109 protein-coding genes, 1 tRNA gene and 1 other RNA gene (2 of these 111 cut by a window edge) are annotated in these 111,403 nt (G+C 67.5%); 44 read left to right on the plus strand and 67 right to left on the minus strand.

Going from position 1 to position 111,403, the window contains the following annotated elements:
• The 5 genes from BLV92_RS09945 to BLV92_RS09965 form a co-directional block, all read right to left on the minus strand.
• Nucleotides 1-114 carry the 5' portion of a family 2A encapsulin nanocompartment shell protein gene (locus BLV92_RS09945; RefSeq protein ID WP_090544526.1) on the minus strand. The gene continues 819 nt to the left of window position 1, outside the view, so the window shows 114 of its 933 coding nt (coding positions 1-114); it begins with the start codon at nucleotides 112-114; its stop codon lies beyond the left edge, outside the window.
• 178 nt (nucleotides 115-292) lie between these two features.
• Nucleotides 293-577 carry a helix-turn-helix domain-containing protein gene (locus BLV92_RS09950; RefSeq protein WP_090544528.1) on the minus strand — a complete coding sequence of 95 codons (285 nt, stop codon included), beginning with the start codon at nucleotides 575-577 and terminating at the stop codon, nucleotides 293-295.
• Entirely contained in the window at nucleotides 574-1,551 is a 978-nt protein-coding gene (epsC, locus tag BLV92_RS09955) for a serine O-acetyltransferase EpsC (protein ID WP_090544530.1), read from the minus strand. The genes BLV92_RS09950 and epsC overlap by 4 nt, the downstream gene beginning before the upstream one ends.
• 78 nt (nucleotides 1,552-1,629) lie before the next feature.
• Nucleotides 1,630-2,097: a rhodanese-like domain-containing protein gene (locus tag BLV92_RS09960; protein WP_090544532.1), complete on the minus strand. Its 468-nt coding sequence runs from the start codon at nucleotides 2,095-2,097 to the stop codon at nucleotides 1,630-1,632.
• Nucleotides 2,098-2,261: 164 nt separating this feature from the next.
• Entirely contained in the window at nucleotides 2,262-3,257 is a 996-nt protein-coding gene (locus BLV92_RS09965) for an ABC transporter substrate-binding protein (RefSeq protein WP_090544534.1), read from the minus strand.
• A gap of 265 nt (nucleotides 3,258-3,522) precedes the next feature.
• Here BLV92_RS09965 and BLV92_RS09970 point away from each other — a divergent pair, with 265 nt between their 5' ends.
• Nucleotides 3,523-4,119, plus strand: a complete 597-nt coding sequence (locus BLV92_RS09970; RefSeq protein WP_090544536.1) for a nitroreductase family protein — start codon at nucleotides 3,523-3,525, stop codon at nucleotides 4,117-4,119.
• A gap of 64 nt (nucleotides 4,120-4,183) precedes the next feature.
• On the opposite strand, the gene BLV92_RS09975 is transcribed toward BLV92_RS09970, so the two are convergent.
• The 9 genes from BLV92_RS09975 to BLV92_RS10015 all read right to left on the minus strand — a co-directional run bounded on the left by BLV92_RS09975 (nucleotide 4,184) and on the right by BLV92_RS10015 (nucleotide 15,399).
• Complete coding sequence (locus tag BLV92_RS09975) at nucleotides 4,184-5,560, minus strand: LLM class flavin-dependent oxidoreductase (RefSeq protein WP_090544538.1); 1,377 nt, start codon at nucleotides 5,558-5,560, stop codon at nucleotides 4,184-4,186.
• A 234-nt stretch (nucleotides 5,561-5,794) separates the two neighbouring features.
• Complete coding sequence (locus BLV92_RS09980; protein WP_090546968.1) at nucleotides 5,795-7,285, minus strand: MFS transporter; 1,491 nt, start codon at nucleotides 7,283-7,285, stop codon at nucleotides 5,795-5,797.
• Between the two features lie 182 nt (nucleotides 7,286-7,467).
• The gene (locus tag BLV92_RS09985) at nucleotides 7,468-7,974 is read right to left on the minus strand and encodes a DUF411 domain-containing protein (protein ID WP_244283774.1); all 507 of its coding nucleotides are present in this window, start codon (nucleotides 7,972-7,974) and stop codon (nucleotides 7,468-7,470) included.
• A gap of 91 nt (nucleotides 7,975-8,065) precedes the next feature.
• Nucleotides 8,066-8,671: a polyhydroxyalkanoate synthesis repressor PhaR gene (phaR, locus tag BLV92_RS09990; protein ID WP_090544540.1), complete on the minus strand. Its 606-nt coding sequence runs from the start codon at nucleotides 8,669-8,671 to the stop codon at nucleotides 8,066-8,068.
• 139 nt (nucleotides 8,672-8,810) lie between these two features.
• The gene (locus tag BLV92_RS09995; protein ID WP_090544542.1) at nucleotides 8,811-9,551 is read right to left on the minus strand and encodes a 3-ketoacyl-ACP reductase; all 741 of its coding nucleotides are present in this window, start codon (nucleotides 9,549-9,551) and stop codon (nucleotides 8,811-8,813) included.
• 207 nt (nucleotides 9,552-9,758) lie between these two features.
• On the minus strand, nucleotides 9,759-10,940 hold the full coding sequence (locus BLV92_RS10000) for an acetyl-CoA C-acetyltransferase (RefSeq protein ID WP_090544543.1): 1,182 nt from the start codon (nucleotides 10,938-10,940) through the stop codon (nucleotides 9,759-9,761).
• A gap of 99 nt (nucleotides 10,941-11,039) precedes the next feature.
• Nucleotides 11,040-12,857, minus strand: coding sequence for a class I poly(R)-hydroxyalkanoic acid synthase (phaC, locus tag BLV92_RS10005; RefSeq protein ID WP_090544544.1), 1,818 nt, complete (start codon nucleotides 12,855-12,857; stop codon nucleotides 11,040-11,042).
• A 465-nt stretch (nucleotides 12,858-13,322) separates the two neighbouring features.
• Nucleotides 13,323-14,177 carry a peptidoglycan editing factor PgeF gene (gene pgeF / locus BLV92_RS10010; RefSeq protein WP_090544545.1) on the minus strand — a complete coding sequence of 285 codons (855 nt, stop codon included), beginning with the start codon at nucleotides 14,175-14,177 and terminating at the stop codon, nucleotides 13,323-13,325.
• A gap of 19 nt (nucleotides 14,178-14,196) precedes the next feature.
• Nucleotides 14,197-15,399: an RluA family pseudouridine synthase gene (locus tag BLV92_RS10015; RefSeq protein ID WP_090544546.1), complete on the minus strand. Its 1,203-nt coding sequence runs from the start codon at nucleotides 15,397-15,399 to the stop codon at nucleotides 14,197-14,199.
• Between the two features lie 38 nt (nucleotides 15,400-15,437).
• Here BLV92_RS10015 and BLV92_RS10020 point away from each other — a divergent pair, with 38 nt between their 5' ends.
• Nucleotides 15,438-16,334, plus strand: coding sequence for an outer membrane protein assembly factor BamD (locus tag BLV92_RS10020; protein ID WP_090544547.1), 897 nt, complete (start codon nucleotides 15,438-15,440; stop codon nucleotides 16,332-16,334).
• Nucleotides 16,335-16,452: 118 nt separating this feature from the next.
• Here BLV92_RS10020 and rlmD read toward each other — a convergent pair whose 3' ends face one another.
• Nucleotides 16,453-17,757, minus strand: a complete 1,305-nt coding sequence (gene rlmD, locus BLV92_RS10025; protein ID WP_244283820.1) for a 23S rRNA (uracil(1939)-C(5))-methyltransferase RlmD — start codon at nucleotides 17,755-17,757, stop codon at nucleotides 16,453-16,455.
• Nucleotides 17,758-18,010: 253 nt separating this feature from the next.
• Between rlmD and BLV92_RS10030 the strand changes: the two genes are divergently transcribed.
• Entirely contained in the window at nucleotides 18,011-18,877 is an 867-nt protein-coding gene (locus tag BLV92_RS10030) for an endonuclease/exonuclease/phosphatase family protein (protein ID WP_090546973.1), read from the plus strand.
• Nucleotides 18,878-18,920: 43 nt separating this feature from the next.
• Here the strand turns inward: BLV92_RS10030 and BLV92_RS10035 are convergent, their stop codons facing one another.
• Genes BLV92_RS10035 through surE form a run of 5 tightly spaced genes read right to left on the minus strand, consistent with a single transcriptional unit; the run spans nucleotide 18,921 to nucleotide 23,610 of the window.
• Nucleotides 18,921-19,700: a 3'-5' exonuclease gene (locus BLV92_RS10035; protein ID WP_090544548.1), complete on the minus strand. Its 780-nt coding sequence runs from the start codon at nucleotides 19,698-19,700 to the stop codon at nucleotides 18,921-18,923.
• Nucleotides 19,701-19,706: 6 nt separating this feature from the next.
• Nucleotides 19,707-20,792: an RNA polymerase sigma factor RpoS gene (gene rpoS / locus BLV92_RS10040; protein WP_090544549.1), complete on the minus strand. Its 1,086-nt coding sequence runs from the start codon at nucleotides 20,790-20,792 to the stop codon at nucleotides 19,707-19,709.
• A gap of 12 nt (nucleotides 20,793-20,804) precedes the next feature.
• Nucleotides 20,805-21,734, minus strand: a complete 930-nt coding sequence (locus BLV92_RS10045; protein WP_090544550.1) for a peptidoglycan DD-metalloendopeptidase family protein — start codon at nucleotides 21,732-21,734, stop codon at nucleotides 20,805-20,807.
• A 5-nt stretch (nucleotides 21,735-21,739) separates the two neighbouring features.
• The gene (locus BLV92_RS10050; RefSeq protein WP_090546975.1) at nucleotides 21,740-22,855 is read right to left on the minus strand and encodes a protein-L-isoaspartate(D-aspartate) O-methyltransferase; all 1,116 of its coding nucleotides are present in this window, start codon (nucleotides 22,853-22,855) and stop codon (nucleotides 21,740-21,742) included.
• Complete coding sequence (surE, locus tag BLV92_RS10055; RefSeq protein WP_090544551.1) at nucleotides 22,852-23,610, minus strand: 5'/3'-nucleotidase SurE; 759 nt, start codon at nucleotides 23,608-23,610, stop codon at nucleotides 22,852-22,854. The genes BLV92_RS10050 and surE overlap by 4 nt, the downstream gene beginning before the upstream one ends.
• A 203-nt stretch (nucleotides 23,611-23,813) precedes the next feature.
• Here surE and BLV92_RS10060 point away from each other — a divergent pair, with 203 nt between their 5' ends.
• Entirely contained in the window at nucleotides 23,814-24,785 is a 972-nt protein-coding gene (locus tag BLV92_RS10060; protein ID WP_090544552.1) for an NADPH:quinone oxidoreductase family protein, read from the plus strand.
• A 66-nt stretch (nucleotides 24,786-24,851) separates the two neighbouring features.
• On the opposite strand, the gene BLV92_RS10065 is transcribed toward BLV92_RS10060, so the two are convergent.
• From BLV92_RS10065 to ffs, 5 genes are all read right to left on the minus strand, one after another.
• Entirely contained in the window at nucleotides 24,852-26,108 is a 1,257-nt protein-coding gene (locus tag BLV92_RS10065; RefSeq protein ID WP_090544553.1) for a CaiB/BaiF CoA transferase family protein, read from the minus strand.
• Nucleotides 26,109-26,193: 85 nt separating this feature from the next.
• Nucleotides 26,194-26,790, minus strand: a complete 597-nt coding sequence (gene recR / locus BLV92_RS10070; RefSeq protein WP_090544554.1) for a recombination mediator RecR — start codon at nucleotides 26,788-26,790, stop codon at nucleotides 26,194-26,196.
• 221 nt (nucleotides 26,791-27,011) lie between these two features.
• Entirely contained in the window at nucleotides 27,012-27,338 is a 327-nt protein-coding gene (locus BLV92_RS10075) for a YbaB/EbfC family nucleoid-associated protein (protein WP_090544555.1), read from the minus strand.
• Between the two features lie 70 nt (nucleotides 27,339-27,408).
• Nucleotides 27,409-30,051 carry a DNA polymerase III subunit gamma/tau gene (locus BLV92_RS10080; protein ID WP_090544556.1) on the minus strand — a complete coding sequence of 881 codons (2,643 nt, stop codon included), beginning with the start codon at nucleotides 30,049-30,051 and terminating at the stop codon, nucleotides 27,409-27,411.
• A 202-nt stretch (nucleotides 30,052-30,253) separates the two neighbouring features.
• An RNA gene (ffs, locus tag BLV92_RS10085) (signal recognition particle sRNA small type) lies at nucleotides 30,254-30,352 on the minus strand.
• 431 nt (nucleotides 30,353-30,783) lie between these two features.
• Here ffs and trxA point away from each other — a divergent pair.
• The 8 genes from trxA (at nucleotide 30,784) to BLV92_RS10125 (ending at nucleotide 39,549) form a co-directional block, all read left to right on the plus strand.
• Nucleotides 30,784-31,110: a thioredoxin TrxA gene (gene trxA, locus BLV92_RS10090; RefSeq protein WP_027797264.1), complete on the plus strand. Its 327-nt coding sequence runs from the start codon at nucleotides 30,784-30,786 to the stop codon at nucleotides 31,108-31,110.
• 230 nt (nucleotides 31,111-31,340) lie between these two features.
• Entirely contained in the window at nucleotides 31,341-32,603 is a 1,263-nt protein-coding gene (gene rho, locus BLV92_RS10095; RefSeq protein WP_090544557.1) for a transcription termination factor Rho, read from the plus strand.
• A gap of 187 nt (nucleotides 32,604-32,790) precedes the next feature.
• A complete protein-coding gene (locus tag BLV92_RS10100) occupies nucleotides 32,791-33,339 on the plus strand; it encodes a MerR family transcriptional regulator (protein ID WP_090544558.1) in 549 nt (182 codons plus the stop codon).
• Nucleotides 33,336-34,892 (plus strand): MFS transporter, encoded by a 1,557-nt coding sequence (locus tag BLV92_RS10105; RefSeq protein WP_090544559.1) that lies wholly within the window; start codon nucleotides 33,336-33,338, stop codon nucleotides 34,890-34,892. The genes BLV92_RS10100 and BLV92_RS10105 overlap by 4 nt, the downstream gene beginning before the upstream one ends.
• A gap of 16 nt (nucleotides 34,893-34,908) precedes the next feature.
• Nucleotides 34,909-35,742 (plus strand): M90 family metallopeptidase, encoded by an 834-nt coding sequence (locus BLV92_RS10110; protein ID WP_090544560.1) that lies wholly within the window; start codon nucleotides 34,909-34,911, stop codon nucleotides 35,740-35,742.
• 173 nt (nucleotides 35,743-35,915) lie between these two features.
• On the plus strand, nucleotides 35,916-36,179 hold the full coding sequence (locus tag BLV92_RS10115) for a type B 50S ribosomal protein L31 (protein WP_090544561.1): 264 nt from the start codon (nucleotides 35,916-35,918) through the stop codon (nucleotides 36,177-36,179).
• Nucleotides 36,180-36,427: 248 nt separating this feature from the next.
• Nucleotides 36,428-38,185, plus strand: a complete 1,758-nt coding sequence (locus BLV92_RS10120) for an ArnT family glycosyltransferase (RefSeq protein ID WP_090544562.1) — start codon at nucleotides 36,428-36,430, stop codon at nucleotides 38,183-38,185.
• A gap of 8 nt (nucleotides 38,186-38,193) precedes the next feature.
• Nucleotides 38,194-39,549: an MATE family efflux transporter gene (locus BLV92_RS10125; protein ID WP_090546977.1), complete on the plus strand. Its 1,356-nt coding sequence runs from the start codon at nucleotides 38,194-38,196 to the stop codon at nucleotides 39,547-39,549.
• A 33-nt stretch (nucleotides 39,550-39,582) separates the two neighbouring features.
• Here the strand turns inward: BLV92_RS10125 and BLV92_RS10130 are convergent, their stop codons facing one another.
• The 5 genes from BLV92_RS10130 to BLV92_RS10150 all read right to left on the minus strand — a co-directional run bounded on the left by BLV92_RS10130 (nucleotide 39,583) and on the right by BLV92_RS10150 (nucleotide 44,715).
• Nucleotides 39,583-40,704, minus strand: a complete 1,122-nt coding sequence (locus BLV92_RS10130; protein WP_090544563.1) for an acetoin dehydrogenase dihydrolipoyllysine-residue acetyltransferase subunit — start codon at nucleotides 40,702-40,704, stop codon at nucleotides 39,583-39,585.
• A 4-nt stretch (nucleotides 40,705-40,708) separates the two neighbouring features.
• On the minus strand, nucleotides 40,709-41,713 hold the full coding sequence (locus BLV92_RS10135; RefSeq protein WP_090544564.1) for an alpha-ketoacid dehydrogenase subunit beta: 1,005 nt from the start codon (nucleotides 41,711-41,713) through the stop codon (nucleotides 40,709-40,711).
• Between the two features lie 44 nt (nucleotides 41,714-41,757).
• On the minus strand, nucleotides 41,758-42,741 hold the full coding sequence (locus tag BLV92_RS10140; RefSeq protein ID WP_090544565.1) for a thiamine pyrophosphate-dependent dehydrogenase E1 component subunit alpha: 984 nt from the start codon (nucleotides 42,739-42,741) through the stop codon (nucleotides 41,758-41,760).
• Nucleotides 42,742-42,850: 109 nt separating this feature from the next.
• Complete coding sequence (locus BLV92_RS10145) at nucleotides 42,851-43,627, minus strand: SDR family NAD(P)-dependent oxidoreductase (RefSeq protein ID WP_090544566.1); 777 nt, start codon at nucleotides 43,625-43,627, stop codon at nucleotides 42,851-42,853.
• Nucleotides 43,628-43,656: 29 nt separating this feature from the next.
• The gene (locus BLV92_RS10150; RefSeq protein WP_090544567.1) at nucleotides 43,657-44,715 is read right to left on the minus strand and encodes an ATP-NAD kinase family protein; all 1,059 of its coding nucleotides are present in this window, start codon (nucleotides 44,713-44,715) and stop codon (nucleotides 43,657-43,659) included.
• Between the two features lie 476 nt (nucleotides 44,716-45,191).
• On the opposite strand from BLV92_RS10150, the gene BLV92_RS10155 reads away from it, so the two are divergent.
• The 3 genes from BLV92_RS10155 to BLV92_RS10165 all read left to right on the plus strand — a co-directional run bounded on the left by BLV92_RS10155 (nucleotide 45,192) and on the right by BLV92_RS10165 (nucleotide 48,644).
• Entirely contained in the window at nucleotides 45,192-47,132 is a 1,941-nt protein-coding gene (locus BLV92_RS10155) for a sigma-54-dependent Fis family transcriptional regulator (RefSeq protein WP_090544568.1), read from the plus strand.
• Nucleotides 47,133-47,481: 349 nt separating this feature from the next.
• Nucleotides 47,482-48,075, plus strand: coding sequence for a ComEA family DNA-binding protein (locus BLV92_RS10160; protein ID WP_090544569.1), 594 nt, complete (start codon nucleotides 47,482-47,484; stop codon nucleotides 48,073-48,075).
• Between the two features lie 128 nt (nucleotides 48,076-48,203).
• Nucleotides 48,204-48,644, plus strand: a complete 441-nt coding sequence (locus tag BLV92_RS10165) for a YidB family protein (protein ID WP_090544570.1) — start codon at nucleotides 48,204-48,206, stop codon at nucleotides 48,642-48,644.
• A gap of 157 nt (nucleotides 48,645-48,801) precedes the next feature.
• Here the strand turns inward: BLV92_RS10165 and clpB are convergent, their stop codons facing one another.
• Nucleotides 48,802-51,399 (minus strand): ATP-dependent chaperone ClpB, encoded by a 2,598-nt coding sequence (clpB, locus tag BLV92_RS10170; RefSeq protein ID WP_090544571.1) that lies wholly within the window; start codon nucleotides 51,397-51,399, stop codon nucleotides 48,802-48,804.
• Between the two features lie 183 nt (nucleotides 51,400-51,582).
• Nucleotides 51,583-52,071 carry an RrF2 family transcriptional regulator gene (locus BLV92_RS10175; protein ID WP_090544572.1) on the minus strand — a complete coding sequence of 163 codons (489 nt, stop codon included), beginning with the start codon at nucleotides 52,069-52,071 and terminating at the stop codon, nucleotides 51,583-51,585.
• A 163-nt stretch (nucleotides 52,072-52,234) separates the two neighbouring features.
• On the opposite strand from BLV92_RS10175, the gene BLV92_RS10180 reads away from it, so the two are divergent.
• A complete protein-coding gene (locus tag BLV92_RS10180) occupies nucleotides 52,235-52,792 on the plus strand; it encodes a group III truncated hemoglobin (protein WP_090544573.1) in 558 nt (185 codons plus the stop codon).
• Nucleotides 52,793-52,865: 73 nt separating this feature from the next.
• Here BLV92_RS10180 and BLV92_RS10185 read toward each other — a convergent pair whose 3' ends face one another.
• From BLV92_RS10185 to BLV92_RS10210, 6 genes are all read right to left on the minus strand, one after another.
• Complete coding sequence (locus tag BLV92_RS10185) at nucleotides 52,866-53,339, minus strand: molybdenum cofactor biosynthesis protein MoaE (RefSeq protein ID WP_090544574.1); 474 nt, start codon at nucleotides 53,337-53,339, stop codon at nucleotides 52,866-52,868.
• Nucleotides 53,340-53,364: 25 nt separating this feature from the next.
• Nucleotides 53,365-53,622, minus strand: a complete 258-nt coding sequence (moaD, locus tag BLV92_RS10190; protein WP_090544575.1) for a molybdopterin converting factor subunit 1 — start codon at nucleotides 53,620-53,622, stop codon at nucleotides 53,365-53,367.
• A 10-nt stretch (nucleotides 53,623-53,632) separates the two neighbouring features.
• Nucleotides 53,633-54,856 (minus strand): molybdopterin molybdotransferase MoeA, encoded by a 1,224-nt coding sequence (locus tag BLV92_RS10195; protein ID WP_342029111.1) that lies wholly within the window; start codon nucleotides 54,854-54,856, stop codon nucleotides 53,633-53,635.
• A gap of 318 nt (nucleotides 54,857-55,174) precedes the next feature.
• The gene (thrC, locus tag BLV92_RS10200; protein ID WP_090544577.1) at nucleotides 55,175-56,626 is read right to left on the minus strand and encodes a threonine synthase; all 1,452 of its coding nucleotides are present in this window, start codon (nucleotides 56,624-56,626) and stop codon (nucleotides 55,175-55,177) included.
• A 13-nt stretch (nucleotides 56,627-56,639) separates the two neighbouring features.
• On the minus strand, nucleotides 56,640-57,971 hold the full coding sequence (locus tag BLV92_RS10205) for a homoserine dehydrogenase (RefSeq protein ID WP_090544578.1): 1,332 nt from the start codon (nucleotides 57,969-57,971) through the stop codon (nucleotides 56,640-56,642).
• Nucleotides 57,972-58,026: 55 nt separating this feature from the next.
• Nucleotides 58,027-59,265 carry a pyridoxal phosphate-dependent aminotransferase gene (locus BLV92_RS10210; protein ID WP_166676591.1) on the minus strand — a complete coding sequence of 413 codons (1,239 nt, stop codon included), beginning with the start codon at nucleotides 59,263-59,265 and terminating at the stop codon, nucleotides 58,027-58,029.
• Between the two features lie 534 nt (nucleotides 59,266-59,799).
• Here BLV92_RS10210 and BLV92_RS10215 point away from each other — a divergent pair.
• The 12 genes from BLV92_RS10215 (at nucleotide 59,800) to BLV92_RS10275 (ending at nucleotide 72,915) form a co-directional block, all read left to right on the plus strand.
• Nucleotides 59,800-60,174: an Mth938-like domain-containing protein gene (locus BLV92_RS10215; protein ID WP_243842497.1), complete on the plus strand. Its 375-nt coding sequence runs from the start codon at nucleotides 59,800-59,802 to the stop codon at nucleotides 60,172-60,174.
• Nucleotides 60,175-60,295: 121 nt separating this feature from the next.
• A complete protein-coding gene (locus BLV92_RS10220; protein ID WP_090544580.1) occupies nucleotides 60,296-61,987 on the plus strand; it encodes a glycosyltransferase family 39 protein in 1,692 nt (563 codons plus the stop codon).
• Between the two features lie 150 nt (nucleotides 61,988-62,137).
• A complete protein-coding gene (locus BLV92_RS10225) occupies nucleotides 62,138-62,509 on the plus strand; it encodes an SMR family transporter (RefSeq protein ID WP_090544581.1) in 372 nt (123 codons plus the stop codon).
• A gap of 119 nt (nucleotides 62,510-62,628) precedes the next feature.
• Complete coding sequence (locus BLV92_RS10230; RefSeq protein WP_090544582.1) at nucleotides 62,629-63,780, plus strand: DegT/DnrJ/EryC1/StrS family aminotransferase; 1,152 nt, start codon at nucleotides 62,629-62,631, stop codon at nucleotides 63,778-63,780.
• 123 nt (nucleotides 63,781-63,903) lie between these two features.
• Nucleotides 63,904-64,944 (plus strand): glycosyltransferase, encoded by a 1,041-nt coding sequence (locus BLV92_RS10235; protein ID WP_090544583.1) that lies wholly within the window; start codon nucleotides 63,904-63,906, stop codon nucleotides 64,942-64,944.
• Nucleotides 64,941-65,876, plus strand: coding sequence for a formyltransferase (locus BLV92_RS10240; RefSeq protein WP_090544584.1), 936 nt, complete (start codon nucleotides 64,941-64,943; stop codon nucleotides 65,874-65,876). The genes BLV92_RS10235 and BLV92_RS10240 overlap by 4 nt, the downstream gene beginning before the upstream one ends.
• Entirely contained in the window at nucleotides 65,873-66,922 is a 1,050-nt protein-coding gene (locus BLV92_RS10245; protein ID WP_090544585.1) for a bifunctional UDP-4-keto-pentose/UDP-xylose synthase, read from the plus strand. Before BLV92_RS10240 ends, BLV92_RS10245 begins: the two co-directional genes overlap by 4 nt.
• 21 nt (nucleotides 66,923-66,943) lie before the next feature.
• The gene (locus BLV92_RS10250; RefSeq protein ID WP_090544586.1) at nucleotides 66,944-67,840 is read left to right on the plus strand and encodes a polysaccharide deacetylase family protein; all 897 of its coding nucleotides are present in this window, start codon (nucleotides 66,944-66,946) and stop codon (nucleotides 67,838-67,840) included.
• 125 nt (nucleotides 67,841-67,965) lie between these two features.
• Nucleotides 67,966-68,427, plus strand: a complete 462-nt coding sequence (locus BLV92_RS10255; RefSeq protein ID WP_090544587.1) for a peroxiredoxin — start codon at nucleotides 67,966-67,968, stop codon at nucleotides 68,425-68,427.
• Nucleotides 68,428-68,779: 352 nt separating this feature from the next.
• Nucleotides 68,780-70,618 carry a PhoH family protein gene (locus tag BLV92_RS10265; protein WP_090544588.1) on the plus strand — a complete coding sequence of 613 codons (1,839 nt, stop codon included), beginning with the start codon at nucleotides 68,780-68,782 and terminating at the stop codon, nucleotides 70,616-70,618.
• Between the two features lie 230 nt (nucleotides 70,619-70,848).
• Nucleotides 70,849-72,006, plus strand: a complete 1,158-nt coding sequence (locus BLV92_RS10270; protein WP_090544589.1) for a C40 family peptidase — start codon at nucleotides 70,849-70,851, stop codon at nucleotides 72,004-72,006.
• A gap of 102 nt (nucleotides 72,007-72,108) precedes the next feature.
• Entirely contained in the window at nucleotides 72,109-72,915 is an 807-nt protein-coding gene (locus tag BLV92_RS10275; protein WP_090544590.1) for an SDR family NAD(P)-dependent oxidoreductase, read from the plus strand.
• A gap of 63 nt (nucleotides 72,916-72,978) precedes the next feature.
• On the opposite strand, the gene BLV92_RS10280 is transcribed toward BLV92_RS10275, so the two are convergent.
• From BLV92_RS10280 to BLV92_RS10320, 9 genes are all read right to left on the minus strand, one after another.
• Entirely contained in the window at nucleotides 72,979-73,989 is a 1,011-nt protein-coding gene (locus tag BLV92_RS10280; protein ID WP_090544591.1) for an inorganic phosphate transporter, read from the minus strand.
• Between the two features lie 10 nt (nucleotides 73,990-73,999).
• The gene (locus tag BLV92_RS10285; RefSeq protein WP_090544592.1) at nucleotides 74,000-74,626 is read right to left on the minus strand and encodes a DUF47 domain-containing protein; all 627 of its coding nucleotides are present in this window, start codon (nucleotides 74,624-74,626) and stop codon (nucleotides 74,000-74,002) included.
• Nucleotides 74,627-74,763: 137 nt separating this feature from the next.
• Nucleotides 74,764-76,146, minus strand: coding sequence for a replicative DNA helicase (locus tag BLV92_RS10290; protein WP_090544593.1), 1,383 nt, complete (start codon nucleotides 76,144-76,146; stop codon nucleotides 74,764-74,766).
• 190 nt (nucleotides 76,147-76,336) lie between these two features.
• A complete protein-coding gene (gene rplI / locus BLV92_RS10295; RefSeq protein ID WP_090544594.1) occupies nucleotides 76,337-76,789 on the minus strand; it encodes a 50S ribosomal protein L9 in 453 nt (150 codons plus the stop codon).
• A 27-nt stretch (nucleotides 76,790-76,816) separates the two neighbouring features.
• On the minus strand, nucleotides 76,817-77,092 hold the full coding sequence (gene rpsR, locus BLV92_RS10300) for a 30S ribosomal protein S18 (RefSeq protein WP_017776738.1): 276 nt from the start codon (nucleotides 77,090-77,092) through the stop codon (nucleotides 76,817-76,819).
• Nucleotides 77,093-77,094: 2 nt separating this feature from the next.
• The gene (gene priB, locus BLV92_RS10305; protein ID WP_090544595.1) at nucleotides 77,095-77,394 is read right to left on the minus strand and encodes a primosomal replication protein N; all 300 of its coding nucleotides are present in this window, start codon (nucleotides 77,392-77,394) and stop codon (nucleotides 77,095-77,097) included.
• Nucleotides 77,395-77,425: 31 nt separating this feature from the next.
• On the minus strand, nucleotides 77,426-77,797 hold the full coding sequence (gene rpsF / locus BLV92_RS10310; protein ID WP_090544596.1) for a 30S ribosomal protein S6: 372 nt from the start codon (nucleotides 77,795-77,797) through the stop codon (nucleotides 77,426-77,428).
• A gap of 225 nt (nucleotides 77,798-78,022) precedes the next feature.
• The gene (locus tag BLV92_RS10315) at nucleotides 78,023-78,913 is read right to left on the minus strand and encodes a zf-HC2 domain-containing protein (RefSeq protein ID WP_090544597.1); all 891 of its coding nucleotides are present in this window, start codon (nucleotides 78,911-78,913) and stop codon (nucleotides 78,023-78,025) included.
• Complete coding sequence (locus tag BLV92_RS10320) at nucleotides 78,903-79,703, minus strand: RNA polymerase sigma factor (protein WP_090544598.1); 801 nt, start codon at nucleotides 79,701-79,703, stop codon at nucleotides 78,903-78,905. Before BLV92_RS10320 ends, BLV92_RS10315 begins: the two co-directional genes overlap by 11 nt.
• Nucleotides 79,704-79,965: 262 nt before the next feature.
• Here BLV92_RS10320 and BLV92_RS10325 point away from each other — a divergent pair, with 262 nt between their 5' ends.
• On the plus strand, nucleotides 79,966-80,859 hold the full coding sequence (locus BLV92_RS10325) for a metallophosphoesterase family protein (RefSeq protein WP_090544599.1): 894 nt from the start codon (nucleotides 79,966-79,968) through the stop codon (nucleotides 80,857-80,859).
• A gap of 58 nt (nucleotides 80,860-80,917) precedes the next feature.
• On the plus strand, nucleotides 80,918-81,292 hold the full coding sequence (locus BLV92_RS10330) for a cupredoxin domain-containing protein (RefSeq protein WP_166676590.1): 375 nt from the start codon (nucleotides 80,918-80,920) through the stop codon (nucleotides 81,290-81,292).
• 26 nt (nucleotides 81,293-81,318) lie between these two features.
• On the opposite strand, the gene BLV92_RS10335 is transcribed toward BLV92_RS10330, so the two are convergent.
• On the minus strand, nucleotides 81,319-82,230 hold the full coding sequence (locus BLV92_RS10335) for a LysR family transcriptional regulator (protein ID WP_090544601.1): 912 nt from the start codon (nucleotides 82,228-82,230) through the stop codon (nucleotides 81,319-81,321).
• Nucleotides 82,231-82,384: 154 nt separating this feature from the next.
• Here BLV92_RS10335 and gcl point away from each other — a divergent pair, with 154 nt between their 5' ends.
• The 4 genes from gcl to lysM all read left to right on the plus strand — a co-directional run bounded on the left by gcl (nucleotide 82,385) and on the right by lysM (nucleotide 86,936).
• Nucleotides 82,385-84,163 (plus strand): glyoxylate carboligase, encoded by a 1,779-nt coding sequence (gene gcl, locus BLV92_RS10340; RefSeq protein WP_090544602.1) that lies wholly within the window; start codon nucleotides 82,385-82,387, stop codon nucleotides 84,161-84,163.
• Nucleotides 84,164-84,249: 86 nt separating this feature from the next.
• The gene (gene hyi / locus BLV92_RS10345; RefSeq protein WP_090544603.1) at nucleotides 84,250-85,047 is read left to right on the plus strand and encodes a hydroxypyruvate isomerase; all 798 of its coding nucleotides are present in this window, start codon (nucleotides 84,250-84,252) and stop codon (nucleotides 85,045-85,047) included.
• A gap of 63 nt (nucleotides 85,048-85,110) precedes the next feature.
• Nucleotides 85,111-86,019: a 2-hydroxy-3-oxopropionate reductase gene (locus tag BLV92_RS10350; protein ID WP_090544604.1), complete on the plus strand. Its 909-nt coding sequence runs from the start codon at nucleotides 85,111-85,113 to the stop codon at nucleotides 86,017-86,019.
• A 446-nt stretch (nucleotides 86,020-86,465) separates the two neighbouring features.
• Nucleotides 86,466-86,936, plus strand: coding sequence for a peptidoglycan-binding protein LysM (gene lysM, locus BLV92_RS10355; RefSeq protein WP_090544605.1), 471 nt, complete (start codon nucleotides 86,466-86,468; stop codon nucleotides 86,934-86,936).
• 77 nt (nucleotides 86,937-87,013) lie between these two features.
• Here lysM and BLV92_RS10360 read toward each other — a convergent pair whose 3' ends face one another.
• The 6 genes from BLV92_RS10360 to BLV92_RS10385 form a co-directional block, all read right to left on the minus strand.
• Nucleotides 87,014-88,045 carry an asparaginase gene (locus BLV92_RS10360; RefSeq protein ID WP_090544606.1) on the minus strand — a complete coding sequence of 344 codons (1,032 nt, stop codon included), beginning with the start codon at nucleotides 88,043-88,045 and terminating at the stop codon, nucleotides 87,014-87,016.
• 136 nt (nucleotides 88,046-88,181) lie between these two features.
• Nucleotides 88,182-89,108, minus strand: a complete 927-nt coding sequence (locus BLV92_RS10365) for a CysB family HTH-type transcriptional regulator (protein ID WP_090544607.1) — start codon at nucleotides 89,106-89,108, stop codon at nucleotides 88,182-88,184.
• A 42-nt stretch (nucleotides 89,109-89,150) separates the two neighbouring features.
• Complete coding sequence (locus tag BLV92_RS10370) at nucleotides 89,151-90,209, minus strand: sulfate/molybdate ABC transporter ATP-binding protein (RefSeq protein WP_090544608.1); 1,059 nt, start codon at nucleotides 90,207-90,209, stop codon at nucleotides 89,151-89,153.
• Nucleotides 90,210-91,211: a sulfate ABC transporter permease subunit CysW gene (gene cysW / locus BLV92_RS10375; protein WP_090544609.1), complete on the minus strand. Its 1,002-nt coding sequence runs from the start codon at nucleotides 91,209-91,211 to the stop codon at nucleotides 90,210-90,212. It lies immediately after the preceding gene.
• Nucleotides 91,208-92,116 (minus strand): sulfate ABC transporter permease subunit CysT, encoded by a 909-nt coding sequence (gene cysT / locus BLV92_RS10380; protein WP_090544610.1) that lies wholly within the window; start codon nucleotides 92,114-92,116, stop codon nucleotides 91,208-91,210. Before cysT ends, cysW begins: the two co-directional genes overlap by 4 nt.
• Before the next feature lie 109 nt (nucleotides 92,117-92,225).
• On the minus strand, nucleotides 92,226-93,272 hold the full coding sequence (locus BLV92_RS10385) for a sulfate ABC transporter substrate-binding protein (protein ID WP_090544611.1): 1,047 nt from the start codon (nucleotides 93,270-93,272) through the stop codon (nucleotides 92,226-92,228).
• Between the two features lie 273 nt (nucleotides 93,273-93,545).
• Between BLV92_RS10385 and lexA the strand changes: the two genes are divergently transcribed.
• The 3 genes from lexA (at nucleotide 93,546) to BLV92_RS10400 (ending at nucleotide 95,337) form a co-directional block, all read left to right on the plus strand.
• Entirely contained in the window at nucleotides 93,546-94,196 is a 651-nt protein-coding gene (gene lexA / locus BLV92_RS10390; protein WP_090544612.1) for a transcriptional repressor LexA, read from the plus strand.
• Between the two features lie 21 nt (nucleotides 94,197-94,217).
• Nucleotides 94,218-94,598 (plus strand): hypothetical protein, encoded by a 381-nt coding sequence (locus tag BLV92_RS10395; RefSeq protein WP_090544613.1) that lies wholly within the window; start codon nucleotides 94,218-94,220, stop codon nucleotides 94,596-94,598.
• Between the two features lie 82 nt (nucleotides 94,599-94,680).
• A complete protein-coding gene (locus BLV92_RS10400; RefSeq protein ID WP_090544614.1) occupies nucleotides 94,681-95,337 on the plus strand; it encodes a DUF2939 domain-containing protein in 657 nt (218 codons plus the stop codon).
• 59 nt (nucleotides 95,338-95,396) lie between these two features.
• On the opposite strand, the gene BLV92_RS10405 is transcribed toward BLV92_RS10400, so the two are convergent.
• Entirely contained in the window at nucleotides 95,397-95,873 is a 477-nt protein-coding gene (locus tag BLV92_RS10405) for a universal stress protein (RefSeq protein ID WP_090544615.1), read from the minus strand.
• 240 nt (nucleotides 95,874-96,113) lie between these two features.
• Here BLV92_RS10405 and nodI point away from each other — a divergent pair, with 240 nt between their 5' ends.
• The gene (nodI, locus tag BLV92_RS10410) at nucleotides 96,114-97,025 is read left to right on the plus strand and encodes a nodulation factor ABC transporter ATP-binding protein NodI (RefSeq protein WP_090544616.1); all 912 of its coding nucleotides are present in this window, start codon (nucleotides 96,114-96,116) and stop codon (nucleotides 97,023-97,025) included.
• Between the two features lie 46 nt (nucleotides 97,026-97,071).
• The gene (locus BLV92_RS10415; RefSeq protein WP_090544617.1) at nucleotides 97,072-97,908 is read left to right on the plus strand and encodes an ABC transporter permease; all 837 of its coding nucleotides are present in this window, start codon (nucleotides 97,072-97,074) and stop codon (nucleotides 97,906-97,908) included.
• Between the two features lie 67 nt (nucleotides 97,909-97,975).
• Here the strand turns inward: BLV92_RS10415 and BLV92_RS10420 are convergent, their stop codons facing one another.
• The 3 genes from BLV92_RS10420 to BLV92_RS10430 all read right to left on the minus strand — a co-directional run bounded on the left by BLV92_RS10420 (nucleotide 97,976) and on the right by BLV92_RS10430 (nucleotide 100,866).
• A complete protein-coding gene (locus tag BLV92_RS10420; RefSeq protein WP_090544618.1) occupies nucleotides 97,976-98,398 on the minus strand; it encodes a hypothetical protein in 423 nt (140 codons plus the stop codon).
• 106 nt (nucleotides 98,399-98,504) lie between these two features.
• Complete coding sequence (locus BLV92_RS10425; RefSeq protein ID WP_090544619.1) at nucleotides 98,505-99,572, minus strand: permease; 1,068 nt, start codon at nucleotides 99,570-99,572, stop codon at nucleotides 98,505-98,507.
• A 241-nt stretch (nucleotides 99,573-99,813) separates the two neighbouring features.
• Nucleotides 99,814-100,866 carry an NADP(H)-dependent aldo-keto reductase gene (locus BLV92_RS10430; RefSeq protein WP_090544620.1) on the minus strand — a complete coding sequence of 351 codons (1,053 nt, stop codon included), beginning with the start codon at nucleotides 100,864-100,866 and terminating at the stop codon, nucleotides 99,814-99,816.
• Nucleotides 100,867-101,051: 185 nt separating this feature from the next.
• Between BLV92_RS10430 and BLV92_RS10435 the strand changes: the two genes are divergently transcribed.
• Nucleotides 101,052-101,642 carry a phosphatase PAP2 family protein gene (locus tag BLV92_RS10435; RefSeq protein ID WP_090546981.1) on the plus strand — a complete coding sequence of 197 codons (591 nt, stop codon included), beginning with the start codon at nucleotides 101,052-101,054 and terminating at the stop codon, nucleotides 101,640-101,642.
• 129 nt (nucleotides 101,643-101,771) lie between these two features.
• Nucleotides 101,772-102,005 carry a hypothetical protein gene (locus tag BLV92_RS10440; RefSeq protein ID WP_090544621.1) on the plus strand — a complete coding sequence of 78 codons (234 nt, stop codon included), beginning with the start codon at nucleotides 101,772-101,774 and terminating at the stop codon, nucleotides 102,003-102,005.
• Nucleotides 102,006-102,147: 142 nt separating this feature from the next.
• Here the strand turns inward: BLV92_RS10440 and BLV92_RS10445 are convergent.
• Together BLV92_RS10445 and dusA are read right to left on the minus strand one after the other, a co-directional pair.
• Nucleotides 102,148-102,223, minus strand: a tRNA-His gene (locus BLV92_RS10445).
• A 92-nt stretch (nucleotides 102,224-102,315) separates the two neighbouring features.
• Nucleotides 102,316-103,317: a tRNA dihydrouridine(20/20a) synthase DusA gene (gene dusA / locus BLV92_RS10450; RefSeq protein ID WP_090544622.1), complete on the minus strand. Its 1,002-nt coding sequence runs from the start codon at nucleotides 103,315-103,317 to the stop codon at nucleotides 102,316-102,318.
• A 359-nt stretch (nucleotides 103,318-103,676) separates the two neighbouring features.
• On the opposite strand from dusA, the gene BLV92_RS10455 reads away from it, so the two are divergent.
• The gene (locus tag BLV92_RS10455) at nucleotides 103,677-103,952 is read left to right on the plus strand and encodes a hypothetical protein (protein WP_090546983.1); all 276 of its coding nucleotides are present in this window, start codon (nucleotides 103,677-103,679) and stop codon (nucleotides 103,950-103,952) included.
• Nucleotides 103,953-104,067: 115 nt separating this feature from the next.
• Here BLV92_RS10455 and BLV92_RS10460 read toward each other — a convergent pair whose 3' ends face one another.
• The 5 genes from BLV92_RS10460 to ssuD all read right to left on the minus strand — a co-directional run bounded on the left by BLV92_RS10460 (nucleotide 104,068) and on the right by ssuD (nucleotide 107,703).
• Entirely contained in the window at nucleotides 104,068-104,316 is a 249-nt protein-coding gene (locus tag BLV92_RS10460) for a DUF6566 family protein (protein WP_090546985.1), read from the minus strand.
• 75 nt (nucleotides 104,317-104,391) lie between these two features.
• Nucleotides 104,392-104,607, minus strand: coding sequence for a TOBE domain-containing protein (locus BLV92_RS10465; RefSeq protein WP_090544623.1), 216 nt, complete (start codon nucleotides 104,605-104,607; stop codon nucleotides 104,392-104,394).
• Between the two features lie 57 nt (nucleotides 104,608-104,664).
• Nucleotides 104,665-105,603 (minus strand): ATP-binding cassette domain-containing protein, encoded by a 939-nt coding sequence (locus BLV92_RS10470; protein WP_090544624.1) that lies wholly within the window; start codon nucleotides 105,601-105,603, stop codon nucleotides 104,665-104,667.
• Complete coding sequence (ssuC, locus tag BLV92_RS10475; protein ID WP_090544625.1) at nucleotides 105,603-106,475, minus strand: aliphatic sulfonate ABC transporter permease SsuC; 873 nt, start codon at nucleotides 106,473-106,475, stop codon at nucleotides 105,603-105,605. Before ssuC ends, BLV92_RS10470 begins: the two co-directional genes overlap by 1 nt.
• 70 nt (nucleotides 106,476-106,545) lie before the next feature.
• A complete protein-coding gene (gene ssuD, locus BLV92_RS10480; RefSeq protein ID WP_090544626.1) occupies nucleotides 106,546-107,703 on the minus strand; it encodes an FMNH2-dependent alkanesulfonate monooxygenase in 1,158 nt (385 codons plus the stop codon).
• A gap of 555 nt (nucleotides 107,704-108,258) precedes the next feature.
• Here ssuD and BLV92_RS10485 point away from each other — a divergent pair.
• The gene (locus tag BLV92_RS10485) at nucleotides 108,259-108,687 is read left to right on the plus strand and encodes a hypothetical protein (RefSeq protein ID WP_090544627.1); all 429 of its coding nucleotides are present in this window, start codon (nucleotides 108,259-108,261) and stop codon (nucleotides 108,685-108,687) included.
• Nucleotides 108,688-108,727: 40 nt separating this feature from the next.
• Here the strand turns inward: BLV92_RS10485 and BLV92_RS10490 are convergent, their stop codons facing one another.
• Together BLV92_RS10490 and BLV92_RS10495 are read right to left on the minus strand one after the other, a co-directional pair.
• Nucleotides 108,728-109,873 carry an enoyl-CoA hydratase/isomerase family protein gene (locus tag BLV92_RS10490; protein ID WP_090544628.1) on the minus strand — a complete coding sequence of 382 codons (1,146 nt, stop codon included), beginning with the start codon at nucleotides 109,871-109,873 and terminating at the stop codon, nucleotides 108,728-108,730.
• 94 nt (nucleotides 109,874-109,967) lie between these two features.
• Nucleotides 109,968-110,705 (minus strand): TetR/AcrR family transcriptional regulator, encoded by a 738-nt coding sequence (locus tag BLV92_RS10495; protein WP_090544629.1) that lies wholly within the window; start codon nucleotides 110,703-110,705, stop codon nucleotides 109,968-109,970.
• A gap of 139 nt (nucleotides 110,706-110,844) precedes the next feature.
• Between BLV92_RS10495 and BLV92_RS10500 the strand changes: the two genes are divergently transcribed.
• Nucleotides 110,845-111,403, plus strand: the 5' portion of a protein-coding gene (locus BLV92_RS10500) for an NAD-dependent epimerase/dehydratase family protein (protein WP_090544630.1). 431 nt of this gene lie beyond the right edge of the window; only the first 559 of its 990 coding nucleotides appear in the window; its start codon is at nucleotides 110,845-110,847; its stop codon lies off the right edge, out of view.

Genomic DNA, 111,403 nt, shown 5'->3' on the forward strand with positions numbered 1-111,403 from the left:
CGTGAGCCAGCGCGGCGTGATCGTGGAAAGCTGCGGGACGGTCTTGGTGGCATTGGCTAGTTGCCGGGCGGCGTTATCGCCGAGAGCGGTCTGGCCGCTCGCAGTCGTCGACATGGATGACTCCAGTTCTTTAGAAGAAAAACGGAAATGCTTATGACGAAAGCGATTATCGGGAGCGGAAATCGGCGGCTCAACATGCTATAGCCAGCAACCCGCGTCCCAGCGAACGAAGTCGATCAAACGGATGCGATATGCCGTGCCCGCGACGCGCAGGCACGGCGCAAAAGAATCGTCAGGAATGAACCGGCGAGCGCGGACACGACACGCCCGTCACCGGCGGCACTGCCGCTGCGTCCCGCGCGCCGGCCACATTCAGCAGCAGATCGGCGATCGATACGCCGAATGCGCGCGCAAGCTTTTCGACGGTGACGATCGAAGCGATCACGGTGCCGCGCTCGATCTCGCCGACATACGAGCGGTTCAGTCCCGCATGTTCGGCAAGCTGCTCCTGCGACCAGCCGCGCGCCTCGCGCAGCCGCCGCACGATCACGCCGAAATCGCGAACGAGCGCGTTCATCGCAGTGCGCCGGCCGCGGGTTCGACGGCCGGTTGATCCGCGGTGGCGAAGGTAGCGGCAACGGCCGGCGCCGGCCGCGTGTCGTGACGCGAGATCGCCTGGGTGACGTGCGCGCCCGGCGGCACGCTGTCGGTCAGCCATACGTTGCCGCCGATCACCGCGCCGCGCCCGAGCGTCACGCGGCCGAGGATCGTCGCGCCCGCGTAGATCACGACGTCGTCCTCGACGATCGGATGGCGCGCGAGCCCCTTCTCCAGATGGCCGGCCGCATCGCGCGGAAAACGTTTTGCACCGAGCGTCACCGCCTGGTACACGCGCACGCGTTCGCCGATCACCGACGTCTCGCCGATCACGACGCCAGTGCCATGGTCGATGAAAAACCCCGCGCCGATCTGCGCGCCCGGATGGATGTCGATGCCGGTCGCCGCATGCGCGAGTTCCGCGACGATCCGCGCGAGCAGCGGCAGGCCGAGCCGATACAGTTCGTGCGCGAGGCGATGGTGGATCATCGCGAGCACGCCCGGATAACACAGCAGCACCTCGTCGACGCTGCCCGCCGCCGGGTCGCCGTGGAACGCGGCGAGCACGTCGCTGTCGAGCAGCGAGCGGATCGCCGGCAGCCGCTGCGCGAACGCGTGCACGGCGGCGCTTGCGCGCGCATCGATGTCGGCGTCGTCGGGCCGGCCATGCCGCGCCTTGTATTGCAGTTCGAGCCGCGCCTGCGCGAGCAGCGCATGCAGCGCGGCATCGAGCGCGTGGCCGACGTAGAAGTTTTCGCTTTCCTGACGCAGATCCGGCGGCCCGAGCCGCATCGGAAACAGCACGCCCTTCAGCGTATCGACGATGTCCGCGAGCGCCTCGCGCGCCGGCAGCTCGCGCCCGCCCGGTTCGAGCGAACGGCGCTGCTCCTCGCGCCACTGCTGGCGCACGGTCTGCAGTGCGCCGACGATTTCTGCGACATTGAATACGGTCACGTTACGCACTCCCCGGTATGCGAATACCCTTGAATCACATCAAGCTGTCGGGTGCGCGTCCCGCGACGCGACCCGCTTCTAGTCCTGCACCCACGGCAAACCGTGGAACCGCCAGCCGTTGCGCAGCCCGCGATGGCCGGCGTCGTCGAGGTCGCCCTCGAAACCCTCCTGCACGTTGAACACGTTCGTGAACCCCGCCTTCGCGGCGGCCTCGGCGGCCAGCGCCGAGCGGTTGCCGCTACGGCACAGCAGCACGACCACCGCATCCTTGCCGGTCTTCGCCTCCAGCTCGCGCACGAAGCGCGGATTGCGCGTGAGGCTCGTGCCGGTCGCCCATGCGACGTGCAGCGTGTCCGGCACGTGGCCGACGAACTTGCGCTCCTCGGCCGTGCGCACGTCGACCAGCACCGCGTCGCCGGCCGCGCGCAGCGCCCACGCCTGCTGCGGCGTGACGCTGCCCGCATACGGCAGCCCCGCTGCCTGCGCCGCGGCGCGCGCCGCTTCGAGATCCGCGTGCAGCGGCTTGTCCTGTACTTCCACCGTCATAAAGGCCTCCAGGGTCAGCGATCGCAGCGCGTGTCGTTGTCGTCGCGCTGCTGTCTATAGCCATCAGGAGGTCACTATGAAAGAGCCGCACGCGAACTCAAACCAATAAAAAATGCTATCTAAATGAGCCGCTTTTTCGGCGTCGCAGCGTCGTGCGCCATCGCTCACGCGGCCGCGATGTGCGTGTCGGAGATCGCGCGCACGTCGATGCGGCGCGGCAGGATCGCTTCGCGAAACGCGGTGTCGGCGACCTGCTGGAGCGCCGCGATGTCCGCGTCGGTCACGAAACGCTGCTTGAGGGCCGAACGCGCGGTGATCTGCTTCGCCGCTTCGGGCGGCGTGCGCGTCAGCGTCGCGTAGACCTGTGCATAGGCATCGGGATTCGCGAGCGCCCAGTCGCCCGCGCGCTGGAACCGCACGAGCACGTCGGCGATCGCCGCGCGCTTGCGGGTGTCCGCGACGGCCGCGCCCGACGCGGTGATGAATCCGAGCCCGCTATTGATGCCGGTGCCGTCGCGCAGCACGCGGCCGCCGCGCTGCGCGGCGATGCCGTAATACGGATCGAACGTTGCCCATACCTCGATCGAGCCGGATGCGAACGCGGCGAACGCATCGACCGGCAGGATGAAGCGGACCGACACGTCGTCCTTCGACAACCCCGCTTCGGCCAGCGCGCCATACAGCTGATACTGCGAGATGCTGCCGCGTGCGGACGACACGAACACGGTGCGCCCCTTCAGGTCCGCGACGCGGCGGATCGACGAATCGGACCGCACGAGGATGCCGAGTTGCGTCGGCACGCCGGCGCGCGTCGCGACGATCTTCATGTCCGGATCGCCGGCCGCCGCCGCGAGCACCGGCAGGTCGCCGGCCGGCGCGAGATCGACTGCGCCCGCCCGCTGCGCTTCGAACAGCGGCGCCGCGCCCTGGAAGTTCGCCCAGCGGAATCCATACGGCGCGCCGTCGAGCACCTTCGCGGCTTCGACGAGCGCGCGCAGGCCGCCGGCCTGATCGCCCAGCACGAGCATCGCGCCGGACAGATCCGCTGCATAGGCACGCTGCGAATGAAGCGCGGCGGCCGCCGCCGCGAGCGGCGCGGCAGCGGCGAAGCCAAGCACGCGACGCCGCGTGGTGAAGAACGTTCGAACCGGATCGGTCATGCGCAATCTCCTGCAATGTCGCTGCAAGCGTAGCGGCGAAGCGCATCGCGCGGAATGATTCGATTCAGCTATCGTTATGGTGATTCGTTCTTTATCGTCCGCGTGTTATGGACGACGTTTGCGCCGTAGCGCTCATAAGCATGGGAGAACAAATCCGTTACTCGCGCAACGTGCCGGGCGTTATGCTTGATCCGCCGCGCGAGGCGCGTTTACCGCCGCGTTTTCCGCCGCGCTTTCACGTCCACGTTCATTCACGGGGTTCACGATGACCACTTCGAACGGCCGCCTTGCCGATCATCCGATCGACCGTCAATTCCTCGACCGCTGGTCGCCTCGCGCGTTCACCGCCGACGCGCTGCCCGAAGCGACATTGCTCACGTTTTTCGAAGCGGCGCGCTGGGCGCCTTCGTCGTACAACTCGCAGCCGTGGCGCTTCGTTTATGCGCGTCGCGACACCGAACACTGGGAACGCTTTCTCGGTTTTCTGAACGAGTTCAATCGCGGTTGGGCGACGCATGCGGCGGCCATCGTGATCGTGCTGTCGAAGACGACATTCGTGCCGCCGGGCGGCGCGAGCGAAGTGCCGGCGGCGAGCCATTCGTTCGATACGGGCGCGGCGTGGGGTTATTTCGCGTTGCAGGCAAGCCTCGCAGGATGGAAGGCGCACGGCCTCGCGGGCATCGAACGCGACCGTATCCGCAGCGAACTCGCGATTCCCGATACGTATGCGATCGAAGCGGGCATCGCGCTCGGCCGGCCCGGCGATCCGGAGCAGTTGCCCGAAGGACTGCGTGCGCGCGAAGTGCCGAGTCCGCGTAATGCGGTCGGCACGTTCGTGGCCGAAGGTGCGTTTACGTTCTAGAACGGTTCATCGCAGCGTTACGACGCCCTGCGTAGATCAACGGGCGGCGTAACGCGCACTGCCGTCACGCGATTGCTTCCGCGCGCTGCCGGAACGACGCGCCCGCGTGCCGCAAGGGCAGCGTGTCGCCCTCGCCGAACAGCTTCTGACGCAGCGAGCCCGGCGCATAAGCCGTCTTGTACAGCCCGCGATTCTGCAGTTCCGGCACGACCAGATCGACGAAATCCTCGTAGCTCTCCGGCACCACGGTGCGGCTCAGGTTGAAGCCATCGACGCCCGCCTCGTCCACCCACGCCTGCAACTCGTCCGCAACGTGCGCGGCGGTGCCGACGATCGCCGGATAACGTCCGCCGAGTTCGAACATTTCCAGCAGCCTGCGGCGCGTCCAGCCGTGCTGCTTCGCGGTGCGCGTCGCCGATTCGATCGCGTTGCCCGGCGCGTAATCGACCGGCGCGTCGAGGTCGTACTGCGCGTAGTCGATGCCGGTGCTCGCGGCGAAATGCGCGAGGCCGGCCTCGCGGCTCGCGTAGTGCAGATAATCCGCGTATTTCTCGCGCGCTTGTGCTTCGGTCGCGCCCGGCACCACCGCCGCGCCGACGAACACCTTCACGTCGTCCGGACGCCGGCCCGCGCGCACCAGTTCCTCGCGCAGCGTGCGTACCGTTTCGCGGCCGACCTGGCGGTTCGGCGGCGAGATGAACACGCACTCCGCGTGACGCGCGGCGAACCGCTGCCCGCGTCCCGAACTGCCCGCCTGGAACAGCACCGGCGTGCGCTGCGGCGACGGCTCCGCGAGGTGATAACCGTCCACGTTGTAATAGCGGCCCGCGTGCTGCACGCGATGCACCTTCGCCGGGTCCGCGAACACGCGCGCGGCCTTGTCGCGGCGCACGGCGTCCGGCTCCCAGCTGCCCTCCCACAGCTTGTACAGCACGTCGAGATATTCGTCCGCGCGATCGTAGCGTTCGTCGTGCGGCAACTGTTCGGTGAGACCCATCGCGCGCGCGGCGCTGTCGAGGTAGCCGGTCACGATGTTCCAGCCGATGCGCCCCTGCGTCAGATGATCGAGCGTCGAGAAACGCCGCGCGAGCAGATACGGCTGCTCGTAGGTGAGATTCACCGTGACGCCGAAACCGAGGTGTTCGGTGACCGCGGCCATCGCGGACACCAGCAGCGTCGGGTCGTTGACCGGCAACTGGATCGACTCGCGCAGCGTCACGTCGACGTTGTGCTGGTACACGTCGTACACGCCGACGATGTCCGCGAGAAAGAGCCCGTCGAACAGCCCGCGTTCGAGCGTGCGCGCGAGGTTGGTCCAGTACGGCAGCAGCCGGTAGTCGGTCGAGCGGTCGCGCGGATGCGTCCACAGCCCATGATTGATGTGGCCCACGCAGTTCATGTTGAACGCGTTGAGCAGGATCGGTTTGTTCGTGTTCGCCATCGTGAGGCCTCGTGCTGCGGCGGCCTCGCATCGCTGTCACGAACGGGCCGGCCCGATACGCCCGCCGCGTCGGTACGTATCGCACGTCTTGAAACGGCGACGGCCGATACGGCGGACAGGTCAATCGCTCATTGAACCAGCGTCGCGCGCGCGAGGCCACCAACTATCCGTAACTTGCATATGACGTTTGAGGCTATGCGCGGTGCGGTAACGCACGGCGGCGCGTGCGACGGTTCACGCGGCGGCGGCGGCCTGCGGCTCGCCATGAGACAGCGCATAGTCCTCGCCGTCGATGTCGTAACCGGACGGCTCCCAGCGGATCGCGAGCAGCACGACGAGCGACGTGAGCGGCGCGAGCGCGATCACCCAGAACACCTTCGTGCCGAGCGCGGCCGCGAGGATCGGGAACAGGAACAGCGACACCGTCGATGCGGAGCGCACGAGCGTCTGGTTGAAGCCGACGCCGATGCCGCGCAGCGACGTCGGATAGCTGAGCGACGCATACGTCATCGAATGCGAACCCGGTCCGAAACCCTGCCCGAACAGATAACCGCCGAGCAGCAGGATCGCGAGCGCGACGAACGCGCCGCTGCCCGGATGGCCGATCAACGCGAGGCCGATCAGCGACACGAACTGCAGCGTGTGGCCGAGCACCGTCATCTTCCATGCGCCGACGGTCGGCGCGGTGCGCACGCCGATCAGCCCGCCGACGAACGCGAACAGCAGGTTCAGCAGCAGCGCCGCGACGATCGTCGTCAGCGGCCCCTGTTTCAGGAAACTCGCGATGATGACCGGCAACCCGAAGATGATCGCGTTATAACCGAACGACGATGCCGCGCCGATCGTCGCCGCGAGGATCGTGCGGCGGCGGTACGTCGCGTTGAACAGCACGCCGAAGTTGCGCCACGACGCGGTGCGCGGCTTGTGCGCGGACGACGCGTCGCGCTCGACGACCGCATCGACGCCATATGAGCGTTTCAGGATCCGCGCGGCCGCTTCGAGGTCGCCCTGGTTCGCGGCCCACACCGGCGACTCGCTGATGTAGCGGCTGCGCACGAGGATGATGGCGAGCGCCGGCACCGCGCCGAACGCGAGCGTGAACCGCCACAGCCAGCCGAGGTGATGGTCGGGCAGGATCGCGTAGAGGCCGAGGATCAGCAGATAGCAGGTGCTCGTCGCCGCATACCATGCGGGGCACCACGCGGCGACGCTCGCCGCCTTGTTGCCGCGCCCGGCGACGCGCGAGAACTCCGCGAGAAACGCCATCGCGACCGGCAGGTCGAGGCCGACGCCGAAGCCCATCAGGAACCGCGCGCCGCCGAGCACCCACGCGTTCGGCGCGAGGCCGGCCGCGATCGCGGCGACGACGAAGAACAGCATGTCGGCCATGAACACGCGATAGCGGCCGATGCGGTCGGTCAGATACCCGCCGGACAGCGCGCCGAGGATCGCGCCGAAGGTGATCGCCGCGGAGACGAACCCGATCTGCACCGGCGTCAGCGCGAATTCGCGCGCGATGTCCTTCACGCCGTAGGCGAGCGACGTGAGATCGTATGCGTCGAGAAACACGCCGCCGAGCGCGATCGCGATGACGATCCGCGCGTTGCTGCCCTGCGCGGCGCCCGCGTTGACGATGCGCGATACGTCGTGCGCGGAACGGATGACGACCGGACTGGCGGATGCGGCGAGATCCGCTGCGTGCGGCGGAACGGCGATGGCGGACATGATGAACGTGCGCTCGAAGAACGGAATCGCTGCATCGTAGCCACAGCGTTTCGCGCCGCAAAACGACGTTTTTTTATATGCTTTTCCGCGCTTCCCGGGATACCGATGCAACGCGCGTCCCGCCTGGGCGGACACGCGTTCGTCCGGTTCCGTATCGCCGGATTTTTGTGCAGCGACGCGTTTCAGCCGTACGCGTGGAAGACCCGGCCGTTGCCGTCGATGCCGACGAGCACCACGTCGTACCGGTCCTTGCGGCCGCCGTAGGCGGGGCCGTCCATCCCCGGCGAGCCGACCGGCATTCCCGGCACCGCGAGCCCGATCGCCTTCGGACGCTCGCGCAGCAAGCGGCTCACGTCGCTGGCCGGCACGTGCCCTTCGAGCGCGTAACCGTCGACAAGCGCGGTATGGCACGACGCATAACGATCGGGCATCCGCACGCTGCGCCGCGCGGCCGCGAGATCGTCGACGTTCCCGGCCACGACGTCGAAACCGTTCTGCCGCAGGTGCGCGATCCAGTCGCCGCAGCAGCCGCACGCCGCCGACTTCCACACGCGAACCACCGGCTTGACGCCGACCTTCGGCGTCTGCGCGACCGCGACCAGCGGCGCGAGCAGAAGCCCGAGCATCATCGAGCGCCGCAAAGCGGAGACGGGCACCGGCACGGCCCCAACATCGAACGTCTTTTTCATCGTCACACCCACTGCGAAACGAACGGCCGCACGAATAGAACCGGCCCGGGAGCCGGCAGCCGCCGGCGCAGTGCGGCGCGCGGGCGGCAAGTTACTTCTTTTCGTCCGGCTCGTCGCCGGAACCCGCCGGCGAACCGGCCGCCGGCGTCACCGGCGAAGCCGGCTTGAACGGGAAGGTGCTGAACATCGACTTCGCCTGGTTCTGCATCTGCTCCTGCATCTGCACGAACATGTTCTTCGACTGCTCGATGTAGCTGGTCATCATCCCCTGCATCATCGGCGCCTGCATGTTCATGAACTGCGACCAGATTTCCGGATTCATCGTGTTGCCTTCGTAGAGGCTTTTCGACTGGTCCGCGAGTTTGTTCTGGATGTCGATGAACGCCTGGATGTTCTTCTCCAGGTAGGTGCCCATCATCCCCTGCATCGCATGGCCGTAAAAGCGGATGATCTGCGACAGCATCGGCGACGAGAACATCGGCAGCCCGCCGCTCTCCTCTTCGAGGATGATCTGCAACAGGATGCTGCGCGTCAGGTCCTCGTTGCTCTTCGCGTCGATCACCTTGAACTCTTCCTGATCGAGCACGAGCTGCTTCACATCGGTCAACGTGATGTAGGTGCTCGTCTCCGTGTCGTACAGCCGACGGTTCGGATATTTTTTGATCAGTCGTTCGGCGGTCTTCTTTGTAGTCGTCATGTGTCGCCCTTGTTCACGCCGGCGCAACCGCGCGCGCCAGCGAAGCCCGGCGTCGCCCGCCCCGGTGTCCGGACAGGCATTCCGCCGTTGTCGATCCGTGCGGCGGACGCGCAAACGTGCGCGCGCCCGCGCGAACGGATCACCCCATGTGCAACCCGCCGTTCAGCGAGAAGTCCGCGCCGGTCGCGAAACCCGACTCGTCCGACGCGAGCCACGCGACGATCGATGCGATTTCCTCCGGCGAGCCGAGCCGGCGCACCGGAATCGTCGCGACGATCTTCTCCATCACGTCCGGACGGATCGCCTTCACCATGTCCGTGCCGATGTAGCCGGGCGACACCGTATTGACCGTCACGCCCTTCGTCGCGACTTCCTGCGCGAGCGCCATCGTGAAGCCGTGAATGCCGGCCTTCGCGGTCGAATAGTTGGTCTGGCCGAACTGCCCCTTCTGGCCGTTCACCGACGAAATATTGATGATGCGCCCCCAGCCGCGCTCGACCATGCCGTCGATCACCTGCTTCGTCACGTTGAAGAGGCTCGTCAGGTTCGTGTCGATGACCGCGGTCCAGTCCTCGTGCGTCATCTTGCGGAACACCACGTCGCGCGTGATGCCCGCGTTGTTCACCAGCACGTCGACCTCGCCGACGTCGGCCTTCACCCTGTCGAACGCCTGGCGCGTCGAATCCCAGTCGCCGACGTTGCCCTCGGACGCGACGAAGTCGTAGCCGAGCGCCTTCTGGTCTTCGAGCCACTTCGTGCGGCGCGGCGAGTTCGGGCCGCAGCCGGCCACCACCTTGAAACCCTGTTTGCTGAGGCGCTGGCAGATGCTCGTCCCGATGCCGCCCATGCCGCCCGTTACATACGCAATACGCTGTGCCATGAATCACACTCCATTATCGTTTTGCGGGGCGCCCTTCGACGGCCCCGGACTCGCCTCTTTCCCTACCCTCGTCTCCACCGTGCGCCGCCTGTGCGCATTACGTCGATACCGGTGTTGCGGCCGCGCCGGGTCGATCCCGCCGCGGCCCGCGCGCCGCACGCGAGCCGGAAGGCCCGCGCGGCGCGTCTGTCTGCGTTCGCTGTCCGCTTACGGGCGCTCGACCGCGAGCGCCACGCCCATCCCGCCGCCGATGCACAGCGACGCGAGCCCGCGCTTCGCGTCGCGGCGCTGCATCTCGTGCAGCAGCGTGACGAGAATCCGGCAGCCGGACGCGCCGATCGGGTGGCCGATCGCGATCGCGCCGCCGTTCACGTTGATCTTCGACGTGTCCCAGCCCATCTGCTTGTTCACCGCGAGCGCCTGCGCCGCGAACGCCTCGTTGATCTCCATCAGGTCGAGGTCCTGCGGCGTCCAGCCCGCGCGCTCCAGACAGCGGCGCGACGCCGGCACCGGCCCCATGCCCATCACCTTCGGATCGACGCCCGCGTTCGCATACGCCTTGATCCGCGCGAGCGGCTTCAGGCCGAGCGCGTCCGCTTTCTTCGCGGACATCACGACGACCACGGCCGCGCCGTCGTTGATGCCCGACGCGTTCGCGGCGGTCACGGTGCCGTCCTTCTGGAACGCGGGCTTCAGGCCCGCAAGCGCGTCGGCGGTCACGCCGTGACGCACGAATTCGTCGGTCTTGAACAGGAGCGGCTCGCCCTTGCGCTGCGGAATCTCGACCGGCACGATCTCCGCGTCGAAGCGGCCCGCCTTCTGCGCGGCTTCCGCCTTGTTCTGCGAGGCGGCCGCGAACGCGTCCTGCTCCTCGCGCGTGATGCCGTATTCCTTCGCGACGTTCTCGGCCGTGACGCCCATGTGGTACTGGTTGTACACGTCCCACAGGCCGTCGACGATCATGCTGTCCACGAGCTTCGCATCGCCCATCCGGAAGCCGTCGCGCGAGCCCGGCAGCACGTGCGGCGCGGCGCTCATGTTCTCCTGGCCGCCCGCGACGACGATCTCCGCGTCGCCCGCGATGATCGCGTTCGCGGCGAGCATCACCGCCTTCAGGCCCGAGCCGCAGACCTTGTTGATCGTCATCGCCGGGATCGACGACGGCAGGCCCGCCTTGATCGACGCCTGGCGCGCGACGTTCTGGCCGGAGGCCGCGGTCAGCACCTGGCCGAGAATCACTTCGCTCACCTGCTCGGGCTTCAGGCCCGCGCGTTCGAGCGCCGCGCGCACGACGATCGAGCCCAGTTCGGGCGCGGCCGTCTTCGCGAGCGAGCCGCCGAATTTGCCGACCGCTGTGCGTGCAGCGGAAACGATCACGATGTCAGTCATTTTCAGTTCCTTCGGGCGTTGCCGCGTCGCATCGGACGCCTGCCCGTCAAGTTAAAAATCGGTACCCGCCGTTCGCGCATGCCGCGCATGCGCCGCGCGTCAGTCGCGCTGCTGCACGTAGCGGCCCGGCGCCGGCTCGATTTCCGGGAATCCGGCCGAACCGAGCTGCGCGCGCGGCTTCACCTTGCGGCCCGCGTACTGATCAAGCCACGCGGACCACGCCGGCCACCAGCTTCCCGGCACTTCCTCCGCCTGCGCGATCCAGTCGTCCGCGTCTTCCGGCAAATGCTTCGCGTCGCTGTCGACGCTCCAGTAACTGCGCTTGTTCTTCGACGGCGGATTGATCACGCCGGCGATGTGGCCCGACGCGCCGAGCACGAATTTCAGCGGCCCGGACAAGAGCGGCACCGATGCGTACGCGGTGCGCCACGGCACGATGTGATCCTCGCGCGAGCCGTAGACGAACGTCGGCACGTCGATCCGCGACAGGTCCACTTCCTCGCCGCAGACGGTCAGCGCGCCCGGCTCGCGCAGCCGGTTCTCCAGATACGTATTGCGCAGATACCACGCGTACATCGGACCGGGCAGGCTCGTCGAATCGCTGTTCCAGTACAGCAGGTCGAACGGCGCGGGCGTGCGGCCCTTCAGATAGTTGTCGACCACGTAGTTCCACACGAGATCGTTCGGGCGCAGGAACGAGAACGTGTTGGCGAACTCGACGCCGCGCATCACGCCCGGCACGCCGTTCTTGCCGCCGATGGTCTGCTCGCGCATCTGCACGTGCGCCTCGTCGACGAACACGTCGAGCACGCCGGTGTCCGAGAAGTCGAGCATCGCGGTGAGCAGCGTCATCGACGACGCCGGATGCTCGCCGCGCGCGGCGGCGACCGCGAGCGCGGTCGCGAGCATCGTGCCGCCGACGCAGAAGCCGAGCGTGTTGATCTGCTCGCGGCCGCTGATGGCGCGCACGGTGTCGATCGCGGTCAGCACGCCCTCTTCGATGTAGTCGTCCCAGGTCTTGGCCGCGACCGACGCATCCGCGTTGCGCCACGACACCATGAACACCTGCTGCCCGGTTTCGAGCGCATACGCGACGAGCGAATTGTCCGGCTGCAGGTCGAGGATGTAGAACTTGTTGATGCACGGCGGCACGATCAGCAGCGGCCGCTCGCGCACGCTCGCCGCCTGCGGCTTGTACTGGATCAGCTGGAACAGGTCGTTCTCGAACACGACCGCGCCTTCGGTCGTGGCGAGATTGCGGCCGACGACGAACCGCGACTCGTCGGTCTGCGAAATCTTGCCGCGCTGCAGGTCCGCGAGCAGGTTCATCACGCCCTGCCGCAGACTCTCGCCGTGGCTTTCGAGCAGCGCGTTCTGCGCATCGGGATTCAGCGCGAGGAAGTTGCTCGGCGACGCGGCGGCGGTCCACTGCTGCACCGCGAAGCGGATGCGCTCGCGCGTTTTCGGGTCGGTGTCGATCGCGTCGACCAGTTCCTGCAGGTAACGCGCATTCAGCAGATACCACGCGGCGGTGAACGCATAAACCGGCGTCGCCTTCCACGCGTCCGAACTGAAACGTCGGTCCTTCAGCTCGGGCGGCGTCGGCACGCTGCCGGCGGCCTGTTGCAGCAGCGCCATCGCATCGCGCGAATACTGCTCCTGCAGGTGCTGAAGGCGGGACGGCTCGATGGCCGCAGTCGGCAGCTGGAACGCCGGCGCGCCGAAACCACCCAGACCGCCCAAGCCCTGCGGCAGCGGCGCGGCGCCGTGGGCGCCGGCGGGCCACCACGGCCATGCGGGCGCCGCGCCGTTCAGCGCTGCGCCGGCCGCCTGCTGCGCATACGGCGGAACCTGCTGCTGCGCGGCATCGAGCGCCGAGCGCCATGCGCTCGTCCACACGTTGAGCATCTGCTGCATTCCGTCGGCATCCAGAGTGAAGGGCTGCGCACCGTCCGCCGAAGCGCCTGCGCGCGATGAAGTCGTGGAACCTTGAGATGCCGTCATGCCTGCTTTTGACCGATGTGTCCCGGGGGACTGGTTGAGAGCCAGGTCGTCCGCGCACGGGGGCGATCGCTCGCTGCCTCGTCACGCCCTGCCCCGTAGGTGTGGGACATTCTTGCTCCCCACTGCAAGGCATGTCAATGCTTGTTCCCGATTTTGCCGCAGCGCGATATTTTTTTAATTATCGTTTTCCCGATGTAATGCGCGGCTTAATACGTACGATATTTTGAGCGGGATTCAGGACCGTCCGGAACCTCGCATCGCAGCAAGCCCTCGCGCGCGATTCGTATGCTTCGGGCATCGACCGTCGGCCGTGGCGCTGCACCGCATGTCTTTCATGTGTGCAGCGCAGCAAAAAAGCAGCCGCGACACGTGCCCAGGTCACGGTTCGAGCCATACGAGCGCGGCCATCCGGCCGGTCTCGCGATCGCGTCGATACGAATAAAAACGCTCGCGCTGCGTGACCGTGCAGAGGTCGCCGCCGGCGATACTCTGCACGCCGATCGCGTTCAGCCGCACGCGAGCGAGCGCGGGCAGATCCGCGAAATACTTGCCCGGCGTGTGCGGATGCGCAACGAACGCCGCGGCGATCGCATCGCGTCGCGCGGCGCCGACAGCCGTCGCGTCGTTCATGAACGCGTCACGGACGTCGGCTCCGACTTCGAACGCGGTCGGCCCGATCGACGGGCCGAGGTACGCGTGCAGCCGGTCGGTCCCGACGCCCGCCAGCGCGGCGACACGCTGCGCGGTGCGCTCGGCGACGCCGCCCGCGAGGCCGCGCCATCCCGCATGCGCGGCGCCGATCGCGCGGCCGGCATCGTCGCAGAACAGCACCGGCATGCAGTCCGCGATCATCACGACGCACGCGAGGCCCGCGCGCTCGGTGACGCTCGCGTCGGCGCGCAGCGGCGCTTCACCGTCGCGCAGGATCGCGGCTGCGTGCGCGGCGTCGACGACGTCCGCGCCATGCACCTGATGCAGCCACGCGGCCGGCACGCCCGCGAACGCGAGCAGCCGCCGGCGATTTTCCTCGACGTGCGCGGCGTCGTCGCCGGACAGGCGGCCGAGGTTCAGGCCGCCGGGCAGATCGCGGCCGCCGTCACCGTCGGCTTGCCAGCGGCCGAACGGCGGCGCGCTGACGCCGCCGTTGCGCGTCGTCACGATCGCGCGCACGCGCGGCGGCGCGGGCCAGTCCGGATGAACGAGGTCGGCCGGCGAAAGGTCGGGCGTATTCATAAGCGGGTCGGTCCTCGGTTCAGTCGTTGTCGTGGTCTGCGTCATCGTATTCGCCGTCGTACAGGTCCTCGTCGTCGTCGAACTCGTACTCCGCGTCATCGTTGCCGAAACCGAGCGCGGCGATCAGTTCCGCGATGTCGTCCGGCGCGTCCGCGCGCCACTGCATCGCGCGGCCGGTGCGCGGGTGGATCAGCCCGAGCCGCCACGCATGCAGCGCCTGGCGCGCGAAACCGCCCGGCAACGCAGCGACCGAACGCTTGCCGCGCGCGCGGCCGTACACCGGATCGCCGAGCAGCGGATGCCCGATGTGCGCGCAATGCACGCGGATCTGATGCGTGCGGCCCGTTTCCAGGTCGCAGTGAATCGCGCTGACCGGCTGGCCGTGCCACAACGTCGAATCGACCCGCCGGAAATGCGTGCGCGCCGGCTTGCCCGACGCGCCGGCGACGACGGCCATCCGCGTGCGATCGCGCGAATCGCGGCCGATCGGCGCGTCGATCGTCCCTTCATCCGGCATCATCCCCCACACGAGCGCGAGGTAACGGCGCTTCACCGTGCGCGCCTGCAACTGGCGCACGAGATCGGTCTGCGCTTCGAGCGTGCGCGCGACGACCATCAGTCCGGAGGTCTCCTTGTCGAGCCGGTGCACGATGCCCGCGCGCGGCAGCCCGGCCGCAGCGTCGCCGTAGCGGTGCAGCAGGCCGTTCAGGATCGTGCCGCTCCAGTTGCCGGCGGCCGGATGCACGACGAGGCCGGCCGGCTTGTCGATCACGACGAGCGCGTCGTCCTCGTAGACGACGTCGAGCGGCACCGGCTCCGGCGTGAACGCCAGCTGCTCGGGCAGCAGGTCCGGCACCAGTTCGATCGTCGCGCCAAGCGGCACCGGTTGGCGGACCTTCGCGGGCGCGCCGTCCACCTGCACGCGGCCGGCCTCGATCCAGCCTTGCAGCCGGCTGCGCGAGAACTCGGGGAACACCTTCGCGAGCACCTTGTCGAGCCGCTCGCCGGCCAGTTCGTCGGGCACCGACGCACGGCGCGGCGCCTCGTCGTCGCCCGCGCCGCGGCTTGCGGCGGCGGGCGATGCGGCGAGCGCATCGCCCGTCAGGTCGTCGTCGAATCCATCGCCTGCCGCTGCGTCGTCGCGCGAAGCGGCCAGGCTATAATCGCTGTTGCTGTTTTGGGCGCCGGCGGCGCCGGCCCCCGGAAGAACTGAACGGGTCATTGAGTCTGGGTCACCTGGACCTGAAGCTGGACTGAAAAATGCGAGCCTTGAACACGATTACGAAACTGGCCCAACATGCAGTGGCCCGGAACGCTGCGCGCGGCGCGGCTATCGGCGCTATCGGCAGGATCCGCGACCTCGTTCGCCTCGCCGCCTGCGGCGTCGCGCTCGCCGTCGTCGCGGCCTGCCACGGCCTGCCGGAAAAGACCGACGAAACGGCCACGTGGACGAACAACAAATTATATACGGAGGCCCAGGACGCGCTGTCCGGCAGCGACTGGGGCAAGTGCGCGAAGTACTTCGAGGCGCTGCAGGGCCGCGACCCGTTCGGCCACTTCGCACAGCAGGCGCAGATCAACGTCGCGTACTGCGACTGGAAGGACAACGAAAACGAACAGGCGGACCAGGCGGTCAGCCGCTTCATCCAGTTGCACCCGGACCATCCGGACATCGCGTACGCGTATTACCTGAAGGGGATGATCCACTTCAACGACGACCTCGGCCTGTTCGGCCGCTTCTCGGGTCAGGACATGAGCGAGCGCGATCCGCAGTCGCTGCGCGAGTCGTATGACGCGTTCAAGATGGTCGTCGACAAATATCCGGGCAGCAAATACGCGCCGGACGCCGCGCAGCGGATGCGCTACATCGTGAATGCGCTCGCGTCGCACGAGGTGCACTCGGCCGACTACTACTACCGGCGCGGCGCTTACGTCGCCGCGATCAACCGCGCGCAGCTCGCGATCACCGAGTACAAGAACGCGCCGGCGATCGAGGACGCGCTGCACATCATGCAGCTGTCGTACGAGAAGCTCGACCAGCAATCGCTCGCGGAGGACACGCGCCGCGTGCTGGCCGCGACGTTCCCGGACAGCCCGTACATCACCGGCCACGCGCGCGCCGGCAAGAGCGAGCGGTCGTGGTGGCAGATCTGGTGATCTGACCGGCGGCGAACGACCAGTAAAAAAAACGCCACGGCAAGCCGTGGCGTTTTTTATTGCCTTTTTATTGCCCTTCGCGCGCCGCCCGTGGTCGGCGGCCGCGGGCCGCCCGCGTTCAGTCGCGCTCGAACAGCGCGATCGATTCGACGTGCGACGTATGCGGGAACATGTTGACGACGCCCGCCCCCTTCAGCCGGTAGCCGGCCTCGTGCACGAGCAGGCCCGCGTCGCGCGCGAGCGTCGCCGGGTTGCACGACACGTAGACGATCCGCGCGGGCAGCGGCCCGTCGCCGCTCTGCGCGATGTCCGCCAGCGCTTTCGACACCGCGAGCGCCCCTTCGCGCGGCGGATCGACGAGGAACTTGTCGAACGCGCCGAGCGCGCGCAGATCGTCGGCCGTCACTTCGAACAGATTCCGGCAGGCGAACGACGTATGGCCGTCGACGCCATTCGCCTTCGCGTTTTCGAGCGCGCGGGTCGTCAGCGTGTCGCTGCCCTCGATGCCGACCACCTCGCGCGCGAGCCGCGCGAGCGGCAGCGTGAAGTTGCCGATCCCGCAGAACAGGTCGAGCACGCGGTCGTCCTTTTCCGGCGCGAGCAGACGCAGCGCGCGCCCGACCAGCACGCGGTTGATCTGATGATTGACCTGCGTGAAGTCGGTCGGCTTGAACGGCATCCGGATGCCGAATTCCGGCAGCGTGTAGTCGAGCGACACGTCGAGCGGATAAAACGGGAATACCGTATCCGGACCCTTCGGCTGCAGCCAGAACTGCACGCGATGTTCATCCGCGAACGCACGCAGCAGCGCCTCGTCGGCTTCGGTCAGCGGCTCCAGAATCCGCAGCACCAGCGCCGTCACCGTCGAGCCGACCGCCAGTTCGATCTGAGGCATCCGATCCCGGATCGACAGCCCTTCGACCAGTTGCCGCAACGGCACCAGCATCGCGGACACGTGCGGCGGCAGCACCTCGCAACTCGTCATGTCCGCGACGTAGCTGCTCTTGCGCTCGTGGAACCCCACCAGCACGCCGCCCTTCTTCGGCACGTGGCGCACCGTCAGGCGCGCGCGATAGCGATAGCCCCACGACGGCCCGTGGATCGGGCGGAACATCGACTCCGCGCGCAGCTTCGCGAGATGCACGAGGTTGTCTTCGAGCACCCGCTGCTTCACGGCGATCTGCGCGCGCACGTCCAGATGCTGCATCGAGCAGCCGCCGCAGGTGCCGAAGAACTGGCAGCGCGGTTTCGTGCGGATCACGCTCTCGCGCAGCACGTCGACGACCTGCGCCTGCTCGAAGCTCGGCTTGCGCCGATAACTCGAATAGGTGACACGCTCGCCGGGCAATGCGCCTTCGACGAAGATCACCTTGCCGGGCTCGCCGGTCTCGGTGACGGTGCGGCCCACGCCGCGCGCTTCCATGTCGAGCGATTCGATTTCGAGAATCGGGGCAGGAGCCAGCGCGTCGGCGGCCTGCTTTTCGCGCCGCTTGTCGCGCTTGCTGCGCTTGTCGCGCTTGCCGGCCTCGGGGCCGGCAGGCTCGGATTGACGTTCGGGGGCAGCTTGGGACACCAGCAGATTCCTGACAGACAATGAGTAAATATCGGGGGAAGGCGAGATTGTAGACGAAGTGGCCGGCCGCGCCCCGGCAATGGTGGACCACGGAGCGGATGCGATGAAACTCGTCAGCTGGAACGTGCAGTGGGGCCGCGACGCGTCGGGCCACGTCGATCTCGCGCGCACGGTGCGCGAAGCGCGGCGGCTCGCGGACTTCGACGTGCTGTGCCTGCAGGAGATCACGCGAGGTTTCGGCGCGCTGCCGGGCCATCCGGGCGACGATCAGTTCGCCGAACTGGCCGCGCTGCTGCCGGGCTATACGGTGATCGAGGCGATCGGCGCGGACCTGCCGCCGCTCGACGACCCGCACGATCCGCGCGCGCCGCGACGTCAGTTCGGCAACGCGCTCGCGACGCGCGTGCCGGTCCGGCAAGTGATCCGCCACACGCTGCCATGGCCCGCCGACCCGGCCGCGCCATCGATGCAGCGCGTCGCGCTCGAAGCGGTGCTCGACGCGCCGGGCGGCGCGCTGCGCGTGCTCGTCACGCATCTGGAGTTCTATTCGCTCGCGCAGCGTCTCGCCCAGGTGGACGAGTTGCGGCGGCTGCAACAGGAAGCCGCCGCGCACGCGGCCCGCCCCGCTCCGCCGGAAAACGCCGAAGGCCCGTTCGCGCCGACCGCGCGCCCCGTCAGCGCGATTGTCTGCGGCGACTTCAACAGCGCGTACGGCGAGGACGCGTACCGCCGGATGCTCGCGCCGCTCGCGGACAGTCCATCGTTCATCGACGCATGGACGACGCTGCACGCGGGCGCGACGCCGCCGCCGACCGCAGGCGTCTACGACACGGTTCAGTGGAGTGCGGGGCCGCTGACGTGCGATTTCGTATTCGTCACCGACGACCTGCGCGGACGGTTGAAGTCGTGCGAGATCGACGGTGCGACCCGGGCGTCCGATCACCAGCCGATTGTGCTGGAACTGAAATGAACGATGTGCCGGGGAATGAACGACGCCCCGGCAAACGAAACGCCTACGCGGAAAACGCCGCCAGATATTCGGCCCAGTGCGACGCCGGCTCCATCGACAGCGACTGCTTGACCAGCGCGATTTCGTCCGCGTATTCGTCTGCCGAAAAGCCGCCGCGCATCAACTGGAACCGGCAGTACAGCAGGTACGTGTTCACGACGTCGGTCTCGCAGTAGTTGCGGATCTCTTCGATGCGCCCTTCCTGGAACGCGGTCCACACCTGGCCGCCGTCCATCCCGAGCTTGCCCGGAAAGCCGCACAGCTTCGCAAGCGCGTCGAGCGGCGCATTCGCGCGCGCCTGATACATCGCGAGCACGTCCATCAGATCGGTATGGCGCGAGTGATAACGGCTGATGTAGTTGTTCCACTTGAACTCGCGGTCGTCCTCGCCGAGGTCCCAGTAGCGCGACGCGCGGATGCCGTGCACGAGCGCCCGGTAGTTCAGCACCGGCAGGTCGAAGCCGCCGCCGTTCCACGACACGAGCTGCGGCGTGTATTTCTCGATCGTCCGGTAGAACGATTGAACCAGCGATGCCTCGCCGTCCTCCAGCGAACCGAGCGAGCGCACGCGAAAACCGTTGTTGTCGCGGAACACGCACGAGATCGCGGCGATGCGCTGCAGATGATGCGGGAGGAAATCGCTGCCGGTCTTTTCGCGCCGCGCGGCGAACGCGTGTTCGGCGACTTCGGCGTCGGTGAGCGACGCGGGCAGATCTTCGAGACGGCGAATGCCGTCGACATCGGGAATCGTCTCGATGTCGAAAACGAGTACGGGTGGTGTCATCGGAGGTTACAGAACGGCGTCCTTGCGTACGCCATTGGAAGCAAAGAAGCGTTTCAGGCGGACCAGCGCCTCCTGCTGGATCTGCCGCACGCGTTCGCGCGTGAGGCCCATTTCGTCGGCGAGTTCTTCGAGCGTCGCCGGCTCGATGTGATTCAGCCCGAAGCGGCGCTCGATCACGTGGCGGTGCTTGTCCGACAGCCGGCCGAGCCACGCGCGCGTCAGCGTTTCGAGTTCGCGGTGCTGCACCTCGGCGTCCGGCGACTGGCTCTGGTCGTCCGACAACAGGTCGAGCAGGCTGCTCGCCGGGTCCAGATCGAGCGGCGCGTCGAGCGACGCGGTGTGTTCGTTCAGCGCGAGGATGTCGGTGACTTCCTCGGTGGTCTTGCCGGTCAGGTAAGCGATGTCGTCGATGCTCGCGTCGCGGCGGTCGGCGGCCGCGCCGGAGTTCAGCGAGTTCTTCTCCAGATGCCGTTTTGCGCGCAGCACCTGGTTCAGTTCGCGGATCACGTGGACCGGCAGGCGCACCGTGCGCGCCTGGTTCATGATCGCGCGTTCGATGCTCTGACGAATCCACCACGTCGCGTACGTCGAGAAGCGGAAGCCGCGCGCCGGATCGAACTTCTCGATCGCGTGCATCAGGCCGAGGTTGCCCTCTTCGATCAGGTCGAGCAGCGGCACGCCGCGATTCAGATAACCCTTCGCGATGCTGACCACGAGCCGCAGGTTCCGCTCGATCATCACCTGGCGCGCGTCGAACTCGCCGGCCTTCGCGAGCCGCGAGTAGCGCTGCTCCTCCTCGACGGTGAGCAGCGGCTTCACGCTGATCCGGTTCAGATAATGCTGGATCGTGTCGGCCGTCAGTTCGGCCTGCAACAGTGCGCGGAAATCGTCGGCGTCCGGCGCCGACTCGGTGCTGCCTTCGCGCGTGGAGCCGGACTCCTCGCCGGAGGCTTCAGGCTCGTCGAACTCGCGGCCGCCATCGGCCTCCGACAGCGAATCGTCGTCGCCGGACGCAGCGCCATCGTCCACCGAAACCGGCGCGGCTTGACTGTCAGACTCGGTTTGCTGCAGACGGCGCTTCGATTTCGGCATGGTCGACTCGCTTTATTGCGGCGGCAAGTACTTCAGGGGATCAACAGGTTTGCCCTGACGGCGTACTTCGAAATGCAGCATCACACGATCCGAGTCAGTATTGCCCATTTCGGCGATCTTCTGACCTTTGGTGACCGCGTCCCCTTCTTTTACCATCAAAGAACGGTTGTGTGCATACGCCGTCAGGAACGTGGCGTCATGCTTGATGATAATGAGATTGCCGTATCCGCGCAGCCCATTTCCGGCATAAACCACGCGACCATCGGCTGCGGCCTTCACCGGATCACCCGCCGCACCGCCAATATTGACGCCCTTGTTCTTCGAGTCGTCGAAGCCGTTCAGCATCGGACCGCGCGCCGGCCATGCGAGCGCGATGGTGCCGGTGCCCGGCGCCGTCGCGTCGCTCGCACCCGGCGCGGGCGGCGGCGGCACCATCGCCGCGGTGCTGCCCGGCGCACCGTAGATCGGCGGCACGGTAGACGGAACGCCGGTCGTCGCGCCCGGTGCTCCCGCAACCGGCGCACCCGGCGGCGCGGTCTGCACGCCGATGCCCGGCACCGGCGCGGTCGTCACACCCGGCGTGTACGCCCCCAGGTTCGCGCCCGGCGGCACGACGCGAAGCAGTTGATCCACTTCGATCTGATTTGGATTCGCGAGGTTGTTCCACGTCGCGATGTCGCGATAATTTTGCCCGTTCTCCAGGGCGATCCGGTACAGCGTGTCGCCCGGCTTCACGCGGTAGAACCCCGGCGGCGGCGGACCGAGCGGCACGGCCGGCGCGGCCGCCGTGCCGAGCGTGCCGGAGCGGTCGACGACGGGCGCCTGGTCGAGTCGCGTGGCGCAGGCCGCGAGCAGCGAAAGTGCGATTGCGCATGCGCCGCGCTGGGCTACGGTGATGTCGAGATTCAGGCTGGTTCTTTGCATCGCGCGCAACATACTCATCGGTTTCAAATCACTCCGGATTTTAAGGGTACAAAGAAAACGCGATCAAGCCGCGACTCCCGCCACTGCGCGGGACCGGTGCGCTCGACGAGCGTCAGCACCTGCGTCGCCTCACCCGACGCGTCGGTCCCCGCGGCAACCGGCGCGACGAGCCGGCCGCCGATCGCGAGCTGTTCGAGCAGCGCCTGCGGCACCTCGAAGCCCGCGGCCGCGATCACGATCGCGTCGAACGGCGCGGCCGACGGCAGGCCGAGCCGCCCGTCGCCGTAGTGCAGCCGGATGTTCGGGATGCGCAGCGGACGCAGGTTCGTCTTCGCGCGCTCGTACAACGGCTTGATGCGTTCGATCGAATACACGTCGCGCGCGATCTGGCTCAGCACCGCGGCCTGATAACCGCAGCCGGTGCCGATCTCCAGCACGCGAGGCAGTTCGCGGCCCGCGCCGGCGAGTTCGAGCATCCGCGCGACGACCGACGGCTTCGAGATCGTCTGGTGATGACCGATCGGCAGCGCCGCATCTTCATACGCCTGCGCAGCGAGGCCGGGATCGACGAACATGTGGCGCGGCACCGTCGCGAGCGCCTGCAGGACGCGCGTATCGGTGATGCCGTTCGAACGCAGGCGTTCGACCATGCGTTCCCGCACCCGTTCCGACGTCAGCGCGAGTGCGCCGTTCAGCGCAACGCCGGGCGCGCCGGCCGACGGCGCGGCGGCGCGCGGCGCGAACGCCTGCGTGAAATCGTTGCGGGAAGGCGCGGCGCGAACGCCGCCGGGACGCGCGCCGCCGCTGGCGGAGGGGACCGCGCCGTTGCGTGCCGTCGTCGAAGGCCGCGCGCGGGCCGTCGGCTTGTTCGCGGCGGGCAACGGCGTCGCGGGTTTCTGCGCCGGCGCGACGCGCGCGGTGCCGGGCGTCGCCGCATCCGCGCGCCGCACCGGCGACGCCGCCACGCCCCCGCCCGTGGCGGAAGCGCGGGGACGCGCCTGCGCGGTCGCCGACGTCGTGCTCTTGCCCGCGCCGGACGGCTGCGCGCGCGACTCGCCCGGACGCTCGTCGCGCCGGCGCGGTTCGCGCACGAGATCCGCGAGTCCCAGCGGGAAACGCCTGGTGCGCTCGCCGGTCATGAATCGCCGCCGCCCGCGCGCGCCCATTCGCGCGCGGCGGGCAGCATCTGCGTGTGAGTCAGGTCGAGTTGCAGCGGCGTGATCGACACGTGTCCGTTCAACACTGCGTGGAAGTCCGTGCCTTCGCTCGCGTCGCGGGCGCTGCCCGACGGGCCGATCCAGTAGATCGGCTCGCCGCGCGGATTGGTCTCGCGAATCACCGGCTGCGACGGATGGCGCTTGCCGAGGCGCGTGACGCGCCAGTCGCCGAGCTGGTCGTACGGCAGGTTCGGAATGTTCACGTTCAGCAACGGATGGCCGGGCAGCGGATGGTCGAGGTAATGCGCGACGATGTCGGCCGCGACGCGCGCGGCGTCGCCGAGGTGCGTCCAGTCCTTGTCGACGAGCGAGAACGCGATCGCCGGCAGGCCGAACATGATGCCCTCGGTCGCCGCCGCGACGGTGCCCGAATACAGCGTGTCCTCGCCCATGTTCTGCCCGTTGTTGATGCCGGACACCACGAGGTCGGGCATCGTGTCGAGCATGCCGGTCAGCGCGATGTGCACCGAGTCGGTCGGCGTGCCGTTCACGTAGTAGAAGCCGTTCGCCGAACGCAGCACCGACAGCGGCCGCCATAGCGTAAGCGAGTTCGATGCGGCGCTGCAGTTCTGCTCGGGCGCCACCACCGTGACCTCGGCGAGCGGCCGCAGCGCTTCGTACAGCGCGGCGAGACCGGGTGCGAGGTATCCGTCGTCGTTGCTGAGTAGTATTCGCATCAGCGGATTGTAACCGAGGAAGAATGGCGCGCGAACGACAGCCCAACGCGCATGCGCGTCTGCATGCGCGTCTGCATGTGCGTCTGCATGTGCGTCTGCTACCCATCGTTTCGAACGATCGTTCGCACGCCCGGCGGATTGCCGTACACTGTCGTGCGAATTCCGGCCGCCGGACCAACCACAAGCCCACTGAAGGAGACACGATGCGCGCGATCCGCTGCAACCAGTACGGCCCTCCCGACACGCTGACGCTCGAAGACCTGCCCGAGCTCCAGCCGCCCCCGGGCAAAGTCGTGATCGACGTGAAGGCCGCGAGCGTGAATTTCCCCGACGTGCTGATCATCGAGAACAGGTACCAGGTGAAGCCGCCGCTGCCGTTCACGCCGGGCGCCGAAGCCGCGGGCATCGTGCGCGCGGTGGGCGAAGGCGTGACGCTCAGGCCCGGCACGCGCGTCGTCGCGTATGTCGGACAGGGCGGCTTCGCGGAACAGGCGATCGCGGACGCGTCGGCGTGCGTGGTGCTGCCGGACAGGGCCGACTTCGCGACGGCCGCCGCCTTCACGCTGGCCTATGGGACGTCGCATCACGCGGTCGTCGATCGCGGCGCACTGCGCGCCGGCGAGACGATGCTCGTGCTCGGCGCGGCGGGCGGCGTCGGCCTCGCGGCGGTCGAGATCGGCAAGGTGCTCGGCGCGCGCGTGATCGCGGCGGCGTCGAGCGACGACAAGCTCGACGTGTGCCGCCGCCACGGCGCGGACGCGACGATCAATTACGCGACCGAAGACCTGCGCGAGCGCGTGAAGGCGCTGACCGACGGCAAGGGACCGGACGTGATCTACGATCCGGTCGGCGGCGTGTATGCGGAGCCCGCGTTTCGCAGCATCGGCTGGCGCGGGCGCTATCTGGTCGTCGGTTTCGCGAACGGCGAGATCCCGAAGCTGCCGCTGAACCTCGCGCTGCTGAAGGGCGCGAGCATCGTCGGCGTGTTCTGGGGCGACTTCGCGCGGCGCGAACCGGAGCGCAACGCGGCCGCGTTCGCGCAGATGCTCGGCTGGATCGACGAAGGCAAGCTGAAGCCGTATGTGTCGAAGCGGTATGCGCTCGCGGATACGCCGCAGGCGCTCGCGGACATGGCCGCGCGGCAGGTGACCGGGAAGATCGTGATCGAGCCGTAAGCGGAACGCGCGGCGCATCGGGGGAGCGATGCGCCGCCGACGGTTATCGCCGGGCGCGGCTGGGTATCAGATCACCTGTTGCGCCCGCAACCGCGCAATATACTCGACGTCATAACCGAGCGACCGCAGCACTTCGTCGGTATGCTCGCCCAGTTCCGGACCGAGCCAGCGCGTTCCGCCCGGCGTTTCGGAAAACTTCGGCGTGACCGCCGGCAACGCGACGTCGACCTCGCCGCGCCAGCGGAACTGCTGGATCATCTGGCGCGCGACGTACTGCGGGTCCGTGAACATGTCCGCGACGCTGTAGATGCGTCCGGCCGGCACGTCGGCCGCGTTCAGCACCGCGAGCGCATCGTCGATCGAGCGTTCCGCGAGCCACGCGGCGATCGCGCCGTCGATCTCCTGCGTGCGAGGCACGCGGCCGTCGTTGTGCGCAAGATCGGGATCGTTCGCGAGATCGTCGCGGCCGATCGCAATCATCAGCCGCCTGAAGATCGGATCGCTGTTGCCGCCGATCACGATGCTGCCGTCGCGGCACGGATAGGTGTTCGACGGCACGATGCCCGGCAGCGACGCGCCGGTGCGCTCGCGCACCATCCCGTAGACGCCGTACTCGGGCACCACGCTTTCCATCATGTTGAACACGGCCTCGTACAGCGCGACGTCCACCACCTGGCCGCTGCCGCCGTTCACGTTACGGTGATGCAGCGCCATCAGCGCGCCGATCACGCCGTGCAACGCCGCAATCGAATCGCCGATCGAGATGCCGATGCGCGGCGGCGGCTGGTCCGGATAACCGGTGATGTGGCGCAGCCCGCCCATCGACTCCGCGATCGCGCCGAAACCCGGCCGGTCGCGATAAGGCCCGGTCTGCCCGTAGCCGGACAGGCGCACCATCACGAGCCCCGGGTTCTCCTTCGCGAGCACGTCGTAGCCGAGGCCGAGCTTGTCGAGCAGGCCGGGCCGGAAGTTCTCGATCACGACGTCGGCTTCCTTCGCGAGCCGCCGCACGATCTCCTTGCCTTCGTCGGCCTTCAGGTTCACGGTGACCGACTTCTTGTTGCGCGCCTGCACCGCCCACCACAGCGACGTGCCGCCCGCTTCCGGCCACAGCTTGCGCCACTTGCGCAGCGGGTCGCCGCCCTTCGGGTCTTCGATCTTGATGACGTCCGCGCCGAACTCGCCGAACAGGCGCGCGGCGAACGGGCCGGCGATCAGCGTGCCGAGTTCGAGCACCTTCACGCCGGCGAGCGGGCCGCTCGCGCGTGCGGCTGCGCCGCCCGCTTCGGCGGACGCGGACTCGGGGGATGGGGCTGCGCTCATGAAGTCTCCTTGCGTTCTTTGCCGATTCCGCCGGTTGGCGCGGCGTGTATCCGGCCGAGCGGTTCAGTCCGGCCAGCAGCAGCGGCTACATCGAGCGGCGGTCGAGCATCGCGCGGGCGATCGTGCCCGCGTCCACGTATTCGAGTTCGCCGCCGACCGGCACGCCGCGCGCGAGCCGCGTGACGGCGAGGCCGCGCGCCTTCAGCGTCTGGCCCAGGTAATGCGCGGTCGCTTCGCCTTCGTTCGTGAAGTTCGTCGCGAGCACGACCTCCTTCACGATGCCGTCCGACGCGCGCTTCACGAGCCGGTCGAAATGGATTTCCTTCGGGCCGATGCCGTCGAGCGGGCTCAGGTGTCCCATCAACACGAAATAAAGCCCGCGATACGTCATCGTCTGTTCGAGCATGATCTGGTCGGCCGGCGTTTCGACGACGCACAGCAGCGTCGGATCGCGCTCGTCGTCGAGGCACGTCTCGCAGATTCGCGCCTCGGTGAACGTATTGCACTTCTCGCAGTGCCGCAGATGCCCGGTCGCGAACGTCAGCGCGCGGCCGAGCTTTTCCGCGCCTTCGCGGTCGTGCTGCATCAGGTGATAGGCCATGCGCTGCGCCGACTTCGGCCCGACGCCGGGCAGCGCGCGCAGCGCTTCGACGAGCGCCGCCAGGGCGGAAGGTTGTTTCATGCTGAATCGGCGAGACGGATCGGTGGGTTCGGGTGTCGAGGGTGACGGTGCGGCGGACGGCTGGCCGGCCCCCGGGTCACAACAGCATCATGCAGGCAGTGGCGCTGCGCATGCCGAAGCGACGCGATACGCGATATGTCGATGCGGACGCGACGGCTCAGTGGCCCCCAAGCGCCCCCGGCCATGTCGCGCCGGCTCCAGCCAGCGCCCGCGCGCAACGCTCAGAACGGCAGCTTGAAGCCCGGCGGCATCGGCAGGCCGGCGGTCATGCTGCCCATCTTTTCCTGCGACGTCGCTTCGGCCTTGCGCACCGCGTCGTTGAACGCCGCGGCGACGAGGTCTTCGAGCATGTCCTTGTCGTCCGCGAGCAGGCTCGGATCGATCGACACGCGGCGCACGTCGTTGCGGCAGGTCATCGTCACCTTCACAAGACCCGCGCCGGCCTGGCCCTCGACCTCGATCTGCGCGAGCTGCTCCTGCATCTTCTTCATGTTTTCCTGCATCTGCTGGGCCTGCTTCATCAGCCCGGCGAGTTGGCCTTTCATCATCTTCGCTGCTCCTTCTGAATCGTGAAAACGGGAATCCGGCGCGTCCGCAGCGGGCGGACGCACCCGTCAATCAATGGGTGGCCTGCGCGCCGCGCGACCCGGCGGCGTCCGGCGACAGCGGGCGGATCGAACCGGGCACGATGCTCGCGCCAAAGTCGCGGATCAACTGCTGCACGAACGGATCGGAGCCAATCTCGCGCTCGGCGTCGCGCTGGCGCTCGGCGCGCGCGGCGGCGTCGAGCGCGGCGGCCGTGCGGCGCGCGGGTCCGACCTCGACCGCGACGTCGACCGGTTTGCCGAGCCGCTCCGCGAGCGCCGCCTTCAGCTTCGCGACCTGCGAGGCCTCCGCGTACTGCGGCACCGGCACGCTGAGCTTCAGCGTCGAGCCGTCGAGCGCGGTCAGTTCGCTGTTGAACGCGAGCTGGAACGAGATGCCCTTTAGCGGCAGCGTCGCGGCGAGCGCGGGCCAGTCGCCTTCGAAACCGATCGCGTCGAGCGGGATGCCCGGCGGCAGCTTGCTCACGTCGACGACGACAGCGGCCGGCGCGGCGGAAGCCGCAGCCGGACGCGCGGACGGCTCGCTGTCGAACACCGGCACGAAGCCGTCGTCGGGCGGCGCGAAATACGCGTCGTCGGCGCCGGCCGGCACGTAGTCGTCCGGCGGAATGTCGTCCCACGGCGGCGCGCCGCCCGCGTCCTGCGACGGCGCGCTGCGTGCGGGCTGGCGAGCGGTCGCTTCCTGCATCGCGGCTGCGCGGCGGGCCGGGTCGGGCTTCGGCACGGGGACCGCGACGCGCGGCGCCGCTTTCGGCGCGGCTACGGGCGTGGGGCTCGCGGCAGGTGTCGCCCCAGAGGCACGGCCGCCGCGATCGCCCGACAGCCTCATGCCGGCGTTGCGCAGTACGTCGAGCGCCGCGCCCGCGCCGCTGCGGCGGCCGGTTGCGGACTGTGGGGCGGTTTCGTCGCCAGCGGAAGCGTCGGCGTTCGCTGTCGGCAGGTCGTCGCTGTCAGCGGAAGTCGCGGCTAACCGCTCTTCGACAACCTGTATCGCGGCACTTGCGAGGGGCTGATCGCCAACGGCGGAAGTCGCGATTTCCTCGCTGGAGGGATACTTGTCCTCGACGGCAGGCGCTGCAACCGGCTCAGCGGAACGCCCACTCTCCGGCTGGTTCGTTGCCGATGCGGACGGAGGTTCGGCGTCCACCCCGTTGCCGTCCGTTGCCGATGATGCGGCGGACTCGACCTCCCACGGAGGCGTCGGCAAAACCGTTGCGGCAGGTGTTGCGCCGGCCGTTTCCCGCGTCGACGAAGGCGTACTTTCAACCACCTCCTTCAAGACCGCTGGCTCACCCTCGCTATCGTCATCGGACGACGGTTTCGCATCCGACGCGACCGTTTCAGGTACCGCCTCGCGTTGCGCGGGTTGTGGCCCCGGCTGCGCGACAGCCGCGCGCGGCGCTGGCGCATCGGCGGCGACGGCACGCGTCTGCGCAACTTCATTCGTGACCGCACGCGTTGTTCCTGCCGCAACCCCGCGAGCCGAGGCCAGCGCCGGCGCAGCCGCACGTCCGCCAGCAGCCGCCGCGCCCGGCTTCGACACCGGCGCGCTGCCCGCACCGCCGGCCGCAATCGAAGGCTCGAACGCGAGCATCCGCAGCAGCGTCATCGTGAAACCCGCGTATTCGTCCGGCGCGAGCCCGAGTTCGCTGCGGCCCAGCGTGGCGATCTGATAGAAAAGCTGCACCTGCTCCGCGTTCAGCACTTCAGCGAAGCGGCGCAGATCGGCCGCCTCCGGCCATTCGTCGAGCACCGACGCCGGCGAGAACTGCGCCCATGCGATGCGGTGGAACAGGCTCGCGAGATCCTGCAACGCGGTCGAGAACGACAGGCTGCGCAGCGCCATCTCGTCGGCGATCGCGAGCACCGCCGCGCCGTCGCCGGCGACGAGCGCGTCGATCAGCCGGATCAGATAACTCTGGTCGAGCGCGCCGAGCATCCCGCGCACGGCTTCCTCGGTCACCTGGTTCGCCGAATACGCGATCGCCTGATCGGTCAACGACAGCGCGTCGCGCATCGAGCCGTCGGCCGCGCGCGCGAGGAGCCGCAGCGCCTGCGATTCGAACGCGACCTGCTCCTCGCCGAGAATCCGTTCGAGGTGCGACACGATATGACCGGCCAGCATCTGCTTCAGGTTGAACTGCAGGCAGCGCGACAGCACCGTCACCGGAATCTTCTGCGGATCGGTCGTCGCGAGGATGAACTTCACATGCGGCGGCGGCTCTTCGAGCGTCTTCAGCATCGCGTTGAACGCGTGGTTCGTCAGCATGTGCACTTCGTCGATCATGTAGACCTTGAAGCGCGCATCGACCGGCGCGTACACCGCGCGCTCCAGCAGCGCGGCCATTTCATCGACGCCGCGGTTGCTCGCCGCGTCCATCTCGACGTAATCGACGAAGCGGCCTTCGTCGATCTCGCGGCACGCGCGACACACGCCGCACGGCGTCGAGGTCACGCCGGTCTCGCAGTTGAGCGCCTTCGCGAAGATCCGCGACAGCGTCGTCTTGCCGACGCCGCGCGTGCCGGTGAACAGATACGCATGATGCAGGCGGCCGCCGTCGAGCGCATGCGTGAGCGCGCGCACCACGTGCTCCTGTCCGACGAGCGAAGCGAAATCCTTCGGTCGCCACTTGCGTGCGAGAACTTGATAGGTCATCCGGAAATTGTATCAGCAACGCCCGCGCGCACCGATGAATCGCCGGGCCACCGAAACGCCGACCAGACACGGGATTCGCGCATGCGCGATCGCTTCGCGGCCGCACATTGCCGGGTGCTGATGCGATGTCCAACTGGATCGAATGTTCCGCGAGAAAAGGCGAATGCCAAAGAAAGGCGAATGCCAAAGCGGAAAAGAGGAAGGTGACGAGCCCGACCCTCGGCACTGGTGGAAAACGGCTGTGGCTGCTTCGTTCCCGACCTGACCAGGTTGACCGCCCCTCCATGCGAGGAGGCCCGTCACGTCGCATTCTAACATCGGTCGCGCTGCAATGCGACAGGCGGCCCGAGAAAAGTCGCCGGCCCCCTTGCAGCCGCATTGGACAACGCTATATAGGAAGCGTGACTTTGCCGTCGAAAACGCGTCGGCGACGTGCAGCGAACACGCGCGAAACCGGCGCACGGAACGTTATGTGCACGGTTCTGTACGCGAGGTAACCCTGCTACCGACATGCGTACTATCACCGTCGGCAGCGCATAGTGATTTAGGCTAAACTGGCGTCAAAATTTCATCGGGACGGAACGGCGGCATGCCAAAACGCCCCGATGAGGCGGCGGGAAACACCCGCCCCGCGGACGGAACAAGACCCGCCCACCCCCGGATAATTTTTTGGTTTTGGTGTATCGTGGCGGGCAATTCAGTCAGCCTCGATTCGGAAGAGGTATTCATACAATGAGCGAACAAATCAAGCATATCAGCGACGCATCGTTCGAACAGGACGTCGTGAAATCCGACAAGCCGGTGTTGCTGGACTTCTGGGCCGAATGGTGCGGCCCGTGCAAGATGATCGCGCCGATCCTCGACGAAGTCGCGAAGGATTATGGCGATCGCCTGCAAATCGCGAAGATCAACGTGGACGAGCATCAATCGACGCCGGTGAAGTTCGGCGTGCGCGGCATCCCGACGCTGATCCTCTTCAAAAACGGCGCAGTCGCCGCGCAGAAGGTCGGCGCACTGTCGAAGTCGCAGCTGACCGCTTTCCTGGACAGCCACCTGTAACTGGCCGCAGGGCCTGCGCGCCCGCTGTGCGCAGGCTCGCAGTCCGTGTTGTCCATCGGCAACACGGACATTGAAAACATGCTGGAAGGCCGCACTGGCGGCTTTTCGCATGTGCTATGCTAGAATTCATAAAGCGCTGGACAGGCGCATAAAAGTCTTTCGAGCGGTTCCGCTCACTTCTTTCCTCCCAGACTCCATTTCGTCGCACTCCTCCCCGGCGGGTTCTCCGTATGCATTTATCCGAGCTTAAGTCTCTGCACGTGTCCGAATTGATCGAGATGGCGAATGGCCTCGAGATCGAAAGTGCGAACCGCCTGCGCAAGCAGGAGTTGATGTTCGCGATTCTCAAGAGGCGCGCCAAGACGGGCGAAACGATCTTCGGTGACGGCACGCTCGAAGTGCTGCCGGACGGGTTCGGCTTTTTGCGCTCGCCGGAAACCTCGTACCTCGCGAGCACGGACGACATCTACATCAGCCCGTCGCAGATCCGCCGCTTCAACCTGCATACCGGCGACACGATCGAAGGCGAAGTGCGCACGCCGAAGGACGGCGAACGCTACTTCGCGCTGGTGAAGGTCGACAAGGTCAACGGCCAGCCGCCGGAGGCGTCGAAGCACAAGATCATGTTCGAGAACCTCACGCCGCTGCACCCGAACAAGGTGCTGCTGCTGGAGCGCGAGATGCGCGGCGAGGAGAACGTGACGGGCCGCATCATCGACATGATCGCGCCGATCGGCAAGGGCCAGCGCGGCCTGCTGGTCGCGTCGCCGAAGTCCGGCAAGACCGTGATGCTTCAGCACATCGCGCACGCGATCAAGCAGAACCATCCGGACGTCGTGCTGTTCGTGCTGCTGATCGACGAGCGGCCGGAAGAAGTGACGGAAATGCAGCGTTCGGTCGCCGGCGAAGTAATCGCGTCGACGTTCGACGAACCGGCCGCGCGTCACGTGCAGGTCGCCGAAATGGTGATCGAGAAGGCGAAGCGCCTCGTCGAAATGAAGCACGACGTCGTGATCCTGCTCGACTCGATCACGCGTCTCGCGCGCGCATACAACACGGTCGTGCCGGCGTCGGGCAAGGTGCTCACGGGCGGTGTCGACGCGAACGCGCTGCAGCGTCCGAAGCGTTTCTTCGGCGCGGCGCGCAACATCGAGGAAGGCGGCTCGCTGACGATCATCGGCACCGCGCTGATCGAAACCGGCAGCCGCATGGACGACGTGATCTACGAAGAGTTCAAGGGCACCGGCAACATGGAAGTGCACCTCGAACGCCGCCTCGCGGAAAAGCGCGTGTATCCGTCGATCAACCTGAACAAGTCGGGCACGCGTCGCGAAGAACTGCTGATCAAGCCGGACATCCTGCAGAAGATCTGGGTGCTGCGCAAGTTCATCCACGACATGGACGAAGTCGAATCGATGGAATTCCTGCTCGACAAGATCCGCCAGACGAAGAGCAATTCCGAGTTCTTCGAGATGATGCGCCGCGGCGGCTAAGCCCTACCGCTGCGCCATCCGCACACGAAAACGCCACGGCTTGCCGTGGCGTTTTTCATTTCGGCCGCAGCCACCAGCAAACCTCTTCGCCGCCGCCGCCCAAACCTGTACGTGTACGTCCACGTTTCGCTATAATCGCCGCCAGCTTCACGCAGGTTCAACCGCGCACGTCCAACGGAGGCCACCCGTGTCGAAGGAAAAGGATTCCGCCGCGCTGCTCACCGTCCGCGACGCGGCCGTGCGTCTGCAGGTCACGCCGCGCACGCTGAAGTATTACGAAGAACGCGGCCTCGTCACGCCGTCGCGCAGCGAAGGCCGCTACCGGCTGTACAGGGAAGAGGACATCGAGCGGTTCGCGCGCATCCTGCGGCTGCGTGCGCTCGGGTTCTCGCTGCATGGGATCACCGAAATGCTGAAGCGGCCGGTCGAGCCGAACGAAAGCGGCAGCAACCGCTATTCGCTCGAATCGTTGCAGCAGATCGGCGCGGCGCTCCGGCAGCAGGTCGAAACGCTCGACGCGCGGATCGCGTCGGTGCGCCACGAACTGAAAGAAGCGCAGACGGTGCGCGCCGAACTGATGCACGACCTCGACTATGTGCAGCGTCGCCTCGCCGGCGAAAACGCGGATACGCTGATCGACGAACGGCTCGCCGCCACGCGCCGCCGCCGCGCGAAGCAGCACTACGCCACACCCTCCGCGCCGCGCGGCAAGCGCCGCGGCGACGAATCCGCATGAGTCCCGCCGCGCAGCGCGAGCCTCTCTTCAGCGCCGCCCGGCTGCGCGGCGACTTCTACCCGTGGGTGCTCGCGGTCGCGACCGGCCTCGACTACTTCGACAACGCGATCTTCTCGTTCTTCGCGAGCTACATCGCGGGCGGCATCAACGCGTCGCCGGACGAACTCGTGTGGTCGTCGAGTACGTATGCGGTCGCTGCGGTGCTCGGCATCCTGCAACAGCAATGGTGGGTCGAGCGCGTCGGCTACCGGCGCTATGTCGGCGGCTGCCTGCTGTTCTACGCGGCCGGATCGGTCGCCGCGGCGCTGTGCGAAACGTCGGTCGAACTGGCATTCGCGCGCGGCCTGCAAGGCTACTTCATCGGCCCGATGATGGGCACCTGCCGCATCCTGATCCAGTTGTCGTTCACGCCGCAGCAGCGTCCCGTCGCGACGCGCGCGTTCCTGATCCTGATCGTGCTGTCGAGCGCGCTCGCGCCGCTCGCCGGCGGCCTGCTCGTTTCGCACTTCGACTGGCGCATGCTGTTCGCGTGCACCGCGCCGGCCGGCGTGCTGTTCGCGGTGCTGGCGCTGCTCGCGCTGCCGGAAGCGGGCCACGTCGCACCCGAGGAGCGCGGCGAAGCGCATTTCTGGCCGTATATCCTGTTCGCGTTCGCCCAGGGCGCGTTGCAGATCGTGATGCAGCAGGTCCGCTTCGAACTGTTCAGCGCATCGCCCGGACTGATCCTGCTCACCGCCGCCGGCGTGCTGTCGCTCGGGTGGTTCGGCTGGCAGCAGTGGCATCATCCGAAGCCGCTGATGCGGCTCGCCGCGCTGCGCGACAAGACCTTCCAGGCCGGCCTCGTGCTGTACGTGTTCTATTACTACGAGACGACCGCGTTCAGCTATCTGATCTCGCGTTTCCTCGAAGGCGGACTCGGTTATCCGGTCGAGAACGCCGGGCGGCTCGTCGGCGTCACGTCGCTGATCTCCGCGACCGCCCTCTTCGCGTACTTCCGCTACGCGAAGCTGCTGCCGCGCAAGAAATGGATCATCGTGCCGGGTTTCGCGCTCGCCGCGTTCGCGGCCGCGTGGATGACGCGGCTCACGCCCGGCGTCGGCCAGTCGTGGCTCATCGCGCCGCTGCTGCTGCGCGGCCTGTTGCTGCTGTTCATCGTGCTGCCGGTCGCGAACCTGACGTTCCGCATCTTCGCGATCGACGAATTCACGCACGGCTACCGGCTGAAGAACATCGTCCGCCAGTTGACCTTTTCGTTCGCGACTGCCACTGTGATCATCGTCGAGCAGCACCGGCTCGCGCTGCACCAGGCGCGGCTCGCGGAAGCCGCGAATCCGTTCAATCCGGCGTTCCAGAGCACGTTCGCGACGCTCGCGCGCAGCTTCGAGCAGTTGGGCCGCGGCGCGGGCGAAGCACAAGGTCTCGCGCTCATCGAGATCGACCGGATGATCGCGCAGCAGGCGAGTTTTCTCAGTTCGCTCGACGGCTTTTATTTCCTGATCGGCGTTGCCGTCTGCGGCGGATTGTTCGCCGCCTGGCAAAAGCAGATCGACTGACCCGATACCCCAACCGATGCTTTCGAAACTGTCCCGCTGGTTCGATTCGCGCCGCCGCGAAAAGGCGCTGCGCACGTTCGCGATCGACGACGCACTATGGCAGGCGACGCTCGACGGCCTGCCGTTCCTCGCGCACCTCGACGCGCCCGATCTCGCGCGGCTGCGCGAGCTGACGAGCCTCTTCATCGCGCAGAAGGAGTTTTCGACCGCGCACGACCTCGAACTGACCGACCGGATGATCGTCGCGATCGCCGCGCAGGCGTCGCTGCCGGTGCTGAACCTGAGCCTCGACCTGTATCGCGGCTGGGTCGGCATCGTGGTGTATCCGGGCGAGTTCGTGATCCGCAAGACGGTGGAGGACGAGGACGGCGTCGTGCACGAGGTCGAGCACGACGCGAGCGGCGAGGCGTGGGAAGGCGGCCCGGTGATCCTGTCGTGGGAGGACGCGCAGATGACCGACGGCCTCGACGCGTACAACGTCGTGATCCACGAGTTCGCGCACAAGATCGACATGCTGAACGGCTACGCAGACGGCCATCCGCCGCTCTATCGCCGCTGGCACGCGCCGCTCGGCGACGACGCGTGGTCCGACGTGTTCGACCACGCGTACGACCAGTTCTGCGCGCATGTCGACGCGGTGCCGCAGCGGCGCTGGGCGCGCTTCGAGCGCGAATCGCTGATCGATCCGTATGCGGCCGACCATCCGTCCGAGTTCTTCGCGGTGTGCAGCGAGGCGCTGTTCGTGCAGCCGCATGCGTTCGAGGCCGAATATCCGGAGCTTTACCGGCTGCTCGCGCGTTATTACCGGCAGGACCCGGCCCGCGTCGGCGCGCTCGACCTGTCGGGCTGACCTCCACGCGCCGCCGGCCTGCGGCAAACGGCCGCCGAAAAAATCGCCAACCGGCTGATTTTCTGGCATAATCGCCGCTTTTCGACCTTAGGCAAGTGGCTCGTGCCGAGGCTGTACGAAGAACGTGCAGTTGGGCCGCGCGGGTTGGCTACCGCCAGATTAAAGGAACCATCATGAAAGAAGGCATTCACCCGGATTACCGCGAAGTCCTGTTCGTCGACGTGTCGAACGACTTCCGGTTCGTGACCCGCTCGACGATCCACACGCGCGAAACCGCCGAATTCAACGGCAAGACCTACCCGCTCGCGAAGATCGAAGTGTCGTCGGAATCGCACCCGTTCTACACCGGCACGCAGAAGATCATGGACACGGCCGGCCGCGTCGAGAAGTTCAACAAGAAGTTCGGCGCACGCGCTTCGGCGAAGATCGCGAAGTAAGTGTCGCGCGCCGGCTGCCAATGCCGGTCCCGCACGGAAAAAAGGGCAGCGTTCGCTGCCCTTTTTTTATCGCCGCCGACCGCCGGGTCGCCGCATCACCGTCGTCCGGCGCCCGCGCGATCCGCACCCGGCGTCCTGACGCGCGCGAGCCGGCGCGACTACAATGCCGGATGCTCCGGACCCTTTAGCGCGTCGCCGCGCGCGCCGGATGCGCGCCGCCGCCCCGCTCACCCGATTCTTCGTACTGCATGAAGCCAGCCGCCTTCCGACTGACCGCCTCCGCCACCAGCGCGCTGCCGCGCTGGCTCCTGTTTGCACTCTGCATCGTGTTCGCGTCGTTCGGGCTGTTCGGCCGCGACCCGTGGAAAAACGAGGACGCGGCCGGCTTCGGCGTGATGTGGACGATGGCCGGCGGCACGCCGCACGACTGGCTGCTGCCGAACCTCGTCGGCAAATACATCACCGAGGACGGCCCGCTCGGCTACTGGCCCGGCGCGCTGTCGATCCGCGCGCTGTCGCCGTGGGTCGACGCGAGCAACGCGTCGCGCGTCGCGACCGGCGTGCTGTTCTGCGTCGCGTGCGCGTTCGTCTGGTACAGCGCGTACCTGCTCGGCCGCCGCGCCGAGGTGCAGCCGTTCAAATACGCGTTCGGCGGCGAGCCCGAGCCGCGCGACTACGGCCGCACGCTCGCGGACGGCGCGGTGCTGATCCTGCTCGCGTGTTTCGGCCTAGCGGAGCGCGGCCACGAGACGACGCCGCAACTGATGCAGTTCGCCGGCATCGCGATGCTCGTGTACGGCCTCGTGCGCGCGATCGACAAGCCGGTACAGGGCTCGCTGTGGTGGGGCCTCGCGATCGGCGTCGTGATGCTGTCGAGCGGCCCGGTGCTGGGCGGCTCGCTGCTCGTCGGCACGCTCGCGATGCTGCTGATCGCGCCGGAAACGCGCTCGCGCTGGCTGCTGCTCGCGGGGCTGCCGGTCGCGCTCGCCGTGTCGCTGTCGTGGCCGCTCGCGGCGCTGCGCGCCTACCCGGACGACGCCGTCTGGTTCCTCAACCAGTGGGCGAATTCCAGCGCGAACGCGTTTTCCGGGCCGCCGAGCCCGGTGCTGCGCTACGCGGCGAAGAACCTGCCGCTCTTCACGTGGCCCGCGTGGCCGCTCGCGCTGTGGGCGTGGTTCAGCTGGAAGGGGCTGCGGCGCGCGCCGCACATCGCGATCCCGCTGTCGGTGATCGTGCCCCTCTTCATCCTCGTGATCGTGCAGAGCCACGAGACGAACCGCCTGTTCATGCTGGTGCTGCCCGCGCTCGCGACGCTCGCCGCGTTCGCGCTGCCCACGCTGAAGCGCGGCGCGATCAACGCGATCGACTGGTTCGCGGTGTTGAGCTTCACGATCCTCGGCACGTTCGTGTGGCTCGTGTGGCTCGCCGGGATGATCGGCTTCCCGGCGCCGATGGCGCGCAACCTCGCGCGGCTCGTGCCGGGTTTCGTGCCGCAGTTCAACATCCTGTCGTTCATGCTCGCGGTCGCGGTGACGCTCGGCTGGTTCGCGCTCGTGCAGTGGCGCGTCGCGCGGCATCCGAAGGTGCTGTGGCGCAGCGTCGTGCTGTCGAGCGGCGGCACCACGCTGATGTGGGTGCTGCTGATGACGCTGTGGCTGCCGGTCGTCAACTACAGCCGCACGTATCGCGACGTCGCGCAGCAGATCGCGACCCATCTGCCCGACGACTATTCGTGCATCTCGCCGGTGCGCCTCGGCAACGCGCAGATCGCGACGTTCGCGTACTTCGGCAACATGCACTTCTCGTTCGACGAGGACTGCGACGTGATCCTGCGCCAGGACACCCAGGACTACACCGACCCGAGCCCGATGCCGGACTACATCTGGAAGATGGTATGGGAAGGCCGCCGCGCGGCCGACCGCGACGAGCGGTTCCGGCTGTACGTGCGCGTCGACCGGCCGAAGCCGCCGCCGAAGCCCCGCCCGTGGCGCAAGCGTCCGCGCTGAGACGCCCGATGTTCAACGACCTGCGCAGGATCGCCGGCCTCGCGTGGCCGGTGCTGATCGGCCAGCTTGCGATCATCGCGTTCGGCGTGATCGACACCGCGATGGTCGGCCGCTACTCGGCGCTCGACCTCGCGGCGCTCGGGCTCGGCTCGTCGATCTACATTTCCGTCTACATCGGCCTCACCGGCATCCTGACCGCGTTGCAGCCGGTCGCGGCGCAACTGTACGGCGCGCGGCGCGACCTCGAAATCGGCGAGGAAGTGCGCCAGGCGCTGTGGCTCGGCCTCGCGCTCGTCGTGATCGGCTTCGCGATCCTGTATTTCCCCGGCCCGCTGCTCGACCTCGCGCATCCGTCCGCCGCGCTGCACGAGCGCACCGCGAGTTATCTGCGGCTGCTGTCGTTCGGCTTGCCCGCGAGCCTCGCGTTCCGCGTGTACAGTTCGCTCGCGAACGCGGTCGGACGGCCGCGTCTCGTGATGATCCTGCAAGTGGGCGCGCTCGCGCTGAAGGTGCCGCTGAACCAGTGGCTGATCTTCGGCGGGCTCGGCGTGCCGGCGCTCGGCGGCCCCGGCTGCGCGCTCGCGAGCACCGCGCTCAACTGGGCGCTCGCCGCGTTCGCCGTGCTCGCGCTCACGCGCGTCGACGTGTTCGCGCCGTTCGAAATCTTCAAGCGCTTCTGCTGGCCGCAATGGAAGCGCCAGGCCGAATTGCTGAAGCTCGGCATTCCGATGGGGCTGTCGTACCTGATCGAAGTGACGTCGTACACGTTCATGGCACTCTTCATCGCGCGCTTCGGCACGACGACGCTCGCCGGCCACCAGATCGCCGGCAACCTCGGCGCGGTGCTGTACATGACGCCGCTGTCCATCGGCATCGCGACCTCGACGCTCGTCGCGCAGGCGCTCGGCGCGCAGCGCGCGGCACAGGCGCGCAGGCTCGCGCGGCACGGCATCGCGACCGCGGTGGTGATCGCGTGCGGCTACTCGGCGATCGTGTTCGCGCTGCGGCCGCTGATCATCGGCGGTTATACGCCGGACCCGGCGGTCTCGCTCGCCGCGATGCCGCTTGTCGCGATCGTCGCGCTGTATCACGTATTCGACGCGTTGCAGGTCACGACCGCGTTCGCCTTGCGCGCATACAAGGTCGTGGTCGTGCCGACCGTGATCTACGCGGTCGCGCTGTGGGGCGTCGGGCTCGGCGGCGGTTATCTGCTCGGCTTCGACGTGATCGGCGCGACGCCGTCGTGGATGACCGGCGCGCGCGGGTTCTGGATCGCGAATACCGCGAGCCTCGTGATCGCCGGCGCCGGGCTGGCCGTGTATCTCGCGCGGATCAGCGCGCGCCGCGAGCGCGCAGCGGACTGACCGATGCGGCCGCGTGATTCGCAGCCGCCGTCGTCAAGTCCCTTCGTCGAAGAACGATTTCAGCAGGCGGTTCACGTCGGCCGCAGCCTCCATCTGCACCATGTGGCCGTAACCGGCCAGCACCTCGACGCGCACCGCCTCCGGCAGCCCCGCCGCATGGCTTGACGGGATCACCTGATCGGCGTCGCCCCAGACCACCAGCGTGCGCGGCGCAAGCGCGCCGATCCGCTCGCGCAGCACGCGCCGCTGCGTCGAGCCTTCGAACGCCTGCGCGGCGATCTTCTTCAGCGCGTCCTGCACGCCTTCGAGCCGCTTGTACTTCACCAGGTCCTCGATCATCTGCCGCGTGACGAGCGCCGGGTCCGCGAACAGATTCAGCACCGGCGCCTTCAGCGCGTTGCGGTTCGTCCCCGCGACGAAGCCGTCGATATACGCGCCGTTGATTTCTTCGCCAAGACCCGCGCTCGAAATCAGCGTCAGCGACGCGACCCGCTGCGGCGCGATCGACGCCACCGTCATCGCGACCGCGCCGCCGAGCGAATGGCCGACCAGATGCGCGCGGCCGATCTGCTGTGCGTCGAGAAAATCGAGCACGCTCTGCGCGAGTTCGTCGATGCTGCCGCTTTCGACCGCCTTGCCCGATTCGCCGTGTCCCGGCAGATCGAGCGCCCATACGGTCCGCCCCGCCGCAAGCTCCGCGTGATTGAACATCCAGCCGTTCAGATCGCCGCCGAAACCGTGGATCAGCACGACCGGCGTGCCGCCGCCGTCGCCGATCTTCAGGTAGCGGACCGTGCGCCCGCCGATCTGGGTCTTTTCCGGCTGCGGGCCGGCGTCCGCGTCGGCCGCCGTCGCCGGCACGAAGTCGCGCTGGAATGCCTCGACTGCCGCGTCGATGTCCGCGTCCGGCGTTTCGTCGTCCGCGACCACTCCCAGCAGCGCGCCGACCGGCAGCGTGTCGCCCTCGTTCGCGATCTGCCGGCGCAGCGTGCCGTCGAATGCGCACTCGACGCCGGACGCGATCTTGTCGGTCTCCACGTCGACGAGTTCGTCGCCGCGCCCGACGCGCGCGCCGAGCGGCTTCAGCCAGCCGTTCACCTGTCCCTGCTCCATCGACAGCCCCCACTTGGGCATCGTGATCATGTGGATCGGCATGGCGTCAGCTCCTCGCGTGGCGCACGGCCGCCGCGATCCGGTCCGCCGACGGGATGTACAGGTCTTCGAGCACGCCCGCGAACGGCACCGGCGTATGCGGCGCGGTCACCAGTTCGATCGGCGCCTTCAGGTCGCGGAACGCGTGCTGTGCGACGAGCGCGGCGATGTCGGTCGCGATCGAGCAGCGCGGATTCGCCTCGTCCACCACCACCACGCGGCCGGTGCGGCTCGCGCTTTCGAGGATCGTTTCCTCGTCGAGCGGCGACGTCGTGCGCAGGTCGATCACGTCCACGTCGATCCCTTCGGCCGCGAGTTTCTGCGCGGCGTCGGACGCGTAGTGGACCATCCGCCCATAGGTGACGATCGTCGCGTCGTCGCCGTCGCGCACGATGTTCGCCTCGCCGAACGGAATCGAATACGACTCCTCCGGCACGTCGCCTTCGCGGCTGTACAGCAGCTTGTGCTCGCAGAAGATCACCGGGTCGTCGTCGCGGATCGCCTCGATCAGCAGTCCCTTCGCGTCATACGGCGTCGACGGGCAGACGACCTTCAGCCCCGGAATGTGCGTGAACAGCGACGTCAGCATCTGCGAGTGCTGCGCGGCCGCGCGCAGCCCCGCGCCCTGCATCGTGCGGATCACGACCGGCGTGACCGCCTTGCCGCCGAACATGTAGCGGAACTTCGCCGCCTGGTTGAAGATCTGGTCGAAGCAGACGCCCATGAAGTCGATGAACATCAGTTCCGCGACCGGCCGCAGCCCGCACGCGGCCGCGCCGACCGCCGTGCCGATGAACCCGCCTTCCGACAGCGGGGTGTCGAGCACCCGCCCCGGATACTTGCCGTACAGCCCCTTCGTCACGCCGAGCACGCCGCCCCACGCGTCCTGCTCGCCGGGCGCGCCCGCGCCGCCCGCGTTGTCCTCGCCCATCACGATCACGTTGTCGTCGCGCGCCATCTCCTGCGACAGCGCCTCGTTGATCGCCTGCGAAAAGCTGATTTTCCGTGCCATGTCTCGCTCCTCGATTCGTTTCGGTGTCCACTCGCGCATGCCGTTCAGGGATACGACACGTACACGTCGGTCAGCAGTTCTTCCGCCGCCGGCAGCGGCGCGGCCTTCGCTTTCGCGACCGCGTCGTCGATCAGCGCCTTCACTTCCGCATCGACCGCGCGCAGGTCGTCGGTGCGCAGCAGTTCGGCTCGCACGACGCGCTCTTCGAAACGCTTCAACGCATCCTTTTCGTCGCGCAGCTTCTGCACCTCGCCGGGCGCGCGATAGGTCTGCGCGTCGCCTTCGAAGTGGCCGAAGTAGCGCGACAACTTCACCTCGACGAGCGTCGGGCCGCCGCCGCTGCGCGCGCGGGCGATCGCCTCGCCGAGCGCCTCGTGCACCGCGAAGAAGTCGAAGCCGTCGACGATCACGCCCGGCATGCCGAAGCCGTTCGCGCGGTCCGCGATGTTGTCCGACGCGACCGACCACGTGGCCGCGGTCGCTTCCGCATAACCGTTGTTCTCCGCGACGAAGATCACCGGCAGCCGCCACACCGACGCGAGATTCATCGACTCGAAGATCACGCCCTGGTTCGACGCGCCGTCGCCGAAGAAACACACGCCGACGCCGCCGGTCTTCTTCAGCTTCGCGGCGAGCGCCGCGCCGCACGTGAGCGGCCCGCCCGCGCCGACGATCCCGTTCGCGCCGAGCATCCCTTTCGACAGGTCCGCGATGTGCATCGAACCGCCCTTGCCGCGGCACGAACCGCTTGAGCGGCCGTAGATCTCGGCCATCATCCCGTGCACGTCGACGCCCTTCGCGATGCAGTGACCGTGGCCGCGATGGGTGGTCGCCACATAATCGGCGTCGTTCAGGTGCGTCATCGTGCCGACCGCGGATGCCTCCTCGCCCGCGTACAGATGCACGAAACCCGGAATGTCGCCGGTCGCGAACTCGACGTGCAGCCGCTCCTCGAACTCGCGGATCGTGCGCATCGAGCGATACGCCTTCAGTAGCTGCTCCCGGTTCAACTGGGTCGATACAGACATGGTTGTCTCCTTGTCGAATGAAGCCGGCGCGTCAGCGCCTGCTCCGGTCCCATCCAAAGCTGGGAATACGCTTCTTTCATGGTTGCGTCACTGCGGCGGCGGCGCGATCTCAATGGAACGTGAAGCCGCCGTCGACGTTCACTGCCTGGCCCGTTACGTTGTCCATCGTCGCGAAGAACACGGCGAGCCGTCCCATGTCCTCCGGCGTCTGCGCGCGCCCCTGCGGAATCAGCGTCAACTGGTGGCGCTGCCACGACTCCTCGACCGACTCGCCCGCGTTCTTCCACTCGTCGGCCAGCCGGTCCCACATGTAGGTGCGCACGATGCCCGGACAGATCGCGTTCACGGTGATCCCTTCGCGCGCGACCTCCTTCGCGAGCGCGTTCGTGAAGCCGACCACCGCGAACTTCGATGCGCTGTAGTGCGCGAGATTCGGGAAACCCTCCTTGCCCGCGATCGACGCGACGTTGATGATCCGTCCGCGCCGCTGCGCGCGCAGATGCGGCAACGCCGCCTTGCAGCCGAGGAACGTGCCTTTCGCGTTCACGTCCATCACGAAATCCCAGTCTTTTTCGGTCAGTTCGGATACCGGATGAATCGAGATCACGCCCGCGCAGTTCACGAGAATGTCGAGGCCGCCGAGTTCGCCGATGGCCTGCGCGATCATCGCGTCGACCTGCGCGGACTGCGTGACGTCGACCTTCGCGAGCGCCGCGCGGCGGCCCAGCTCGCGCACGTCGTTCGCGGTTTTCGCGAGCGGCGCGTCGAGCAGGTCCGCGAGCAGCACGTCCGCTCCGGCGCGCGCGAGTTCGAGCGCGATGCCCCGGCCGATGCCGCGCGCGCCGCCGGTCACGATCGCGATCCGGCCTTTCAGGGGTTCGTCCATGGGGGTGTCTCCTTTCGTTGTCGTCCGGGTCAGCGGCCGGACGTGGCCGCGTCGCGCAGCATCTGATGAGACGCCGCATAACGCAGCGTGCGCGCGACGTCGACGGTCAACGGGCCGCGCCAGTCGAGCGTCACTTCGTAACGGTCGCCGCGCGCGGGCTCGATCTCGCGTTCGCCATCGAACGCGAGCGTGCCGTGCCGCGCTTCGAGCGGCGTCGGCAGGCCGACTTCGAGCCGCTGGCAGGTGCGCATCGTCACGCGCCCGATGCGGCCCGGGGCGATCGGCGCGACGAGCGGCATGCCGCCCGGCTCGCCATCCGCCGCGAACGTCATGTGCAAACCGTGCGACGCGTCGCGGCCGACCGGCGCCCATGCGCCGCCGATCGACGACAGCCCGATGCCGTCCGGCGGCGCGAACGTGAGGAACAGCGCGCCGATGCCGGCGCTGTCCGAGATCGCGCGCGCACCGATGAACGGCTGCCGCGCGACGCAGACGTCGACGAGCGCGATCTCCTCGCGGCCGCGGTTCGGCCCTTCGACGCAGCGCGCGACGAGCCGCTTGTTGCGCACCAGCGCGGTCTCGGCGGGCACCGCGCCGGTCGCGACGAGCGCGCCCGCGATGCCGGCGACGGTCGCCTCGCGCAACTCGGGAAACGCGTTGTTCGTGCCGGTGGACAGCGCGAGCAACGGCACCTCGCCGCAACACGCGGCGACCGCGCGATGCGTGCCGTCGCCGCCGAGCACCGCGATCAGCGCAACTTTTTCGCGGACCATGTGCGCGACGCCCGCATGCGTGTCCGCGACGCTGTCCGTGATCGGCAGATCGACGAACTCGACCTGCGGCCAACGCTCGTGCGCGGCGACCGCCGCGTGCGTGTCGAGCGCGCGCAGCAGCAGCGCCGCGACGCCGGTGCGGTCGCGCAGCGTCACTACGCGCGTGACGCCGAGCGCGCCGAGGCCCGCGAGCAGGCGCACGACCATGTTGGCCTTCTCGGCAGTCGGAAAGACGGAAGCGTGCGTGGTCAGGCGGCGAATGTCGCGACCCGATGCGGGGTTCGCGATCACGCCTACGGTCACGGGCGATGTCACAGGGCTTGTCTCCTGCCCGCGAGGTCGTCCGCCTGCGGGCTTGTCGATACGGTCGGGCCGCGTCTCGCACGGCGTCGATGCCGTCACGCAATCTGCAAGGGCCATGCCAAAACGCCGAGACGCGCGGGACTCGCCCGTCGAGCCGCGTCGCAGCGTGGTGCGCGCTTCTTTCATACGGTTGCCTGGACGCCGGGTATCGGGCCGCGTCGCGTCTCACACTGTGTCTCGTCGCGACGGCTGCAAATTGCTTCGTCATCTTGATCGATGCGGGAGGCCCGCGGCACAGGGCTGCGCGCATCCGGCAACGAGAATCTCGCGCCCGGCGGCCCGGTGAGACAAACGTCTCACGCGTCTCGCTTGCTGCGCTGCGGTGTGATTGCGCGGCGCGGATGTGCTACAAAAACGTACCTTCCGTGGCGCGGACCCGCCGCGCCGTCCCGATGCCAACCCGCGATGCAACCCGCCTGGAGCCGCCGATGCCCTATGCCGTTGCGTACAGCCAGCACGCGGCGCGCGTGCGCGGCGCGGTCGAAGGCCGGCTGCCCGCGCCGGCCGGCTCGCCGCGTCTCGTGTCGTCGTGGCAGCGTTCGTTCGAGCGTTATCGACTGGACCCCGGCTCGGTGATCGGCCCGCGCGTGCTGACCGCGTCCGAACTGCGCGAGGTCCGCGACCGCGAGGACGCGTTCCTGCGCGCATCCGGCCAGTGCCTCACGCAGTTGCACGACACCATCCGCGACGCCGATTACTGCGTGATGCTGACCGACGCGCACGGCGTGACGATCGACTACCGGATCGACCGCGACCGCCGCAACGACTTCAGGCACGCGGGGCTCTATATCGGCTCGTGCTGGTCCGAGAGCGAGGAAGGCACCTGCGGGATAGCAAACGTGCTGACCGATCTCGCGCCGATCACCGTGCACAAGACCGATCACTTTCGCGCGGCGTTCACGACGCTCACGTGCAGCGCCGCGCCGATCTTCGCGCCGGGCGGCGAGCTGATCGGCGTGCTCGACGCGTCGGCGGTGCAGTCGCCGGACAACCGCGACAGCCAGCGGATCGTGAACCGGCTGGTCCGCCAGAGCGCCGCGCTGATCGAGGACGGTTATTTCCTGCATCGCACCGCGTCGTGCTGGGTGCTGTTCGGGCATCAGAACCGCAGCTATGTCGAGGCGCAGCCGGAACTGCTGATCGCATTCGACGAGAACGGCAACGTCGTCGCCGCGAACCGCCGCGCCCACGACACGCTCGCGGGCCTCGACGGCCCGCGCCATATCGACGAGATCTTTGATTCGTCGCATGTGCAACTGCGCGACGTCGGCCGCATCGAGACGATCGCGGCGCTGCGGCTGCGCGCGACCGGCGCGACGCTGTACGCGCGGATTCGCGCGCCGCTCGACCGCACGCGCTTCGGCGTGCCGAACCAGCCGCATCGCCGTGCGGAGTCCATGCAGGAGACCGGCGCGCTCGGCCCGTTCCTGCGCAGCGGCGATGCGCGCGTCGCCGCGAACGCGCGCATCGCTCAACGCATCGTCGGCAAACGTCTGCCGATCCTGCTGCTCGGAGAAACGGGCGCGGGCAAGGAAGTGTTCGCGCGCGCGATCCACGACGCGGGGCCGCGCGCGAGCCGGCCGTTCGTCGCGGTGAATTGCGGCGCGCTGCCGGAATCGCTGATCGAAAGCGAGCTGTTCGGTTATGCGCCCGGCGCGTTCACCGGCGCGCGGCGGCACGGCGCGCGCGGCAAGATCGCGATGGCCGACGGCGGCACGCTGTTCCTCGACGAGATCGGCGACATGCCGCTCGTGTTGCAGACGCGGCTCCTGCGCGTGCTCGCGGAAGGCGAAGTGGTGCCGCTCGGCAGCGAGACGCCGGTGCGCGTCGATCTCGACGTAATCTGCGCGACGCACCGCGACCTCGCGCGGATGACCGCCGACGGCGCGTTCCGCGACGATCTCTATTACCGGCTGAGCGGCGCGGTGCTGACGCTGCCGCCGCTGCGCGAGCGGCGCGACATCCGCTCGCTGATCGACGCGGTGTTCGACGAAGAGGCGCGCGCGACCGGCCGCCCGCTGAGACTCGACGACGCGCTCGCGCAGCGGCTCGCCGCGTTCGCGTGGCCCGGCAACCTGCGCCAGTTGCGCAACGTGCTGCGCTTCGCGTGCGCGGTCTGCGATGCGGCGCGGGTCGACGCGCGGCATCTGCCGGCCGATCTGGCCGCGCAGTTCGCGACGTCGCCGGATGAGCCCGTAACGCCGCACGGCCGACATGACGACGCCGACCGCCAGCGCGCGAAAATCGTCGCCGCGCTGACCGCGCATCACTGGCGGCCGAACGCGACGGCTCATGCGCTCGGCATCTCGCGCGCGACGCTGTACCGGCGCATCGCGAAACTCGGGATCGTCGCGCCGCATCGCGTTTGAACGCGTCGTCACCCGCGCGCCATCGACCAGCCACGCCCCACTGCCGGGCGGGAACGTCGACGCCCATCGGGGCTCGCCGCGATCCGACAAGACCCGACGCACGCCCTGCATCCGCCCCACCGCATCCCCACAAACGGTTGCCGATGCACCGGCCGCCGACACGTCCCGCTTGTCGAGGAAATGTTAAATATTGTCCGACCGATTTACTCGTCATAAATGGATCGGTATAACTCGACAAGCTTTCAGTTGAAGGGGACGCCGTCTATCCTATGCTTGTAGCGCAGCGCCGCTGGCTGAATGCGTCGTCCGTTCCCGGCTAATTCGTTTTGCCCTCAATGGAGTGATTGCCATGCTGAAGAAGCTGTTGATGCTGTGCGTTGCGTTGGGCCTGTCGTTGTCCGCCGCGCTCGCGGCCGCAGTCGAAGTGAACACGGCCGACGAGGCCGCGCTCGAATCGGTGAAGGGCATCGGCCCGGTCCATGCGAAGGCGATCATCGACGAGCGCGCGAAGAACGGTCCGTTCAAGAGCGCGGACGACCTCGCGGACCGCGTGAAGGGCATCGGTCCGAAGTCGGTGCAGAACCTCGAAGCCGCCGGGCTGACGATCAACGGTTCGGCGGCGCCGCCGTCCGGCCAGAGCGCGTCGAAGACCACGCGCGCCAGCAAGGCCGCGGCGCCCGCTGCGACGACGGCCGCGGCGCCCGCGCCCGCTCCGGCTGCCCCAGCCGCGACGACGCCCGCCGCGACCACCGCGACCACCGCGCAAACGGAAGCCGCGCCGACGAAGCGCCGCAGCCGCAAGGCCGCCGTGGCAGCCAGCGCGCCGGCCGCCGATACGACCACGACCGCTGCCGCCAATGCGGCATCGGACGGCAAGGCGACGAAGCCGAAACGCGCGCGCAAGAGCAAGGCCGCGTCGGCCGCCGCCGCATCCGGCGCCTGAGCGCCGCGATCAGCCGGCGCGTGCCGCGTTCGCGCGGCGCGCGCCGATTCATTCATCCTCCGCGGCGGGCGATGCACGCCGCATGTCGTACCGCGCGTTTGCCGCGCCCAACCTGAAGAGAGACCGTCATGAGCCTGCTAGATACCCTCGGTTCCCTGTTCAACTCCTCGTCGACCCAGCAGGGCGGCGGCCAGCAGGCGCTCATCGCCGCGGCGATGGAGTTCGTCAACAACCAGCCCGGCGGCCTGAACGGGCTGATCCAGAAGTTCCAGCAAGGCGGCATCGGCGACGTGATCCAGTCGTGGGTCAGCAACGGCGAGAACCAGCCGGTGTCCGCCGATCAACTGCACAGCGTGCTCGGCTCCGACGCGGTGTCGGGCCTCGCGCAGAAAGTCGGCCTGCAGCCGGACCAGGTGAGCGGCCTGCTCGCGCAGGTGCTGCCGCACGTCGTCAACGCGGCGACGCCGAACGGCGAAGTGCCGGCCGAAGGCGCGATCAACACCGAAAGCGTGCTCGGCACGCTCGGCGGCCTCGCGGCGCTGTTCGGCGGCGGCAACAAGAGCGCGTAAGCGTCGACGCACGGGCGGCGGCGCATCGCGCCAGCCGTCTTTCAGCGCGCGGGTGCCGTGCCTCGATCACGGCGCATGAAAAAAGGGCAACGAATGACTTCGTTGCCCTTTCTGTTTGCGGCGCGGCGCGCGGACCCGCGCGCCGCGACCGGCTTCGTCAATGCACGACGCGTTCGAACACGAGCTTGCCGTCCTGGACGTCGACCGGAATCACGTCCTTCGGCCCGAACCGGCCCGCGAGAATCAGCTTCGCGACCGGGTTTTCGATCTCCTGCTGGATCGCGCGCTTCAGCGGCCGCGCGCCGAACAGCGGATCGTAGCCGACCTTGCCGATCTGCTCCAACGCTTCGTCCGACACGACCAGCTGCATGTCGAGCTTCGCGAGCCGCTCCTGCAGCCGCTGCAACTGGATCTTCGCGATCGACTGGATGTTCGAGCGGTCGAGCGAATGGAACACGACCACGTCGTCGATCCGGTTCAGGAACTCCGGACGGAAGTGCAGCTTTACCTCGCCCCACACCGCGTCCTTCACCGCTTCCTGCGGCTCGCCGGCCATCGACTGGATCAGATGCGAGCCGAGGTTCGACGTCATCACGATCACCGTGTTCTTGAAGTCCACGGTGCGGCCCTGGCCGTCGGTCATGCGGCCGTCGTCGAGCACCTGGAGCAGCACGTTGAACACGTCCGGGTGCGCCTTCTCGATCTCGTCGAGCAGGATCACGCTATACGGCTTGCGGCGCACGGCTTCGGTCAGATAACCGCCTTCCTCGTAGCCGACATAACCCGGCGGCGCGCCGATCAGCCGCGCGACGCTGTGCTTCTCCATGAACTCGCTCATGTCGATGCGGATCAGATGATCCTCCGAATCGAACAGGAACCCCGCGAGCGCCTTGCACAGTTCGGTCTTGCCGACGCCGGTCGGCCCGAGGAACAGGAACGACCCATACGGCCGGTTCGGATCCGACAGCCCCGCACGCGAACGGCGGATCGCATCGGACACCGCGTCGATCGCCTCGTCCTGGCCGATCACGCGTTCGTGCAGCTTCGACTCGATCTGCAACAGCTTCTCGCGCTCGCCCTGCATCATCCGCGACACCGGAATGCCGGTCGACCGCGACACGACTTCCGCGATTTCCTCCGCGCCGACCTGGGTGCGCAAAAGGCGCGGACGCGTCGGGTTCGCCTGCTCGTTCGCTTCGGCCTGCGTGACCTGCTTCAGTTGCGCGTCGAGCTGCGGGAGCTTGCCGTATTGCAGTTCCGCAACCTTTTCGAGCTTGCCTTCGCGTTGCAGCCGCGTGATTTCCGCACGCGTTTTTTCGATCTCTTCCTTCAGTTGCGCGCTGCCCTGCACCGTCGCTTTCTCGGCGGTCCAGATTTCTTCGAGATCCGAATATTCGCGGTTCAGCCGGTCGATCTCTTCCTCGATCAGCTGCAGACGCTTTTGCGACGCCTCGTCCTTCTCCTTCTTCACGGCCTCGCGCTCGATCTTCAACTGGATCAGGCGGCGGTCGAGCCGGTCCATCTCTTCCGGCTTCGAGTCGATTTCCATCTTGATCTTCGACGCGGCTTCGTCGATCAGGTCGATCGCCTTGTCCGGCAGGAAACGGTCGGTGATGTAGCGATGCGACAGTTCCGCCGCCGCGACGATCGCCGGGTCGGTGATCTCCACGCCGTGGTGCAGTTCGTATTTTTCCTGCAGGCCGCGCAGGATCGCGATGGTCGCCTCGACCGACGGCTCGTCCACGAGCACCTTCTGGAACCGGCGTTCGAGCGCCGCGTCCTTCTCGATGTACTTGCGGTATTCGTCGAGCGTGGTCGCGCCGATGCAGTGCAACTCGCCGCGCGACAGCGCCGGCTTCAGCATGTTGCCCGCGTCCATCGCGCCTTCGGCCTTGCCGGCGCCGACCATCGTGTGAATCTCGTCGATGAACACGATCGTCTGGCCTTCGTCCTTCGCGATGTCGTTCAGCACCGACTTCAGACGCTCCTCGAACTCGCCGCGGTACTTCGCGCCGGCGAGCAGCGCGGCCATGTCGAGCGACAGCACGCGCTTGTTCTTAAGCGTCTCCGGCACTTCGCCGTTGACGATCCGCTGCGCGAGCCCTTCGACGATCGCCGTCTTGCCGACGCCCGGCTCGCCGATCAGCACCGGGTTGTTCTTCGTGCGGCGTTGCAGGATCTGGATCGAGCGGCGGATTTCGTCGTCGCGGCCGATCACCGGGTCGAGCTTGCCCGAGCGCGCGCGCTCGGTCAGGTCGACGGTGTACTTCTTCAGCGCCTCGCGCTGGCTCTCGGCGTCCTGGCTATGGACCTGCGAGCCGCCGCGCACCGCGACGATCGCCGCTTCGAGCGCCTTGCGCGTGACACCGTGCTGGCGCGCGAGCTTGCCTGCTTCGCCCTTGTCGTCCGCGACCGCGAGCAGGAACATCTCGCTCGCGATGTACGTGTCGTTCAGCTTCTGCGCTTCCTTGTCGGCCTGGTTCAGCAGGCCGAGCAGATCACGGCCGATCTGCACGTTGCCGTCGGTGCCCCGCACCTGCGGCAGACGCGTGATCGCGTCGTTCAGCGCGGTTTGCAGCGCCTGCACGTGAACGCCGGCGCGCGACATCAGCGAACGCGCGGAACCGTCCTGCTGCGCGACGAGCGCGGCGAGCAGGTGGACCGGTTCGATGTACTGGTTGTCGTGGCCGACGGCGAGACTTTGCGCGTCCGCGAGTGCTTCCTGGAATTTGGTGGTGAGTTTGTCGATTCTCATTTAGAACGAGACCTCCAGTTTTCTTAACTGTCACCAAATTGAGGGGGTTCGCGCAGGTTTCAAGCACTTTCCACGGCATTTTTTCCGCTGCGCGCGCGTGGGCGCACCAACCCGCTCAAATCCGCGTGCTGTGACGAATTGCCGCGATTGGCAACCTCGCTGTATCGGCCCGATTGCCCGCGCTCAGCGGGCGCGCGCTGCAGCCGCCGGCGGCCTCACGACCTTGACCGGCACGAGCCCGAGCAGTCCCGCAAGCGGTGCGGCCGGCTGCGCGATTTCGCCGATGGTATGACGGTCCAGTTCCGCGAGGAACGCCGCTCGGGCCGCCTCGAGCGCGTGCTTGAGCCGGCACTGCGGCTCGATGACGCACGCGCGACGCACGCCCTGTTCGTCCGGGAAACACCCGACCAGCGCGAAGTCGTTTTCGGTTGCGCGCACGACTGCGCCGACGCTCAGTTCCAGCGACCGCTCCGCGAGCCGCAGCCCGCCGTTGCGCCCGCGGATCGTATCGACCCAGCCCTGTTCCCCGAGCTGCTGAACCACCTTCATCAGATGGTTCTTCGAGATTCCGTAGGCGTCCGAGATCTCCTGGATCGTGACCAGCCCGTCGCGCTTGAGCGCGAGATAGAGCATCACCCGCAACGAATAGTCGGTGTAGTCGGTCAGTCTCATGATGGCGGCAACGCTTGAACAGAGGGACAAAACAGCGCGTTTGAGCGCCTGCGGCCACGATAACATGCGCAGACAATGCAGGTTTGAGCGGGCGCGGGTATCATGGCGCGTCGAATCTGATGCCGCGCGAACCGTTTTGCGTTCGCGCCGGTCCCGCCCGAACATGAGCCCTGCCGCCGCCCCTGCCTCCTCCGCTGCCGACACCCGGCACGCCGAACCCACCGAGGACAACGTCCGCGAACTCGTGTACGCGTTCTACGACCGCGTGCGCGCCGACGAACTGCTCGGCCCCGTGTTCGACGAAAAACTGGCCGGCCGCTGGGACGATCATCTGCCGAAGATGTGTCGCTTCTGGGGCAGCCTCGTGCTCGGCACGAAGACCTATCGCGGCAACGTGCAGCAGGTGCATCAGCCGCTCGACGGCATCGAGCCGCGTCACTTCAGCCGCTGGCTGTTCCTGTTCCTCGACACCGTGGAATCGCGTTTCCGGCCGGCCGCGGCCGTGCGCTTCATGGAGCCCGCGCTGCGGATCGCGCAAAGCCTGCAACTGAGCCGCTTCGGCTGGGACTACCCGATTCCGGCCGAGCAGCAGGCGCTGCTCGAACGCGTCGCTCCGCGGCGTCATCCGAAGAACGACGTGGACGACGCTCACGCGCATCGTCCGCGCGGCGAGCCGTTTCCGGCGAAGATCGTCGGGCGCGCAACGGACGGCGACGCCTGATTTATCGGCTCCCGGTTCCGCCGTCTCACGCGGCCTCAGATCCAGACCACTTCACGCGACCGCTCAGCGCCGGTCACTCGCCCGCGTTCCCCGGGCCGATCCCCCAGCGCGCAAGCGCCGCGTCGTCGGACACGCGCGCATCGACCCAGCGCGCGCCGTTTTCGGTCTGCTCCTTCTTCCAGAACGGCGCCTGGGTCTTCAGATAGTCCATCACGAATTCGCACGACGCGAACGCGTCGCCGCGATGCGCGGACGTCGTCGCGACCAGCACGATCTGGTCGAGCGGCTTCAGCCTGCCGACCCGGTGCACGATCAGCACGTCGATGCCCGGCCAGCGCCGCCGGGCGTCGGCGGCGATCGACTCCAGCGCCTTTTCGGTCATCCCCGGGTAATGCTCCAGTTCCATCTCCGCGACCGTGCTGCCGTCGTTCAGGTCGCGCACGGTGCCGACGAAACACGCGACCGCGCCGATCGACGGGTTCGCGGCCCGCAGTTGCGCGACCTCGGTGGTCAGGTCGAAGTCTTCGGTCTGCACGCGCACCGGCATCGTTCGTCCTCTCGCCTTGTTCGGGTCAGCCGCCGGTGACCGGCGGGAAAAACGCGACTTCGCAGCCGTCGGTGATCCGCGTGCCGGGGCCGGTCATCTCGTGATTGCACGCCATCCGCAGCGCGCGGCCGTCGGCGAGCGTGTCCGCCCAGACGCCGCCGCGCGCGCGCAGCCAGCCGCGCACGTCGCCGACCGTCGCGATGCCGTCCGGCACCGTGACCGTTTCGTCGGAGAGGCCGAGCGCCTCGCGCACGCTGGCGAAATATCTCAACTGGATCTTCATCGGGTCGGCATCAGTACAGCAGTTCGGTAAACGGAATGAAGCGGACGGTCTCGCCCGCTGTGATCGCATGGTTCGGCGGATTGTCGATCAGGCCGTCGCCCCAGACGGTCGACGTCAGCACCGCCGAACTCTGGTTCGGGAACAGGTCGAGGCCGCCCGCCGCGTTCACGCGCGCGCGCAGGAACTCGTTGCGGCGGTCGCCCTTCGGCTGCGTGAAGTCCGCGCGCAGCGACAGCGCGCGCGGGCTCACGTGCGTCGCGCCCGCGAGCCGCAGCACGAACGGCCGCACGAACAGCAGGAACGTGACGAAACTCGACACCGGATTGCCAGGCAGGCCGATGAAGAACGCTTCGCCGTCAGCCTCGCTCCGATCCGCGCCGCGCCGCACGGCGCCGAACGCGAGCGGCTTGCCCGGCTTCATCGCGATCTGCCACATCGACAGCCGTCCTTCGGCCTCGACCGCCGGTTTCACGTGGTCCTCCTCGCCGACCGATACGCCGCCGCAGGTCAGGATCAGGTCGTGCGCGCCGGCCGCTTCGCGCAGCGTCGCGCGCGTCGCGTCGAGGCTGTCCGGCACGATGCCGAAGTCGGTCACGTCGCAGCCGAGGTTCTGCAACAGTCCGCGCAGCGTGAAGCGGTTCGAGTTGTAGATCGCGCCGGGCTTCAGCGGCTCGCCGGGCATCGTCAGTTCGTCGCCGGTAAAGAACACCGCGACCTTCACGCGCCGCACGACGGTCAGCGCCGCGCAGCCGACCGACGCCGCGAGGCCGAGCGCCTGCGGCGTGAGGCGCGTGCCGGCCGGCAGGATCACCGAGTCGCGACGGATGTCCGCACCCTGCGCGGTGATCCATTCGCCGGCTTTCGGCGCGTGCACGATCGTCACGCCGCTGTCGGTCGCCTCGGTCTGCTCCTGCATCACGACGGCGTCCGCGCCGGGCGGCACTGTCGCGCCGGTGAAGATCCGCGCGGCGGTCCCGGCCGCGAGCGGCTGCGGCGCGTGGCCGGCCGGAATCCGCTGCGACACCGGCAGATGGCGACCGCCCTGCGCGAGATCGGCGGTGCGGATCGCGTAACCGTCCATCGCGCTCGTGTGCATCGGCGGCACGTCGAGCGGCGACACGACGTCGGCCGCGAGCACGCGGTTCAGCGCGTCGAGCGTCGCGAGGGTTTCGGTGCCGCCGATCGGGCGCGCGGCGCCGAGCAGCGTCGCGAGCGCATCGGCGGTCGAGAGCATCGGCGGGCGCGGCGCGGGCGCGGCAGGAGTCGGGGAAGTGGGTGTGGACATCGGTCGTGGTCGGAAGTCGGGCCGGCGCCGCGGAGCGCGTGCGCCGGGCCGGTTCGGAATAGTCTCGATATTGTAGCGGCCGGGGCGCGGCCATGTCGGCGGCGCCTTTCGTGACGTCGCTTCGGGCGTCGCAGCAACGCCGCGCTGCGGTCGATCGCGCGGCATCGCCACCCGGCGAAGCGCAAGAGCATCGCCACTAAAACACAGCGGGCGGCGCGTCCATCAAGAACCGCGCCGCCCGCCTGTCGTTACATCGCCGTCGTCGCGTCAGCCTTCGGTATGCGCGGCGACGTAGTCCTTCACGCGCTGCGCGTCGGCCGCGACGACCTCGAAACGCTGCGGCAGCGCCTCCAGCCCCGCGAACGCCGCCGGCCGCTCCGGCTCGCGTTGCAGCGCCTCGCGAATCGTCTCGCCGAACTTCACCGGCTGCGCGGTCTCCAGCACGACCATCGGCACGCCCGGCTGAAGATGCTCGCGCGCGACCTTCACGCCGTCGGCCGTGTGCGTGTCGATCATCGTGTCGTAGCGCGAGAACACGTCGCGGATCGTCGCGATCCGGTCCGCGTGGCTGCTGCGGCCCGACACGAAGCCGAACTGCGCGACGCGCGCGAAGTCGCCGCTCGCCGCGAGGTCGAAACCGCCCTTCTGCTCGACGTCCGCGAACAACTGGCGCACGCGCGCCGGATCGCGGCCGAGCAGGTCGTACACGAAACGCTCGAAGTTCGACGCCTTCGAGATGTCCATGCTCGGGCTGCTCGTGTGCCACGTTTCGGCCGAACCGCGCACACGGTAGATACCGGTGCGGAAGAACTCGTCGAGCACGTCGTTCTCGTTCGTCGCGACGACGAGCTTCTCGATCGGCAGCCCCATCATCCGCGCGATGTGGCCCGCGCACACGTTGCCGAAGTTGCCGGACGGCACCGTGAACGACACGCGCTCGTCGTTCGACTTCGTCGCCGCGAAATAACCGGCGAAGTAATAGACGACCTGCGCGACGACGCGCGCCCAGTTGATCGAGTTGACCGTGCCGATCTTGTGCTGCGCCTTGAACGCATGATCGTTCGACACCGCCTTCACGATGTCCTGGCAGTCGTCGAACACGCCCTCGACCGCCAGGTTGAAGATGTTCGGGTCTTGCAGGCTGAACATCTGCGCGGTCTGGAACGGGCTCATCTTGCGGTGCGGCGACAGCATGAACACGCGCACGCCCTTCTTGCCGCGCATCGCGTATTCGGCCGCGCTGCCGGTGTCGCCGGACGTCGCGCCGAGGATGTTCAACTGCTGCCCTGCCTTTGCGAGCGCGTACTCGAACAGGTTGCCGAGCAGTTGCATCGCCATGTCCTTGAACGCGAGCGTCGGCCCGTTCGACAGTTCGAGCAGCGCGAGCGGCGCGCCGTTCTCGACGCCGAGCGAACGCAGCGGCGTGATCTTCGCCGCGTTCTCGCCGTGGCGCACGTTGCAGTACGTCGCCGCCGTGTAGGTGCGGCGCGTCAGATCGCGCAGGTCGTGGGCCGGAACGTCGTCGCAGAACTTCGACAGGATCTCGAACGCGAGGTCCGCATACGACAGGCCGCGCCAGCGCGCGAGTTCGTCCGCGCCGATCGTCGGATAGTCGGCCGGCAGATACAGGCCGCCGTCGCGCGCGAGGCCGCCGAGCAGGATGTCGGAGAAGGAGTGATGCTCGCCGGCGCCCGCGCCGCGCGTGGAAACGTAGTTCATTGCAGTGTCCGCGTTAGTTCAGCGCTTCCATCCGGAGCTTCGTGACCGACGACACGACGGTCGCCAGCTTCTCGATCCGCGCGATCGCCGCGTTGACGCTCTTTTCGAGCGTCTCGTGCGTGATCAGGATGATGTCGGTCTCGGCCTTGCCCTGCGCGTCCACCTGCTCCGATTCCTTTTGCAGCAGCGCGTCGATCGAGATGCCGCTGTCCGCGAGAATGCGCGTGATGTCGGCCATCACGCCGCGCTCGTCGGCGACGCGCAGGCGCAGGTAATAACCGCTCGTCACTTCGTCGATCGGCAGGATCGGCGTGTTCGACAGGCTGTCCGGCTGGAACGCGAGATGCGGCACGCGATGCTCGGGGTCCGCCGTGTGCAGGCGCGTGACGTCGACGAGATCCGCGACGACCGCCGACGCGGTCGGCTCCGCGCCCGCGCCCTTGCCGTAGTACAGCGTCGTGCCGACCGCGTCGCCGTGCACGACGACCGCGTTCATCGCGCCTTCGACGTTCGCGAGCAGGCGCTTGCCCGGAATCAGCGTCGGGTGCACGCGCAGCTCGATGCCGGCGTCGGTGCGCCGCGCGATGCCGAGCAGCTTGATCCGGTAGCCGAGTTCCTCCGCATAACGGATGTCGATCGCGTCGAGCTTGCTGATCCCTTCGACGTACGCCTTGTCGAACTGCACCGGCACGCCGAACGCGATCGCGCTCATGATCGTCGCCTTGTGCGCGGCGTCGACGCCTTCGATGTCGAAGGTCGGGTCTGCTTCCGCGTAGCCGAGTTCCTGCGCGGCCTTCAGCGCGGTCGCGAAGTCGAGCCCGCGCTCGCGCATCTCGGACAGGATGTAGTTCGTCGTGCCGTTGATGATGCCGGCGATGTACTGGATGCGGTTCGCGGTGAGCCCTTCGCGCAGCGCCTTGATGATCGGGATGCCGCCCGCGACCGCCGCCTCGAACGCGACCATCACGCCCTTCGCGCGCGCGGCCTCGAAAATCTCGGTGCCGTGGACCGCGAGCAATGCCTTGTTCGCGGTGACCACGTGCTTGCCGTTCGCGAGCGCGCGCAGCACCAGTTCACGCGCGACGCCGGTGCCGCCGATCATTTCCGCGACGATCGAAATCGACGGGTCGTCGACGACCGCGTTGAAGTCGCTCGTCACGTCGACCGTGCCGGCGTCCGCGCCGAGCGCGGCCGCGGCCTTCGCCGGGTTGCGGACCGCGATGCGCGCGACCTCGATGCCGCGGCCCGCGCGGCGTTTGATTTCTTCCTGGTTGCGGCGCAGTACCGTGAAGGTGCCGCTGCCTACCGTGCCGAAGCCCAGCAGTCCAACTTTGATCGGTTCCATGCAGCGTGTGTTCGAATAGGAAATTGAAGGAAAACGTTCGGTGCGCCGGCGGCCGTCAGGCCGAATGGCGCTTGCGATAGCCGTCGAGGAAACGCGCGATCCGGTTGATCGAGTCGGTCAGGTCGTCCACGTTCGGCAGGAACACGACGCGGAAGTGGTCCGGCTGCTTCCAGTTGAAGCCGGTGCCCTGCACGAGCAGCACGCGCTCCGCGAGCAGCAGGTCGAGGATGAACTGCTGGTCGTCCTCGATCGGATAGAGCTTCGGGTCGAGGCGCGGGAACATGTACAGCGCCGCCTCGGGCTTCACGCAGGTGACGCCCGGAATCGACGTCAGCATGTTGTACGCGAGTTCGCGCTGGCGGTACAGCCGGCCGCCCGGCAGGATCAGTTCGTTGATGCTCTGGTAGCCGCCGAGCGCGGTCTGGATCGCGTACTGGCCCGGCACGTTCGCGCACAGGCGCATCGACGCGAGGATGCCGAGCCCTTCGATGTAGTCCTTCGCGCGGCGGCGGTTCTCGCCCGTCATGCCGGACAGGAACATCCAGCCCGCGCGGTAGCCGCACGCGCGGTAGCTCTTCGACAGGCTGTTCAGCGTGACGGTCAGCACGTCCTCGGACAGCGAGCCGAGCGCCGTGTGCGTCTTGCCGTCGTAGACGATCTTGTCGTACACCTCGTCCGCGAAGATGATGAGCCCGTGTTCGCGCGCGATCGCGACGAGCCCCTTCAGCAGTTCATCGGAATACAGCGCGCCGGTCGGGTTGTTCGGGTTGATGACGACGAGCGCGCGCGTGTTCGGCGTGATCTTCGCGCGGATGTCGTCGAGGTCGGGCATCCACGCGTTCGACTCGTCGCAGATGTAGTGGATCGGCGTGCCGCCGGACAGGCTCACGGCGGCGGTCCACAGCGGATAGTCCGGCGCGGGCAGCAGCACTTCGTCGCCGTCGTTGAGCAGCGCCTGCATCGCCATCACGATCAGCTCGGACGCGCCGTTGCCGACGTAGATGTCGTCCAGCTCGACGCCCTTCACGCCCTTCTGCTGCGCGTAGTGCATGATCGCCTTGCGCGCCGCGAACACGCCCTTCGAATCCGAATAACCCGACGAACCCGGCAGGTTCAGGATCATGTCCTGGATCACCTCGTCCGGCGCGTCGAAGCCGAACGGCGCGAGGTTGCCGATGTTCAGCTTGATGATGCGGTGGCCTTCTTCTTCGAGGCGCTTCGCGTGTTCGAGCACCGGGCCGCGAATGTCGTAGCAGACGTTCTGCAGCTTGTTGGATTTCAGGATCGGTTTCACGGCTGGCTGTCGGTTGTGTGGATGCTTGAATCGGATGGCTTCGGCCGGATTGCGTCGGAGTCGGTGCGGTTTTCCGGGTGCGGACGGTCGCCGGGCCGGCCGGACGGAACGGGTGAACGGCGCGGGCCGCCGGATCACCGGCTGATTCCCGCTGGACCGACGCGGCTGCCGCGTTGCATCCCCCGAGCGCGCAATCTGCGTCCCCTGCGTCGCTGCGCCGGGCTTCGTCGCCCGGCGAAAGCCGGAGCGCCGGCAACCGCCACGAACCGCAAACAGACGCGGCAACGGCGCGAAAACAGCACGTAAGCGGCTGATAGCAGCGTGATGGGCGGGATTCGGACGAGCCGCAGCTTGTGGCGCGGACGGCGGGCGAAGCGGGAGGCGCCGCGGCGACGGCTAAAAAGTTATAATTTAGCGGATTTTGGCCGACTTCCGCAATGCGCGGCGCGCCGCCGGCCGGCGCCCGTCGACGCAAGTCAACGCGACGTGGCGGGGCCGGCCCGCTCCTCGAACCGCGATCACCCGGAAACCGTTTTGAAACTACACCAGGACGCACACGGCGCGCTGAACACCGTCACCGGTTACGGCGCCGACTACGTCGAAGTCAATCTCGAACGCCATACCGGCAGCATCATCGTGCTGCCGGAGTCGCCGGTCGTCGAATGGCCGGTCGCCGCGTTCGACGCGCTCACCCCCGAGCTTTTCGCGATGCTGCTCGCGCCGGCCCCCGAGGTCGTCGTGTTCGGCAGCGGCGAGCGGCTGCGCTTCCCGCATCCGCGGCTCACCGCGGCGCTCACCGCGAAACGCATCGGCGTCGAGGCGATGGACTTCAAGGCCGCCTGCCGCACTTACAACATCCTGATGGCCGAAGGGCGCAGGGTCGCGGCGGCGCTGCTGATCGAGCGCTGATCCCCCGTTCCTTAAGCTTTGCCGGCCCGTAATGGCGTACACTGCGCGCCGCGCATGACGCGCGGGGCCGTGCCGCCGCCGCACGCGCCGCACTTCCGAACGACCAACAGGCTGGAATTCCATGAACGATACGCCTTCGAGGCTGCCGCTCAACCGCACCGCATTGCTGCTGCTCGTGGCGGCGCTCGCCGTGATCTGGTTCGTGCCGCTCGGCTGGCGCCACCTGCTGCCGAGCGACGAAGGCCGGTACGCGGAGATGGCGCGCGAGATGCTGGCGTCCGGCGACTGGATCACGCCGCGCTACAACGACTACAAGTATTTCGAGAAACCGCCGCTGCAAACGTGGGCGAACGCGCTGACATTCATGGCGTTCGGCCTCGGCGAATGGCAGGCGCGCCTGTACACCGCGCTGACCGGCTTCGCCGGCATCCTGCTGGTCGGTTTCACCGGCGCGCGGGTGTTCAACGCGGCGACCGGCTTCTTCGCTGCGCTCGCGCTCGCGTGCGCGCCGTACTGGAACCTGATGGGCCACTTCAACACGCTCGACATGGGCCTGTCGTTCTGGATGGAGCTGTCGCTGTGCGCGCTGCTGCTCGCGCAGCGGCCCGGGCTGCCGTCGCGCGGCGTGCGTGGGTGGATGTGGGTGTGCTGGGCCGCGATGGCGCTGTCGGTGCTGTCCAAGGGCCTCGTCGGGCTGATCCTGCCGGGCGCGGTGCTCGTGCTGTACACGCTCGCCGCGCGCGACTGGGCGCTGTGGAAGCGGCTCTATCTCGTGAGCGGGCTGATCGTGTTCTTCGCGATCGTCACGCCGTGGTTCGTGCTGGTCCAGCAGCGCAATCCCGAGTTCTTCAACTTCTTTTTCGTCGTCCAGCAGTTCCGCCGTTATCTGACGCCGGAGCAGAACCGCCCCGGCGCGTTGTACTACTTCGTGCCGGTGCTGATCGTCGGGTTCCTGCCGTGGCTGTCCGTTGCGTTCCAGAGCTTCCGGCACGCGCTGCGGATGCCGCGCCAGCCGAACGGCTTCGCGCCGGTCACGCTGCTCGTCGTCTGGAGCGCGTTCATCTTCGTGTTCTTCAGCGCGTCGCATTCGAAGCTGATCTCGTACACGCTGCCGATCGCGCCGGCGCTCGCGCTGGTGATCGGCGCGTATCTGCCGCTGATGACGCGCGCGCAGTGGCAGCGGCTTCTGAGCGGCTACGCGGTGTTCCTCGTCGTCGCCGCGTTCGGCGCGCTGTTCCTCGGCCGGCTCGGCGACGCGCGCAACCCGAACGCGCTGTATCGCGAATTCCAGTTGTGGGTCTATGCGGCGCTCGCAGCCGGTTTCGTGCTCACGCTCGTCGCGCTGTGGCTGAACCGCCGCAGCCGCGACCCGCAGACGGCGCGCACCGGACCGGCGATCGCGTTCGGCGCCGGCTGGCTGCTGCTCGCGACGATCGCCGGCACCGGGCACGACGTATTCGGCACGGTCAGTTCCGGCGCGCCGCTCGCGCCGGCCGTGCGCTCGGCGATCGCCGCGCTGCCGCCCGGCACGCCGTTCTACTCGGTCGGCGTGCTCGACCATACGATCCCGTTCTACGTGCGCCACTCGATGATCATGGTGCAGACGACCGACGAACTCGCGTTCGGCATCTCGCAGGAGCCGCAAAAATGGGTTCCGACCATCGACGAGTGGAAACAGCGCTGGGTCGCGTCGCACTATGCGCTCGCGCTGCTGCCGGCCCAGCGCTACGAACAACTGGCCGCCGACGGCCTGCCGATGCAGGTCGTCGCGCGCGACGCGCGGCGCGTGATCGTCGAGCGATCGCGCCCGTGACACCCCGGCCGCGCGGGCGGCCCCGCCGCATGCGCGATAATCGCGGCCGTGCGCCCGCCGCGGCGGCCTGGCCGCGCGGCGCGCGACAGCGCCCGCGGCCCACCGCGGCGCGGCCGCCCAACGCCCAACCGACCCGATACTGAACCGTCGATGAATCCCGTTTCCCTGATCTGCATCCTCGCCGGCGTCGCGCTGAACGCGTGCGCGCAACTGTTGCTGAAGGCCGGCGTCAACGCCGTTGGACACTTCGAATTCACCCGTGCGAACATCCTGCCAGTCGGCCTGAAGCTCGCGACGCAACTGCCGATCATCGGCGGGCTCGCGTGCTACGTGGTCAGCGTGGTCGTCTGGATCGTCGGGCTGTCGCGCGTCGACGTGTCGATCGCGTACCCGATGCTGTCGCTCGGCTACGTGGTCAACGCGTTCGCCGCGTGGTATCTGTTCGGCGAAGTGCTGAGCATGCAGCGGCTCGTCGGCATCGGCATCATTCTCGTCGGCGTGTTCGTGCTCGCGCGCAGCTAGCGCGCCGCCGCCCGGTCCGGCCCCGTCTGGCCCACCCGGCCCACCCGGCCCCATAAGCGCCGCGTAAGGATTGCCGAGGCATCCTTGCGCCCGTTCCACCCTTTGCGAGCCCAGCATCCATGACCCAGCCCTCCGTCCCGTTCCTGCCGTTCGTGCGCCCCGAAATCGACGAGGAAACCATCCAGGGCGTCGTCGACGTGCTGCGCTCCGGCTGGATCACCACCGGCCCGCAGAACCAGGCGTTCGAGGCCGCGCTGTCCGGATTCTGCGGCGGCCGCCCGGTGCGCACGTTCAATTCCGGCACCGCGACGCTCGAAATCGGGCTGCGGATCGCCGGTGTCGGTCCGGGCGACGAGGTCATCACGACGCCCGCGTCGTGGGTCGCGACCAGCAACGTGGTCTACGAGGTCGGCGCGACGCCGGTGTTCGTCGACATCGACCCGCGCACGCGCAACATCGACCTCGACCGGATCGAAGCCGCGATCACGCCGCGCACGAAGGCGATCATCCCGGTCTATCTGGCGGGCCTGCCGGTCGACATGGACCGGCTGTACGAGATCGCGCGCGCGCACCGGCTGCGCGTGATCGAGGACGCCGCGCAGGCGTTCGGCTCGACGTGGAACGGCGAGCGGATCGGCAAGCTCGGCGACCTGGTGTCGTTCAGCTTCCACGCGAACAAGAACCTGACGTCGATCGAGGGCGGCGCGCTGGTGCTCAACGACGAGGCGGAGGCGGTGCTCGCGCAGAAATACCGGCTGCAGGGGATCACGCGCACCGGCTTCGACGGGATGGACTGCGACGTGCTCGGCGGCAAGTACAATCTCACCGACGTGGCCGCGCGCGTCGGCCTCGGGCAACTGAAGCACCTCGAACGGTTCACCGCGCGGCGCCGCGAACTGGCGCGCGCGTACTTCGCGGGTTTCGCGGACGGCGCGGCGGTCGGGCTCGGCGTCGGCCTGCCGGTCGCGGATTTCGCGAACAGCAACTGGCACATGTTCCAGATCACGCTGCCGCTGGAAAAACTGGATATCGACCGCGCGGGCTTCATGGCGGAACTGAAGGAACGCGGGATCGGCTCGGGCGTGCATTACCCGGCGATTCACCTGTTCACGCTGTACCGCCAGCGCGGGTTCGGGCCGGGCATGTTCCCGCACGCGGAGCGCTTCGGCGCGACGACGGTCACGCTGCCGCTCTTCACGCAGATGACCGGCGACGACGTCGCGCGGGTGTGCGGCGCGGTGAACGAAATCTGCGAACGGCACGGCCGGTAAGCGGTGAGCCGCAGTTCGCAGCCCGGTCCGTCAGGCGGTTCGCTGCGGCGCAGCACAGAGGGAACGGCGGTCGGCGCGCGACTCACGCCCCGCCATCGATACGAAAACGGAAAACACGCACAGATGACTCAAACGGAACACCGCACCCTGACACCGGACACGCCGGAAGTCTCGGTCATCATCCCGGTCTACAACGAGGAGGCCGGGCTGACCGCGCTGTTCACGCGCCTTTACCCGGCGCTCGACGCGCTCGGCACGTCGTACGAGGTGATCTTCATCAACGACGGCAGCCGCGACCGCTCGCCCGCGATGCTCGCCGAGCAGTTCCGCAAGCGCCCGGACGCGACCCGCGTGATCCTGCTGAACGGCAACTACGGCCAGCACATGGCGATCCTCGCGGGCTTCGAGCAGTCGCGCGGGCAGATCGTCATCACGCTGGACGCGGACCTGCAGAATCCGCCCGAGGAAATCGGCAAGCTGGTCGCGAAGATGCGCGAAGGCTACGACTACGTCGGCACGATCCGGATGCAGCGTCAGGACAGCCTGTGGCGGCGCAAGGCGTCGCTGATGATGAACCGGCTGCGCGAACGCATCACGCGGATCAAGATGACCGACCAGGGCTGCATGCTGCGCGCGTACAACCGCCAGATCATCGACACGATCAACCGCTGCGGCGAGATCAACACTTTCATCCCGGCGCTCGCGTACACGTTCGCGCAGAACCCGGTCGAGATCGACGTCGCGCACGAAGAACGCTTCGCCGGCGAATCGAAGTATTCGCTGTACAGCCTGATCCGGCTGAACTTCGACCTCGTGACCGGCTTCTCGGTCGTGCCGCTGCAATGGCTGTCGTTCATCGGCGTGATCCTGTCGCTCGGCTCGGCCGGTCTCTTCGTGCTGCTGCTGATCCGCCGCTTCATCATCGGCGCGGAAGTGCAAGGCGTGTTCACGCTGTTCGCGATCACGTTCTTCCTGCTCGGCGTGATCATCTTCGCGCTCGGCCTGCTCGGCGAATACATCGGGCGCATCTACCAGCAGGTGCGCGCGCGGCCGCGCTACCTCGTGCAGACGATCCTCGAAGAGCGCAACGGCCAGCCGGTCGCCGCGGCGCCGGACCAGCAGGTCGTGCAGCCGTCGATCGCGCAGCAGGGAGCCCAGCGATGAAACCGCGCGCAGTCGTGTTCGCGTATCACAACGTCGGCGTGCGCTGCCTGCAGGTGCTGCTCGCGCGCGGCGTCGACGTGGCGCTCGTCGTCACGCACGAGGACAGCGCGACCGAGAACATCTGGTTCGGCAGCGTGAAGGCGGTCGCCGGGGAACACGGGATTCCGGTCGTCACGCCGGCCGATCCGCAGAGCGCCGGGTTGCGCGCGGCAGTCAGCGCCGCGCGGCCGGACTTCATTTTCTCGTTCTACTACCGGCACATGCTGCCGACCGGCCTGCTCGCGCTCGCCGCGCGCGGCGCGTACAACATGCACGGCTCGCTGCTGCCGAAGTATCGCGGCCGCGTGCCGACGAACTGGGCGGTGCTGCACGGCGAAACCGAGACCGGCGCGACGCTGCACGAGATGGCCGCGAAGCCGGACGCCGGCGCGATCGTCGCGCAGACGCCGGTGCCGATCCTGCCGGACGACACCGCCGCGCAGGTGTTCGACAAGGTGACGGTCGCCGCCGAGCAGACGCTGTGGCGCGTCTTGCCGGCGCTGCTCGCGGGCGACGCGCCGCATCTGCCGAACGACCTGTCGCAAGGCAGCTATTTCGGCGGCCGCAAGCCGGAAGACGGCCGCATCGACTGGAGCCGGTCCGCCCAGCAGGTGTACAACCTGATCCGCGCGGTCGCGCCGCCGTATCCGGGCGCGTTCACCGACATCGGCGGCGAGCGTTTCGTGATCGCCCGCGCGCGGCTCGCGCGTCCGGGCTCCGCGCCCGCCCATTTGCCCGCCGGTATAAGCGTAAGCGATAATGCCTTTTTCGCCGTCTGCGGCGACGGCCGCGCGATCGCGATCCACGAACTGTGGCACCAGCGCGACGGCGCCGACACCGTCATCACGCCCGCCGCGTTCTCCGAACTCGTTCAATCAGTCTCCCGTCCATGAACAAAAAAGTCCTGATCCTGGGTGTGAACGGCTTCATCGGCCATCACCTGTCCAAGCGCATTCTCGAAACCACCGACTGGGAAGTGTTCGGGATGGACATGCAGACCGATCGCCTCGGCGATCTCGTCAAGCATGAGCGGATGCACTTCTTCGAAGGCGACATCACGATCAACAAGGAGTGGGTCGAGTATCACGTGAAGAAGTGCGACGTGATCCTGCCGCTGGTCGCGATCGCGACGCCCGCCACTTACGTGAAGCAGCCGCTGCGCGTGTTCGAACTCGACTTCGAGGCGAATCTGCCGATCGTGCGTTCGGCGGTCAAGTACCGCAAGCATCTGGTGTTTCCGTCGACGTCCGAAGTGTACGGAATGTGCGAGGACGAGCAGTTCGACCCGGACGCGTCCGCCCTCACCTACGGCCCGATCAACAAGCCGCGCTGGATCTACGCGTGCTCGAAGCAGTTGATGGACCGCGTGATCTGGGGCTACGGGATGGAAGGCCTGAACTTCACGCTGTTCCGTCCGTTCAACTGGATCGGCCCGGGCCTCGACTCGATCTACACGCCGAAGGAAGGGTCGTCGCGGGTGGTCACGCAATTCCTCGGCCATATCGTGCGCGGCGAGAACATCAGCCTCGTGGACGGCGGCGCGCAGAAGCGCGCGTTCACCGACATCGACGACGGCATCGACGCGCTGATGAAGATCATCGACAACAAGGACGGCGTCGCGACCGGCAAGATCTACAACATCGGCAACCCGACCAACAACTTCTCGGTGCGCGAACTCGCGCACAAGATGCTCACGCTCGCGGCCGAGTACCCGGAATACGCGGATCTCGCGAAACGCGTGCAGCTGGTCGAGACGTCGTCGGGCGCGTATTACGGCGCCGGCTACCAGGACGTGCAGAACCGCGTGCCGAAGATCGAGAACACGATGGCCGAACTCGGCTGGGCGCCGCAATCGACGTTCGACGACGCGCTGCGCAAGATCTTCGAGGCGTACCGCGGCCATGTCGCCGAGGCTCGCGCGCTCGTCGAGCAGCAGTAACCGCGCGGCGAGGAAGCGGCCTTGGCCCGCATCGTCCTGAAGATCGACGTCGATACGCTGCGCGGCACGCGTGAAGGCGTGCCGAATCTCGCGCGCATTTTCGACCGTTACCGCGCGCGCGCAACCTTCCTGTTCAGCCTCGGCCCGGACCACACCGGCTGGGCGATGCGCCGCGTGCTGCGGCCGGGATTCCTGAAGAAGGTGTCGCGCACGTCGGTCGTCGAGCACTACGGCGTGAAGCAGTTGATGTACGGCGTGCTGCTGCCCGGCCCCGACGTCGGCGTGCGCGCGGCGGCCGACATGCGCGCGATCCACGAAGCCGGTTTCGAATGCGGGATCCACACGTGGGATCACGTGTACTGGCAAGACAACGTGCGCCAGCGCGGCCGCGACTGGACCGTCGCGCAGATGCAGAAGAGCCACGAGCGGTTCGTCGACGTGTTCGGCGCGCCGCCGGTCACGCACGGCGCGGCCGGCTGGCAGATGAACGACGCGGCGTTCGAACAGATCGACGCATGGGGAATGCGCTACGCGTCCGACGGCCGTGGACATTCGCCGTACCGTCCGGTGGTCGGCGGCCGCACGCTGTCGCACGTGCAGATGCCGACCACGCTGCCGACGCTCGACGAAGTCCTCGGCGTCGACGGCATCGACACCGGCAACGTCGCCGCGTGGCTGCTGAAGCGCACCGACAACAATCCGCACGACCAGGTGTTCACGCTGCACGCCGAACTCGAAGGCCAGAAACTCGCGCCGGTGTTCGAGCAACTGCTCGCCGGCTGGCGCGCGCAGGGCCACACGTTTGCCACGATGGGCGACTACCATGCGACGCTGGACCCCGCATCGCTGCCATCGTACCCTGTCACATGGGGCGAGATCGCGGGCCGCTCCGGCCAGTTGATCGTCCAGCCCGACTGACTTCCGCGCCGGCCGCGCGACGCATTCCGCGCGCAGCCGGCCGCCGACCCGTGCGCCGTACCGGCCCGCCGCGACGCTTCCTGCGCGCGACCGGCACCGCGCCGTCATAACAACCGGAGAACCACGTGCCCATCGCAGTCGATCAACCCGTTCCAGACTTCACCGCGCCGGCGACCGGCGGCGACTTCACGCTGTCCAGTCTGCGGGGCAGCAAGGTCGTGCTGTATTTCTATCCGAAGGACAACACGCCGGGCTGCACGACCGAAGGGCTGCAGTTCCGCGACCTCTACCCGAAGTTCAAAAAGGCCGGCGCGGAGATCGTCGGCCTGTCGCGCGACAGCGTGCGCTCGCACGACAACTTCAAGGCGAAGCTCGAACTGCCGTTTACGCTGGTATCGGACTCCGACGAAGCGGTCTGCACGCTGTTCGACGTCATCAAGATGAAGAAAATGTATGGCAAGCAGGTGCGCGGAATCGAGCGTTCGACGTTCGTCATCGACGCCGACGGCGTGCTTCGCCGCGAGTGGCGCGGCGTGAAGGTGCCAGGCCATGTCGATGAAATTCTGGAGGCTGTACAAGCGCTGTGAGGCGCGTTATATTGGCCCGCAATGAGTGCCTGTCCACCCCATTTCTTTCGTGTTGCGCGGGTTCCGCAGCCGGCCTGGTCCGGAGCGGCGGACATCAGGCGCAACGCGACGACCGCAGTCGAGCCGCTCGCCCCGTCAGCCGGGGCAGCGGCTTTTTTGTTTGCAGTTCCATCGCCGTCGCGCCGGACCTTCGTCCGGCCGCGCGTCTTCGTGAAGGAGCCGACCGAAAAGCAGGCGAACCGGCATTTCCAGACCTGAGCGCGCCCGCCGCCCGGCCTGTCGCTGCCGCCTTGACGCACGCGACGCCGACGCACAGCGCCCCTACTCGACCCGATCTTTTTCGAGGGACACCATGCCTTTGCCTACCCCCCCCAGCAAGCTCGGCAACCTGCTGCCGCCGGACGAATACAAGGCTCGCGCGCGCACGCCGCGCAGCAGCCGGAAAACGGCGAGCGAAGGCGATGCCGCTGCGCTGCCCGAATACGGTCCGGCGAACGTCGCCGAGCCGATGACGCAGGCCGCGAACGCGGCCACCACGCTGCGCACCGTGCCGCTGCCAACCGCGAGCGCGGAACTGGCCGCGCTCGAACCGGTTGCGCCGGCGCCCTCGCGACGCCGCAAGTCGCAGCAGACCGCCGCGCTGCTGCAACCGCTCGCGCCCGCAGCACCGGCAGCCGACACGCCGGCGCCGGTCGCGCGCGACACGAAAGCGCCGGCGACGAAACCGCCGGCCACGCCTGCTTCGACCGCCACGCGCGGCAACACCAAAAAACGCATCCATCCGGAAGACTCGACCGAGGTCCGCAAGCTGTTCGTGCTCGACACGAACGTGCTGATGCACGACCCGACCTGCCTGTTCCGTTTCGAGGAACACGACGTCTATCTGCCGATGATGACGCTCGAAGAACTCGACAACCACAAGAAGGGCATGTCGGAAGTCGCGCGCAACGCACGGCAGGTAAGCCGCACGCTCGACCAGCTGGTCGCGAACGCGGGGCCGATCTCCGAAGGCATTTCGCTCGCGCGCCTCGGCAGCCGCGAGGCGCTCGGCCGCCTGTACTTCCAGACGACGCTCACGCACATCGATCCGGTCGAAGGGCTGCCCGAAGGCAAGGCCGACAACCAGATCCTCGGCGTCGTCCGCTCGCTGCAACGCGACCGCACCGACCGCCTCGTCGTGCTGGTGTCGAAAGACATCAACATGCGGATCAAGGCGCATGCGCTCGGCCTGCCCGCGGAAGACTACTTCAACGACCAGGTCCTCGAAGACAAGGACCTGCTCTATTCCGGCATCCGCGCGCTGCCGCAGGACTTCTGGACGAAGCACGCGAAGGGAATGGAGAGCTGGCAGGACACGAAAACCGGCACCACGTATTACCGCGTGACGGGTCCGCTGTGCGGGTCGATGCTGGTCAACGAGTTCGTCTATCTCGAACCGCAGAACGGCGAGCCGGCGTTCCATGCGATCGTGCGCGAACTGAACGGCAAGACCGCGCTGCTGCAGACGCTGCGCGACTACGGCCATCACAAGAACAACGTGTGGGGCATCACCGCGCGCAACCGCGAGCAGAACTTCGCGCTGAACCTGCTGATGAACCCGGACATCGACTTCGTCACGCTGCTCGGCCAGGCCGGCACCGGCAAGACGCTCGTCGCGCTCGCCGCGGGTCTCGCGCAGGTGCTCGACGACAAACGCTACAACGAGATCATCGTCACGCGCGCGACGGTGCCGGTCGGCGAGGACATCGGCTTCCTGCCGGGCACCGAAGAGGAAAAGATGCAGCCGTGGATGGGCGCGTTCGACGACAACCTCGAAGTGCTGCAAAAGACCGACGACGCGGCCGGCGAATGGGGCCGCGCGGCGACGCAGGAGCTGATCCGCTCGCGGCTGAAGGTGAAGAGCATGAACTTCATGCGCGGCCGCACGTTCGTCGACAAGTATCTGATCATCGACGAGGCGCAGAACCTGACGCCGAAACAGATGAAGACGCTCGTCACGCGCGCGGGTCCGGGCACGAAGATCGTCTGCCTCGGCAACATCGCGCAGATCGACACGCCGTATCTGACCGAAGGCAGTTCGGGCCTCACGTACGTGGTGGACCGCTTCAAGGGCTGGGCGCACAGCGGCCACGTGACGCTCGCGCGCGGCGAACGCTCGCGGCTCGCGGACTACGCGTCCGACATCCTGTAAGCCGACGTCACCGCACCGGCCGCCGCGCAGGCGGCCGGCGCACCTCGAAAGGACCGCATCCGGCACTGCCGCGATGCGGTCCTTTTTTATGCGCGCCGTTCCGGCAAAGCAACAGTTGGCGCACAAACTTCATGTAACTTATCAACATTTCTTGCGGAAGCCGCTCCGGGCGGGCTACCATCGGGCCATTATCCGTCCCCGGCGGACGCCCGGCCGTCCGCCCTCGCCCGATGCGCCGACTCTGGCTTCCGCTCTCGATCGTGGTCCTGCTTGCTGCGTGCTCCAGTACGCCGCCGGCGACCACTGCGCGCAAGAGCGGCGGCGCCTATTCGGTCGGCCGCGCGTACGAGACCCGGCCGCCCGGCTTCCCGAACTTCGTCGATCACAGCGTCGGACGCGAGGAAATCTCGATCCAGGCGATGGGCCTCGTCGGCATTCCGTACCGTTGGGGCGGCAATACGCCGGATAGCGGCTTCGATTGCAGCGGGCTCGTCCGCTACGTGGTCTCGCGCGCGGCCGACGTGAACCTGCCGCGCACGACCGCCGACATGAGCGGCCGCGGCGAGTCGATCGAACCCGACGAGATCGCCGCCGGCGACCTGGTGTTCTTCAACACGACCGGACGACCCCATTCGCACGTCGGCATTTATGTCGGCAAGCTGCGCTTCGTCAACGCGCCTTCGACCGGCGGGACCGTGCGGCTCGACTATCTGACGAACCCGTACTGGGCAAAGCGTTTCGACGGCATCCGGCGTGTCGCGCCGGCAAGACGCGCGCCAACGCCTTTCGATGCGCCGACGTGGGAGGCATCGACGCCAACGCCTGTTCCGGCTGCGATGGTGGCCGCTGCGCCGCCGGTCGTGGCGGTTGCCGTCGCGCCACCAGCGCCTGCACCCGCTGCCCGGGTGGCGACTATGGAGCCGCCGATAACTACGACTGCGCGCGTTGCCGCTCCTGCTACTGCGCCGACTGTCGCGGCCACCTCGCCGGCCGCCGCCGACGCGTTCGAACCGCCACCGCCCGCGCTGAGCGCCGCGCAATATCAGGCGCGGGCTGCGGGCGCTGTGGCTGCGGGCGTCCCGACGACCGATCCGGCCGCGCCGCCGATGACCGTCCAGGCGAGCGCCGCACCGAACGCCCCCGCCCCCGATCCGATAGACGCCGCCGCGGACGCTTTCGAACCACCGCCGCCGGCAGCCGTCGCCGCTCGCCAGGCCGCACAGGCCCAGGCGGCCGGGCGCATTCCCGACCCGCAGCCGGTCGCCGCGCCGACGTGGAACGCGCCGCCGGTACAGGTGCTGCGCGCGTCCACGTCCCCGCGTGAGATGCCCGCGCCGACACAATCGAACGACGACCCGATCGCCCGCTTCGCGAACAGCGGTTTCTGACCGGCGAGCGTTGTCCCCTGCGACTTGTCCGGATGGCCGACGCGGTTTGCGCGTACCGCCGCGTCTGCTATCGTTTCGGTACTTTTCTGCAGCGAGGCGGTTATGGATCTTGGACTCGGCAACAAGGTGGTTTTGATCACGGGCGGCAGCAAGGGCATCGGCCTCGCGTGCGCGCGTGCCTTCGCGGCGGAAGGCGCGTGCGTCGCGATCGTGTCGCGCGACGCGGCGAATCTCTCCCGCGCACGCGAGCAACTGGCCAAAGACGGACTGCACGTCCATCTGATGCGCGCGGACCTGCACGATCCGCATAGCGCGGCGGACGTCGTCGAAGAGGTATCGACCGCGGTCGGCCCGATCGACGTGCTCGTGAACAGCGCCGGCGCCGCGCGCCGCTACGATCCGGAAATGCTCGATGCCGCCGCGTTCAAGGCGACGATGGAAGCGAAGTATTTTCCTTACATCTACCCGCAGCAGGAAGTGCTGCGCCGGATGGTCGAACGGGTGAAGTCCGGCGCGGCGTCGGAGCCGGGCACGATCGTGAACATCATCGGGATGGGCGGCAAGTTCGCGACCGACATCCACATCGCGGGCGGCGCCGCGAACGCCGCGCTGATGCTGGCGACGGTCGGCCTCGCGCACTATCACGCACGCTACGGCATCCGCATCAACGCGATCAATCCGGGCGCGACGCTGACCGAGCGGCTGCAGGAAGCATTGAACCTCGAAGCGGGACGGGAAGGCATCGACGCGGCCGAGGCGCTTGCGCGCGGCGAGTCCCGCGTGCCGCTCGGCCGTTATGCGAAACCCGAGGAAGTCGCCGACGTCACGCTGTTCCTCGCGAGCCGGCGCGCGAGCTACGTGACCGGCGCGATCGTGCCGATGGACGGCGGCGGCACGCCGATCATCTGATACCGGTCGAAAGATGATGCGCCGCCGCGCGCGATGACGAAACGCGGCGGCGGCGAACGGGGGTCACAGCAGCCGGTGGCCGACCCACCAGCCCGCGGCCGCGAGCACGGCCGATGCGGGGATCGTCAGGATCCACGCCCACACGATGTTGCCGGCCACGCCCCAGCGCACGGCGCTCAGCTTGCGCGTCGCGCCGACGCCGACGATTGCGCCGGTAATCGTGTGCGTGGTCGACACCGGGATGCCGAGCCACGACGCGGTGAACAGCGTCAGCGCGCCGCCCGTTTCCGCGCAGAAACCGCCGACCGGCTTCAGCATCGTGATCCTCTGCCCCATCGTGCGGACGATCCGCCAGCCGCCGAACAGCGTGCCGAGGCCCATCGACAGATAACAGCCGCCGATCACCCACAGCGGCGGCGCATCCGAGCCGGCCGACGAAAAGCCGGTCGCGATCAGCAGCATCCAGATGATGCCGATCGTCTTCTGCGCGTCGTTGCCGCCGTGGCCGAGGCTGTACAGCCCCGCCGACACCAGTTGCAGGCGGCGGAAACGCCGGTCCACCTTGCTCGGCGGCGTGCGGAAGTACAGCCACGACACCAGCAGCATGAAGAACGAGCCGAGCACGAAACCGAGCAGCGGCGAGATGAAGATGAACGCGACCGTCTTCATCAGCCCGTCGAAGTTCAGCGAGCCCCACCCCGCCTTCGCGAGCGCCGCGCCGACGAGGCCGCCGATCAGCGCGTGCGACGAACTCGACGGAATGCCGTAGTACCACGTCAGCACGTTCCAGCCAATCGCGCCGACGAGCGCGCCGAACACGACATAGTGATCGACGATGTCCGGGTCGATCGTGCCGCGCCCGACCGTTTCGGCGACCTTCAGATGGAAGATGAAATACGCGATGACGTTGAACAGCGCCGCGAACGCGACCGCCTGATGCGGCTTCAGCACGCCGGTGGACACGACGGTGGCGATCGAATTCGCCGCGTCGTGAAAGCCGTTCATGAAGTCGAAAAGCAGCGAAATGGCGACCAGCGTCGCAACCACCCAGATGGCGAGTTGTATCGATTGCATCGCGGTCCGCTCAGGCGTTTTCCAGCACGATGCCTTCGATGATGTTCGCGACATCCTCGCACTTGTCGGTGATCGTTTCGAGCAGCTCGTAGATCGCCTTCAGCTTGATCAGGTTCTTGACGTCGTCCTCTTCGCGGAAGAGCTTCGACATCGCCGAGCGCAGCACGCGGTCGGCCTCCGATTCGAGCCGGTCGATCTCTTCGCACGCCTTCAGGATCTGGCTCGCCTGCTTCATGTCCGACAGCAGCGCGACCGCCGCCGCGACCTGCTCCGCGCACGCGGTGCACACGTGCGCGAGCTGGCTCGCCTCCGACGTGACGGCCTGCACGTCGTACAGCGAAATGGCGGTCGCGACGTCTTCCATCAGATCGAGGATGTCGTCCATCGTCGTGATCAGCTTGTGGATCTCGTCGCGGTCGAGCGGCGTGATGAACGTCTTGTGCAGCAGGTCGATCGTTTCGTGCGTGAGCTTGTCCGCGGCCTTCTCGGCGTTTTGTACGTTCTGCTTGTGGACTTCGGCGTCCGACAGATTGTCGATCAGCAACTCAAGTTCGCGGCTCGCGGCCACGATGCACTTCGCGTGCGCGTTGAAAATGTCAAAGAACTTGCCCTCGGTGGGCATGAATCGACCGAACATTGGAATCCCGGTTATTGGTCACGTCGTACCGTCATCGAACGGACACATTGTATCGTTGCGCGCCCGCCGCCGCACCCGTCAGGCGGCGTGCGAGCAACAGTTACGCGACGATAACGCGGCCGGGACCGCCGCGCGCATCACTCCCCGTAGAAGTTCTGCGCGCCGGCAAAGTTGTCGAATTTCGTGAATTGGCCGTGGAACGTGAGCCGAACGGGGCCGATCGGCCCGTTACGCTGCTTGCCGATGATGATCTCGGCAGTGCCCTTGTCCGGGCTGTCCGGGTTGTAGACTTCGTCGCGGTAAATGAACAGGATCACGTCCGCGTCCTGCTCGATTGCGCCCGATTCGCGCAGGTCGGACATCACCGGCCGCTTGTTCGGCCGCTGTTCAAGACCGCGGTTCAACTGCGACAGCGCGATCACCGGCACGTCGAGTTCCTTCGCGAGACTTTTCAGCGAGCGCGAGATTTCCGAGATTTCGGTCGCGCGATTCTCGCCCTGCGACGAACCGGACATCAGTTGCAGGTAATCGACGATGATCAGCCCGAGCTTGCCGCACTGCCGCGACAGCCGGCGCGCGCGCGAGCGGAGTTCCATCGGGTTCAGGCCGCCGGTTTCGTCGATGAAGATCTGCGCCTCGCTCATCTTCTGCACCGCGTGCGTGAGTTTCGGCCAGTCCTCGTCGGTCAGGCGCCCGGTGCGCATCCGGTGCTGGTCGAGCCGGCCGACCGAGCCGAGCATCCGCATGATCAGCTGCGTGCCCGGCATTTCCATCGAGAACACCGCGACCGGCAGCCCGTACTCGACCGCCACGTATTCGCCTACGTTCATCGAGAACGCGGTCTTGCCCATCGACGGCCGGCCCGCGACGATGATCAGCTCGCCGCCGTGCATGCCGGACGTCATCTTGTCGAGGTCGATGAAGCCGGTCGGCGTGCCGGTCACGTCGCTCGGGTTCGCGGTGTGGTACAGCGTGTCGATCCGCTCGACGACCTGGGTCAGCAGCGGCCCGATTTCGAGGAAACCCTGGGTGCCGCGCGCGCCGTCCTCGGCGATCGAGAACACCTTCGCCTCCGCCTCGTCGAGCAGCTGGCGCACTTCCTTGCCCTGCGGATTGAATGCGTCGGCGGAGATTTCGTCGGCGACCGACACGAGGCGGCGCAGCACCGCGCGATCACGCACGATTTCCGCGTAGCGGCGGATGTTCGCGGCGCTCGGCGTGTTCTGCGCGAGCGCGTTCAGGTACGCGAGTCCGCCGACGTCGTCGGCCTTGCCCGCCGTGCCGAGCGCCTCGTACACCGTGACGACGTCGGCCGGGCGGGAGCCCGCGATCAGCTTGCCGATGTGCTCGTAGATGATCCGGTGGTCGTAGCGATAGAAATCGCTCTGCGACAGGAAGTCCGCAATCCGGTCCCATGCGGCATTGTCCAGCAACAGGCCGCCGAGCACCGACTGCTCGGCCTCGATCGAATGCGGCGGGACTTTCAGCGACTCGATTTGTGGATCTTTCGGAGCGTTCATGGAGCGCAATTATCGGGCAAATGGCGGGCGGCGGAAATGGGTACGGCCACGATGCGGCGGCCGGCCAATAAAAAAGGCAGAAGCCTTCGCGGCTTCTGCCTTTTGTCGTGCGGCGCCGGAGCGCGCCCGGTGCGGCGATGCCGCTGTCCGGACGCGGCCCCAGGCAAAGACCGGGGCCGCGCGAGCGTGCTTAGACGTGTTCGCCCAGCACCGACACCGTGACGTCGACCAGCACGTCCGTGTGCAGCGAAACCTGCACCGGGTGGTCGCCGACCAGCTTCAGCGGGCCTTCCGGCAAGCGCACCTGCGCCTTTTCGACCGCGAAACCCTGCTTCGTCAGCGCTTCGGCGATGTCCGCGTTCGTGACCGAACCGAACAGGCGGCCGTCGACGCCGGCCTTCTGCGCGACCTGGACGGTCAGACCGGCCAGCTTCTCGCCTTGTGCCTGAGCGCCAGCCAGCTTTTCGGCGGCGACCTTTTCGAGTTCCGCGCGGCGGACTTCGAATTCGGCGATCGCTTCCTTGGTCGCGCGGCGTGCGCGCTTTTGCGGGATCAGGAAGTTACGTGCGTAACCGTCCTTGACCTTGACGATGTCGCCCAGGTTGCCCAGATTGACGACTTTTTCGAGAAGAATGATCTGCATTCGGATGCTCCTTGTAGCGTCGCCTGATCAGGCCTTGTGCTGGTCGGTGTACGGCATCAGCGCGAGGAAACGCGCGCGCTTGATAGCCGTGTCCAGCTGACGTTGATAGTGGGCCTTCGTACCCGTCAGACGCGCCGGCGTGATCTTGCCGTTCTCGCCGATGAAGTCCTTCAGCGTTTCGATGTCCTTGTAGTCGATCTGCTCGACGCCAGCCGCCGTGAAGCGGCAGAACTTCTTGCGCTTGAAGAGCGGGTTTTGTTGCTGACGACGCTTGTCGAATTTCTTACCAGTCGGGCGGGCCATGATTAGTCCTTTCCTGTGCCTTGCATTTCGGTGATATGAAACACCAGGGTTCGCGCGTTGCGGCTTTTCTTCGCGAGGAAGCCGGTGAAGAGCGTCTCGACGCCCATCTCGCAGCTTTCCAGCTTGCCGCTCGCCTCGCCGGCGGCCACCGCCGGCATCGTCAGTTCGACCTGGCGGCGAATGCCGGCCTCGACGACTTCGGTGCGGTGTTGCAACGTGCAGCTTGCGATCGGAACGCCGGCGGGGGTGTACCGCACCGGTTCGCGTTCGACGACGCTGGCCGTGAGTTGCAGCCTGTTCACGTGGCGGCGCTATGTTCCCTGATGCGTATCGTTAAGCCTGCGCTTCGGTCGGCTGGGCAGCCGCCTTCTTGGCTTCTTCGCGCTGAACTTCCTTCATCATCGGCGACGGGCCGGTTTCGGCCTTCTTCTGCTTGACGATGAGGTGACGCAGCACGGCGTCGTTGAACTTGAACGCGTGCTCCAGCTCTTCGAGCGTGGGCTGATCGCATTCGATGTTCATGCAGACGTAGTGAGCCTTCGCGAGCTTTTCGATCATGTAGGCCAGTTGACGGCGGCCCCAGTCCTCGATGCGGTGGATCTGGCCACCGTGCGACGTGATCGTCGACTTGTAGCGTTCGATCATCGCGGGCACCTGTTCGCTCTGGTCCGGGTGCACGATGAAGACGATTTCGTAGTGACGCATACACACTCCTTGTGCTTACTTGCGGATTAAAGCCGCCCGGGCGTCCGTTCCGGTGCGGCAAGTGAGAAGCCGAAGATTCTAACCCGCCCGGCAGTCTCGCGCAACGATTTTCACCGGCTGGCGCACTGAATCCGGCGTGTTTTCAAAGACTTGGCCGGGATCGGCGGCGCTCCGGCGCGGTTTCGCCGCGTGTGGACGTCCCGCGTGGCCCTTTTTCAGCGCGCTTCAGCCGCCGTGCAGCCTCGCGTCGAGCGCCGAGCGGAACGCCGCCAGCACGTCCGGTCCCGCGTCCGTCACCGCCCACCACGTCATGCCGCCGTCCTGCCAGCGCGCGAGCGCGAAACCGTCGTTCGCGGACGGCGGCGCGGCAGGCGCCGCCGTCCGTGCGCCTGGCGGGAACACATAAACGTCGATCACGTGCTTCCGGTACCGGTAGACCAGCACCGCGACCCGCTCGCGCCCCACATAATCGAGCCGGCCGCCGGCGAGCGGAAAACCCGCGGCCGCGAGGTCCTCGACCGGCGGCGCGTAGTCGATGCGGCCATTGAACCACGGCTTCACCGTATGCCGGTCCGACGACGGCACGTCGAGATCGCGGCCGGACAGTTGCGCGCGCACGTGGCTCGCGACCAGTTCGTCGACGAACGCGCCCGCGCCGCCGGAATTGCGCAGGCCCGACGTGACGGCCGTTGCGACAAGCGCCAGCGCGAGCAACGCCGCGACGACCCAGCCCGCAGCGGGGGCCGCGCCGATGCGCGCACCGGTCGCCGGGTGGCCGCCGCCCAACGGCCGCAGCAGATCGCGCCAGGCTGAGCGCCGCCGCCGGGCCGCACGCGCCGCGCCGCCCATCGCGGATTCCCCGACAACCGGGTCGGGCGACACGTCTGCCCCATCTTCCACCGCGCCCAACGCGGCGATGATCCCCGCGCCGAGTCCAGCTGGCGCCCGATGGTACGTCGCAGCCCGCACCGCCTGCCCGACCGTCAATACTGCGTCGGCCGCACGCCGGCAGTCCGCGCAGCCCGCCAGATGCTCGCGCACCCGCCATTCGTCGCCGGCCGACAGTTCGCGATCGACGCTTGCGCCGACAAGCGGCCGCGTTTCGTCACAGTTCATCGCGTGTCTCCCGTTGGCCCGCGTCCCGGCCGTCGAATCCCGCCGCGCGCCCGCAACCGTCTTCGGCGGCCGGCACGCCGCGCCCCGGCGCCGCGCACTGACAGGCCGCCGAACCGATCTTCGCCAGGCCCGCCGCCTCCTGCGGCGTCGCCCGGCCGTGGGCCGCCGCGCCGCCCGCGGCCCGCGCGCGCTCCGCGCCGAGCAGCGCCGCGAGACGCGAGCGCCCGCGCGCGAGCCGCGACATCACCGTGCCGACCGGCACGTCGACGATCGCGGCGATCTCGCGGTAGCTCAATTCCTCCATCTCCCGCAGGATCATCACCTCGCGATATTCGGCCGGCAGGCGCTCCAGCGCATCGTGCACGCGCGCTGCGTCCTGCGCGCGGATCGCGAGCGTCTCCGGATCGACGCCGCCGGTGTCCCAGCCGTCCGGCGGCGCGTCGTCGCGCGCGTCGTCGAACTCGGCCGTCTCCGCCGCCGACGCGCGCCGGCGCCACTCGTCGTACCACACCCGCCGCACGATCGCGAGCAGCCACGGACGCGCGCTGTCGCCGCGAAACGAGTCGAAGAAGCGGAACGCGCGCAGATACGCGTCCTGCACGATGTCCTCCGCGTCGCCGGCATTGCGCGACAGCCAGCGCGCGAGGTTGTACGCGGCGTCCAGATGCGGCAGCGCGAGCGCCTCGAAGCGGCGACGACGCGACACGTCGGCGGCCAACGCGCCGCCCGCGTCATGCGGGTCTCGCGCGCTGTCCGCATCGGCCGACTGTCCGCCCGCGGATTCGCCCATCTGTCGCCTCCCGCGTTGATCGCACCGAATGCCGCAACGGGTCCGCCACGCCGGCCGCCCGTCCCGCGCCCACTCCCGCTGCCCAACAGCAGCGCAACCGCCACCCAGCCGCCACCCAGCCGCCGCTCCTCGCCACCGATGCGCATTACCACCGTGCGGGCCAGTTTATTCCCGCGCAGACAGCGTCGAACGAAAAATAAAGCGGGAATGCGCGGCGCGCGAAGCCGGTACGACACGCACGTTCACCCGACCGGAGACAGCCATGTCCCTCCCCCTGAAACGCCGCGATTTCCTGCGCCTCGCCGCCGCCGGCGGCGGCGTCGCGTTCGCATCCGCGCTGCCCGGCTGGGCCGCCGGCCGCGACGCGGAGTTCTTCTTCGTTCAACTGTCCGATGCGCACTGGGGCTTCAGCGGCCCGGCCGTGAATCCGGACGCGCAAGGCACGCTGCCGAAGGCGGTCGCGGCCGTCAACGCGCTGCCCGCCGCGCCGGATTTCGTCGTGTTCACCGGCGACCTCACGCACACGACCGACGACCCCGCCGTGCGCCGCGCGCGGATGCGGGAATTCCAGGCGATCGTCGCGGGGCTGCGCGCGAAGCCGCTATATCTGATGCCCGGCGAGCACGACGCGAGCCTCGACAACGGCGAAGCATTCCGCGAACTGTTCGGCCCGACGCACTACACGTTCGACCGTCGCGGCGTGCATTTCGTCGTGCTGGACAACGTGTCGGACCCGGCCGGCCAGGTCGGCGACGCGCAGCTCGCGTGGCTCGCGGACGATCTCGCGCGGCAGCCGCGCGACGCGCGCATTGTCGTGTTCACCCATCGGCCCCTGTTCGACCTCGCGCCGCAATGGGACTGGGCGACGCGCGACGGCGCGCAGGCGATCGCGCTGCTCCAGCAGCACGAGAACGTCACCGTGTTCTACGGCCACATCCACCAGGAGCATCACGCGATGACCGGCAACGTCGCGCATCACGCGGCGCGCTCGCTGATGTTTCCGCTGCCCGCGCCGAACTCGCAGCCGAAACGGCTGCCGGTGCAGTGGGACGCGGCCGCGCCGTACAAAGGACTCGGCTGGCGCACCGTCGAAGTGGACGCCGCGCCGCAGGCGTTCGCGCTGACCGAGAAGCCGATCCGTAATCCGGCGACGTGAGATGAAAACCGCCCCCACAACCCGTCGCGGCAACGGGCAAACGATGCCGCCATCCGGCATGCAATCCCATACGTCTGCGCTCGCGCTGTCGCGACGCCGCTGGCTGTTCGCGGCCGCCGCCGGCGCGGCCGCGCTGCTGCGCGTCGATGCGCGCGCGGCGCCGCGCGTGATCCGCATTCACGCGCGGCGCTTCGTGTTCACGCCGGACCGGATCGCGCTCGCGCCGCACGAACGCGTGCTGTTCGAACTGACCGCCGGGGACACGCTGATGGGTTTCTCGATCCCGCAGTTCGGCGTGCGCGCCGACGTGCCGCCCGGCGCCGTCGTGCAACTCGCGGCCGAGGCCGGCGACGCGGGCAGCGTGCCGTTCCTGTGCGACATCTTCTGCGGATCGGGGCACGAGACGATGAACGGCATGATCGTCGTCGGCTAATCAGGCTGACCAGGCCGAAGGCCGTGTTACGCCTCGCCGCCCCAGTAACCCGGCTGCGCGTACACGTCCTTCAGATAGTCGATGAAGTAGCGGACCTTCGCCGGCACGTAACGCTGCTGCGGATACACCGCGAGGATGTCGTAGTCCGGCAGCGCGTATTCGTCGAGCACCGTCTCCAGTTCGCCGCGCGCGAGCTGCTGCTCGATTTCCCACGTCGAGCGCCAGCCGAGCCCGAGTCCTTCGGATACCCAACGGTGCAGCAGTTCGCCGTCGTTGCAGTCGAGCGTGCCGCCGACGCGCACCGTCGCGAGCTTGCCGTTGCGCCGGAAGTACCAGCCGCGGTTCTGCCCGCCCTGAAGGTTGAACGCGAGGCAGTTGTGCTTCGGCAGGTCTTCGAGCGTCTTCGGCCGGCCGTGTTTTTTGAAGTACGCAGGCGTGCCGCAGACGACGCGCCGGTTCGACGCGAGTTTCACCGCGACGAAGTTCGGATCGACCGCGCCGCCGATCCGGATCGACAGGTCATAACCTTCGCGGACCAGATCGACGACGCGGTCGGTCAGGTTGAACGACACCTGCAATTCGGGCTTGTCCGCGAGGAACACGGGCGCGAGCGGCGCGACATGCTTGCGCCCGAACGCGGCCGGCGCGGACACGATCAGATGCCCGCTGACCGCGCGCCGCCCGACGGTCAGTTCGTTCTCCGCCTGGTCCCAGTCCGAAAGCAGGCCGCGGCAGCGTTCGAGAAACGCGGCGCCCTCCTCGCTGACGACGAGCCGCCGCGTCGAACGGTAGATCAGCTTCACGCCGAGCCGCTTTTCGAGCGCGTCGATCCGCCGGCCGAGGATCACCGGCGACACCCCCTCCTCCAGCGCCGCCGCCGCGAGGCTGCCCGCGTCCGCGACCTTCACGAACGTTTCGATCTGCTTGAAGCGGTCCATCAGCCGTCTCCTGAACGCCGCCGCAGCGGCATTCGATACTTTTAGTTTCGGAATAAGCGACCCGGACTGATCTTATCAAACCTTTCCCGGCGCCCTACAGTGCATCTCAACCGTGCCGTCGCGCACGTCCCGTCGTCACCTGAAGGAGACCTTCATGGCCAGAATGAGAGCTGTCGATGCCGCGGTGCTGGTGCTCGAAAAAGAAGGCATCGATACCGCTTTCGGCGTGCCGGGCGCGGCGATCAACCCGCTGTACTCGGCGCTGAAAAAAGCCGGCGGCATCACGCACGTGCTCGCCCGCCACGTCGAAGGCGCGTCGCACATGGCCGAGGGCTACACGCGCGCCGCGCCCGGCAACATCGGCGTGTGCATCGGCACGTCCGGGCCGGCCGGCACCGACATGATCACCGGCCTCTATTCGGCGTCCGCCGACTCGATCCCGATCCTCGCGATCACCGGTCAGGCGCCGCGCGCACGGCTCTACAAGGAAGACTTCCAGGCCGTCGACATCGAGTCGATCGCGAAACCGGTCACCAAGTGGGCCGTCACCGTGCGCGAGCCGGCGCTCGTGCCGCGCGTGTTCCAGCAGGCGTTTCATCTGATGCGTTCGGGCCGTCCCGGCCCGGTGCTGGTCGATCTGCCGATCGACGTGCAACTGGCGGAGATCGAGTTCGACATCGACACGTATGAACCGTTGCCCGTGTACAAGCCGAAGGCGACGAGAAAGCAGATCGAGGCCGCGCTGGAGATGCTGAATGCGAGCGAACGGCCGCTGATCGTCAGCGGCGGCGGCGTGCTCAACGCGGCGGCCGAGGATCTGCTGGTGAAGTTCGCGGAAACGGTCGGCGTGCCGGTGATCCCGACGCTGATGTCGTGGGGTGCGATTGCCGACGACCATCCGCTGATGGCCGGCATGGTCGGCCTGCAAACGTCGCATCGCTACGGCAACGCGACGATGCTCGCGTCGGACTTCGTGCTCGGCATCGGCAACCGCTGGGCGAACCGCCATACCGGCAGCGTCGAGGTCTACACGAAAGGCCGCAAGTTCGTGCACGTCGATATCGAACCGACGCAGATCGGCCGCGTGTTCGGCCCCGATCTCGGCATCGTGTCCGACGCGAAGGCGGCGCTCGAACAGTTCGTCGAGGTCGCGGGCGAATGGAAGGCGGCTGGCAAGCTGAAGGATCGCCGCGCATGGGTGGCCGAATGCCAGGAACGCAAGCGCACGATGCATCGCAAGACCCACTTCGACAACGAGCCGATCAAGCCGCAGCGCGTGTACGAGGAAATGAACAAGGCGTTCGGCCGCGACACCTGCTACGTGAGCACGATCGGGCTGTCGCAGATCGCCGGCGCGCAGTTCCTGCACGTGTACAAGGCGCGCAACTGGATCAACTGCGGCCAGGCCGGCCCGCTCGGCTGGACGATTCCCGCCGCGCTCGGCGTGCGCGCGGCCGATCCGGCCCGGCCGATCGTCGCGCTGTCCGGCGACTACGACTTCCAGTTCATGATCGAGGAACTGGCGGTTGGCGCGCAGTTCAAGCTGCCGTACGTGCACGTCGTCGTGAACAACTCGTACCTCGGGCTGATCCGCCAGGCGCAGCGCCAGTTCGACATGGATTTCTGCGTGCAGCTCGCGTTCGAGAACATCAACGCGCCGGAGGTGAACGGCTACGGCGTCGATCATGTCGCGGTGGCCGAAGGCCTCGGCTGCAAGGCGCTGCGCGTGTTCAAGCCCGAAGAGATCGCGCCGGCGCTGAAGAAGGCGCAGTCGATGCTGTCCGAGTTCAACGTGCCCATCGTCGTCGAGGTGATCCTGGAGCGCGTGACGAACATCGCGATGGGCGCGGAGATCGACGCGATCAACGAGTTCGAAGAGCTTGCGGAACGGCTGGAAGAAGACGCGCCGACCGCACTGACCTCGCCGGCCTGACCGGCGACGCCACGCGCGCAGCGCAGCCGGGCCACGCTGCGCGGCGCGCCGACGATTCATCCACTGACCGACCAGAGAGACGCACCATGCCTAAATTCGCAGCGAACCTGACGATGCTGTTCAACGAAGTGCCGTTCCTCGACCGCTTCGCGGCGGCCGCCGACGCGGGTTTCGACGCGGTCGAATTCCTGTTCCCCTATCCGTATGCGGCGGCGGAGATGGCCGAGCGCCTGAATGCGAACCACCTGAAGCTGGTGCTGCACAACCTGCCCGCCGGCAACTGGGACGCGGGCGAACGCGGCATCGCATGTCTGCCGGACCGCACGGGCGAGTTCCAGGAAGGCGTCGGCCGCGCGATCGACTACGCGAAGGCGCTGAACGTGCCGCAACTGAACTGCCTCGTCGGCATCCCGACCGCCGGCCTCGACCGCGACACCGCGCTTGCAACGATCGTCGACAACCTGCGCTTCGCGGCCGATGCGCTGAAGCGCGAGCGCATCCGGCTGCTCGTCGAGCCGTGCAACTCGTACGACATTCCCGGCTTCGCGCTGAACCGTTCGGCGGACGCGCTCGCGGTGATCGACCAGGTCGGCTCGGACAACCTGTTCCTGCAATACGACATCTATCACATGCAGCGGATGGAAGGCGAACTGGCCGCGACGATCAAAAAACACTTCGCGAGGATCGCGCACGTGCAACTGGCCGACAACCCCGGGCGCAACGAACCGGGCACCGGCGAAATCCACTACCCGTTCCTGTTCGAACTGCTCGATACGCTCGGCTACGACGGTTACGTCGGCTGCGAGTACAAGCCGCGCACGACGACCCCGGAAGGCCTCGGCTGGCTGCGCGCCGCGCAGCAGCGCTCGGCCGCGCTCGCGTGAGCGGCCCCGGCCTGCTTCGGCCGCATCGCTTCGAACCTCAAGACACCTGACGGAGAAACACAGATGGCAAAGATCGGCTTTATCGGCCTCGGCATCATGGGCTCGCATATGGCGCGCAACCTGATCAAGGGCGGTCACTCGCTGTTCGTGAACGGCAAATACCCGGTGCCGGACGACCTGGCCGGGCAGACCACCGTGCTCGCCGACTCGACGGCGATCGCGCAGGCAGCGGACATCGTGATCGCGATGGTCCCGGACACGCCCGACGTCGCGAACGTGCTGTTCGCGGACGACGGCGTCGCGAAAGGCCTGTCGGCGGGCAAACTCGTGATCGACATGAGTTCGATCTCGCCGCTGGACACGCAGCAGTTCGCGAAGCAGATTAATGCGCTCGGCTGCGACTACCTCGACGCGCCGGTGTCCGGCGGCGAGGTCGGCGCGCGCGACGCGACGCTGACGATCATGGTCGGCGGCCCGCAGCGCGCGTTCGACACGGCGAAACCGCTGTTCGACCTAATGGGCAAGAACATCTCGCTGATCGGCGACAACGGCGCGGGACAGACCTGCAAGGTCGCGAACCAGATCATCGTCGCGCTGAACATCGAGGCGGTCGCGGAGGCGCTGCTGTTCGCCGCGCGCTCGGGCGCCGATCCGGAACGCGTGCGCCGCGCGCTGATGGGCGGCTTCGCGTCGTCGCGGATTCTCGAAGTACACGGCGAGCGGATGACGAAACGCACGTTCAACCCGGGCTTCCGGATCGAACTGCACCAGAAGGACCTGAACCTCGCGCTCGACGGCGCGCGCAAGCTCGGGCTGTCGCTGCCGCACACCGCGAGCGCGCAGCAATTGTTCAGCGCGTGCTTCGCGAACGGCGGCAAGGCGTGGGATCACTCGGCGATGATCCGCGCGCTCGAACTGATGGCGAACTTCGAGATCGCCGACGCGCCGGATGCGCGGGCGAAGGCCGCGTAACGCGTCCGGCCGCGTTACGTCGCGCCGTGACGATGCGACGCGCATCTTCCGAAAGAAACAGAAGGACGTGGCAACCGCGCGCAACGCGCGGCTGCCGAGGTGGGGCGCTCCGCGGCGGCGATGGTCGCCGCGGGGCAAATCGGGCCGCTCTGGGCTGAGGGCGGCCAGTGGTAGGTGGGGTCCGCAGCGGCGCCCGGTGACGATGGGGAAGCCTTGGTCGGTCAGACATCGTCTCCGGGTGTCCGCCTGTCGGATTGCAGCACAGCGACGTATTCGCCGCCTACCTACGATCAGCGCGATCCGACGCGACGTTTCACAACAGGCGGCCGTCACGCCCGCGCGGACCGCGCATTTGTTAAAGATCGGCCACCTTTCTTCCGGCTGTCGCGTACCGGGTGTACCGTAACCGCTCCGAGTGTTTCTCAACCCCTGAAGGAGCGTGATCGATGGGTATCCTCAACTTCATCAAGGAAGCCGGCGAAAAACTGTTCGGCAGCGCGCCCGCCGCCGCACCGTCCGCGGACGAAGTGAACCAGAAGGCCGCCGACGCGATCGTCGCGTACGTCCGCGCGCAGAATCTCAGCGTGGACGGCCTTGGCGTCACGTTCGACAGCGCGACGCATACCGTCACCGTGACGGGCACCGCGCCGGACCAGGCAACGAAGGAAAAAATCCTCGTCGCGGCCGGCAACGTGCAGAACGTCGACAAGGTGGACGACCAGTTGAGCGTCACGGCCCCGGCGCCGGCCGCGCAGTTCCATACCGTCGTCGCCGGCGACAACCTGTGGAAGATCGCCGAGAAATACTATGGCAGCGGCGCGAAGAACGACGTGATCTTCCAGGCGAACACGCCGATGCTGAAGAGCCCGGACAAGATCTATCCGGGTCAGGTGCTGGTGATTCCGCCGCAGCCGTAACGCGCGGTTTCCTCCCATACCGCTGCGTGCCTGCTGACGCGGGCGCGCAGCGGCTTCCGCAGCGAACTCAATACAATTCAATACGTATCGAACACCTGCTGCAACGCCGCCGCGCCCGCATGGCCCGCGGCCAGCGCGAGCATCAGCAGCACGCGCGCCTTGTACGGATTCAGCGTACCCGCCGACACGAACCCGAGCGCGCCGTCCTGCGCCGCGCCATTGCGCATCACGTGGCCCGAGCCGGTGCGCGACGCACGCACGATCGCGACGCCCTGCGCGGCTGCATCCGCGAGCGCCTGTTGCAGTGTCGCGTGAAGCGAGCCGTTGCCGGTTCCCGCGACGACGATCCCACGCACGCCCGCCACCACCAGCGCATCGACCGCGGCGCGCGACACGCCCGCATAACTCGCGACGATCTCGACCTGCGGCCACTGCGCGCCGATCACGAACGCCGAATCGACCGTGTGCGGACGCAGCGCGCGCCGCTGGAATTCGACGCGTCCGTCCTGCACCCATCCCAGCGCGCCGACCTCCGGTGACTGAAACGCATCGACCGCATAGGTGCTGACCTTCGTCACGTCGCGCGCACAATGAATCCGGTTGTTGAACGCGACCAGCACGCCCTGCCCCGCCGCCGCGTTCGCAGCGACCGTGACCGCGTTCAGCAGGTTCAGCGGACCGTCCGCCGACAACGCGGACGCCGGCCGCATCGCGGCCGTCATCACGACCGGCTTCGTGCCCTTCACGGTCAGATGCAGCAGGTATGCGGTTTCTTCGAGCGTATCCGTGCCATGTGTAATCACGACACCGTCGACGTCGTCGCTCGCGAGCAGCGCGTTCACGCGCTGCGCGAGCTGAGTCCACAGCGCGAGCGGCATGTCCTTGCTGTCGATGCTCGCCACCTGCTCCGCGTGAATCCGCGCGATCGCGCCGAGACCCGGCACCGCGTCGAGCAACTGGCCGACGCCGATCACGCCGGCCTGATAACCGGCAGTGTTCGTCGCGTCGGGCGCCGCGCCGGCGATCGTGCCGCCGGTCGCGAGCACGGCGATGCGCGGCAGCGTATGCGCCGGCGTCGGAGAAGAGGAAGGAGTGACGGGTGTGTTCATGGCGGCGATTGTAAGCGATCCGACGCCGCGCGCGATCCGTCCGAACGGCCAACGGATGCCGCGCTACCCGTCCGTTCCAGTCATATGAACCGGCAGTAACAGAGGCCGCGTGAAAACCGCGCGCGGCCCCCTTCGCTTACGCGATCTCGCGCAATTGGGCCGCGATCTGCTGTTCGTTCAGATGCGGCGCGAACATCTCGATCAACCGGTAGGCGTACTGGCGCAGGAACGCGCCCTTGCGCAGACCGACGCGCGTCGTGCTCGCCTCGAACAGATGCTGCGTGTCGAGCGCGACGAGTTCGGTGTCGCGCTTCTCGTCGTAGGCCATCGCCGCGACGACGCCGATCCCCATTCCGAGTTCGACGTAGGTCTTGATCACGTCCGCATCGATCGCGGTCAGCACGACGTCCGGCAGCGCGCCCGCCTTCGCGAACGCCTGGTCGATGTGCGAGCGGCCCGTGAAGTCCTGGTCGTACGTGATGATCGGGTATTCGGCGATCTCTTCGAGCGTCAGGTTCTCGCGGCCGACGAGCGGATGCCCCTTCGGCACGACGACCACGTGATGCCACGAGTAGCACGGGAACGTGACGATGTCCGGATAACGGTCGAGCGCCTCGGTCGAGATGCCGATGTCCGCCTCGCCGTTGATGATCATCTGCGCGATCTGCTGCGGGTTGCCCTGGCGCAGCGCGAGATGCACCTTCGGGAACACCTCGGTGAACTTGTGCACGACCTTCGGCAGCGCGTAACGCGCCTGCGTGTGCGTGGTCGCGACGACGAGGTGGCCGCTGTCCTGATCCGCGAACTGGCGCGCGACGCGGCGCAGGTTCTCCGCGTCGAGCAGCATCCGCTCGATCAATTGATGCACCGCCTTGCCCGGCTCGGTGAGCCCCGTCAACCGCTTGCCGCGGCGGATGAAGATATCGACGCCGAGTTCGTCTTCGAGGTCCTTGATCTGCTTCGACACGCCCGACTGCGACGTGTACAGCACGTTCGCGACTTCGGTCAGGTTCATGTTCTGCCGCACGGCTTCGCGCACGAAGCGCAATTGCTGGAAATTCATGTTCTTGTCTCCGGTACAGCCGAAGGTTGGTTTAATACGCGGTCACTGCGCGGGAAACACGCGCAACGCGCGCGGCACCGCGGTCACGCCGTCGCCGACTTCGAGGCGCAGCGCGCGCCACGCCTCGCGGTCCAGTTGCGCTTCGAGCGCGCCGCCGGTGCGGCTTTCGAGTTCGATCCGCACCGAGCCGCCGAGCGGCACCACGCGCCGCACGTCGACGACGATGCCGTCGCGATGGCCGGTGTCCTGCGGATACAGCACGAGGTCGTGCGGCCGCACGTACGCGAGCGCCGGGCCTTCGAACGTCGATTGCACCTCGATCCCCTGTGCGGCGCCGTCCGCGACGAAACCGCGGCCGTCAACGTGGCCGCGCAGCCGGTTTGCCGCGCCGAGGAACTCGTAGACGAACGCGGTCTGCGGATGGTCGTACACGTCCTGCGGGCTGCCGACCTGCTCGACGTGACCCCGGTTCAGCACGACGATCCGGTCCGCGACTTCGAGCGCCTCTTCCTGGTCGTGTGTGACGAAGATCGTCGAGATGTGCAGGTCGTCGTGCAGCCGGCGCAGCCAGCTACGCAGTTCCTTGCGGACCTTCGCGTCGAGCGCGCCGAACGGCTCGTCGAGCAGCAGCACCTTCGGCTCGACCGCGAGCGCGCGCGCGAGCGCGATCCGCTGCCGCTGGCCGCCGGACAGCTCGGACGGGTACCGCTGCGCGAGCCAGTCCAGTTGCACGAGCTTCAGCAGTTCGTGCACCTTCTCGCGGATCGTCGCCTCGGACGGCCGCTCGTAGAGCGGCTTCACGCGCAGCCCGAACGCGACGTTCTCGAACACCGTCATGTGCCGGAACAGCGCGTAATGCTGGAACACGAAACCGACCTGGCGCTCGCGCGCGCCGACCGTGCCGACGTCCTGGCCCTGCAGCACGACCTGCCCCGCGTCCGCGTATTCGAGGCCCGCGATCACCCGTAGCAGCGTGGTCTTGCCACAACCGGAAGGCCCGAGCAGCGCGACCAGTTCGCCCGGCGGAAAGTCGAGCGACACGTTGTCGAGCGCGGTGAAGTCGCCGAAGCGCTTTTGCAGATTGCGAACGGTGATGCCCATTTACAGCTCTCCCTGTTGAGCCGGTCGGCGCACGGCGCCCGGCAGCGATGCATGAGTGGCGGCCCCGCCGACGCCATGGGTCGAGTCCGCCGAGCCGGCGGACGCGGCCAGCGGACCCGCATGCGCGGGCAGCGCGCCGGGGTCGCGCAGTTCGGCGGACAGGTGGCGTTCGGCGAGCAGCTTGAGGCCGAGCGTCACGAGCGCGAGCAGCGCCAGCAGCGACGCGACGGCGAACGCGGCCGCGAAGTTGTATTCGTTGTAGAGGATCTCGACGTGCAGCGGCATCGTGTCGGTCTGCCCGCGAATGTGGCCGGACACCACCGACACCGCGCCGAACTCGCCCATCGCGCGCGCATTGCACAGGATCACGCCGTACAGCAGGCCCCAGCGGATGTTCGGCAGCGTCACGCGCCGGAACATCTGCCAGCCGGACGCGCCGAGCACGTGCGCGGCCTCTTCCTCGTCGTTGCCCTGCGCCTGCATCAGCGGGATCAGCTCGCGCGCGACGAACGGGAACGTGACGAAGATCGTCGCGAGCACGATGCCCGGCACCGCGAAGATGATCTGGATGTTGCGGTCCTGGAGCCACGGCCCGAGCCAGCCCTGCGCGCCGAACAGCAGCACGTAGATCAGGCCGGAGATCACCGGCGACACCGAAAACGGCAGGTCGATCAGCGTCGTCAGCAGCGCCTTGCCCTTGAACTCGAACTTCGCGATCGCCCACGACGCGGCGAGGCCGAACGCGAGATTCAGCGGCACCGCGATCGCGGCGGTCATCAGCGTCAGCTTGATCGCGGACAGCGCGTCCGGATCGGCGAGCGAATTGAAATAGAAGCCGATGCCCTTGCTCAGCGCCTGCCAGAACACCGCGACGAGCGGCACCACGAGGAACAGCGCGAGAAACACCAGCGCGATGCCGGTCAGCAGCCAGCGGACCCACGGCGCTTCCGTCACCGGATCGGGACGGCGCGGCGCGCCCGGGCGAAGCGGCGTGCGGCTCATTGCGCACCTCCCGCCGTGGCGGCGCCCGCGGCATCGCCGGCACCCGGACGCGGCGCGGCGGACGACGCGCCGCGGCTCGTGCGCCGCTGCAGATACCACTGCAGCGTGTTGATCAGCAACAGCATCACGAACGACACGCACAGCATCACGACCGCGAGCGCGGTCGCGCCGGCATAGTCGTACTGTTCGAGCTTCGTGATGATGAGGAGCGACGTAATCTCGGACTTCATCGGCACGTTGCCGGCGATGAAGATCACCGAGCCGTACTCGCCGAGCGCGCGCGCGAACGCGAGCGCGAAGCCGGTCAGCAGCGCGGGCAGCGTGGCCGGCAGCACGACGCGGCGGAACGTCAGCCAGCGCGACGCGCCGAGGCACGCGGCGGCCTCCTCCTGCTCGCGCTCGAAGTCCTCCAGCACCGGCTGCACGGTGCGCACGACGAACGGCAGGCCGATGAACGTCAGCGCGACCAGCACGCCGGCCGGCGTGAATGCAATCTTGATGCCGAGCGGCTGCAGGAACTGGCCGATCCAGCCGTTGCCCGCATAGACCGCCGCGAGCGAGATGCCGGCGACCGACGTCGGCAGCGCGAACGGCAGATCGACGAGCGCGTCGACGATCCGCTTGAACGGAAACGAATAGCGCACCAGCACCCACGCGAGCAGGAAGCCGAACACCGCGTTGATCAACGCGCCGCCGAGCGCGGACAGGAACGTGAGCCGGTACGACGCGATCACGCGCGGCGACCACACCGCGCGGACGAACTGGTCCCAGTCGAGCGTCGCCGTCTTCAGGAAGGTCGCCGCAAGCGGAATGAGCACCACGAGGCTCAGATAAGCCACCGTGATGCCCAGCGTCAGGCCGAAGCCCGGTAACGCGCTCGGCTTGCGCAGTTGAAACGTCGTCATGCTCGTTGCTCTTTCGATGTTGCTCCGGCGCCGTGCGCCAAAAAGGCGCGCCACAGCGGCGCGCCTTGCCTGGAACATGGGCCGGTTGCAGCCGGCCCCGGTCCCGCCGTTATTGCGGCTGATAGATCGAGTCGAATACGCCGCCGTCCGCAAAGTGGGTCTTCTGCGCGTTCGCCCAGCCGCCGAACGTGTCGTCGACCGTGTACAGCTTCAGCTTCGGGAACTTCGCGGTCAGTTCGGCCGGCACCTTCGGCGAACGCGGACGGTAGAAGTTCTTCGCCGCGATCTCCTGGCCTTCGTCGCTGTACAGGAATTGCAGATACGCTTCCGACACCTTGCGCGTGCCGCGCTTGTCGACGACCTTGTCGACCACGGCGACCGGCGGCTCCGCGAGGATGCTCACCGACGGCACGACGATCTCGAACTTGTCCGGGCCGAATTCCTTCAGCGACAGGAACGCCTCGTTCTCCCACGCGATCAGCACGTCGCCGATGTCGCGCTGCACGAAGCTCGTGGTCGCGCCGCGCGCGCCGGAATCGAGCACGCCCGCGTTCTTGTAGACCTTCGCGACGAACTCCTTCGCCTTCTGGTCGTTGCCGCCCGGCTGGTGCAGCGCATACGCCCACGCCGCGAGGTAGTTCCAGCGCGCGCCGCCCGAGGTCTTCGGATTCGGCGTCACGATCGACACGCCCGGCTTCGCGAGGTCGTCCCAGTCCTTGATGTGCTTCGGATTGCCCTTGCGCACGAGGAACACGATCGTCGACGTGTACGGCGACGCGTTGTCCGGCAGGCGCTTCTGCCAGTCCTTCGCGACGAGGCCCTTGTTCGCGAGCGCGTCGATGTCGTAGGCGAGCGCGAGCGTCACGACGTCGGCCTGCAGGCCGTCGAGCACCGAGCGCGCCTGCGCGCCGGAGCCGCCGTGCGACTGCTTGATCGTCAGGCTTTCGCCGGTTTTCGCCTTCCACTGCTTCGAGAAGGCTTCGTTGATGTCCTGGTACAGCTCGCGGGTCGGGTCATACGACACGTTCAGCAGCGTCGTGTCCGCATGTGCGGCCGGTGCGACGGCGGCGAGGCCGACGAGCGGCGCGAAGCCGATTACCAGTTTGGCGGCCAGCGATTTCAGCCAGCCTGCGCGCCCCGTATTGCGATGACTCATCCACTTTCTCCGTGTTCTCGTGAGTGGGTTGGTGCTAACGATGGGGGCCAGTCTAACGACACGCCTACATCATTAAAAATAATTGTTCCTCATTCTTTAATACGCAAAAGTGGTAAGGGCAGACAGAATCGCCGCTGACGCGTCTTTTACGCCGTGTTGACGCCTCAAACCGACGCCGTAGCGCCGGTCTCATGAGCGAACTTCAAGTAACGCTTGAAAAGTGGCGAATACTGTATAAAAATACAGTCACCTGTCTATCCATACAGTGGCGCCATGACCAAACTCACCGCACGGCAGCAGCAGGTTTTCGACTTGATCCGGCGCGCGATCGAGCGCACCGGCTTTCCGCCCACCCGCGCGGAGATCGCCGCGGAACTCGGTTTCAGCTCGGCGAACTCAGCGGAAGAGCACCTGCGCGCACTGGCACGCAAGGGCGTGATCGAACTGGCGGCCGGCGCGTCGCGCGGCATCCGACTGATGCCGCAGGGCGACGAGCTTCCGCATCAGTTCACGCTGCCGCACGCGAGCATCATGCAGTTGTCGCTGCCGCTCGTCGGGCGGGTGGCGGCCGGCAGTCCGATCCTCGCGCAGGAGCACATCTCGCAGCACTACGCATGCGACCCGGCGCTGTTTTCGAGCAAGCCCGACTATCTGCTGCAGGTGCGCGGCCTGTCGATGCGCGACGCGGGCATCTTCGACGGCGACCTGCTCGCGGTGCAGAAGCGCACCGAGGCGAAGGACGGCCAGATCATCGTCGCGCGGCTCGGCGACGACGTCACCGTGAAGCGGCTGAAGCGGCGGCCGAACGGCATCGAGCTGATCGCCGAGAACCCCGATTACGAAAACATTTTTGTCGAGGCCGGCAGCGCGGATTTCGCGCTGGAAGGCATCGCGGTCGGCCTGATCCGGCCGACCGAATTCTGACCGCCGTCCGGAGAGAAAACCATGGAACGCCTTGCCCGCCTGTTGCCGTTTCGCCAGTTCGGCCGCCTTCGTCATCTGCGCGGCATCGCGTCGTGCGCGGCGCGTGCCGCTCAGGCGCTGCCCGTCACCGCCTCGCTGTTCGACGCGCCGGCCGCCGAGCCGAGGATCGATGCTAAAACCGAAGCCGCCCCGCTGCCCGTACTGCCGTCCGCGCAGCCGGCGTTCGCCCGCGTGTCGCTAAATAGCGGACTGAACGCGGAGCCCGCGCAGCGGGCGCCGGTCCGCGTGTATCACGGTCCGTCGCGGCTGATCATGGTCGGCACCGTCGATGCGGTCTGCCGGATGATCGACCGCTGCATCGCCGAGCAACAGGCGGAGTTGTCGGCCGCGCTCACGCGGTGACCGTGAGGATGTCGCGAGCCGGGATCGTTTTCTCGTGGCGGCGGTCAACGTCAGGTGTTCATTACTTCACCTGCCCGCCCCGATGACCGTTTCCCCCGTTTCCAGCAGACGCTGGCTCAAACCCGTCGCGATCACGATGATCGTCGTATTCGTCGTCGCGATGATCGGTTATGCGTATGCATCGCCGTACATCGCGCTGAACCGGCTCAAGCAAGCCGCCGACGCACGCGACGCGGCAACCTTGAACCAATACGTCGATTACCCGGCGCTGCGCGGAAGCCTGAAGGAAGAAGTCGGTGAGATGCTGCAGAAGCGGATCGGCGCGGAACACAGCAGCAATCCGCTGCTACTGTTCGGTGCGGTGATCGGCGCGGCGCTGATCGGGCCGCTGGTCGATGCGTACGCGACGCCGGACGGCGTCGCCGCGCTGCTGAACGGGATGCCGCCGCGCGGCGAGCCGGGCGAACGGCCGCCGGCCACGCCCGGCACCCCCGCGGCCCCGGGTCAGGACGTGCCGCCGCCGGCCGCACCGGCACAGGCTCAACCCGCGCCGCCTCCCGTCGCGAGCGCGACTGCACCGGAATCCCGGCCGCAGACGACCGCCGGCTACCGTGGCATCAACGAATTCGTCGTCACGTGGCGGCACGGCGCGGACGAACCGCGTTATGCAGCGATCCTGCAACGGCACGGCCTCTTTTCGTGGAAGCTCGCGGCCGTCGAGTTGAACGACGCGAACTGACCGTGGCGGCCGGCATTGTCCGCCTGCCGCCGCGCAAAGATATCCGCCAGGTCGAAAGCTCAGGCCGCTTCAGCAGCGGCCTGCTGCTTCTGTTCGGCCGGCGACGAGCACGCCACGAGAATGCTGCACGACACGCGGTCGAGCAGCGGCGTGTTCCCCGCCCCCATCCACCAGCGCGACAGCCCGGTCCGGCATCGATGGCCGACCACGACGAGATCGACGTGCAGTTCGTTCGCGAGATTCGCGATTTCGTCGATCGGATGCCCGAACGCGAAATGCCCCTGCGCGCGCACGCCCCGCTCGGTCAACCAGTCCACGCCTTCCTGGAGAATCTCGCGAGCGGTCTCCTCGAAGCGGCCGCACGCGACGTCGGTCAGAAGCCCCGCGCTCTGCGCGATCGTCGAGCGCATGTCGACCACCGACAGCAGATGGGTCTCCGCGCCAAGATCCAGCGCAAGGTCGGCGCCGCAACGCAGCGCCTTGCGGCCCTCGCGCGAGCCGTCGTAGCAAAGCAGGATTTTCTGGTAGCTCGCCATGGTCCTCTCCCCACCCGCACCGGTTGCGGGTTGTGCGCTTTCATGATGGTGCGCCGCAATTCCACATGCAAGCGCTGGAAAACGCCAGGTCGGCCGAGCCCCGTTTCGGCCCGATGCGGCGCTGCGGGAAAGCCCGCCGCGACCGCCAGCCGCCGCCGACGCGCGCCCGCCAATGCTCTAGAATAGGCCGCCTCGCGCCACACCGCCCTCATTTGCCACGCCATCGCCGCGCAACCGGACATGCCAGCCGCCATCGAATTCGAGCAGGTCGTTAAACATTACGGGAGCCGCCGCGTCGTGGACGGCCTGTCGTTCGAAGTCATGCCCGGCGAGTGTTTCGGGCTGCTCGGCCCGAACGGCGCGGGCAAGACGACGACGCTGCGGATGCTGCTCGGCATCGTCGCGCCGGACGCCGGGCGCATCAGCCTGTGCGGCGAGCCGGTGCCGGCCCGCGCGCGTTTTGCCCGCGCGCGTGTCGGCGTGGTGCCGCAGTTCGACAACCTCGATCCGGATTTCTCGGTCCGCGAGAATCTGCTCGTGTTCGGCCGCTACTTCGGGCTATCGGCCGCGCAGACCCGCGCGCTCGTCGCGCCGCTGCTCGAATTCGCGCGGCTCGAAAGCAAGGCGGACGCGCGCGTCGGCGAACTGTCCGGCGGGATGCGGCGGCGGCTGACGCTCGCGCGCGCGCTCGTCAACGATCCCGACGTGCTCGTGATGGACGAGCCGACCACCGGCCTCGACCCGCAGGCTCGCCATCTGATCTGGGAGCGGCTGCGCTCGCTGCTCGCGCGCGGCAAGACGATCCTGCTGACGACGCATTTCATGGAGGAAGCGGAACGGCTGTGCGATCGGGTCTGCGTGATCGAGGAAGGCCGCAAGATCGCCGAGGGCGCGCCGAATGCGCTGATCGAATCGGAGATCGGCGGCGACGTGTTCGAGGTGTACGGCCCGGACCCGGTCGCGCTGCGCGACGAACTCGCGCCGTTCGCCGAACGCACCGAGATCAGCGGCGAAACGCTGTTCTGCTACGTCGACGATCCGCAGCCGGTGCACGCGCGGCTGCGCCATCGCGCGAACCTGCGCTACCTGCACCGGCCCGCGAATCTCGAAGACGTGTTCCTGCGGCTGACCGGCCGCGAGATGCAGGACTGAACCCAACCGGACACACGACGCCGTTCCCCCCGTTTTCGACCAGCCCATGGAAGCCAAAACCCTCGACAAGACCCGCTCGCCTGCCGCCAGCGCACCGCAAAGCGAACCGTTCGCCGCGCTGCCGTCGAACGCCACGCACTGGTTCGCCGTGTGGCGGCGCAACTACCTCGTGTGGCGCAAGCTCGCGATCGCGTCGATGTTCGGCAATCTCGCGGACCCGATGATCTATCTGTTCGGTCTCGGCTTCGGGCTCGGGCTGATGGTCGGGCACGTCGACGGCGTGTCGTACATCGCGTTTCTCGCAGCGGGCACCGTGTCGTCGTCGGTGATGATGTCGGCGAGCTTCGAGGCGATGTACTCCGGCTTCTCGCGGATGCACGTGCAGCGGACGTGGGAAGCGATCATGCATACGCCGCTGTCGCTCGGCGACATCGTGCTCGGCGAGGTCGTCTGGGCCGCGAGCAAGTCGGTGCTGTCGGGCGCGGCGATCATGATCGTCGCGGGCCTGCTCGGCTATGCGAGCTTTCCGTCGATGCTGATCGCGCTGCCGGTGATCGTGCTGGCCGGGCTCGCGTTCGCGAGTGTCGCGATGATCGTCACGTCGATCGCGCCGTCGTACGACTTCTTCATGTTCTATCAGACGCTGGTGCTCACGCCGATGCTGCTGCTGTCCGGCGTGTTCTTCCCGATCGCGCAGTTGCCGGCCGCCGCGCAGCAGATCACGCTGATGCTGCCGCTCGCGCACGCGGTCGCGCTGATCCGGCCGGCGATGCTCGGCCGCCCGCTCGATCACGCAGCGCTGCATCTGATCGTGCTGACCGCGTATGTCGTGGTGCCGTTCGCGATCGCGTCGGTGCTGTTGCGCCGGCGGATGATGCGCTGATTCCAGTGCGCTCAAACTGCACTGCGGCGGACGGCGCTCGCCATCCGCCGCGGCGCAGGCCGAGACGTCACTCCTCGTCGTCGCCCCACGGAATCTCGACGTCGGTCACGAACGCGACCGTCGCGAACGGACCGCCGTCCTGGCGGCCGAGCTTGCCGTCCGCGCGATGCCATTCGACGCGGAACGTCGTCACCGCGGTGTCCGCGAGCAGGCGGATCGTGCGGACCTCCTCCGGGTCCATCTCCTCGACTGGGCCGTCCAGCGATACCAGCAGCTCCTGCGGCCACACGCCGTCCGCCGGGTCGTAAATGCGGTCGCCGTCCGGAATCGACGTGGATGCGTCGACGCCGATCGTCGCGGACGCGTCCACGATCATCTTGCCGAGCGCCCGCAATACCGCCGTCGCGCGCGCGGAATTCGCCTGGCGGATGGCGAGATCGCCGCGCGTCAGCGCCTGTTCGAGCTTCGGATTCGTTTTCTGTTGTGCCATGCTGATTCCCGAAACCGGGTCCTGTGGAGTGCGGACGGTTTCCCGCCCGCCGTTGATGCCGCGCGCCGACGCGCAAACGTGATGCCGCCGCCGGCTGCGTCGATGGTCAGAAACCCAGTGCGGCCGCCGCAAATCCCGCGACGACCCCGAAGCCGACGACCGTGGCCGCGACGAGCGCCAGCAGGCGCGGCCGGAACGAGCGCGCGAGCATCGCGAGCGACGGCACGCTGACGGGCGGCAGCGTCATCAGCAGCGCGCCGGCGGGACCGACGCCCATGCCGAGCGACAGCATCGCCTGGATGATCGGCACTTCGCCCGCGGTCGGGATCACGAACAGCATGCCGACGACCGCGAACGCGACGATCCAGCCGAGGCTGCTCGTCACGTCCGGCCCGATGTGCGGAAACAGCCACGCGCGCGCCGCGCCGAGCAGCAGCACCAGCACCACGTATTCCGGCACGAGCCGCGCGGCCAGCCGCACGAAAATGCCGAACCAGCGCGCGAACACGTTGCCGCCGTCGTCCTGCTGCCGCGTCAGCTCGACGAGCCGCGCGTCGGCGGCGCTCGCCTCCTGCGGCGTGACGAGCCGGTTCGCGACCCAGCCGAGCCCGAACACCATCAGTAGACCAAGCGCGAGCCGCAGCGCGCTCCACTGCCAGCCGAGCACGAAACCCATGAACACGAGCGTCGCCGGATTGAGCACCGAATTGCCGAGCCAGAACGCGATCGCGCCGCCCGCGGACGCCTGGCGCTCGCGCAGCCCGACGACGACCGGCGCCGCGCAGCACGTGCACATCATCCCCGGCACCGCGAGCAGGCCGCCGGCCGCGACACTGCCGAAACCATGCCGACCGAGCACGCGCGCGACCCAGCGGGCCGGCAGCAGCGCCTGCATGCCGGAGCCGAGCAAGAGCCCGAGCACCATCGCCTGCCAGATCGCCTTGCCGTACGCCCACGCGTAATCGAGCGCGGCCGTCAGCGATGGGGCCGGAGGATTCGCCGACTTGCCCATCAGGATCGAATTGCCGATCGAATGCGTCGCCTCGGCGGTGAACGCGCGGTGGTAGTAAGGAAACCACTTCACGTAAAAGAGACCGGCGATCGCCAGCAGCACGAACACCGGCCAGCCATAGCTGTACGTCGGGCTCCGCTGCGCTTCGCGTGCAGTGCTCATCGAAAAATCCTGTTTGTACTTGTGAACGGATGAAACGGCGCCGCCCGTGGGCGCCTGCGGACCGGCCGGACCGCGCGCGGTCCGCCACCGATATCGAGGATCGTAGTTCAACCGCGGGGGGTTAGCCAAACGGCCGCCACCGCACCCGCGGCGCGACCGGCCGCGCGGGGGACACGCCCGGACGGCGCGCGCCGGCGCGGCGGAAGTGGATCAGGACGGGCCGAGGCAGATCGAGAGGTCGTTACGGCGCCGGATTCGGCTGCTGCTCGTGCAGCGCATCGATCTGCGCGAGCGCTTCGGGCGACAGCTTCACGTCGATGCTGCCGATGTTTTCCTTCAACTGCTCCATCGACGTCGCGCCGATCAGGTTGCTGGTCACGAACGGACGGCTGTTCACGAACGCGAGCGCGAACTGCGCGGGCGTCAACCCGTGCTCCTTCGCGAGCGCGACGTAACGCGACGTCGCCGCGACCGCGTGCGGCTTGCTGTAGCGCGCGAAACGCTCGAACTTCGTGATCCGCGCGCCATCCGGACGCGCACCGCCCTCGTACTTGCCGGACAGCCAGCCGAACGCGAGCGGCGAATACGCGAGCAGACCGATGCCGTCGTGATGCGAGAACTCGGACAGGCCGTTCTCGAACGTGCGGTTCAGCAGGCTGTACGGGTTCTGGATGCTGACGATCCGCGGCAGGCCAAGCTTCTCCGCCGCACGCAGGAACTGCGCGACGCCCCACGGCGTCTCGTTCGACACGCCGATATGGCGAATCTTGCCCGCCTTCACGAAACCAGCGAGCACGTCGAGCGTCTCCTCGATCGGCACCGTATACGCGTCGTCGATCCACGGATACGCGCTGCGGCCGAACGTGGTCGTGCTGCGGTCCGGCCAGTGCAGTTGATACAGGTCCACGTAGTCCGTCTGCAGGCGCTTCAGGCTGCCGTCGAGCGCCTCGGTCAGGTTCTTGCGGTCGAACTGGTTGCCCTCGCCGCGGATGTGGCGCGGGTTGTGCGGCTGGCGCGCCGGACCGGCGATCTTCGTCGCGAGCACGATACGCCCGCGCGCTTCCGGATGCTTCGCGAGCCACGTGCCGATGTAACGCTCGGTCAGACCCTGCGTCTCGGGACGCGGCGGCACCGGATACATCTCCGCGGCATCGATCAGCGTGACGCCGTGGTCGAGCGCGTAGTCGATCTGCGCGTGCGCGTCGCTTTCCGTGTTCTGCTCGCCCCACGTCATCGTGCCGAGACCGATCAGGCTTACCTTTACGTCCGTGTCGCCGAGAGTGCGATATTCCATCGAAGCCATTCCGTCGTGTTTGGAGAAACGGGGACGTTAACACAGCGGCGGATTTTTTTCAGGCCCTGCAATCAAGGCCTACAGAACGCCGACGGGCGCGGCCGCGCGCGATGTGTCCGGTAGCGCGCACAGCCGTTGCGCGGCGCGCTGTATCCTGACCGGTCCGTATCCGAATGGCCGACCTCATGTGGAGCGCAATCAGCAGCGTCGGCGACGCCGCGCTGACCTTCCCCGTTGCGGTCGCGTGCGCGACCTGGCTCACGCTGTCCGACCGCCGGCTCGCGTGGCGCTGGGTGATGCTGCTCGCGGCAGGCAGCGCGCTGGTCGGCGCGACGAAGATCCTCTACTTCGGCTGCGGCATCGAAATCCGGCCGATCGACTTTCGCGTGATCAGCGGGCATACCGCGCTCTCGACGTCGGTGTGGACCGTCACGTTCGCGCTGCTATACCGGAGCGCCGGCGGCAACGTGATGTTCGGCGCGGCGACGGGCCTCGTGATCGGCGCGCTGACGGCGGTCGCAAGGGTGCTCGACAACGCGCATACGCCGTCAGAAGTCGTCGCCGGCTGGCTGCTTGGCGCGGCGATCGCGCTGCTGTTCGTGCATGCGCTGAAGCGATCGAGCGCGCGGATCGTGCTGTCGTCGGTGGGCGCGTGCGTGCTCGCGCTGATCGTCGGCGTCGCGTACGGGCATCACGCGCCGATTCAGGACATGATCGAGGACTATTCGCCGGGCGTCTGCGCGGGATTGCTCGATGCGATCGCGATGCGCCCTTGAGTTTTTCTGGCGCCGTGCGCCGCGCTGGGTTCTGTTACAGGTTGACCGGTGCGTGTCGGCGTCGCGGCGGCTTGCACATCATGGTTCGCGTGCCAGAATGATCGGCGGATCAGCTTCAGGGGAATTGCGATGGCAAGCCTGCGCACTTATGAGTACATGGGTTACGACATGACAGCCGGCGTGGACGGCGACCATGAACAGGGTTTCTTCGTGACGTCGCAGACCATCCGCAGTCTGTTCGACGGCACCAGCGATACGGTGCCGGTGGATGGCATCGCGGCAGGACGCTTTCCGAAACAGGACAACGCGTTCGATGCCGCGTTCGACAGGATCCGGGAGGAGATCGAGCGGAGGAAGGGGTAACTCTTGCTTCAGTGTTCTTGTGAAGCTTCTTGTAAAACGACAGGATTCCACCCTGGCAAAATGCAAAAAAGCCCGCTACGAGCGGGCTTTTGTTTGTCGCGCATTCTGTTTCTGCGCTCGACACTGACTACCTGAATTCTGCTGGGGTGGCTGATGGGACTCGAACCCACGACGACAGGAATCACAATCCTGGACTCTACCAACTGAGCTACAGCCACCACTGCTACAACCGTCGATTCGACTTGCACCTGAATGCAGCGCCGATCGAGAAGCGAGATTATACAAACACTGTATTCGTTTGCCTAGTCTTTTATTCAAGGATTTCGGCCGGCACGCGCAGATGCTCGCGCGCCTCGTCGAAGATAGCGAGATCGCGGGCAGCGAGCTTGCGGCTGTCGGACAGCACGCGACGCCAGCCGCGCGCGCCTGCGACTCCACGGTACAGCCCGAGCGCGTGACGCGTGATCGCACCGAGGTACGTCCCGCGCTTCAGTTCTTCCGCGCAATATTCGATCAGCTTCGCTTCGATCTGCTCGCGCGTCGGTGCAACGTCGGTCGAGCCGTAGAAGCGCGCATCGACCTCGGCCAGCACGTACGGGTTGTGATACGCCTCGCGGCCGAGCATCACGCCATCGACGTGCTGCAGATGCAACGCGACCTCGTCCAGCGTCTTGATGCCGCCGTTGATGATGATTTCGAGCGCCGGAAAGTCCTGCTTGAGCCGATACGCGTAGTCGTACTTCAGCGGCGGAATCTCGCGGTTCTCCTTCGGGCTTAGGCCCTTCAGGATCGCATTGCGCGCATGCACGATGAACACGTCGCAACCCGCGTCGGCGATCGCACCGACGAAGTCGCGCACAAACGCGTAGTCCTCGACCGCGTCGACGCCGATCCGATGCTTGACCGTCACCGGCACCGACACCACGTCCCGCATCGCCTTCACGCAATCGGCGACGAGTTGCGGTTCGTTCATCAGGCAAGCGCCAAATGCGCCGCGCTGCACACGCTCGGACGGGCAGCCGCAATTCAGGTTGATTTCGTCGTAGCCCCATTGTTCGCCGAGCTTCGCCGCGCGCGCGAGGTCTTCCGGCTCGCTGCCGCCGAGTTGCAGTGCGACCGGCGCTTCGGCGGGGGTAAACGCGAGATGGCGCGGCACGTCGCCGTGCAGCAGCGCGCCGGTCGTCACCATTTCCGTATAGAGCCACGTATGGCGCGATACGAACCGGTGCAGCGAACGGCAATGACGGTCGGTCCAGTCCATCATCGGCGCGACACTAACGCGGCGCGGGCTGGAAATGGGGTTGGCGGACATAAAAATCACATGAAATTGCGACGTAACCGCGTATTTTACCGCAAGCTGGCAATCCGGCCGGCTGCGCCGGTTATGCGGCAATGCGGCGAATAACCCTGCTGGCGTTATGTAAGTTCGGGGCCGTTTTTGTGCACTGCAAAGATTTTTTCGTGGACTCTATTGGGGTCTGTTCGTCGCTCAACCGCGCCGATATTGGCTGACAGGATTGTTTCCATCGCCGGAATAGTAAATTCAGATTATCAGCCTTATTATCCGATAGTAGGTGTATACACTAGGTCCCAGTTGACGCGGCTTCTGGACTCTCGCTCCCGGCGCAGCGCCATCCCGAACCGCAGTTGAACCTGATATTGGAGTCGATGATGAAGACCAAACTGATCGCCGCGCTGCTGGTTGCAGCTTCCGCCGCCGTTGCCGCTCCCGCGTTTGCCAGCGGCTATGGTCCGGCCCCGTTCTATCGCCCGGATGTCGGCGCGCCCGCGTCGCAGCAGGGTGTCAGCGCGCAGACCGTCGCGGCCGAACGCGCGCAGGCACAGGGCGTCACCAGCGCATACGGCGGTGTCGCCGGTGCATCCGCTCAGTCGGGCAACCGTGCCGAGCGCGTGAATGGCCCGCAATCGGTGTTCTTCGGTCACTAAGCACCGAAGGCCGTCCGTCAAGGCGGGCTAGAAAAAGCGCCGGGCGTCGAAAGACGTCCGGCGCTTTGTTTTTGTTCTCCGTGTTCGGCGTTGCTAGAACGGCTAGAACGACTGACTAACCCACTCCCCCAACTTCCTTATCGACCACCGCCTTCCCCGCGTCGATCCCCGCCTCCGCTGCCGCCCGCTCCGTCGGCCAAAGCCGCTCGATATGCACGAGCCGCCAGTCCACCACGACCACCTTCCCCTTCAGCACACGAAAGTGCGCCTTGACGCCGGTTAATACCTGCTCGACGGCGACCTCGATATCGTACTCGCGATAGCGCTCGTGGTAGTCGCCCATGTCGATGCCCTTCGGCTCCATGATCGTCTCCATCGTGGATAGCCGGTCCATCGTAGCACCACCACTACGCGCGGCCCGCGCGCCGCGCACCCTACCTCAAAGCCGCGCGATCGACACCTCGGTCGACTTCACCAGCGCGACGACCTCCGACCCGACCTTCAGATCGAGTTCGTCGATCGAGCGGGTCGTGATCACCGACGTGACGATGCCGAACGGCGTATCCACATCGACCTCCGACACGACCGGCCCGCGAATGATTTCCTTGACCTTGCCGCGGAACTGGTTACGCACGTTGATGGCGGAAATGCTCATTTAATCGACTCCAGAAATTCAAACGAGGAAGCGTCCGAAAACGCGGAAATGAAACGTTCAGATCGCCCAGCGGACATCGCTCGGGCTGACCGGCGGCGAACCGCCCGGCCCGCGATGATGCGAGCCGTCCGCGAACACCGGCTCGTCGGTATTCAGCACGCGCTTGAGCACCTGCTCTTCGAGCGCGGCGAACCGCGCATCCGAACGGGCGCGCGGCCTTTCGAGCGGCACCGGCTGGTCAAGCGCGATCTGCCCCGCCTCGACGAGCAGAATGCGGTCGGCCAACGCAACCGCCTCATGAACGTCGTGCGTGACGAGCAACGCCGTGAAGCGATGCTCGCTCCACAACCGTTCGATCAACGCGTGCATTTCGATGCGGGTCAGCGCATCGAGCGCGCCAAGCGGTTCATCGAGCAGCAGCAGGCTCGGCCGATGCACGAGCGCACGCGCCAGCGCGACACGCTGACGTTGACCGCCTGACAACCGCGACGGCCATTCGCCCGCGCGCTCCAGCAGGCCCACTTCGTTCAGCACCGCGCGCGCATCGTCGCGCGCGCCGCGACCGAGGCCGAGCATCACGTTCTGCAGCACGGTTTTCCACGGCAACAGGCGCGCGTCCTGGAACATGATCCGCGTGTCGAGCGCCTCGCCGTTCGCGCCGCGCTTGATCACCGCGCCATCGCTTGCCGATTCGAGCCCGGCGATCAGCCGCAGCAGCGTGGATTTCCCGCAACCGCTGCGTCCGACGATCGCGACGAAACTGCCGCGCTCGATCGACAGGTCGAAGTTATCGAGTACCGTGCGCTCGCCATAGCGTTTGCCGACACCGCGCAGTTCGACCGCGACGTCGTGGGGCGGCGGCGTCGCGGCGCGGGTCAGCGCACCCGAATCGACCGCGCCTTGCGAAACACCGCCCTGCGCATGCGGACCCTTCGCACTCGCGTCCACGTCGGTTCGGTCGCGGCGGTAACCGGCAGAAAACGTCGTCGCACTCATCACCGTCCTCCTCGTTGATACGCGGGGTGCCAGCGCAGCGCGATACGTTCGAGATATTTCGCGAGCAGGTCCGCGACTTTACCGAGCGCCGCATACAGCAGGATGCCGACGACCACGACGTCGGTCTGCAGGAACTCGCGTGCGTTCATCGTCATGTAGCCGATGCCCGACTGCGCGGAGATCGTTTCCGCGACGATCAACGTCACCCACATCAGCCCGAGCGCGAAGCGCACGCCGACGAGAATCGACGGCAGCGCGCCCGGCAGGATCACTTCGCGATACAGCGCGAAACCCTTCAGCCCGTAGCTGCGCGCCATCTCGACGAGATTCGGATCGACCGAGCGAATCCCATGGAACGTGTTCACGTACATCGGGAAAAACACGCCGAGCGCGACGAGGAATACCTTCGCCTCTTCCTCGATCCCGAACCACAGGATCACGAGCGGGATCATCGCGAGCGCGGGAATGTTGCGGATCATCTGCACGGTCGAATCGAGCGCGGTTTCGACCGGCCTGAAAAGACCGGTCGCGAGCCCGAGCACGAGGCCGATGCCGCCGCCGATCGCGAAACCCGACACCGCGCGCCACGTGCTCACACGCACGTCCTGCCACATCTCGCCCGACTCGATCAGCGACCATGCGGCCTTCACGACCGCGAGCGGCTCCGGCAGCACGCGCGTCGACAGCACGCCGCTGCGCGCGGCGAGTTCCCATGCGGCGAAGATCACGAGCGGCACGAGCCACGGCGCGAGCCGCGCGAACGACGCACGCAGCAGCAGCGCGAACACGCGGCGCGAACCGGCGCTCGCGCCCGGCGCGCGGCCCGTGCTGGCGGCGGCGTTGCCGTTCGCGGTCACAGCGGATTGGGTCATCGGTAGTTCCTCATTCGATGCGCGGCGACCGGTCCGCCGCGCGGCATTGCAATGGCGATGCGACGCCGGTTCAGCTCTGCGAAGCCTTCGGCGCGTAATGATTGCCGACGATCTCGCCGAACGGACCCGACAGCGGTCCGCCCGCCGTCTTCGTCGTGCGTCCCGGCAGCAGCGGGAACACGAGTTCCGCGAAGCGATACGACTCTTCGAGGTGCGGATAACCGGACAGGATGAACGTCTCGATGCCGAGATCCGCGTATTCCTTCATGCGCGCCGCGACCTGCTCCGGATTGCCGACGAGCGCGGTGCCCGCGCCGCCGCGCACGAGGCCGACGCCCGCCCACAGGTTCGGATACACCTCCAGTTCCTTGCGGCCGCCGCGCTTGCCGCCGTGCAGCGCGGCCATCCGGCGCTGCCCTTCGGAGTCCATCTTGTTGAACGCGGCCTGCGCGCGCGCAACGGTTTCGTCGTCGAGACGGCTGATCAGGCGATCCGCGGCATCCCACGCTTCCTGTTCGGTCTCGCGCACGATCACGTGCAGGCGGATGCCGAAGCGGATCGTGCGGCCATGCTCGGCGGCACGCGCGCGAATGTCCGCGATCTTCTTCGCGACGGCTTCGGGCGGCTCGCCCCACGTCAGATACGTGTCGATGTGCTCGCCCGCCATCTCGTGCGCGGCGGGAGACGAACCGCCGAACCACAGCGGCGGATACGGCTGCTGGACCGGCGGATACAGCGCCTTGCCGCCCTTCGCCGTCAGATGTTTGCCGACGAAATCGATCGACTCGCTGTTGTGCGACGCTTCGAGCAGCTTGCGCCAGATGTGCAGGAACTCGTCGGTGATCTCGTAGCGCGTGTCGTGATCGACGAATACGCCGTCGCCTTCGAGTTCGGCCGTATCGCCGCCGGTCACGACGTTGATCAGCAGCCGGCCGTTCGACAGCCGGTCGAACGTCGCGGCCATCCGCGCGGACAGCGCCGGCGACGACAGGCCAGGCCGGATCGCGACGAGAAACTTCAGGCGCCGGGTCGCGGCGATCAGGCTCGATGCGACAACCCACGCGTCCTCGCACGAACGGCCGGTCGGCAGCAGCACGCCTTCGTAGCCGAGTGTATCGGCGGCGACGGCGATCTGCTGGAAGTACGCGAGGTCAGCGGCGCGCGCGCCCTCGGAAGTCCCCAGATAGCGGCTGTCCCCATGGGTCGGGATGAACCAGAACACATTCATGCGTTACTCCTGCTGTCTTTATTCGAAACGGAAAACGTCGGAATCGGGAAACGCGGACCGCCCGCGCCAACGCGCCTCAGCGCGTGCGGCAGGCCGGCCGGCAAGGCGCAGCGCAGGCTGCGAAGCGGGCTGTAAAACAGGCTGTAAAGCGGGCAAGACGGAACGACTGCGGCCAGGACATTGCGGCGGTTTCCCCTGCTGCGCGGCGTGACGTTGGGTTCGCGCGCAGCGATTCGATGACGGCGGCGCCGTCGACATGGGGACTCAGTCTATGGATCGGGTAGATCGTTTTGAACGATTTTTTTTAGCTTAGGTTTTCCACTTTCGTGATTAGCCCGACGCTTTAGCATACGGCGCAACGTCGTGCGACAGCCGCGCGCCGATATAATGGCGCACGCTTCGATGGAAGCGCCCATAACATCGCGCGCGGCGCGAGCCTGCGGTGCGGCGCATCCCGCAGATCGCAGCCGCGCCGGACGCCGCGTCGCACGCTTGCGCCCATAGGGTCGCCTATGAGTCGATAGCGACGACGCGCGACACCCTCATGCCTCTCACATGCAAAAATTCATTCTGCCGTTCGTCTCGGGCTTTCTGGCTTCGCTGTTCTTTCGCGAAGCGACGCTCGCGCTGCTGCATGCAGCGGAGCTGATCGATCAGGCCGGCTTCTCGACCGCGCCGTTCGCGCCGCTCGGCCTCCCCGAGTTCCTCGCGAACGCGATCTGGAGCGCCGTCTGGGCGGTGCTGATGGCATGGCTGCTGCGGGTGTCCTCGCATCGCGCGGCGCCGTGGGTCCAGGCGTTCGTGTTCGGCGGCATCGTGCTGACCGCGGCGACCGTGTTCGTCGTCGATCCGCTGCGCGGCATCTGGCCGACCGGCAACATGCTGCCGCGCCTCGCGGTCGGCTTCGCGTCGAATGCGATGTGGGGATGGGGCGCGCTCGTGTTCATGCGCGCATTCATGAGCGAGACGCGCGACGACGACTGACTTGCGCCGTCAGCCGCGCAAACGTTAGCCGCCGCCGGGGTCAGCCGACCAGGTCGCGCAGCGGATGCTGCGCGGCGCTCCACGGGCTCTCGAACATCCGTTCGACGTCTTCCGCGCGCACGTCCTCGATCCGCTCGATCCGCCATTGCGGGCGGTTGTCCTTGTCCACGAGCCGCGCGCGTATGCCTTCGATCACGTCGCCCTGCGCGAAACTCGACCGTGTGAGATCGAGATCGCGCCGCAGGCATTCGGCCATCGATCCGTCCGCGCGCGCCACCACGTCGAGCGACACCGCCATCGACAACGGCGAGCGCTCGCGCAGCACGCCGATCGTGCGCGCGGCCCAGTCGGCCGCCGCGCCGTCCGCCTCGTGCTGCGCCGCTTCGAGCGACGCGAGGATGCGCGGCACGTCCGGCTGCGCGAAATGCCGGTCGATCCACGCGCGTGCATTCGCGAGCGCGGACGCGTCCGGCGCCGGCGCGCCGCCGCTGTTCGCTTCGGCCTCGCGGCGAATCCGCGCGACGATGTCCGCGCCGGTTTCGAACGGCTCGCTCTGCAGCGCGTCGATCAGCGCGGGCCACGCGGCCTCGTCGAGCCACACGTCGGCGAGGCTGACGTACAGCGCGTCGGCGGCCTCGATCGTCTCGCCGGTCACCGCGAGGTAGCGGCCGACCGCGCCGCGCGTGCGCGCGAGAAACCAGCCCATGCCGACGTCCGGAAAAAGGCCGATGCGCGTCTCCGGCATCGCCATCCGCGTCGTTCCGCCGACCACGCGCAGCCCCGCGGTGCGATGCGCGCCCTGCGAGATGCCCATCCCGCCGCCCATCACGATGCCGTTCAGGAACGCGATGTACGGCTTCGGGTACGTGAAGATCGCATGATCGAGCCGGTATTCGTCGATGAAGAACGTGTCGATCGCGTGCTGGTCGCCGTCGCGATGCGCGTCATACAGAAAACGGACGTCGCCGCCCGCGCAGAACGCGCGCGGATGGCGCGACAGCACGATCACCGCGAGCACTTCCGGGTTTTCGCGCCACGTGTCGAGCGCGGCGTGCATCGCGCGGACCATGCCGGTCGTCAGCGCGTTCAGCGCCTGCGGGCGATCGAGTTCGATAAAACCGATGCCGTTCGACACGCGCGTGGCGACATGCGGATCGGAGGCTTCAGCGTAGGCGGGTTGTGACATGGCGGCTGACGGGACGGTGACGGAAACGGCCGCGACGCGCGATGAAACCTGGCAACTTCGGGCGGCATCGGGCGGCGCGCACGTCGGGAGGCTATCACGACGACGGCGCTTTCGGCTTTCGGCTCCGCGCGGCGGCGCGCGTCGCGGGAGAGGCCGCCGGAGCCGCCGGCCCCGCATCGACCGGCTTGCCGCCGCGCGCGCGCGCCGGCGCGGACGGCGCGCCGAACCACGCGTCGAACGTCGTATCGACGATCGTTTCCAGCGGCGCATGCGGAAACACCGGACACGTGAGCGACAACGCGACGATTCCGTGCAGCGTCGCCCATAGCGCCTCGGCCCACGTCGCCGGGTCCGCGTCGGCGGGTACGCGGCCGTCCGCCTTCAGCGCGGCGAGCGCGTCGGTCAGCAGACGGAATGCGGCGTCGCCGGCGTCGTCATCGGCTTCGCCCTCTTTTTTCGCGCCGCCGAGCGCCGCGCCGGTGTAGCTCGGGTTCTCCATGAAGATCAGCCGGTACGTCTGCGCATGCTCGCGGCCGAACCCGACGTACGCATGGGCTAGCGCGTGCAGCCGCTCGCGCGGATCGGCGATCTGCGCGAGTGGCGCGAAGCTGCCGAGCAGTTGCGCGTACCCCTCCTCGCACAAAGCGCGCGCGATCTCGTCGCGGCTTGCGAAGTGCAGATAAAGCGTCGCGGGCGAATACTCGATCGCGTCCGCGATCTTGCGCATCGACAACGCGGCGAAGCCGTCGCGCATCACGATGCGGCGCGCCGCGCCGAGGATGCGCTCGCGCAGCGCCTGCTTCTCCCTGTTCTTTCGGTCGGCGATTCCCATGCCGGCGATTGTCCGGTTGACAAACTGAAAAGTCAATTTAAACTGAACACCGTTCACTGAACATTGTTCAGTAACTACTCACCGATCAAGCAGCGCCGATTCGCGGCGCGATGTTCGACCTGACCCACGGAGCACCGTCATGGAAAGCACAGGAAAAGTCGCGCTGTTCGGCGCAACGGGCGCGACCGGCGCCCGCATCGCGGCCGCGCTGCGCGCCGCCGGCCGACCCCGCCGAATGATCGCGCGTTCGCGCGCGCAACTCGCGGCCGCGTTCGGCGACGATCCGGACGCCGAACTCGTCGAATGGAATCCGGACGATCCCGCGTCGATCGTCGCCGCTGCAACGGGCGTCGATACCGCCGTCTATCTGGTCGGCGTGCCGTATCACCGGTTCGAACTGCATCCGCAGCTGATGCGCAAGACCATCGACGGGCTCGTCGCCGCCGGCGTTCGCCAGTTGATCCTGATCGGCACCGTGTACCCGTATGGCCGCGCGCGCACGAATCCGGTGACGGAGTCGCATCCGCGCGAGCCGCATACGTTCAAGGGCAGGATGCGGCTCGAACAGGAAAACCTCGTGCTCGCCGCGCACGGCCGCTCGGGGCTGTCGACGCTGGTGCTGCGACTGCCGGACTTCTACGGCCCCGGCGTCGAGCGCAGCCTGCTGAATTCGCTGTTCAACGCGGCCGCAACCGGCT

Origin of the sequence: Paraburkholderia caballeronis (assembly GCF_900104845.1) — a bacterium.
GTDB lineage: Bacteria > Pseudomonadota > Gammaproteobacteria > Burkholderiales > Burkholderiaceae > Paraburkholderia > Paraburkholderia caballeronis.

Bases quoted from the DNA above. Each gene is read 5' to 3' on its own strand.
- BLV92_RS10135 (WP_090544564.1), bottom strand. From the start codon at position 41,713: ATGGCACGGAAAATCAGCTTTTCGCAGGCGATCAACGAGGCGCTGTCG.
- BLV92_RS10145 (WP_090544566.1), bottom strand. From the start codon at position 43,627: ATGGACGAACCCCTGAAAGGCCGGATCGCGATCGTGACCGGCGGCGCG.
- BLV92_RS10050 (WP_090546975.1), bottom strand. From the start codon at position 22,855: ATGACCGGCGAGCGCACCAGGCGTTTCCCGCTGGGACTCGCGGATCTC.
- BLV92_RS10235 (WP_090544583.1), top strand. From the start codon at position 63,904: ATGACTCAAACGGAACACCGCACCCTGACACCGGACACGCCGGAAGTC.
- lexA (WP_090544612.1), top strand. From the start codon at position 93,546: ATGACCAAACTCACCGCACGGCAGCAGCAGGTTTTCGACTTGATCCGG.
- BLV92_RS10290 (WP_090544593.1), bottom strand. From the start codon at position 76,146: ATGAACGCTCCGAAAGATCCACAAATCGAGTCGCTGAAAGTCCCGCCG.
- BLV92_RS10465 (WP_090544623.1), bottom strand. From the start codon at position 104,607: ATGAGCATTTCCGCCATCAACGTGCGTAACCAGTTCCGCGGCAAGGTC.
- BLV92_RS10275 (WP_090544590.1), top strand. From the start codon at position 72,109: ATGGATCTTGGACTCGGCAACAAGGTGGTTTTGATCACGGGCGGCAGC.
- dusA (WP_090544622.1), bottom strand. From the start codon at position 103,317: ATGTCCGCCAACCCCATTTCCAGCCCGCGCCGCGTTAGTGTCGCGCCG.
- BLV92_RS10440 (WP_090544621.1), top strand. From the start codon at position 101,772: ATGGCAAGCCTGCGCACTTATGAGTACATGGGTTACGACATGACAGCC.
- ssuC (WP_090544625.1), bottom strand. From the start codon at position 106,475: ATGACCCAATCCGCTGTGACCGCGAACGGCAACGCCGCCGCCAGCACG.
- BLV92_RS10105 (WP_090544559.1), top strand. From the start codon at position 33,336: ATGAGTCCCGCCGCGCAGCGCGAGCCTCTCTTCAGCGCCGCCCGGCTG.
- BLV92_RS10195 (WP_342029111.1), bottom strand. From the start codon at position 54,856: ATGCTCTCGACCGCCGATGCGCTCGCGACGCTGCTCGGCGCCGCGCGC.
- BLV92_RS10335 (WP_090544601.1), bottom strand. From the start codon at position 82,230: ATGGACCGCTTCAAGCAGATCGAAACGTTCGTGAAGGTCGCGGACGCG.
- BLV92_RS10230 (WP_090544582.1), top strand. From the start codon at position 62,629: ATGACCCAGCCCTCCGTCCCGTTCCTGCCGTTCGTGCGCCCCGAAATC.
- surE (WP_090544551.1), bottom strand. From the start codon at position 23,610: ATGCGAATACTACTCAGCAACGACGACGGATACCTCGCACCCGGTCTC.
- BLV92_RS09975 (WP_090544538.1), bottom strand. From the start codon at position 5,560: ATGGCGAACACGAACAAACCGATCCTGCTCAACGCGTTCAACATGAAC.
- BLV92_RS10035 (WP_090544548.1), bottom strand. From the start codon at position 19,700: ATGACACCACCCGTACTCGTTTTCGACATCGAGACGATTCCCGATGTC.
- BLV92_RS10045 (WP_090544550.1), bottom strand. From the start codon at position 21,734: ATGAGTATGTTGCGCGCGATGCAAAGAACCAGCCTGAATCTCGACATC.
- BLV92_RS10065 (WP_090544553.1), bottom strand. From the start codon at position 26,108: ATGAGCGCAGCCCCATCCCCCGAGTCCGCGTCCGCCGAAGCGGGCGGC.
- nodI (WP_090544616.1), top strand. From the start codon at position 96,114: ATGCCAGCCGCCATCGAATTCGAGCAGGTCGTTAAACATTACGGGAGC.
- hyi (WP_090544603.1), top strand. From the start codon at position 84,250: ATGCCTAAATTCGCAGCGAACCTGACGATGCTGTTCAACGAAGTGCCG.
- BLV92_RS10155 (WP_090544568.1), top strand. From the start codon at position 45,192: ATGCCCTATGCCGTTGCGTACAGCCAGCACGCGGCGCGCGTGCGCGGC.
- BLV92_RS10285 (WP_090544592.1), bottom strand. From the start codon at position 74,626: ATGTTCGGTCGATTCATGCCCACCGAGGGCAAGTTCTTTGACATTTTC.
- BLV92_RS10485 (WP_090544627.1), top strand. From the start codon at position 108,259: ATGCAAAAATTCATTCTGCCGTTCGTCTCGGGCTTTCTGGCTTCGCTG.
- BLV92_RS10365 (WP_090544607.1), bottom strand. From the start codon at position 89,108: ATGAATTTCCAGCAATTGCGCTTCGTGCGCGAAGCCGTGCGGCAGAAC.
- BLV92_RS10455 (WP_090546983.1), top strand. From the start codon at position 103,677: ATGAAGACCAAACTGATCGCCGCGCTGCTGGTTGCAGCTTCCGCCGCC.
- BLV92_RS09985 (WP_244283774.1), bottom strand. From the start codon at position 7,974: ATGAAAAAGACGTTCGATGTTGGGGCCGTGCCGGTGCCCGTCTCCGCT.
- BLV92_RS10175 (WP_090544572.1), bottom strand. From the start codon at position 52,071: ATGAGACTGACCGACTACACCGACTATTCGTTGCGGGTGATGCTCTAT.
- BLV92_RS10080 (WP_090544556.1), bottom strand. From the start codon at position 30,051: ATGACCTATCAAGTTCTCGCACGCAAGTGGCGACCGAAGGATTTCGCT.
- BLV92_RS10385 (WP_090544611.1), bottom strand. From the start codon at position 93,272: ATGAGTCATCGCAATACGGGGCGCGCAGGCTGGCTGAAATCGCTGGCC.
- BLV92_RS10490 (WP_090544628.1), bottom strand. From the start codon at position 109,873: ATGTCACAACCCGCCTACGCTGAAGCCTCCGATCCGCATGTCGCCACG.
- BLV92_RS10020 (WP_090544547.1), top strand. From the start codon at position 15,438: ATGCGAGCCTTGAACACGATTACGAAACTGGCCCAACATGCAGTGGCC.
- BLV92_RS09950 (WP_090544528.1), bottom strand. From the start codon at position 577: ATGAACGCGCTCGTTCGCGATTTCGGCGTGATCGTGCGGCGGCTGCGC.
- clpB (WP_090544571.1), bottom strand. From the start codon at position 51,399: ATGAGAATCGACAAACTCACCACCAAATTCCAGGAAGCACTCGCGGAC.
- lysM (WP_090544605.1), top strand. From the start codon at position 86,466: ATGGGTATCCTCAACTTCATCAAGGAAGCCGGCGAAAAACTGTTCGGC.
- ssuD (WP_090544626.1), bottom strand. From the start codon at position 107,703: ATGAATGTGTTCTGGTTCATCCCGACCCATGGGGACAGCCGCTATCTG.
- BLV92_RS10205 (WP_090544578.1), bottom strand. From the start codon at position 57,971: ATGGAACCGATCAAAGTTGGACTGCTGGGCTTCGGCACGGTAGGCAGC.
- phaR (WP_090544540.1), bottom strand. From the start codon at position 8,671: ATGACGACTACAAAGAAGACCGCCGAACGACTGATCAAAAAATATCCG.
- BLV92_RS10435 (WP_090546981.1), top strand. From the start codon at position 101,052: ATGTGGAGCGCAATCAGCAGCGTCGGCGACGCCGCGCTGACCTTCCCC.
- BLV92_RS10060 (WP_090544552.1), top strand. From the start codon at position 23,814: ATGCGCGCGATCCGCTGCAACCAGTACGGCCCTCCCGACACGCTGACG.
- rlmD (WP_244283820.1), bottom strand. From the start codon at position 17,757: ATGGAAGCGCGCGGCGTGGGCCGCACCGTCACCGAGACCGGCGAGCCC.
- BLV92_RS10325 (WP_090544599.1), top strand. From the start codon at position 79,966: ATGTCCCTCCCCCTGAAACGCCGCGATTTCCTGCGCCTCGCCGCCGCC.
- BLV92_RS09960 (WP_090544532.1), bottom strand. From the start codon at position 2,097: ATGACGGTGGAAGTACAGGACAAGCCGCTGCACGCGGATCTCGAAGCG.
- BLV92_RS10470 (WP_090544624.1), bottom strand. From the start codon at position 105,603: ATGAGTGCGACGACGTTTTCTGCCGGTTACCGCCGCGACCGAACCGAC.
- BLV92_RS10165 (WP_090544570.1), top strand. From the start codon at position 48,204: ATGAGCCTGCTAGATACCCTCGGTTCCCTGTTCAACTCCTCGTCGACC.
- BLV92_RS09965 (WP_090544534.1), bottom strand. From the start codon at position 3,257: ATGACCGATCCGGTTCGAACGTTCTTCACCACGCGGCGTCGCGTGCTT.
- recR (WP_090544554.1), bottom strand. From the start codon at position 26,790: ATGAAACAACCTTCCGCCCTGGCGGCGCTCGTCGAAGCGCTGCGCGCG.
- rpsF (WP_090544596.1), bottom strand. From the start codon at position 77,797: ATGCGTCACTACGAAATCGTCTTCATCGTGCACCCGGACCAGAGCGAA.
- moaD (WP_090544575.1), bottom strand. From the start codon at position 53,622: ATGAAGATCCAGTTGAGATATTTCGCCAGCGTGCGCGAGGCGCTCGGC.
- BLV92_RS09980 (WP_090546968.1), bottom strand. From the start codon at position 7,285: ATGTCCGCCATCGCCGTTCCGCCGCACGCAGCGGATCTCGCCGCATCC.
- BLV92_RS10315 (WP_090544597.1), bottom strand. From the start codon at position 78,913: ATGAACTGTGACGAAACGCGGCCGCTTGTCGGCGCAAGCGTCGATCGC.
- rpoS (WP_090544549.1), bottom strand. From the start codon at position 20,792: ATGCCGAAATCGAAGCGCCGTCTGCAGCAAACCGAGTCTGACAGTCAA.
- BLV92_RS10350 (WP_090544604.1), top strand. From the start codon at position 85,111: ATGGCAAAGATCGGCTTTATCGGCCTCGGCATCATGGGCTCGCATATG.
- BLV92_RS09995 (WP_090544542.1), bottom strand. From the start codon at position 9,551: ATGGCACAGCGTATTGCGTATGTAACGGGCGGCATGGGCGGCATCGGG.
- BLV92_RS10460 (WP_090546985.1), bottom strand. From the start codon at position 104,316: ATGGAGCCGAAGGGCATCGACATGGGCGACTACCACGAGCGCTATCGC.
- BLV92_RS10015 (WP_090544546.1), bottom strand. From the start codon at position 15,399: ATGACCCGTTCAGTTCTTCCGGGGGCCGGCGCCGCCGGCGCCCAAAAC.
- cysT (WP_090544610.1), bottom strand. From the start codon at position 92,116: ATGACGACGTTTCAACTGCGCAAGCCGAGCGCGTTACCGGGCTTCGGC.
- BLV92_RS10370 (WP_090544608.1), bottom strand. From the start codon at position 90,209: ATGGGCATCACCGTTCGCAATCTGCAAAAGCGCTTCGGCGACTTCACC.
- BLV92_RS10330 (WP_166676590.1), top strand. From the start codon at position 80,918: ATGCAATCCCATACGTCTGCGCTCGCGCTGTCGCGACGCCGCTGGCTG.
- rpsR (WP_017776738.1), bottom strand. From the start codon at position 77,092: ATGGCCCGCCCGACTGGTAAGAAATTCGACAAGCGTCGTCAGCAACAA.
- BLV92_RS10425 (WP_090544619.1), bottom strand. From the start codon at position 99,572: ATGAGCACTGCACGCGAAGCGCAGCGGAGCCCGACGTACAGCTATGGC.
- BLV92_RS10495 (WP_090544629.1), bottom strand. From the start codon at position 110,705: ATGGGAATCGCCGACCGAAAGAACAGGGAGAAGCAGGCGCTGCGCGAG.
- BLV92_RS10180 (WP_090544573.1), top strand. From the start codon at position 52,235: ATGAGCCCTGCCGCCGCCCCTGCCTCCTCCGCTGCCGACACCCGGCAC.
- thrC (WP_090544577.1), bottom strand. From the start codon at position 56,626: ATGAACTACGTTTCCACGCGCGGCGCGGGCGCCGGCGAGCATCACTCC.
- BLV92_RS10265 (WP_090544588.1), top strand. From the start codon at position 68,780: ATGCCTTTGCCTACCCCCCCCAGCAAGCTCGGCAACCTGCTGCCGCCG.
- BLV92_RS10240 (WP_090544584.1), top strand. From the start codon at position 64,941: ATGAAACCGCGCGCAGTCGTGTTCGCGTATCACAACGTCGGCGTGCGC.
- rplI (WP_090544594.1), bottom strand. From the start codon at position 76,789: ATGCAGATCATTCTTCTCGAAAAAGTCGTCAATCTGGGCAACCTGGGC.
- BLV92_RS10110 (WP_090544560.1), top strand. From the start codon at position 34,909: ATGCTTTCGAAACTGTCCCGCTGGTTCGATTCGCGCCGCCGCGAAAAG.
- BLV92_RS10120 (WP_090544562.1), top strand. From the start codon at position 36,428: ATGAAGCCAGCCGCCTTCCGACTGACCGCCTCCGCCACCAGCGCGCTG.
- BLV92_RS10220 (WP_090544580.1), top strand. From the start codon at position 60,296: ATGAACGATACGCCTTCGAGGCTGCCGCTCAACCGCACCGCATTGCTG.
- BLV92_RS10360 (WP_090544606.1), bottom strand. From the start codon at position 88,045: ATGAACACACCCGTCACTCCTTCCTCTTCTCCGACGCCGGCGCATACG.
- BLV92_RS10430 (WP_090544620.1), bottom strand. From the start codon at position 100,866: ATGGAATATCGCACTCTCGGCGACACGGACGTAAAGGTAAGCCTGATC.
- BLV92_RS10115 (WP_090544561.1), top strand. From the start codon at position 35,916: ATGAAAGAAGGCATTCACCCGGATTACCGCGAAGTCCTGTTCGTCGAC.
- BLV92_RS10225 (WP_090544581.1), top strand. From the start codon at position 62,138: ATGAATCCCGTTTCCCTGATCTGCATCCTCGCCGGCGTCGCGCTGAAC.
- BLV92_RS10125 (WP_090546977.1), top strand. From the start codon at position 38,194: ATGTTCAACGACCTGCGCAGGATCGCCGGCCTCGCGTGGCCGGTGCTG.
- BLV92_RS10140 (WP_090544565.1), bottom strand. From the start codon at position 42,741: ATGTCTGTATCGACCCAGTTGAACCGGGAGCAGCTACTGAAGGCGTAT.
- trxA (WP_027797264.1), top strand. From the start codon at position 30,784: ATGAGCGAACAAATCAAGCATATCAGCGACGCATCGTTCGAACAGGAC.
- BLV92_RS10280 (WP_090544591.1), bottom strand. From the start codon at position 73,989: ATGCAATCGATACAACTCGCCATCTGGGTGGTTGCGACGCTGGTCGCC.
- BLV92_RS10415 (WP_090544617.1), top strand. From the start codon at position 97,072: ATGGAAGCCAAAACCCTCGACAAGACCCGCTCGCCTGCCGCCAGCGCA.
- BLV92_RS10130 (WP_090544563.1), bottom strand. From the start codon at position 40,704: ATGCCGATCCACATGATCACGATGCCCAAGTGGGGGCTGTCGATGGAG.
- BLV92_RS10270 (WP_090544589.1), top strand. From the start codon at position 70,849: ATGCGCCGACTCTGGCTTCCGCTCTCGATCGTGGTCCTGCTTGCTGCG.
- BLV92_RS10405 (WP_090544615.1), bottom strand. From the start codon at position 95,873: ATGGCGAGCTACCAGAAAATCCTGCTTTGCTACGACGGCTCGCGCGAG.
- gcl (WP_090544602.1), top strand. From the start codon at position 82,385: ATGGCCAGAATGAGAGCTGTCGATGCCGCGGTGCTGGTGCTCGAAAAA.
- BLV92_RS10000 (WP_090544543.1), bottom strand. From the start codon at position 10,940: ATGACTGACATCGTGATCGTTTCCGCTGCACGCACAGCGGTCGGCAAA.
- phaC (WP_090544544.1), bottom strand. From the start codon at position 12,857: ATGCAGCAGATGCTCAACGTGTGGACGAGCGCATGGCGCTCGGCGCTC.
- pgeF (WP_090544545.1), bottom strand. From the start codon at position 14,177: ATGAATACGCCCGACCTTTCGCCGGCCGACCTCGTTCATCCGGACTGG.
- BLV92_RS10160 (WP_090544569.1), top strand. From the start codon at position 47,482: ATGCTGAAGAAGCTGTTGATGCTGTGCGTTGCGTTGGGCCTGTCGTTG.
- BLV92_RS10400 (WP_090544614.1), top strand. From the start codon at position 94,681: ATGACCGTTTCCCCCGTTTCCAGCAGACGCTGGCTCAAACCCGTCGCG.
- BLV92_RS10030 (WP_090546973.1), top strand. From the start codon at position 18,011: ATGAAACTCGTCAGCTGGAACGTGCAGTGGGGCCGCGACGCGTCGGGC.
- rho (WP_090544557.1), top strand. From the start codon at position 31,341: ATGCATTTATCCGAGCTTAAGTCTCTGCACGTGTCCGAATTGATCGAG.
- BLV92_RS10420 (WP_090544618.1), bottom strand. From the start codon at position 98,398: ATGGCACAACAGAAAACGAATCCGAAGCTCGAACAGGCGCTGACGCGC.
- BLV92_RS10395 (WP_090544613.1), top strand. From the start codon at position 94,218: ATGGAACGCCTTGCCCGCCTGTTGCCGTTTCGCCAGTTCGGCCGCCTT.
- BLV92_RS10320 (WP_090544598.1), bottom strand. From the start codon at position 79,703: ATGGGCGAATCCGCGGGCGGACAGTCGGCCGATGCGGACAGCGCGCGA.
- BLV92_RS10245 (WP_090544585.1), top strand. From the start codon at position 65,873: ATGAACAAAAAAGTCCTGATCCTGGGTGTGAACGGCTTCATCGGCCAT.
- BLV92_RS10185 (WP_090544574.1), bottom strand. From the start codon at position 53,339: ATGCCGGTGCGCGTGCAGACCGAAGACTTCGACCTGACCACCGAGGTC.
- cysW (WP_090544609.1), bottom strand. From the start codon at position 91,211: ATGAGCCGCACGCCGCTTCGCCCGGGCGCGCCGCGCCGTCCCGATCCG.
- BLV92_RS09970 (WP_090544536.1), top strand. From the start codon at position 3,523: ATGACCACTTCGAACGGCCGCCTTGCCGATCATCCGATCGACCGTCAA.
- BLV92_RS10075 (WP_090544555.1), bottom strand. From the start codon at position 27,338: ATGATGAAAGGCCAACTCGCCGGGCTGATGAAGCAGGCCCAGCAGATG.